The sequence below is a fragment of the Cyanobium sp. ATX 6E8 genome (assembly GCF_024346335.1).
In the GTDB taxonomy this organism is placed as follows: domain Bacteria; phylum Cyanobacteriota; class Cyanobacteriia; order PCC-6307; family Cyanobiaceae; genus Cyanobium_A.
In genome coordinates this window covers 56,480-164,377 of the sequence record NZ_JAGQCT010000004.1, presented here as the reverse complement: position 1 = coordinate 164,377, position 107,898 = coordinate 56,480, and the positions used below count along the sequence as shown (strand labels likewise).

Sequence of the window (107,898 nt, the reverse complement as noted above, 5' to 3'; positions counted from 1 at the left end):
TCGCTGATCGAACGGCTGGGCTGGAGCCGACGCCGCACCACCTGGTTGTGCGTGCTGGCAATCACCCTGCTGGGCCTGCCCGCCGCCCTCAACGTGACGGTGCTGGAGCGCATGGACGCCCTGTTTGGTGGGGTGCTGCTGATTGCCGCGGGGTTGGCGATGGCGGTGCTGCTGGGTTGGGTGGCCCCCCAGCGCCTGCAGTCCGACCTGGCTGGCTGCGACAGCTCGCCGCGGCTGCAGCGGCTGCTGTTGTTTGGCTTGCGCTGGGTGTCGCCACTGGCGATCGCGGTGGGCTTGACCGTGTCGATCGCCGATCTGCTGCACAGCTGGACGGGCTAAAGCTGCCCCCGGCTCCATCGCTGCTTCGTAGGCTCCGTGGGCTGCCGAGGCTTGGGCCCGTGAACGCTTTTTTCCAGCGCTGGAATTTCATCGAGCGGGCCCGGCTAGAGCGCCAGCTGTGGGATGCCTTCGAGCGCAAGGAAGACCTGGAAGCGCTGGTGGAAACCTGCCCGCCCGGGTTTCAGAAGGAGGTGTGGATCGCCACCCTGCAGCGGATTCGCAAGATCGAGCGGCTGATGCAGGGCCAGGAGGCGCCGGCAGCCGGCAGGGGCGAGGACTGACGCCTCAGCTGCGCAGCCACTCAGTTCCGCAGCCACTCGGTGACGCCGCCGGGTCGGTCGATCAGCTCGATGCCCTGGGCCTTGAGGGCGTTGCGGATGCGGTCGGACTCTGCGAAGTTGCGGGAGGCCTTAGCGGCCTGGCGCGCCTCGATCTGGGCTTGAATCTCATCGGTGCTGGGGCCTTCTGTTGCGGCTTGGGCGGCATCGCCGGCTTCGGGTTCGAGGCCCAGCACCCCCGCCAGCTCCCGCAGCAGCTCGCCCTGGGCGGCCAGGGATGGGCTGGTTGCCTCGGCAGCGGCGCTGGTATCGCCCCGCTCCAGCCGGTTGGCGAGCGCGCGCAGCGGTTTGGCCAGCTCAAACAGCACCGCCAGGGCTGCTGAGGTGTTGAGGTCGTCGTCCATGGCGGCGGTAAAGCGCGCCCGGGCGGCGGCGAGTTCTGGGGTGGCGCCGGGTGCGGCGCTTGCGGTGCTGGCCAGGCCGAGGGCGGCGTTGAGGCCCTTCCAGCCGGTGGCGGCGGCCTCGAGGGCTTCGGCGGTGAAGTCGAGGGGCTTGCGGTAGTGGGCCTGCAGGGTGAACAGGCGCAGCGTCATCGGTGAGACCCCCGAATCCAGCAGGGCGCGGATGGTGGTGAAGTTGCCGAGGGATTTCGACATCTTCTGTCCGCCCACGTTCACCATGCCGTTGTGCAGCCAGTAGCGGGCCAGCTGTTGGCCGGTGGCTGCTTCCGACTGGGCGATCTCGTTTTCGTGGTGGGGAAAGATCAAATCGGCACCACCGAGGTGGATGTCGATCGTGTTGCCCAGCTCCTCGCGCACCATCGCCGAGCACTCGATGTGCCAGCCCGGCCGCCCCGGTCCCCAGGGGGAGGGGAAGCTGGGCTCGCCGGGTTTGGCGCCTTTCCAGAGGGCGAAGTCGAAGGGGTGCTGCTTGCGGGCTTCCTCTTCCGTGCCCACCCGGCCCGCCGCATTGTCCTGCTGTTCGGCCAGATCGCGGCCGGAGAGCTTGCCGTAGCCGGCGTGCTTCATCACGGCGAAGTACACATCGCCATCAGCGCTGTAGGCGGCCCCTTTGGCCTCGAGCTCCTCAATCAGGGTGCGAATGGCATCGAGCGATCGGGTGGCCCGGGGCATGCGATCCGGCGGCAGGATGTTGAGCCGGGCCATGTCGGCCACGAAGGCCTCGATGTTGCGCTCGCTCACCGCTTCCATCGAGCTGCCCTCCTCGGCGGCGCGGCCGAGGATCTTGTCGTCGATGTCGGTGTAGTTCTGCACGAACGTCACCCGGTAGCCGCTCCAGCTGAGGTAGCGGCGCAACACATCCCAGGCGATGTAGCTGCGGGCGTGGCCCAGGTGGCAGAGGTCATAGACCGTCACCCCGCAGCAGTAGATGCTTACCTCCCCCGGCACTAGGGGCTCAAACGGCTCGACGCGGCGGCTGAGGGTGTTGGTGAGCTTCAGGGTCATTAGGCCAGCTGTCACTTCGCATCCATCCAGTTAGGGCCGACGCCGGTTTCCACCACCAGGGGCACCGAGAGGGTTACGGCCCGCTCCATGGTTTCACGCGTCAGGGTGAGCACCGGCTCGAGCGCTTCGGGAGCCGCCTCCAGCACCAATTCGTCGTGCACCTGCAGCAACAGCCTTGCCGGACATTGGGCCGCCTCCAGCTCGCGATGCAGCTGGACCATCGCCAGCTTGATGATGTCGGCGCTGGAGCCCTGGATCGGCGCATTGGCGGCGGCCCGCAGCTGCTGGGCCTCCATGCCGCCGCGGCGGGCCACCTCCAGGTCGATCTCCAGGGGATCCTTGCCGCGCAGGCGGCCTAGGCCGTTGGGATCGAAGTGGAACGGCCGGCGCCGGCCCAGGATTGTTTCCACGTAGCCCCTGCTCAGGGCCAGCCGCTCCTGCAGCTCAAGGAAGGCAAACACCTTCGGGTAGCGCTGTTTGTATTTGGTGAGGAAGTCTTTGGCCTCGGCCTGGCTGACGCCCGTTTCCCTGGCGAAGCGCTGGGCGCCCATGCCATAGATCACGCCGAAGTTGATCGTTTTGCCCAGGCGGCGCTCATCCGGCGTCACCGTGTCCTTCTCCAGCAGCAGGCGGGCGGTGAGGGCATGCACGTCATCACCCGTGCGGTAGGCCTCCACCAGCACCTCCTCGCCGCTGAGGTGGGCCAGGATGCGCAGCTCGATCTGGGAGTAGTCGGCGCTGATCAGGCTCCAGCCTTCCTCCGGCAGAAAGGCCTTGCGGATCCGCCGCGAAAACTCGGTGCGGATCGGGATGTTCTGGAGGTTGGGGTTGCTGCTGGAGAGCCGGCCAGTGGCCGTCACCGCTTGGTTGAAATCGGTGTGCACCCGCCCCGTTTCCGGCTCCATCAGCACCGGTAGGGCATCCACATAGGTGCTCTTGAGCTTGCTGAGGGTGCGGTGCTCCAGCACCAGAGGCACCACTGGGTGGGCGTCTTCGAGTTTTTCGAGCACCGCCGCATCCGTGCTCCAGCCGGTTTTGGTCTTGCGGGATTTCTTGCGGTCGAGCCCGAGGGTGTCGAACAACAGCTCGCCCAGCTGCTTCGGCGAGGCCAGGTTGAAGTCGACCCCAGCGGCCGCTTTGGCCTCGGCATCCAGGCGCTCGAGCGTGGTTTTGAGCTCGCTGCTGAGTTCGCCCAGGTAGGCGGTGTCGATGCGGATGCCGGTGGCCTCCATCAGGGCCAGCACCGGCTCAAGGGGCAGCTCCAGCTGGTCGAGCAGCTGGGGCAGGGCCTCGCCCATGGCCGTGAGCTCGCGGCGCAGCAGCTGGGCCAGGCGCCAGGTGAGGTGCACATCCATGCCGCAATACAGGGCGGCTTCGGCGATTGCCACGGCGGCAAAATTGGCGCCCTTGGGCACCAGGTCGGTGTAGCTGGTGGGGGTGAATCCGAAGTTGCGCGCGGCCATGGCCTCGAGGCCGTGTTTGTCGCCGGCATCGCGCAGGTAATCGGCCAGCAGGGTGTCCATCACCACCCCGCCCAGCGGCAGGCCGTGGCGCAGCAGGATCAGTCGGTCGTACTTGGCGTTCTGGAGGGCCTTGGGGTGGGCGGCGCTGGCGAGCCAGGGGGCCAGGGCGGTGAGCACCGCATCCAGGGGCAGCTGAGGCGGTGTTGCCGGCGGCTCGCTGAGCAGATCGGGCGCCTGCGGGCTGTGGTGGCCGATCGGGATGTAAGCGAGCTCGGCCCGGCCGTCGCCCCAGGCCAGGCCGATGCCCACCAGCTCGGCCTGGAAGGGATTGAGGCTGGTGGTTTCGGTGTCCAGGGCCACGGGCCGCCCGGGGTCGGTGCAGCTGTTGAGCTGGGATACAAGGGTCGCCAGGGCCTCGGGGCTGGTGATCAGCTGGGGCTGCAGGGCCGGTAGCCCAGTGTTGAGCGGCTGATTGGGATCTGTTGAACGTTCTGTTTCACAACCTGAAACCTGATTTGCGGTGGCTGTGACGGCCGCACCGCCCGCGGGGCTGGATCCCTCGCTGGGCTGCGGCGGCACGGCCGAGAACAGCTGGGCGAAGGTGGGCACTTGTTTCACCAGGCTGTAGAGCTCCAGTTCCTCGAGGCTGCCGGCCAGGGCCTCGGCCTTCACGGCCCCCAGTTCCAGCCGCGGCTCGGCGGGCAGGGGAATGTCGATCAGGATTTCGGCCAGCATCCGCGAGCGGTAGGCGTTCTCGCGGTCGGCGCGCAGTTTGTCGATCAGGGCTCCCTTGAGGGCCTTCTGGGCGGGCTTGGGGCGGGAGGCGTCGGACTCGGCCAGCTGGTCGAGGGCGGCGTAGATGCCGTCCACATGCTCGAACTCCTTCAGCAGGTTGATGGCGGTCTTGGGGCCCACGCCCTTGACGCCGGGGATGTTGTCGGAGCTGTCGCCGGTGAGTGCCTTGAGGTCGACCACCTCCTCCGGGGTGACGCCGAGCTTGGCGATCACGCCGTCGCGGCGGATCTCCGTAGGGCCGCTGTTTTTGGCGTAGGGGCCGCCGCCCATGTACAGCACGGCGATGTCGCGCTCGTCGTCAACCAGCTGGAACAGGTCGCGGTCGCCGGAGAGAATCCGCACCCGCCAGCCGGCGTTGGCAGCCCGGTTGGCCAGGGTGCCCAGCACGTCATCGGCCTCGTAGCCCGGCGCCATCGCCAAGGGGATGTCGAGACTTTCGGCAAGGATTTGCTGCAGGTTGGCCAGATCGGCAAAAAAGTGCTCCGGCGCCTCGTCCCGGTGGGCCTTGTAGGCCGCGTCGGCCTCGTGGCGGAAGGTGGGCTCGGCCGTGTCGAAGGCCACCACCAGACCATTGGGCTTGAGTCCCTTGCAGTTGTCAAGCAGGGCCTTGAGGAAGCCGTAGGTGACGCTCGTGGGGATGCCCTCTTTCGTGCTCAGGCCCCCCTCGCCGCCTTTGGAGAAGGCATAGAAACTGCGAAAGGCCAGGGAGTGGCCATCGATCAGCAGCAGCAGGGGCTTGGTGCCAGGGGCCACGGTGCTGCAAGCGGTGATGGGTCGAGCCAGCCTGCCAGAGCTCAGGGGGGCAATTCGGATGCCGCGATTGTCACCACGGGGTCAGCCATGCTCAGGCTAGGGATCGGGGCCCAATCTGCACTGGGTGTGCCGTGTCGTCGACTGTCCGGGCCCTGTTCTCCTGGCCCTGTTGTCGGGATCCTCTTGTCGACGCCTCTCAGAAATGTGGTTCTTTTTGTGGTCACAATTTTGACAGGAGACGCCGAGACCATGCAGGCGACCACGACCACGGCGACGGCCACCGCCAGCACCAGCACCGCCACCTTCAGCCCCTGCGGCCAGTACCGCTGGTGGCTGGAGCGGGTGTGGGAGCCGGCGGCGCCGCGGCTGATCTTCATCGGCCTCAATCCTTCGCGGGCCAACGGCCGGCGCGACGATCCCACCCTGCGGCGGCTGCTGGGCTTTGCCCGCTGTTGGGGCTACGGCGCTTTGGAGGTGCTCAATCTGTTTGCCCGCGTCAGCCCGTCGCCCGCGGTGCTGCGCCGCGCTGCGGATCCGGTGGGGGGCGCCAGCGATGACTGGATCCGGCGGCGCCTGGTGGCGAATCCTGAGGCCACCTTTTGGCTGGGCTGGGGCAACCAGGGGGCCTGGCGGGGGCGGGATCAGGTGGTGCTTGCGTTGCTGGTGGGTCGCCGTCTGGGCACCTTGGGGCTCACGGCCGCTCGCCAGCCCCGTCATCCCCTCTATGTGGCCGGCGATGTTGCGCTGCAGCGCCTGGCATGGCACAACCCTGAGGCTCTGGGGCATCCTGTGGGCATGCCCGAGTTCTCCGTCCCCCCGCCGCCGGCAGCGACGCCATGTCCCGCATCCCCCGCCGCTACGCCGTGCATCTGCACATGAGCGGCGGCCAGACCGAAACCGTCCACTTCCAGACCCTGGAGGCCTTCCAGCAGTGGTACGGCGGTGTGCTGACGGCCTCGGCGCCCGACACCTTCGTGAACGTGCCGATCGGTGATCTCGAGGGCGAATACCTGGTGGTGCGACCCAGCGGCGTGATCGGCATCCACGTGGAGCCCAAGTTCAACGCCCTCGATGAATGACACCTGAGCGGCTGGGTCTGCTCTGGGGCGTCACTGTTTTTTCCGGGGCGATCGCCCAGGCCCTGGCCTGGCTCACCGGGCTGCCTGGAGTGGTGCTGTTGCTCAGTGCCGGCCTGGTGATCGGCCGCTCTGGCTTTGGCCTGGTGGAGCCCCTGGATCTGGGTGCTGGCCTGGACACCGTGGTGGGCCTGCTGGTGAGCCTGGTGCTGTTTGACGGCGGCATCAACCTGCGGCTCCCGGGCGAGGCCACGAAGCAGGCGGTGCTGCGCATCGTGTTGGTGCGACTGGTGCTGGCCCTTGGTGCTGGCCTGTTGGTCGCCCACTGGTTAGCAGGGCTCAACTGGTCGCTGGCGGCTGTGTTCAGCGCCATCGTGCTGGCCACCGGGCCCACGGTGGTGAATCCGCTGGTGCGCCAGATCCGCTTGTCGCCGCCCCTGGGCGAGGTGCTGGAAGGCGAGGGGCTGATTCTCGAGCCGATCGGGGCCGTGCTGGCCCTGCTGTTGCTGGAGCTGGCGCTGGGCGATTTGCACGGTTGGCGGGAGCTGGCCCTGGGGCTGCTGCAACGGCTGGGTGGTGGGGTGGCGATCGGTGCTCTGTGCGGCTGGTTGCTGGCCGAAGCCCTGCGCCGCATTCCGGCCCAACCGGCCGGGGCCGTGCGGTTGCAGCTCACGGTGGGCAGCCTGTTTCTGATGTTCAGCGGCTGTGAGCTGTTGCTGCCCGAATCGGGCCTGCCGGCGGCCGTGGCGGCCGGGGTGGTGGTGGGCCGCCGGCCCGACACCGATGCGGCCGAGCTTGATGCCCTGATCCGCCAGCTGGCCCAGCTGGCGATCACGATGCTGTTTCCCCTGCTGGCCGCCGATGTGAGCTGGGCGGAGCTCAGCCCCCTGGGTTGGGGTGGGGTGGCCTGCGTGCTGGTTTTGATGCTGGTGGTGCGCCCCGTGGCGATCGGCTTGGCCACCTCAGGCCTCAACTTCAGCCTGCCCCAGCGGGCCCTGCTGGCCTGGTTGGCCCCCCGCGGCATCGTCACGGCTGCCGTGGCCAGCCTGTTTGCGATCCGCCTGGAGCAGGCTGGGGTGGTGGGGGCCGGCCGTCTGCAGGGGCTCGTGTTTCTGACGATTCTGCTGACCGTGGGCCTGCAGGGCCTCAGCGCCGGTCCCCTGGCCCGCAGGTTGGGGCTCTCAGAGGCAGCGGCTGATGCGGAGGCGGTCAGCGCCGCTGCGGTGCAGCAGCAGCCAGGTGGCCAGTAGGTCGGGGCCTTGCAGGGTGCCCAGCAGCGCCGCCCGCAGGCTCTTCATGAGCACGCCTCTCTTCACCCCGGCGGCGGCACAGGCTTCGCCCAGCAGGGCCTGGGCCTGCTGGGCGCCCAACGCCCCGTCTGGCGCTGCATTGGTTGCGGGCTCGGGCAACCGCTCCAGCAGCGCGGCGAGGGCCGGGCGGGCCCCCTCGCTGGCCAGCTGGGCTGCGGCAGCCTCTTGCAGCTCCGGGGTGGTGAAGAAGGGGCGCGCCTGCTCCACCCCATCGGCGAGCAGGCTCAGGGACGGGCCGATCAGGCTGCAGAGGTCGATCTGCCAGGCGGGGTCTGAGTTGACCTGGCCAGGCTCCGTGCCCCAGCCGTGCTCTGCCCACAGGGGGGCCAGCTGCTCCCGCAGGGTCTCGGGGTCGAGGCCGTGCAGCACCTGGCCATTGAGCCAGTTGAGCTTGTCCCAATCGAAGCGCGCACCGGCCCGGTTGACCCGCTCGAAGTCGAACACCGCAGCCGCCTCGGCCAGGGTGAAGCGCTCGCCCATGCCCTCCGGCGGCGACCAGCCCAGCAGGGTCATGTAGTTGGCGAGGGCTTCGGCGGTGTAGCCCATGGCTCGAAACTCGCTCACCGAGGTGACGCCATCCCGCTTGGAGAGCTTCTTGCCCTCCTGGTTGAGGATCAGCGGGGTGTGGGCAAACACCGGAGGCTCGTCGCCGAGGGCTGCGTAGAGCAGCAGCTGCTTGGCGGTGTTGGCGATGTGGTCTTCGCCGCGAATCACGTGGCTGATCGCCATGGCGGCGTCGTCCACCACCACCACCAGGTTGTAGAGGGGGTCGCCGATCTGATCGGCGGGGGCGCGGCGGGCGATCACCATGTCGCCGCCCAGGTCGCTGCCGCTCCAGCGCATCGGGCCGCGCACCAGGTCGGTCCAGGTGATGGTGGCGTCGTCGTCGATGCGGAAGCGGATGGTGGCTTCGCGGCCCTCGGCGATGAAGGCTTGCTGCTGCTCGGGCGTGAGATCGCGGTGGCGGTTGTCGTAGCGGGGGGCTTTTTTCTCGGCGGCCTGCTGCTCGCGCATGGCGGTGAGCTCCGCTTCGCTGGCAAAGCACCGGTAGGCCTGGCCGGAATCGAGCAGCTGCTGGATCGCGGCCCGGTGCTCGGCGATGCGGGCGCTCTGGATCACTGGATCGCCGTCCCACTGGAGCCCCAGCCACTGGAGCCCGTCGAGGATGTTGGTGGTGTATTCAGCCTTGCTGCGCTCTTTATCGGTGTCCTCAATGCGCAACAGAAACTGCCCGCCCTGGCGCCGGGCAAACAACCAGTTGAACACCGCCGTGCGGGCGGTGCCGATATGCAGGGTTCCCGTGGGGCTCGGGGCCAGTCGCACACGCACTGGACGAGAAGCTTGCCCTGCCACGGACTGCGCAGCACCCACAGGGACAACTCCTAATTCAGGGGAAACGGGACTGACGGGATTCGAACCCGCAACTTCCGCCGTGACAGGGCGGTGCTCTAACCGGTTGAACTACAGTCCCAGTCAGCCTTTCGGCGTTCTGTGTCGTGCTCGGGGTTTGACCCTTGAGCGACTTGAAAAGTATCCGTGATCGCCGGTCCGATCGTCAACCAACTGGGCAAAAGACCAGCGAATGCAAATCAGACCGGCATCCCGAATGGGCATTGCGCAGCCTTAGGGCTGATCAGGGGCGAAAGCCCGCAGGCTCAATCAGGCGCACCTGATTTCCCCGTGCCGTGAATTCACGACCTTGATCGCTCTGAACGACCACACGGCCACCGGATTTCACCCGGATCACCCGCGCCCGAACCCACCCCAGAGCGGCTGATTCGAGCACCTTGACCACATCTCCGGGTTGTAGATCCAACTCCATGCTCGAAACCTGGAAACTGCAAAATGGGACATCGAACGCGCCGTGGAGGACTTGAACCCCCGACATCAGGTTTTGGAGACCTGCGTTCTACCAACTGAACTAACGGCGCAAGGCCGATGCCCCGTAAACATGAGGCCGCTTTTGTTAAACCACCCTGTCTGAAGAATGCTCGTCAGACAGTGAGGAAACATGTTGGCAACCTCAGCGGTCGAAGCGTTGCTTGACCCGTGTGGCTTTACCCACCCGATCGCGCAGATAGAAGAGCTTCGCCCGACGCACCTTACCTCGGCGCTCCACTTTCACGGAAGCAACCTGGGGGCTGTGCAGCATGAAGACCCGCTCCACACCGATGCCCTGGAAGATGCGGCGCACGGTGATGGTCTCATTGAGACCGCCGTGGCGCTTGGCGATCACCACCCCTTCGTAGGGCTGCACGCGCTCCTTGTTGCCCTCGCGAATTCGCACACCCACCTTGACGGTGTCACCGACGTAGATCTCGGGGAGTTCGTCCTTGAGCTGTTCGGCCTCAAAGGCGCGGATCAGGTCCTGGGCGCTGAGCTTGCCGGTGGTGGCCTTCACGGACGTGGCGGGCTTGGCCTGCACAGCGGTGGCCGTGCTCGCTTCTGCCGTCTTGGTCTCGGTGGCGCTGGCCTCCTCAGAACCCTGCTCTGCCGGGTTTACGGCTTGATTGTCTGTCGACTCCGTTGCCATCTCAGCTCCGCGACGCCTTGCCAAACCGACAGTGTACCGGCTGAGGTGTCGCTCTTCCCTCAAACGCCATGCCTGAGCCCGCAACGATCCGGTCCCATTGGTAGCTTGAAGGCGAGCCTTTTCCATCGCTGCCGGCGTCTCCCAGCATGAATCTGTTTGCCGATCTGCTGGCCAGCACCAAGGGGTCTGCCGGCAGCGCAGTGGTTGAGACCGGCCCCCGCATTCAGAAAGGTCGCCGCGGGGTTGAGATCAAATCGGCCCGCGAAATCGACACGATGCGCCAGGCCAGCCGCATCGTGGCCACGGTGCTGCGCGAAATCCTGGAGATGGCGGCCCCCGGCATGACCACCGGCGACCTCGACCGCCACGCCGAGAAGCGCATCCGCGAGATGGGTGCCACCCCTAGCTTCAAGGGGTATCACGGTTTCCCCGCCAGCATCTGCGCCTCGATCAACAACGAGGTGGTGCATGGCATCCCCAACAGCAAGCGCGTGATCCAGGCCGGCGATCTGGTCAAGATCGACACCGGCGCCTACTTCGACGGCTACCACGGCGACAGCTGCGTCAGCCTCTGCGTGGGGGAGGGCGCCACCGAGGAGGCCCAGACCCTCTGCCGGGTGGCCCAGGAATCGTTGATGAAGGGACTGGCCCAGATCAAGGCCGGCAACACCCTGCTGGACATCGCTGGTGCCGTGCAAGACCACGTGGAAGCCCATGGCTTCGCGGTGGTCGAGGACTACACCGGCCACGGCGTCGGCCGCAACCTGCACGAGGAGCCCTCGGTGTTCAACTTCCGCACCCGGGACATGCCCAACATGAAGCTGCGCCCGGGCATGACTCTGGCGGTGGAGCCGATCCTCAATGCCGGCAGCAAGGCCTGCCGCACCCTCAAGGACCGCTGGACCGTGGTGACCGTGGATGGCAGCTGGTCGGCCCAGTGGGAACACACCATCGCTGTCACCAGTGATGGCTGCGAAATCCTCACCGACCGCGAGTTCTAAGCTCCAGCTCAGCGGCTGGGGCGCGTTAATGCCTTGAAGTAGGCCCAGCGGCCCAGGCTGGTGAGCGGCATCAGCACGTAGGTGAGGGGGTTGGGGGTGACGATGATCAGGTTGAAGCCCAGGCGGGCCTGGGCCAGCACCTGGGAGGCCACGAAATCAGCCCCCATCACCCCGATCGGGTTGAGGGCGGAGCGGAATGGTCCCAGCACCAGCCGGCGGATCCGCAGGGGCCCTTCGGCTCCGGCCAGATCCAGGGCCCGCAGGCTCACAAGTGTGCCCAGCAGCCGTTTGCTCAGCTCGTAGAGCGGGCTGAAGGCTGGTTGGATCTCCGCTTCGGAGGTGTTGATCCACACCTCCGCCCGGGGGCGGCCGTTGCTGGGCCGCTGCTGCACCACCTCGGCAAACAGCTCCAGCAGCCGCCAGCTGCTGAGGGCGTTGACCTCCAGGGCCAGCTCTGTGGTTTCGCGGCTGCGGGCCTGTTGCTGGTTGACACCGTGGTTGAGCACCAGCACATCGACCCGCTCCAGCAGCGGTCGCAGGGCCTGCTCTTCGCCGATCTGCCATGACACCTGCTCGAGCGCGATGGTTTCGCCGGCGTCATCGCGCAGGTCGAGGGGCCGGGTGCTGCTGGTGAGGGCCACCAGCTGCGCGCCCTGGCGCGACCACCGGCGCAGCAACGCCTGTCCGAGGCTGCCGCTGGCGCCGGTCACGGCCACGGTGCACGCATAAGAACTGGACATGGGCCTGGTGCAAACGGCGGCTGAGGTATCACCATGGTGGAATTCCGCCGACAGACTGGCCGCCTGGATGGCTCCTGGCACTCCCCCTGAAGCCGTTGCGCCCCTGGTGCCTCTGTTTGCTCCCTACTGCGGGGGCTTGGTGCATCAGGCGTTGTTGGAGGAGGCGCTGGCCAGCCTGCTGGTGGGCGAGTGGGCCGGCCGGCGGTTGCTGCAGGGCGGCCGCAGCCACGCCCTGCAGCTGCGTTGGAGTGGCGAAACGGCGCCCCTTGAAGTGCTCCACTGCGACCTCACCTTCCCTGCCCTGCCGCAGGTGGCCTACGCCTTTGATCTGCCCTGCCACCAGCTGGTGCAGTGGTTGATGGAGCGGCAAGGGGATGAGCTGCCGCCGAGCTTCTGGCATTGGTTGCTGCTGGGGCAGCCTCCCATCGCCACCGAACCGGTGGGCAGCGCCGCCTAAATTTCACGGTCAAGACATGCCCCAGCGAGGTTGACCGATGGCCCCCACCTTGCTGATCGGGTCCTGCGAAGCCTTCAGCGGCAAATCCGCCGTGGTGTTGGGCCTGGCTCGCCAACTCAGCCGTCAGGGCATTCCTGTGCGGTTTGGCAAACCCCTCGCCACCAGTCTTGATGAGGCGTCCACCGAATCGGGCCAGTCGCCCCTGTTGGATGCGGATGTGCGCTTCATCGGCGCCACCCTGGGGCTACCGGAAGCCCATCTGATCCCCTCCTTGCATGTGCTGGATGGGGCGACGGCCCAGCAGCGCTTGGTGCAGGGCGATCTGGAGCCCGGCCCAGGCTTCGCCCTCTTGCGCCAGCAGCTGGCCGAGACCCCCGATGGTTTGACCCTGCTGGAAGCTGCCGGCAGCCTCCATGAGGGCCTGCTCTATGGCCTCAGCTTGCCCCAGCTGGCCGAGGGCCTCGAGGCCACGGTGGTGTTGGTGCATCCATGGTTGGACAGCCGCAGCATCGATCCGCTGCTGGCCGCCCAGGCCCAGCTCGGTGAGCGCCTGGCGGGGGTGGTGCTTAACGCCGTCAAACCGGAGCTGGTGCCCCAGCTGCGGACCGAGCTGATACCGGCCCTTGCCCAGCTCGGCTTGCCCGTGCTGGGGGTGATGCCCCAGAGCCCACTGCTGCGCAGCGTCACGGTGGAGGAGCTGGCCCTGCGGCTCGGGGCCCAGGTGCTCTGTTGTCCGGAACGGCTCGATCTGTTGGTGGAAACCCTGTCGATCGGTGCCATGAACGTGAACTCGGCGATGGAGTTTTTCCGCCGTCGCCGCAACATGGCCGTGGTGACCGGGGCTGATCGCACTGACATCCAGCTGGCGGCTCTGGAGGCCTCCACCCAGTGCCTGATCCTTACCGGGGCCGGTGAACCCCTGCCCCAGCTGCTCAACCGGGCCGAGGAACTGGACGTGCCCCTGCTCAAGGTCGAGCACGACACCCTCACCACCGTTGAGGTGATTGAGCAGGCCTTTGGTCACGTGCGCCTGCATGAAGCGGTCAAGGCCAGCTTCGCCTTCCGGCTGGTGGAGGAGCATTGCAATTTCGAACCGCTGTTCAGGCGATTGCAGTTGCCCGCGATGGCGAAATAACGCTGCTAGTTTCAAAGCGCAGGCTGCGGGCTACTGGTGACCCGGTCCCTTGATCTTCCGTCGCTCGATCGGATCGACACCCTTGCCCAGGAACTGGCGATGCTCCAGGACAGGAGCAAACGGCGCATTGCCATTTTGGGCAGTCGCCACGTTCCAGTCGTGTCCATCCACCTGGTGGAACTGGTGGCCCGCTCCTTGGCCCAGGAAGGCCACAATCTGATCACCTCCGGCGCCCAGGGGGTCAATGCGGCCGTGATCCGCAGCGTGCTGGAGATCGATCCGGCCCGGCTCACCGTGTTGCTGCCCCAGAGCCTCGATCGTCAGCCGGGTGAATCGCGCGACCAGCTCGAGCGGGTGCTGCATCTGGTGGAGAAGCCCGAGCACGACGATCTGCCCCTGCCAATGGCCAGCAGCCTCTGCAACCAGGACATCATCAGCCGCTGCGACCAGTTGATCTGCTACGCCTTCCACGACAGCGAAACCCTGCTGGCCAGCTGCCGCGTGGCCGAGGACATGGGCAAGGTGGTCAGCGTGATGTTCTTCGACTGAGGCCTGGTTGCTAGGCGCCCAGCACTGCCCTCAGCCCTTCCACGTAGAGCACCCCGGAGCACACCAGACCGCCAGCCCAGCACAGGCCGCGCACCGCAGGCACGTTGCCCACGTAGACGCCGATGTAGGCCAGGCGCAGGGCGGGGTGCAGCCAGGCGGCGATCAGGGCCACCGGGCTGCTGACGCCGGCCAGCAAGCACAGCAGGGCTGCTGGAGCATGCAGGGTGAAGGCCTCAAAGCAGTTTTGGTGCGCCCAGGCGGCGCGCTTCCCCCAGGCCGGCAGCCGCTCAAACATCGCCCTCGGGGCGGCCAGGTCGGCCATCTGGAAATTCGCCTGGGAGCGGGCGGCCCCGAGGGGCACGGTGCTGAACACCACCACACCGGCGGCCAGCAGCAGCGACCAGGCAAAGGGGGCGAGGGAGGCACTCATGGCGGCAGGCAGCGTGGACGATGGATCCAGGTTGGCAGGCCGCACCTACGATTCGCGCACGTTTCCGCCCGACCGACCAGCCCCATGGCCGACACCTATTCCTTTGATGTGGTGAGCGATTTCGATCGCCAGGAGCTCGTCAACACGATCGACCAGGTGCGCCGCGACGTGGGCACCCGCTACGACCTCAAGGACTCCAACACCGAGATCGAGGTGGAGGAGACCAGCCTCACCATCACCACCGCCAGTGACATGACCCTCCAGGCCGTGGAGGATGTGCTGCGCCAGAAGGCCACCAAGCGCAATCTCTCACTGAAGATCTTTGACTTCCAGACCCCCGAGCCCGTCGGCGGCAACCGGGTGAAGCAGGTGGTGAAGCTGCGTAAGGGCCTCAGCCAGGAGCTGGCCAAGAGCCTGAGCAAAACCGTCCGTGATGAGCTCAAGAAGGTGACCGTCTCGATCCAGGGCGACAGCCTGCGGATCACCGGCAAGAACAAGGACGACCTGCAACAGGCCATCAGCCTGCTCAAGGCCCAGGACGTGGAGGTGCCGCTGCAGTTCGAGAACTACCGCTGAGTGGCGGGCTGGCGGTTCTGGATTGATCGCGGCGGCACCTTCACCGATGTGGTGGGGCGGAGTCCTGCCGGTGAGCTGGTGGTGCGCAAGGTGCTGTCGGTGCAGCCTGATTGCCCGGGCGATCCGGCCGTGCGTGCCATCGGGGCGGTGCTGGGCCTGCCCTCCGGCGGCGCGCTGCCAGCGGGGTTGGTGCAGGAGGTGCGGCTCGGCACCACCGTGGCCACCAATGCCTTGCTGGAGCGGCGCGGGGCCGGGGTGGTGCTGCTGATCAACCGGGGCTTTGCCGATCTGCTCACCATTGGCGACCAGCACCGCCCGGACATCTTTGCCCTGGCGATCGAGCGGCCCCAGCCTTTGCGCCTGCGGGTGCTGGAGGTGGATGGGCGGCTGGCGGCCGATGGTGCAGAGCTCGAGCCCCTATCGCTGCCCGAGGGGTTGCGCCAGCAGTTGCGGGCCGCCCAGGCCGACGGCTACACCAGCTGCGCCGTGGCCCTGCTGCACAGCACCCGCAATCCCTGCCAGGAGCTGCAGCTGGGTGCCTGGCTGCAGCCCCTGGGCTTTGAGGCCGTGGTGCTCTCCCACCAGCTCAGCGGCCAGCCCCGGCTCGTGCCCCGCGGCCAGACCGCCGTGGTGGAGGCCGCGGTGGCACCGGTGCTGCGGCACTATCTGGGCCAAGTGGGGCAGGCCCTCGGGCCGGATACCCGGCTGCGGGTGATGCGCTCCAGTGGTGCCCTGGCAGCTCCGGAGGTGCTGCTCGCCAAGGACACGATCCTCTCGGGGCCTGCCGGGGGCATGGTGGGGGCCGTGGCGGTGGGCCGTCGGGCCCTGGAGGCTGCCGGCTTGCGGCCCCAGCCGATCGTCGGCTTCGACATGGGTGGCACCTCCACCGATGTCTTCCATTTCGATGACCGGCGAGGCGATCTCGCCTGGGAGCGCAGCCCCGCCACCGAGATCGTTGGCCTGCAGCTGCAGGCGCCGATGCTGCCCATCCACACCGTGGCCGCCGGTGGTGGCTCGATCCTGCGTTTCGATGGCCTGCGGCTGCGGGTGGGGCCGGAGTCGGCTGGTGCCGATCCGGGGCCAGCGGCCTACCGCCGCGGCGGCCCGCCCACGATCACCGATGCCAACCTGCTGCTGGGCCGGCTGCCCATCGCAGCCCTGCCGGCGCTGTTCGGTCCCAGCGCCGACCAAACCGCCGATGGGCAGGCCGTGGAGCAGGCCTTTGCCGAGCTGGCGGCCGTGATGGCGGCGGTGGCGCCAGGCATCACACCCGAGCGGGTGGCCGAGGGGGTGCTGCAGATCGCCATCGAGACGATGGCCGGGGCCCTGCGCCGCATTTCAATCCAGCGCGGCCACGACCTGCGCGAGGCGTTGCTGGTGAGCTACGGCGGCGCCGGCGGGCAGCACGCCTGCCGTCTGGCCGAGGTGCTGGGCCTATCGCGGGTGCTGCTCCATCCCCTGGCGGGTGTGTTGTCCGCCTATGGGCTCGGCATGGCCGAGCAGTCGCTGTTGCTGGAGTGCTCGCCAAGGCTGCCGCTGGCGCCTGCCTCGTTGCCCGTGTTGCGCCAGCACTGCGCAGCCCTGGTGTGCCGGGGCGTGGAGGACTTGCGGCAGGTGGGAGATCTGGGTGACGCCTCCCCTCAGATCCGGGTGCGGCTGGAGCTGCGGGCGCCCGGCAGTGAGCGGGGGTTGGAGGTGCCCTGGTCGCCCCAGGATTCCGCCCCTGATGCTGCCGCCGATGTGGTCCCCGATGTGGCCGTGTTGGCTGCGCTGCGGCAGGCCTTTGCCGCGAGTCATCAGCAGCGCTACGGCTACTTCCCGGTTGGCGATGACTGGATTGTGGAGCGGTTGCTGGTCGACATCACCTCCTCCGGTCAGGAGCTGCCCGGTCAGGAGCTACCCGCTGACGGGACGGAGTCCGGTTGGGCAGCAGGGGGGGATGGGGCTGGGACTGCGACTGGGAAGGGCGCGCCGGCCGCCGCCAGCACACGCCTTTGGCTGGGTGAGCAGCTCGGCTGGCAGAGGGTGCCCCTCTGGCAGCGCGACCACTTGCGGCCCCAGATGCATCTCCAGGGCCCGGCCCTGGTGGTTGATCAAACCACCACCACCGTGCTGGAGCCCGGCTGGCAGGCGTTGGTGCTGCCCGACGGGGCGCTGCTGCTGGAGCGGCAGTCGCTGGCACACCCGGTTTCCGCTGAGAGTTCTGTTGGCGGTTCCGTTGCGAGTTCTGTTGCACAACCTGTTGAACATCCGGTTTCGAGCCCCGCCGCGCCTGCCGACCCCACTGTTCTGGAGCTCTACAACCACCGCTTTTCGGCCATCGCCGAGCAGATGGGCGGCCGCCTGCAGCAGAGCGCCCGCTCGGTGAACATCCGCGAGCGGCTCGACTTCTCCTGCGCTCTGTTTGACGCCGCCGGGTTGCTGGTGGCCAATGCCCCCCATATTCCGGTGCATCTGGGCTCCATGGGAGACAGCGTGGTCAGCCTGCTCAAAGCGATCGCGCGGGGTGATCGCCCTCCCTTGGCGCCTGGGGATGTGGTGCTCTCCAACAACCCCTACAACGGCGGCACCCATCTGCCGGACATCACGGCCATCACACCCGTGTTCGCGCCAGGATCGCTACCTGGGGCCCAGGTGCCCGCGTTTTTTGTGGCCTCGCGGGGCCACCATGCCGATGTCGGAGGCATCACCCCCGGTTCGATGCCCGCCTTCAGCCGCACGATCGCTGATGAGGGGCTGCTGCTCGACAACGTGCCGTTCTTCAGCCATGGCAGCTTTGATGAGTCGTTGTGGCGGCAACGGCTCGCTGCCGGTTGTCATCCGGTGCGTAACCACGACCAATTGCTCGCCGATCTCCAGGCCCAGGTGGCCGCCAATCGCCTGGGGGTAGACGGGCTGGGGCGCCTGATCGATCGCCATGGCCTGCAGGAGGTGCAGGCCTATATGGCCCATGTGCAGGCCCATGGGGCCGCGGCAGTGGGCCAGGCCATGGCGCGGCTCCGCAGCGGCCAGGCCCGGGTGGAGCTCGACCATGGCGCCCACATCCAGGTGGCCGTGTCCATCGATGCCCAGGCCGGGCGCGCCCGGGTCGACTTCAGCGGCAGTTCGCCCCAGCACAGCGGCAATCTCAATGCCCCCCTGGCTGTCACCAAGGCGGTGGTGCTCTACGTGTTTCGCTGTTTGGTGGGCGAGTCGATCCCGCTCAATGCCGGTTGCTTCGCGCCCATCGAGCTGATCGTTCCAGAGGGATCCCTGCTGCATCCCCGTCCCCCGGCGGCGGTGGTGGCCGGCAATGTGGAGATCTCCCAGGCGGCGACCAATGCCCTGTTTGCCGCCCTGGGCATCCAGGCGGCGGCCCAGGGCACGATGAACAATCTGAGCTTCGGCAATGCCCAGCTTCAGTACTACGAAACGATCTGCGGTGGCACCGGTGCCGGCCGGCATCCAGGAGGCGTGGGCTATGCGGGTGCTTCAGCCGTGCAGAGCCACATGACCAATTCCCGGCTCACCGATCCAGAAATCCTGGAAAGTCGCTTTCCGGTGCGGGTTGAGCGCTTTGCGATCCGCGCCGGCTCCGGCGGGGCTGGCCGGTTCTGCGGTGGCGATGGGGTGGTGCGGCAGCTCCGCTTTCTTGCGCCGATGGACGTTTCCATGATTTCCGGCTCGCGCCGCGTTCCGCCGGCGGGTTTGGCCGGCGGCGCGGCGGGGGCCTGCGGCCGCAACAGCTGGATCGGGGCCGATGGCTCCAGCCGGGAGCTGGAGGGCTGCTTTGAGCAGACGCTGCAGCCGGGGGAGGCCTTGCGCATCGAGACGCCGGGCGGTGGTGGTTACGGCGCGCCGGAGCAACCATGAGCGTTCGCATACTGGCGCTGGCGATCACGGCGGTGCTGGCCTCCCCGGCCCAGGCCGAGATCCTGCAGGAGCGCAGCCAGCGCTTCCATCCCCAGTGGTCACCGGGCGGCATGGTGGCCAGCCAGGAGCAGTGGGCCTCCCAGGCCGGGGCTGAAATTCTGGCCCGTGGCGGCAACGCGGTGGATGCGGCGGTGGCCACGGCCTTCGCCCTGGCGGTCACCCTGCCCCAGGCCGGCAATCTGGGCGGCGGCGGCTTTCTGGTGCTGTGGCTGCCGGGTCCGTCGCCGGCGGCCGCGCGCGGTTGTCTGGCTCTCCCTGGCGCGCGGGCTGGGGCCAGCCCTGAGCTGCGCCTGGGCCGCGGCACGGCCGTGGCGGTGAACTTCCGCGAAACCGCCCCTTTGGCCGCCATGGCTGGGATGTTTCTCGGCGCCGATGGTGAGGTGGACCGTGCGCGGGCCACCCGCAGCCCCTTGAGCGTGGCCGTGCCGGGAACCCCCGCCGGGCTGCTGCTGACGCACCGTTGTTACGGCCGGCTGCCCCGGGCTGCGGTGCTGGCGCCGGCCATCCGGCTGGCCAGCCGCGGCTTCCCGGTGGGCAAGGAGCTAGCCGATTCCCTGCAGCAGGCTGCGCCGTTGCTCCGCGCCGACCCCACCTCCAACGCGCTGTTCCTGGCGCGCCCGCTGCGCCCCAGCGACCGCTGGCGCCAGCCTCTGCTCGCCACCAGCCTGCAACGCCTCGCGGCCCAGGGTGAGCGCGGCTTCTACCAGGGCCCCATCGCCGAGGCCCTGGTGGCATTGATGCACCAACGGGGCGGGCTGATTCGCCATGCAGATCTCGACGGCTACCAGGCTCAGCTGGTGCGCCCCTTGCAGGTGCGGTTCCAGGGCCATCCGGTGCTCACCATGCCGCCTCCCAGTGGTGGTGGGGTCACCCTGGTGCAGCTGCTCCAGGTGTTGGAGCCCATGCCCCTGGCTCAGCTGGGCCTAAACAGTGCCGCCAGCCTGCACCGGATGGTCGAGGCGATGAACCTCGCCTACCGCGACCGCAACCACTGGCTCGGCGACCCCGACCAGGTGGCCATGCCCCTGGAGCGCCTGCTCAGCCCGGCCCATGCCAACAGCCAGCGCGCCCGCATCCGCAGCGATCGCCACCGTCCTGCGGCCGAATTGGCCGCTGAGGGCCCCAGCTCCGGCGGCACCAACACCACCCATCTGTCGGTGGCTGATCGCCAGGGGGGCCTGGTGGCCCTCACCACCACGCTCAACTTCGCCTACGGCAGCGGCATCAGCGTTCCTGGTGCCGGCTTCCTGCTCAACAACGAGATGGACGACTTCACCGCAAAACCCGGTGTGGCCAATGCCTATGGCCTGGTGCAGGGAGCCGCCAATGCCATTGCCCCGGGCAAGCGGCCGCTCAGCTCGATGACGCCTACCCTGGTGTTTCGTGCCGATGGCAGGCCCTGGCTGGCCACCGGCAGTCCTGGAGGCAGCCGCATCATCACTACGGTGTTGCAGGTGCTGCTCAACCGCATGGTGCATGGGCTGAACCTGGCCTCAGCCGTGGCCAGCCCCCGCATTCACTCCCAGCTCTGGCCCGACCAGATCAGCGTGGAACAGGGCCTCAGCCCCGACACCACCGCCAAGCTGGAGGCGATGGGCCACCGGCTTGTGATCACGGCGGCGATGGGTTCAGCCAACAGCGTTGAGGTGCTGCGCGAGGGGGGCAGCCTGGGGGTCGCCGACCCCAGGCGCCTCGATGCGGCGGCCGTTGGCGACCTGCAACTCAGCTGGCCGGCTGAGTTGGAGCCGTGATCAGGTTGATGGCGGAGAACCCCAGGCCGATGCCGAACAACATGCCGATGGCCCAGATGCTGTCGGAGGGCCACTCGGCGATCAGCATGCCGCCGAGCACGGCGGTGACGATGCCGTCGAGCAGCACCAGCGCGCGGGCAGGGCCCTGGCCGGTGGCCGCGGCGGCCAGTTCCATCACCCCCTCAAAGGCGAGCAGGAAGCCCACAAACAACGTGAGGCTCACTTCACTGGCGATCGGGAAGGCGAGCACCCAAACGCCGCCGCCCAGGTAGAGCAGGCCGGAGAGCAGGCGGAAGATTTTGCCCTTGGTGTCGCCCTCGCCGGTGAGGCGTAGCAGCTGGGACACCCCCGCGACCACCGACACCCCCCCCACGGCAATGGTGAGCAGGGTGGCCGAGACGAAGGGCAGCACGATCGACAGCCCGGCTGCGGCAAACAGCAGGGCGGCGGTCACCCAGCGCAGGGTGGGGGAAGCGGGAACCGTCACCGGAGAAAACACAGAAGAGCAGCCACCCTAAATCGCCCGCTTGGCAGGAATCGCGGGCCTGTTTGGACATCACTGTCAGCAAAACCGCACGGCCGTGTAGCAAACCATCACAGCTTGCTGGCCCCTCCGCGAGGGCTCTCCAGTGTGGAGATCGATCGTGTTTGGTCAGGGCCCATGCTTGAGCTGCTGCCGCCGCTCAACGATCACAACCTCCCCTGGATGGACACCATCCATCCGATCGTGGTGCACTTCGTGATCGCCATGGGGCTGATCACATTTGTGTTTGATCTGATCGGTGTCTTGACCCGCCGGCCAGCGCTGTTTGAGGTCAGCTTCTGGAACCTGTTGTTCGCCACCGCAGCGATCTTTGTGGCGATCATCTTTGGTCAGGTGGAGGCGGGGCTGGCCAATCCCTACGGAGCCTCGCGCGACCTGCTCAACCTGCACAGCACCATCGGCTGGTCGCTGGCGGGGGTGTTGTCGCTGATGTCGGGGTGGCGCTACGTGATCCGCAACAAGGACCCCCAGCAGCTGCCGCTGGCCTTCCTCGGTGCTGGAGGCCTGCTGACGGCCCTGATCGTGGTGCAGGTCACCCTCGGCAATCAGCTGATCTGGGTGTATGGGCTTCACACTGTGCCGGTGGTGCAGGCGACGCGGGCGGGGTTGGTGTGATGGAAAGCGCACTGGAATTCATTCCGGCCGGCTCACCCATTGAGCAGTTGGCCGCTGACCTCGGCTCCAATGGCTTGCCCTATGCCCTGCCGATTCACCCCAACCTGGTGCATCTCACGATCGGCTTGTTCGTGATCGCCATTGCCTTTGATATCGCTGGCGCTCTCTATCCAGTGGAGAAGCGGGTGTTCCGCTTTCTGGCCCTGCCGGTGACCCGCGGCGGCTTCCACGATGTGGGTTGGTACAACCTGCTGGCCTGCGCCATCGCCACTTTTTTCACCGTGGCGGCCGGCTTCTTCGAAATGCTGCTGGCGGTGCCGCTGCCCGGTGTCACCAGCACCATCGGGCTGCAGAGCATGGAGACGATGCTGTGGCATGGCGTGGGCGGTGTGGTGATCCTGCTGGTGATCGTCGCGATGACGGTGTGGCGCGGCTACCAGCGCTTCGTCTGGCGCCGCGACATGGGACGCCAGGTGCAGTGGCTCTACCTGCTGGTTGGCCTCGGACTGTTTCTGGTGATCGGGCTGCACGGCACCCTCGGGGCGGAGTTGGCGGGTGAGTTTGGTGTGCATGTCACCGCCGACCAGCTACTCGCTGCCGGTGCCGATCTCAAGGAGGCCCTGCCATGAGCAACGCTCCCGGGCGCCCCCAGCCTCCCGTGGGCTCCCGGCCGGCCATCAGCCGCCTGGGCCTGGTGGCCTTGATCGGCTGGATCGCCCTACTGGTGGCCTTGAGTTGGTGGATGGCGCAGCAGGCCTACCGCTGGCTGCCGGTGCAGGCATCCACCGCAGCCCCGCTCGTGGATGGGCTGTTCAGCTTTGAAACCGGGATTGGCACCTTCGTCTTCGGAGCGGTGGTGTCCGTGATGGTGTGGGTGATCGTGATGCACCGCGCTGAGAAGTACGACGAGAGCGATGCCGAGCCCATCGAGGGCAACACCCGCCTCGAAGTGATCTGGACGGCCATCCCTTTCGTGTTGGTGATGGCCATTGCCGTCTACACGATGCGCGTGAACACCAGCCTGGGGGTGCTGGGCCCGATGGAACACATCCATCTGGCCAATCCGATCGAAGACCAGGGCGGCTACCCGGGGGATCGGCTGCCGGCTGAGCAGGTTGAGGTGATTGCCCGGCAGTGGTCGTGGGAGTTTCGCTATCCCGAGGCCAACGTCTCCTCCACCGAGCTCCACCTACCGGTGGATCAGCCCGTCACGTTCCGACTGGTGTCCGACGATGTGCTTCATGGCTTCTACATCCCGGCTTTCCGCCTCAAGCAGGATGTGATCCCCGGCCGGGCCATTGATTTCAATCTCACCCCCAGCCGGGAAGGTCGTTATCGCCTGCGGGATTCCCAGTTCAGCGGCACCTGGTTTGCGGCCAACCAGGCCGATGTGGTGGTGGAAAGCCCGGAGGCCTATCAGGCCTGGCTCCAGAACGCAGCAGGCCAGCCCCTGCAGTCCGGCCTCAGCGATGCCACGACGGAATTCGTAGCCCGGCAGCAGCTCAAAAAAACCGGCTGGGCCACGGTGAAGCCGGCTCCACCGCCCCAGGTGAACGTTCCCGGATCCAACACCTTGCCGCACGACGCCTGAGCCCGATGACCTCCGCCACCTTCCCGCCCAGTCCCCCTGAAGAGGCCTCTTGGAGCCGTTATTTCGGCTTCAACACCGATGCCAAGGTGATTGGCATCCAATACATTGTTGTTGCCTTTTTCTTCTTCTTGATCGGTGGCCTGCTGGCCATGATCATCCGCGGTGAGTTGATCACGCCTGCCGCCGATCTGGTTGATCGCACCGTATACAACGGCATCTACACGATGCACGGAACGATCATGTTGTTCCTGTTCATCTTTCCGGTGCTGAATGGGCTCAACAATCTGTTGATCCCCACCATGATCGGTGCCCCCGATATGGCCTTCCCTCGCCTCAATGCGGTGGCGTTCTGGCTGGTTCCCGTCTTCGGAACTCTGTTGATCGCCAGCTTTTTCGTGCCGGGGGGGCCTGCCTATTCCGGTTGGTGGTCCTACCCACCGGTGAGCACCCAGAACCCTCTGGGGCATTTCGTCAATGGCCAGGGGCTCTGGCTCACTGCCGTGGCGCTTTCGGGGGTGTCGTCGATCATGGGTGCGGTGAACTTCGTCACCACGATTCTGCGGATGCGGGCCCCTGGTATGGGCTTCTTTCGCATGCCGGTGTTTTGCTGGACAGCCCTGGCAGCCCAAAGTTTGCAGTTGATCGGTCTGCCGGCGCTCACCGGTGGGGCGATCATGCTCTTGATGGACCTCAACTTTGGCACCAGTTTCTATCAGCCGGAGGGGGGCGGCGATCCCGTGCTCTATCAGCACTTCTTCTGGTTCTATTCCCACCCGGCCGTCTACGTGATCATCCTGCCGGTGTTCGGCATCTTCTCCGAGCTGTTCCCCGTCTATTCCCGCAAACCCCTCTTCGGCTACGTCTACGTCTGCCTGGCCTCGTTCATCATCGTCGGCCTGGGGCTGATCGTGTGGGTGCACCACATGTTCCCCAGCGGCGTTGCCCAGTGGATGCGCAATCTGTTCATGTTCACCACCATGTTGATTGCGGTGCCTACTGGCGTGAAGGTGTTCGCCTGGCTGGGCACCATCTGGCGCGGTAAATTGCGGCTCACGACGCCGATGCTGTTCTGCCTCGGCGGCCTGTTCAACTTTGTGTTTGCGGGCATCACGGGCATCATGCTGGCCACCGTGCCCATCGACATTCACGTGTCGAACACCTATTTCGTCGTGGGCCACTTCCACTACGTGATCTACGGGGCTGCGGTGATGGGCATCTTTGCCGCCATCTATCACTGGTTTCCCAAGTTCATTGGCCGTATGCCCTATGAGGGCCTCGGCAAACTTCATTTTTTGCTCACCTTTGTTGGGGCCAACCTCAACTTCCTGCCGATGCATCCCCTGGGGCTAATGGGCATGCCCCGTCGGGTGTCGAGTTACGACCCGGAATTTGCCTTCTGGAATGTGCTGGCCAGCCTGGGGGCTTTCCTGCTGGGGGTGTCGATCATTCCCTTCCTACTCAACATGGTGAGCGCCTGGGTGCGGGGACCGAAGGCCACCCACAACCCCTGGAATGCCATTGGCCTGGAGTGGTTGCTGCCCTCTCCTCCGCCGGAGGACAACTTTGGTGAGCACGTGCCCACCGTGATTAGTCGTCCCTATGGCTATGGCACTGGTGAGCCCCTGGTTGACCATCAGGCCGAAATCGAACGGGAGCTCACCCTTCAGGAGGCCAGCACATGACCGCCACCGTTGATTCAAATAGACCCGATTCCAACACCGCCCATCCCAAGCACAACCTCACGGGCTTCATCATCTTTCTGTGCTCTGAAAGCGTCGTTTTTCTGACGTTCTTCAGTGGGTTCGCCATTCTGAAAACCAGTGCTCTCAATTGGTTGCCTGCGGGCGTGGCGGGTCTGGAGTGGCGTATGCCGCTGATCAACACCGTGGTGCTGGTGTCCAGTTCCGGCACCATCTGGCTGGCAGAGCGCTGCATGGCCAAGGGCAACCTGCTGGGGTTCCGGGCGTTCTGGCTGGTCACCATGGCCCTGGGGGCCTATTTCCTTTACGGCCAAGCCGTTGAGTGGAGTGGTCTGCAGTTTGGCTTTACTTCAGGCACGTTCGGGGGCACCTTCTATTTGCTCACAGGCTTTCACGGCCTGCATGTGGCCACTGGCGTGTTCCTGATGGGCCTGATGCTGGTGAAGTCGTTCATTCCCCGGAATTATGCGGGGGGAGAGCAAGGGGTGCAGGCCACATCCCTGTTTTGGCACTTCGTGGATGTGATCTGGATCATCCTCTTCGTGTTGATTTACGTCTGGCAGCGCACTTGAGCTGCACGTCCTGTTGAACACCTACGCATGATCATCGACGACCGCCATTACGACGTCATCATCATCGGCAGCGGTGCAGCCGGCGCCACCATGGCGAGGTCCTTGGCCAATGCTGGTCACGCGGTGCTGTTGCTGGAGCGTGGCCAGCAGATGTCCTTGGCCGACCAAAACGTGGCCGATGTCGACCTCTTCCGCAAGGACCGCTATCACCCCAAGGAGCAGTGGTTTGGTACCGACGGGGACCCGTTCTCTCCCCAGACCATCTACGCGCTCGGTGGCAACACCAAGATCTGGGGGGGCGTGCTGGAGCGGTTGCGTGAGCAGGAATTGGCCGGCCTCGCGCTGCAGGAGGGCCAGGCGCCAGCCTGGGGGCTCAGCTATAGCGACCTCGAGCCCTGGTACGACCAGGCGGAAAGCCTGTATCGCGTGCATGGACAGCGGGGTGTTGATCCCACAGAGCCCCGCTCCAGCGGCAATTACGCCCTCGCCCCCAAACCCGTTGAGCCCTTCTTCGAAGAGCTGCGTTTGGCGTTTGACCGCCAGGGCGTGAATCCCTATCCCCTGCCTCAGAGCTGGTCGGAATCGCTGGCTGATCCCTCCGGTGATGCGGAGCTGTTCGGGGTGGATCCCGCCCGCGCTTCTGCCGCGGTGGTGGTACGAACCGGCGCCCAGGTGCAGCGGTTGCATGTCAATCCCACCGGCACGGAGGTGCGGGGTGTGGAGGCCCTGGTGAATGGCCAGAGCTGGTTGTTCATGGGCCATCAGGTGGTTCTGGCGGCCGGGGCCATCAACAGCGCCGCGATCCTGTTGCGCTCGGCCACCGATCGCCATCCCCGGGGCCTGGCCAACGGCTCCGACCAGGTGGGCCGCAACTTGATGAAGCTGCAGCTCACCTCCATCCTGCAGCTCGCCACCGAGCCCAATAGCGGTCGCTATGGGCGCAGTTACGGCATCAACGACTATCTCTGGGGCGACAAGAACGTTTCCTTCCCGCTGGGTTCGATTCAGAACGGCGGCGGCGTTCTGCAGGATGCCCTGTTTGCTGAGTCGCCGCCCGTGCTCTCGCTGGTGACCAAGCTGCTGCCCAACTTCGGCCTCGAGCAGCTCGCTTCCCGCTCGATCAGCTGGTGGGCGATGAGCCCGGTGCTGCCCGATCCCCACAACCGCGTCAGCCTGCGTGGGGATCGCATTCAGATCACCTATCAGGCCAACAACCGCGAGGCCCATGACCGCCTCGTCTACCGCTGGATCGACACCCTCAAGGCGGTGGAGGCCGATCCTGATTGCCATGTGGTGAAAGAAGCCCCCACCCATCCCCGCGGCGAGGCGCCCCTATCGGCCATGGGCTACAGCTGCGGCAGCTGCCGCATGGGCGACAACCCGGCCACCTCGGTGGTGGATCTGCAGGGCCGCAGCCACGAGGTGTCCAACCTCACCATCGCCGATGCCAGTGTCTTCCCGGCCTGTCCGGCCATGGGCTTCGGTCTCACCGTGATCGCCAATGCCCTGCGCATCGCCGATGGCCTCAAGGCATCCCTGCGATGACGTCAACCCCCCCGGTGACCACCATTCCCGAGGCCGCCCGCATCCTGGAGCGCGACCAGGGCCTCCAGCCCTGGACCCTTTGGGGCAGTTACCTGCCCGATCGCCAGTGGGGCACCGTGCGGGAGGACTACTCCGCCGATGGCGATGCCTGGCGCTCCTTCCCCCACGATCAGGCCCGCTCGCGGGTCTATCGCTGGGGAGAAGACGGACTGCTGGGCATCTGCGATGAGCAGTGTCGGCTGTGTTTCTCCCTGGCCCTCTGGAATGGGGTCGATCCGATCCTCAAGGAGCGACCCTTTGGCCTGAGCAACCCCGAGGGCAACCATGGCGAAGATATCAAGGATTACTACTACCACCTCGCCAACACTCCCACCCATAGCTTCATGCGGGGGCTGTACAAGTATCCCCAGGCTGAATTCCCTTACCAGCAGCTGGTGGATGAAAACGGCCGCCGCAGCCGCAGCGAGCCGGAATACGAGCTGGTGGATACGGGCATCTTTGATGCCAGCCGCTACTTCGACGTCGTCATTGAATACGCCAAGGCCTCAGCCACCGACCTGCTGATCCGCATTCGCGTCACCAACCGCGGGCCTGATCCTGCCCCCCTCACCCTGTTGCCCACCCTGTGGTTGCGCAACACCTGGGGCTGGGGCTACCCCGACGAGCAGCGCCAGCCGATGGGCCTGGACGGTGACGCACTGGTTACCGGTGACGTTCCAAATTTGGGGGCCTACGAGCTGCTCTGCCGGGATGGGGGCACCTGGTTGTTCACCGACAACGAGACCAACCACCAGCGCCTCTACGGCCAGCCCAATACCACCCCTTTTCAAAAGGATGGGTTTCACCGTTATGTGATCGGCGGTGAGGTAGAGGCGATCAATCCAGTCCAGTGCGGCACCAAGGCGGCCCGCTTGTTGCAGCGCACCCTCGCTCCGGCAGAGGAGTGGGTTGTCGAACTGCGCCTGCGGAAACGGTTGGATGGGCGCGTGCCCAATGCCGATGCTGAACCACCTTTCGGGCCCGCTTTTGATGCGCTGTTCCAGGTGCGGGAGGCGGAGTGTGTGCAGTTCTTTGAGCACACCTTGCCGGGGCTAGACCCCGAGGATCGCTTGATTCACAGCTCCGCCCTGGCGGGGTTGCTGTGGTGCAAGAAGTACTACGGCTGGAGCGTGCTGCGCTGGCTCGAGGGGGATCCCACCCAGCCCACGCCACCGGCCAACCGCTGGCACACCGATACGGCTCTGTGGAGTCGACTTCACGCCCACCATGTGATCTCGATGCCGGATGCCTGGGAGTACCCCTACTTCTGCCAGTGGGATCTGATGTTCCACGCCGTCGCCTTCGCCATCTTCGATCCAGAGATGGCGAAGCAGCAGGCGATGTTGCTGCGCAGCCCCCACTACACAGCCCCCAGCGCCCAAACCCCCGCCTATGAGTGGGCTCTCTCCGATCCCAATCCGCCGATCGGCGCCTGGGCGGCGATGCGGATCTACCAGATCGATCGCAAGCAGAGCGGCCAGGCCGATCAGCCCTTCCTGCGGGCCGCCCTGCGCAAGCTGTTGCTCGAATACGGCTGGTGGGCCAACCGCAACGATCGCTCCGGCGACAACGTGTTTGAGGGGGGCTTTCTGGGTCTCGACAACATCGCCGTGTTTGATCGGCGTTTTCCCCTGGCCGATGGCAGCCGCATTGAGCAGTGTGATGGCACGGCCTGGATGGCGTCCCTCAGTCTCAATTTGCTCAACATCTCGGTGGAGCTGAGCCGTGAGGAGCCTGAGTATGCCGACACCTGCGAGCGCTTCGTTTACGACTTCACGCAACTGGCCATCACCCTCAACGCGCGTTCAGAAAGAGGCTTCCTGAACTGGGATGAGGACGATGGCTTCTACTACGACGTGATCAAGAGGCCGGACGGCAGCACCGACTACCTGCGGACCCGTTCCCTTTCGGGTCTGGTTCCCCTGCTGGCGGTGGCGAGTTTCGACCGTGAAACCGTCGGTCGCCTACCGGTGCTCGATGTGCTCAAAAGCATGGCCTGGTTTGTGCATGAGCACACCACGCCCACCTGGTTGGAACACAACCTCGGCCAGTGGCATAACGACCGCATCCTCTACACCCTGGTGCCGGAGGATCGCCTGCGACGCATCTGTGAGCGTCTGTTTGACGAAGAGGAGTTCCTCTCCCCCTACGGGATCCGCTCCCTGTCCAAGGTGTACGGCGACCATCCCTATTCGTTCACGGAGGGCTCCGATAGCCAGATCCTGGCCTACAGCCCGGGGGACAGTCCTGTGGCGATGTTTGGGGGCAATTCCAATTGGCGTGGGCCGGTGTGGATGCCGATCAACTTCCTGCTGATTGAGTCGTTGCAGAAATACGCCCATTACTACGGGGACAACTTCAAGGTGGAGTTCCCTACGCGCTCCGGCAACTGGCTCAATCTTTGGGAGGTGTCGCTTGAGCTCGAGAAGCGCTTGGTGGGACTCTTCAGGCGGGATGGATCCGGGCGGCGGGCCTTCAATGGTGATGTGGAGTTGTTCCAGACGGATCCCCACTGGATGGATCTGATCCAGTTCAACGAATACTTTCACGGAGACAATGGCCGTGGTGTGGGTGCTTCCCACCAGACCGGATGGAGCGCCACCGTCGCCAAGATGGTTAACCAGTTGAGTCGTTATTCATCTGGTTAACGCTTGATCTGTTCAGCCTTCAAAGCCTCCTGATTCTTCTCCGATTCTTCCAGCTCAGCCATGACCCACGCCTCCCATCACAGCGAGCTTCCCGGTCCTTCCCTGTCTGTTTCGCCCTTGCCGAATGCCGGCCAGTTGGAGGTGGCTGATGGGGCCCACTTCGATGTGGTGATCATTGGCAGTGGCGCCGGTGGTGGCACCCTGGCGCGCCATCTGGCTCCCAGCGGGCTGAAGATCCTCGTGCTGGAGAGGGGCGATTGGCTGCCCCAGGAGCCCCAGAACTGGGATGCTGATGAGGTGTTCCAGAAGGGGCGCTACGTCTCCAAGGATGTGTGGCACGACAAGCACGGCAAGCCGTTTCAGCCCGGCAGCCATTACTTCGTGGGTGGAGCCACGAAGATGTACGGCGCGGCCCACTTTCGGCTGCGGCAGCAGGATTTTGAGCAGCTCAATCATTTCGATGGCATTTCGCCAGCCTGGCCCCTGCGTTACAGCGACTTCGAGCCCTATTACCAGCGGGCCGAGGAGATGTACCACGTGCATGGCCAGCGGGGAGAAGATCCCACCGAGCCCCCCTGCAGTGGTCCCTACCCCCATCCGCCGGTGGCCCATGAGCCCCGCATCCAGCAGTTGGTGGATGATCTGCGATTGGCCGGATTGCATCCGTTCCATGCCCCCAGTGGGGTGATGCTGGATGAGGCCAACATGCCCTTCAGCCGCTGCCGCAAGTGCAATTGCTGCGATGGCTTCCCCTGTTTGGTGCACGCCAAATCCGATGCGGAGGTGCTGGGGATGCGGCCGGCCCTGGCAGCGCCGAATGTGTCGCTGCTGACCCGGGCCCATGTGCGCCGTCTGCAGACCGACCCCTCCGGCCGCAGCGTGCAGGCGGTCGAGCTGGAGCGCGATGGCCAACCGATGACCGTGCGTGGGGATGTGGTGGTGGTGAGCTGTGGGGCTGCCAACAGCGCCCGGCTGCTGTTGATGTCAGCCAACGACAAGCATCCCCGCGGGCTGGCCAACAGCTCCGACCAGGTGGGGCGCCATTACATGTTCCACAACAGCAAGGCCATGGTGGCCCTGGCCCATGAGCCGAACACCACCGTGTTTCAGAAAACCATCTCGATCAATGATTGGTATCTCGGTGATGCCGACTTTGACTACCCGATGGGCAACATCCAGATGACGGGGAAGACCAACGGCACGATCATGAAGGGCTATGCGCCGCTGGAAACCTTCCTGATGCCGGGTTGGTCGATGGACAAAATCGCCGAACATGCTCTCGATTTCTGGATCTCCTCCGAAGACCTCCCCGATCCCAACAACCGCGTGACCGTGGATGGCGAGGGTCAGATTCATCTGGCCTACACGCCCAACAACCAGACGGCGGCCCAGCGACTCTACGGCCGGCTTACGGGGATGCTCGACCGGCTCTATCTCAAAAATCACCTGGTGGAGCGGCAGTTTTATATCAAGAACGACATGTCGATCGCGGCGGTGGGCCATCAGGCTGGCACCTGCCGCTTCGGCAGTGATCCGGCCACCTCAGTGCTCGATCTCAACTGCAAGGCCCACGACCTCGACAACCTCTACGTGGTTGATACCAGCTTCATGCCGACCATCGGCGCGGTGAACCCTTCGCTCACTGCCATCGCCAATGCCCTGCGGGTGGGCGATCATCTGCGCGAGCGGCTCAGCCGCTGAGATCAGGCCAGCATCGTTTTGAGCAGATCAGCGATCAGCAGGTTGTCGAGGGAGAACAGGCCGCCACCGCAGCTGGCCAGCACCGCAGACATCACCACATACATGGCGGCCTTCTCCCAGCTGGGGGGGTCACCCACCCCCATCGGGCCGGCGTAATCGCCTGGGGGGATCTGGTAAGGGTCGGGGCCGATGAATGGAAAGCCCGCCTTGAGCTCCACAACCACCGCATAGGCCATCGACACCAGGATGGCCAGGGCCGCCAGGGGGGTGAGCAAGCCCGGAATCAGGGCGATGCCCGCGCCCCACATCGAAGCAGCGGAGAGAAAGCACAGCCACTCGGGGGTCTGCATCGCCGTGGCCCAGGTTTTGAGGTTGCGCAGTTTGGGCCAACCGTGGCGAATGAAGCAGATCCCCAGGAACAGCCGCAGGATCAGCAGAGATGCCTGGGCCAGGGTGGATGGTGCCGCCGGCACCAACAGCTCCACCACGGTGATCTCCATTGATTCTGGGCTGCAAGGTGGGCTCAACGTACCCAGTTCAGTCAACCCTGGCCATGATCGTCACAGGCTCCAGATCCGGTCGTGCCGGCAGCACCCATGGTGATTTCCGCGCCCCCTGCCCGATGCACGCCTGCCCCTGGATCCAGCGCTCCGCTCGGGGCCACGCCGGGTGATGGCGGCGTCAACTTCAGCCTCTATGCCAAGGACGCGACCCTGGTGGAGCTGTGTTTGTTTGATCGCCCGGACGATGATGAGCCGGCTGTGGTGGTGCAGCTTGAAGGAGAGCAGCACCGCACCTCCCACTACTGGCATGCCTGGCTGCCGGGGCTGCAACCGGGCCAGGTGTACGGCTACCGCGTGCATGGCCCCCAGGATCCATCGCGGGGTTTGCGCTTTGATCCCTCCCTGCTGCTGATCGATCCCTACGGATTAGCTCTGGCGATGCCGAGCGACTCCGCCGGTGCCATGAAAAGTGTGGTGGTCGATCCCGATGGCTACGACTGGGAGGGGGACCAGCCCCTGCGCCGTCCGGCCCGGGAAACGGTGATCTACGAGTTGCATGTGCGGGGCTTCACGGCTGATCCCAGCTCGGGAGTGGCCGCGCCGAAGGCCGGTACCTATGCCGGTCTGATCGACAAGATTCCCTATCTGCAGGAGCTGGGCATCACGGCGGTGGAGCTGTTGCCGGTGTTCCAGTTCGATGTCCACGACGCGCCAGCGGGGCTGCCCAACTACTGGGGTTACCAGCCGATCTCCTTCTTTGTGCCCCATCACGGCTACAGCACCCGCTGCGATCCCCTGGGCCCCCTCGACGAGTTTCGGGATCTGGTGAAGGCGTTGCACCGCGCCGGCATCGAGGTGATTCTCGATGTGGTGTTCAACCACACGGCTGAGGGTAATGAAACCGGCCGCACCTTCAGCTATCGGGGGATTGCCAATGCCGATTACTACCTGCTGGATCAAGATCCCAGCCGTTATGCCGACTACACCGGCTGCGGCAACACCCTCAACGCCAACAATCCGGTGGTGCGGAGGCTGATCCGCCACAGCCTGCGCTATTGGGTGGAACACATGCATGTGGATGGATTCCGTTTCGATCTGGCTTCGGTGCTCGCCCGCGACGAAACCGGTCAGCCCTCACCGTTGCCGCCGATTCTCTGGGATATCGACACCGATCCGGTGTTAGCCGGCATCAAGTTGATCGCCGAGGCCTGGGATGCGGCCGGGCTCTATCAGGTGGGTCGCTTCGTTGGCGACAACTGGCAGGAGTGGAATGGACGCTTCCGGGATGATGTGCGCCGGTTCCTCAAGGGCGATGGGGGAATGGTGCCCCAGGTCAGCCAGCGGTTGATCGGCAGTCCCGACATCTACGGCTATGAGCATCGCCGGGCGGAGACCAGCGTCAACTTCATCACCTGCCACGACGGCTTCACCCTGGCGGATCTGGTGAGTTTCAACGCCAAACACAACGAAGCCAACGGCGAGGCCAATCGTGATGGTAGTAGCGATAACGCCAGCTGGAACTGTGGCGTTGAAGGGCTGACGCAGGATCCGGATGTGCTGGCCCTGCGCCAGCGGCAGATGCGCAACTTCTTCACCCTGTTGTTGCTGGCGGATGGCACCCCGATGCTGGGCATGGGGGATGAGGTGTGCCGCAGCCAGCAGGGCAACAACAACGCCTACTGCCAGGACGCCCCGATCAGTTGGTTCGACTGGAGCCTGGTGGAGCGCCATGGAGATCTGCGGCGCTTCGTGCAGCAGTTGATCGCCTTCCGGAGCCGTCGTGATGTTGTGCTCGAGGGGCAGGAGCTGTTGCTCGAGGATCTGCTCCTGCGCAACCAGGTGACCTGGCATGGGGTGGTGCCGGGTCAGCCCGACTGGAGCGATGCTTCCCGTTCCTTTGCGGTCACCATCACCAGCAGTTGCCATCGCTACCGCCGGCATCTGATGGCCAATGCCTGGTGGGAACCGCTGGACTTTGGGCTGCCCCCCGCCGATGCTGGTTCCCAGCCTTGGCGCCACTGGATCGACACGGCCCAGCCGAGCCCTGGCGATGTTGTGGGCTGGGGCGACGGCCCGCCCGTGGTTGGGGATCACTGCGAGGTAGCCCCCCGCTCGATTCGGGTGCTGGTGGTGGAGTTACCGGCCTAACCCTGGATCACTTGCAGCTGGTGGCCATCGGGGTCGGCCAGCTGCAGGGCGCGCTCGCTGCCTACCAAGGCGGCCTGGTCGCCCAGCGCAATCACGCCGCCATGGAGCACCTGGCCTCCGAAGGCCTCCGCGGCTGTGGCGATGCGATCCAGATCGGCAACCCGCAGGCGGATCTGCCAGTGGGCCAGGTCCTGGGCCCCCTGATCCGCGGGCCTGGGTCTGCCGCTGTTGGGGGGCTGGTAATTGAGGCATTCCACGCCGGCGCCCGTGGGGCAGCGGTGGCCTGTGATGCGCACCCGGGTGTCCTGAAGGCCATCGAGCCCATCCTGGGTGGGGCCGCTGTTCACTCCATCGCCGCCCAGCTTCAGGCCCAGCAGCGTGTCGTAGAAGCGGCAGCTGCGCGGGGTGTCGGCCACAGAGAGAGCGCTGTGGTCGATCCCCAGGAAGGGGGCGCTGGCTGGCGGGGGGGCATGCCAGCGGGCCTCGCCCTTATCGGGGGGAAACTGCAGCAGCTCCAGGTTGTGCCCCTCCGGATCGCGAAACTTGAAGGCCTGGATGCCGGCGGCGGCGGTGTTCCACGCCGGCAGGGTCTGGGGGGCGGTGGACACCTCCACCAGGGAGCCGTTGGCAATCGCCTGGCGCGCCTTGGCGCTGGCGGCGTCCAGATCGCTCACCACGATGCAGATGTGTTGAAACCAGAGGTCGCAGCTGCGGGAATCGGCCGGAATCGGGCGCCCAGGCCGCAGGCCGTCGCCCAGGCTCAGCACCTCGGTGAGCTCGAGGGTGGCGTCGCCCAGGTGCAGTTGCACCAGCTTCAACCGCGAGCCGGGCAGGCCCACCAGCTGGGCATAGGGGCCTGCTTCCACCAGCAGGCTTTCGCTACGCCTGAAGCCCAGGTTGGTTTCGAAGAAATCGGCAGCCCTTTCAGCGTTGGCTGTGGTGAAGCCAATGTGGAGCAGGTGCGGAAGGGCCATCAGCAGGACGGGCGGCGGGCGAGAGTTCAGGGGGTCGCGGGGGCTTGCCTGACGATGCTGAGCACGCCGCCAAGGCAGATGAATAATGTGCCTAAAACAACACTGAGAGTGGGAATCTGCTGGAACCAGATCCATCCGATCAGCCCGGCAAAGATGACGGAGGAATACTGAAAGGCTCCGATGGAACTTGGATCGGCAAAGCGATAAGCCTTGATCAAGAGGACCTGAAAGCTCAGGAGGCAGGCGGCGGAAGCCAGAACCAGCAGTCCCTGGCCAAGGCTGATGGCGTGAAAGTGCCCCACCATGGCGATGCTGGAGATCACTGTTCCGATCGTTAGGAAGTACCACAACTGCGTGAGTGGCGATTCGCTGCGATTGAGTTCCTTGACCGTGAGGAACTCCACGGCACAAACGAGTCCTGCGGCAAGCCCCAGCAGATCTCCAGGTTGATCGAGAACGCTGGCATTCGGTTTGACGACGATCACCATGCCGGCAAAGCCCACCGCCAGAGCGATCCAGAGGTTTCGGGGGATGTGTTGCTTGAGCACCAGCCAGGCCAGCAGCGGAATGAAGAGCGGTGTGGTGTTGAGCAACACATTGGCGTTCACCAGGTTCACGAGCTTGGCGGCCGTCATGAACAGCAAAAATCCGCCCATGCCTGTGCCACCGCGCAGCAGATGCAGGGGGAGAGCATCGGTGGGCAGATCGCGTCCGCGCCGTGCCATCAGCACGGGCACCAGCAGGATCAAGGCGAACAGGAAGGTGAGCCAGGTGAACATCAGCGCATCCATGCCCGACCCCACCGCCCTAGAGAAGGCGCTCTGCAGGGTGTTGGCCAAAAAGGCTGCCACCAGCAGCATGGAGCCTTTGAGCATCGACCCCTCGCGCATCAAGCCCTCGGGGATCGCAGCTCCTTGAGCGCGCGCCATGTCAGTCGCCCATCGGAGGCGCTCAGGTTAGGGGGCAGTTTTGGTTGCGGCCATCGAGAGGCCCTTGGTGCTGAAGGTGTTGCAGCCTGCGGCGCGAGCGCGCCGAGCTGCTTACCCTGCAACCATTCCACCGATTCCTTCCATGACTGCCAGCTCCAGCACCAATCCCCTGGCTGGCCAGAGCCTCTCCACTTTCCTGCAGGGCAAGGTGGCCATCGTGACCGGTGGCAACAGCGGCATCGGCAAGGCGATCGTGGAAAACCTGGCTGAACTCGGCGCCAAGGTGGTGATCGACTACCGCTCCCATCCAGAGGCGACAGAGGGGCTGGAGCGCGAAATCGGCAGCTATGGGGGCAGCAGCTTTGGCGTTCAGGCTGATGTGTCGAACCTGGATGATTTGCAGCGGCTGGTGCAGGCGGCAGTCGACAAATACGGCCGCCTCGATGTGATGGTGAACAATGCCGGCGTCGAGACCCGCACCTCGATCCTCAACACCACACCCGATGATTTCGACAAGGTACTTAACGTCAATTTGCGCGGTGTCTTCTTTGCCTGTCAGTACGCCGCCAAGCAGATGATTGCCCAAGGCGGCGGCGGCCGGATCATCAACATCTCCTCGGTGCACGAGGACTGGCCCATGCCGGAGAACACTCCTTATTGCTGTGCCAAGGGAGGGGTGCGCATGCTGACGCGTACCGCCGCGCTGGAACTGGCTTCCCATGGCATCACGATGGTGAATGTGGGCCCCGGCGCCGTGGCCACGCCGATCAACGACTCCACCATGAACAATCCGGAGTTGCTGGCCAAGCTCGATGCGGCCATTCCCTTGGGGCGGATGGCCCAGCCCGAGGAGATCGCTCGGGTGGTGGGTTTCCTGGCCAGCGATGCCGCCAGCTACATCACGGCCACCACGATCTTCGCCGACGGCGGCATCATGCAGAGCAGCCCGGGTCTGTGAGCTGCCGCTGAACCGGAGAGGTCAGGATGCGCCTGACACGAGCCGACATCTCGCGACTGCGCAACCGGCATCGGGGCTATCTGATCACCCTGGCGGTGGAGGTGGCCCTGCTGCTGCTGTTGCCACTGGCGCAGGATCATCTCTGGCTGCTGTCAGCGATGTTGATCCTGCTGGCGTTGGTGTTGATGGTGTTTGTGAGCCGTTATTCACCGCTGCGCAAAACCCGTCCGCTGATCTATGGCCTCGGTGGACTGGCGATCGCTCTTGAAGTGGTCTGGCATGTCGCCCTGAATGGGATGCCGCTGCTGGGCCGTGCGCTCACCATCCCCCACGTCATCGTGTGGCTGGTCTTTCTGTTGCTCGCGGTGATCCGCAAGGTCAAGACCCTGATCCGCGAGCCGTTTGTGACGGTGTCGGTGGTGATGGGGGCAGCATCGGGCTATCTGCTGGTGGGGCTGGCGGGGGGGCTGCTGCTCACGGCCCTGTGGGTGCTGCATCCGGCTACGTTCGACCTCACGTCCCTGCCGCCGGTACTGCCGTCGTCGGGGGCGAACGTGGCGGTAGCCCCAGCGCTGATGGCGGCCTCCTTCACCATGCTCACCACCATCGGCACCACGGTGCTCAAGACCAGCCATGTGGCCGGTCAGGTGGTGACCACAGTGATCACCGTGGTGGGCCAGCTCTATGTGGCCATTTTGATTGGCCTGATTCTTGGACGTTTCCGCTGGAGGGCCTGATGCGGCGCCGCCACCGCTTTTATCGCCATGTGTTTGTGGTGTCCCTGCTGGTGATGGCCTCCATGCCGTTGCCCTATCCGTTCCGCCGTCTGGCGCTGTCCGGTACGGCCGTGCTGATCGGGCTGTTGGCCGTTGAATTGGGCCAGCCCGTTCGCCCACACCAAACCCGGCGCCACTGGAGCGACACCCTCTACCGCTGGAGCGGCCTGGCCGGGATTGTCTTTCAGCTCATCTGGATGGCCAGCCCCACCACCTTTGCGTTCGTTGGATTTCCGGTGTTGCTGGTGATCACGCTCTTCATCTTTTGGAGCCTCAAACGGCTGCTGATCTGCCTGGCCCAGGAAACCCGCATCGGCATGCCCGTGCTGTCGGGTGCGGTGGCGGGCTACCTGTTGCTCGGTATTAGTGGTGGGTTGCTGTTTGGCGTGATGGAAACGGTGGCGCCGGGCAGTTTTCTTAACGAGTCGCAAGGAGGGCGGGAGCTGGTGCTCAGTCAGCTGCCTCTGAATGCCGCGGGGCTGCAGGTGTGGAGCCTCGACTTCACCCGGATCCACTACTTCGCGTTCGTCAGCCTCACCACCGTTGGCTACGGCGACATCATTCCAGGCACCCCACCGGCCCAGATGGCGAGTGTGGCGCTCAGCATCTGTGGCCCGCTGTATCTGGCGATCGTGATGGGTCTGTTGATCAGCCGCTACACGCTGCAGAGTGAGACGGAGCAGGAACGGGTCAAGGGGCGGTCGGCAGGTGCTCCAGCCCCACCTCCACGTTCAGGTGCTGATTCGGACGGCCCGTGATCAGCATCGAGGCCCTTTGACGGGTGGCGATCGCCCACAACCATTTGGTGAGCAGGGTCAATCGATTTTCATTGGCGGGCATGAACATCAGGTGGGCCAGGCCCCAGAGAATCCAGCCCGGTAGGCCGCTCACCTTGAGGCCGCGGAGGTCGGCGACGGCATGGAGTGGACCAAGCACCGCCATCGTGCCGAAATCGGTGAACGCAAACGCCTTGTGGGAGCGGCCCTGGATCTGGGCCACGATGTCGGCTGCCACCCAGCCACCCATCTGCACGGCGGGCCCGGCCATGCCGGGTAGAGGTTTGCCGTCAGCTGTGTGGCTGTAGGCGCAGAGGTCGCCGATCACCCGGATTTCCGGATGGCTCGGCACCGAGAAGTCGGGCTCCACCAGCACACGGCCGCCCCTGTCGACGGTGCAACCGCTGGCATCGGCCAGCACCTGGCCCAGATGGGAGGCCCGCACGCCGGCGGTCCAGCAGATGGTGGCGGCCTCCAGGTTGCGGGGGCCGTCGGCGGTGTTCACCACCACCTTGCCGGCCTCGATCGTTTGCACCCGCCCGCCCAGCAGCAGCTCCACCCCGGCCGACTGCAGGTAGCTGCCGGCGGCTGCCGACAGGCTGGGGTCCATGGCCCGCAGCACCCGGTCGCCCGGGTCCACCAGGGTGACCTTGCACAGGCGAGGATCCAGCTGCTTGAAGTCGCGGCCCAGGGCATGGGCCATCAGCTCCATCAGGGAGCCGGAGAGTTCGCAGCCCGAGGGCCCGCCCCCCACGACGACGGCCGATTGCAGAAAGGCCCGCCGGGCCGGATCGGGGGTTTGCTCGGCTTCTTCGAGGGCCAGCAGCACCCGGCGGCGGATCTCATCGGCGTGCTCGAGGATCTTCATCGGCGGCGCCGACTCGCGCCACTCGTCGTGGCCGAAGTAGCTGCTGCCGGAGCCCGCCGCCAGGATCAGGTGGTCGTAGGCCAGTTGGCGGTCGTTGAAGACAATCTGGTTCGCCTGGGTGTCGATTTCCTTGACCTCACCCAGCAGCACCTGCACATTCGGGGCCTGGCCCACCATTTGGCGCAGCGGCGAGGCCACGTCGCCCTCTGACACCAGCCCTGTGGCCACCTGGTAGAGCAGCGGCTGGAACAGGTTGAAGTTGCGCTTGTCAACCAGGGTGACCCGCACCGGTTGATTGATCAGGGCGTGGCAGGCCTTGAGCCCGGCGAAGCCGCCGCCCACGATCACCACATGGGGAAGGGTTTTCAGCCTCTGATCGGGGGGCTCGAGTTCCAGGAAGAAGCGTTCGCGGGCCATCATTCCCAAAACAGTGGCTTCAAGGTATCGATCCCGGGCCGGTTTGGCCTGCTAGAGGTGGGCTGATTGTGGACACCGACATGTCTGTTGCATCGATCCAGGCTTTTGTGGCCCGCGTGGCTGATGACGTCGCCCTGCGCGACAAGCTGCATGCCGCTGCCGGGGTTGATGACATCGTTGCCCTCGCCTCGGAGCATGGCCACGCCATCGACAAAACCGTGCTGCTGCGCGAGCACGCCAAGGCCCTGGGCAGCGCCAAGGACCATGAGCTCGCCGGGATCAACAGCTGGGGCGATGCGCTGATGCATTGCTTTGGTGTCAGCGATAACGAGTGACGACAACCTGCTTGGGCGCGACCTTTACGGCGCGCCCAGGTAGGCCGCTCTGAGGCTCGGGTTGGCCAGCAATTCGCGCGCGGGCCCCTCCAGGGTCAGCTGGCCGGCTTCGAGCACATAGCCTCGGTCGGCGATCTCCAGGGCCGCCTGGGCGTTCTGCTCCACCAGCAGCAGGGTGAGGCCGTCCTGGTGGAGTTGTGCCAGCACCTGCATCACCTCGCCCACCAGCTTGGGTGCGAGCCCCAGGCTGGGTTCATCCAGCATCAGCAGCGCGGGCCGGCCCATCAGCGCCCGGGCAATCGCCAGCATCTGCTGTTCGCCGCCGGAGAGGGCTCCGGCCAGCTGCTGGCGGCGCTCTGCCAGCCGCGGGAACAGGCCGTAGCAGCGCTCCAGGTCGGCGGCGATGCCGGCGCGATCACGGCGGAGGTAGGCGCCCAGGATCAGGTTGTCGGCCACGCTTTGACGGCCGAGCACCCGCCGGCCCTCGGGGCAGTGGCCGATGCCCAGCTTCAGCAGGCGATGGGCGGGCACCCCCGCCAGTGAAGCGCCGCGCCAGAGGATCTGCCCTGCGCTGGCCGGCACCAGGGCCGAGATGGCCCGCAGGGTGGTGCTCTTGCCGGCGCCGTTGGAGCCCAGCAGGGTCACCAGCTCGCCCTGGTGCACGGTCAGATCGATGCCGCTGAGGGCCTGCACGCTGCCGTAGCGCACGCGCAAGCCCCGCAGTTGCAGCAGCGGCGTGCTCATGAGGCACTGCCTCCAGTGCCGAGGTATGCCTCGATCACCTGGGGGTCGCGGCGCACCTCCGCGGGCGTGCCCAGGGCAATCCGCACGCCGAAATCCAGCACGGCCAGGCGGTCGCACAGGCGCATCAGCAGCGGCACGTGGTGCTCAATGATCATCACGGTGAGCTGGTGGCGCTGGCGCAGCGCGCCGATCAGCTCGCAGAGCTGGTCTTTTTCGGCGGGGTTGAGGCCGGCGGCGGGCTCATCGAGCAGCAGCAACTCGGGGCGCGTGGCGAGGGCCCGGGCCATCTCCAGCCGGCGCCGATCGCCATAGGCCAGGGTGCCCGCCTGCCGTTCGGCCAGGGCGCTGAGCCCGAGCTCCTCCAACAGCTGCCAGGCCGTGTCCAGCCGCTGGCGTTCGGCGTGCTGGTGGTTGGCACTGTTGAGCACCCCCCCGATGACGCTGCTGCGCGGGCGGCGCTGCAGGGCCACCAGCAGGTTGTCCAGCACCGAGAGGCCCTCGAACAGGCGCAGGTTCTGGAAGGTGCGGGCCAGGCCCAGGCGGTTGAGTCGATGGGGCGCTTGGCCGGTGATGGCGCCGCCGCGCCAGAGCACCGCGCCACTGCTGGGCGGTGTGACGCCCGAGATCAGATTGAACAGGGTGGTTTTGCCGGCGCCGTTGGGGCCGATCAGTCCAAAGATCTCACCGGGTTGCACGGCGAAGTTCACCCGATCGAGGGCCAGCAGGCCGCCGAAGCGGCGGCTCAGATCCATCACCTCCAGCAGTGGCTGGCTCATGGTTTGACCTCCTCGGCTGGGCTACCACCACGGCGCTCGCCCCAGCGGCCCAGCCGCTCCAGCAGCCCCGGGGTGATCAGCCCTTGGGGGGCCAGCACCGGCCCCAGCAGGATCACCAGGCCGAACAGCACCAGGCGCACATCGCCCACGGGCCGCAGCAGCTCCGGCAGGGCCGTGAGCAGCAGGCCGCCCACCACCGGGCCCAGCCAGGTGCGCGAGCCGCCCAGGATCACAAAGGCCAAGGTGGTGATGCTGGCGTCGAAGGAGCCCTGGCGGGCATTCCAGGTGTTGAGGAAGTGGGCGGCCAGGGCGCCGGTGCTGCCGGCCAGCACAGCGCTGAGCACGAAGGCGGTGAGCTTCACCCGGGTGGTGTCGATGCCCATGCAGCGGGCGGCCAGTTCGTCGTCGCGGATGGCGGCCATGGCACGGCCCAGGGGCATCCCCTCCAGCCGCTGGCAGAGCCAGCCCGCCAGCGCCAGCAGGGCCAGGGCCGGCAGCAGGTAGCCGGCGGCGGTGGCGAAGGGCTGGGGGATGGCGAAGATCCCCACCGCTCCGCCGGTGAAGGGCAGATTCAGGATCGCCACCCTCACGATCTCCACCAGGGCGATGGTGGCAATGGCCAGGTAGATCCCCTGCAGCCGCAGCACCAGTCGCCCCACCAGCAGGGCCAGCAGCCCGGCCAGCAGGCCCCCCAGCACCAGCTCCAGCAGCAACGAGGGCACCGGAAACCCGCCAGAGGCGGTGGCCCCGAGGGCGCTCCAGCGGGTGGAGAGCAGAGCCGCCAGGGTGCCGCCCACCGCATAGAAGGCTGGCGTGGCCAGCGACAGCTGCCCTGCCGCCAGCGGCAGGTACACCGAAAGGCTGAGCAGGGCGCCCAGCAGCATCTGCACCAGCAGGCCGTTGTCGATCACGGGGCGGCCCTCCTCACACCTTCTCCACCGTGCGGCGGCCCAGCAGACCGCTGGGGCGCAGCAGCAGCACCGCAAACAGAATCGCGAAGGCCAGGGCATCGCGCCAACCGGAGGCCGCACTGGGCACCAGCGCTTCTGCTAGGCCCATCAGCAGCCCGCCGGCGATCGCGCCGGGCACGCTGCCCAGCCCGCCCAGCACCAGCACCGCCAGCCCCTTGAGTCCGTAGCTGATGCCGAAGTAGGGGCCCGGCAGGCTCACGCTCACGCCGATCAGGCCGCCGCCCAGCCCCGCCAGAGCACCACTGAGAAAGAACGCCAGCCGCACCATCGCCGCGCTGGGGATGCCGAGCAGCTGGGCGGTTGTGGCGTCTTCCGCCACGGCCCGCAGGGCTCGGCCGCCCTTGCTGCGCTCCAGCCAGAGGCTGAGCACGAGCACGGCGGCGGCGGAGATCAGCAGCAGCAACAGCTGGATGGTGCGGATGCGGGCGCCGCCGATCACCAGCACATCCGGCAGCCCGGCCAGGGCATCGGTGCTCTGGGGGAAGGCGTAGCCCTCGGCCCCCATCAGCAGTTGCAGCAGGTTCACCAGCACCACGCCAGCGCCGAGGCTGGTGATCAGGGCCAGCAGGGGCTCGGCGTTGCGGCGTCGCAGCGGCGCGAAGGCCACCTGCTCCACCAGCAGGCCGATCAGGCCCGAGCCAGCCGCCGCCAGCAGCAGCGCCAACCAGAAGGGCAACCCGCTCGGCAACCCCCAGCCCGGCAGGGCGCCGTTGACGCCGATCTTGCCGCCCATCAATAAAAACGTGAGATAGCCCCCCACGGAAAACAGGGCGCCCTGGGCGAAGTTGATCACCCCGAGCACCGAGAACACCAGCGTGTAGCCCAGGGCCACCAGGGCATACACGCCACCGCTGGCAGCGCCGTTGAGCAAGAGTTGCAGCAGGGCTTCGATCACGGCTTGCTCTCCTGCCCTTGGATTTCCGTGAGTGTGCGCTCGCGCACCAGGGCAAAGCGCCCGTCGCGGCCGCCGGGGGCCATGCGCACTTCGGCCACATAAAAGCGATCCTGCAACACCTCACCCTCGGGGCTGAAGCCGATCGGGCCCAGTGGCGTGTCGTAGGTGCCGTTGAGCAGTTCGGTCATCAGGTTGGCGCGGGCCTGGCCGAGGGTCACGCCCGTGAGCCCGCCTTTGCGCTCCAGCCGCTGGATGGCTTCAAACAGCACCTGGTAGGCGGCAAAGGCCTGGGCGGTGATCTGCGGCGGAGGCCGATCGCCGTGGGCTTGTTGAAAGAGTTGCAGGAAGCGGCGGTTGATCGGCGTGTTGAGCTCGGGGCTGTAGGCCTGGGCGATCAGGATGCCGTCGCACCAGCGCTGACAGATCGGATAGATGTTCGGCGTGTTGAGGCCGTTGCCCACCACGATCTGGCCGCGGTAGCCCAGCTCGCGCAGCTGGCGGATCAGGTTGCCGCCGGCCACCGCCTGCACTGACAGCACCACCAGCTGGGGCTTCAGCGGCAGAGCGGAGGTGATCGGTGTCTGGAAGTCGTTGTCGGCCAGCTGGGTGCGCTGCACTGTCACAGGGGTGAGCCCGCGGGCGGCGAGGGCTTTCTGGAAGATGGCCACCTCGGCGGTGCTGTAGGCGTCGTCCTGGGCGTAGAACACCGCCACGCGCTTGATGCTGGGGTCGCGGCGCAGGGCCTCATCCAGCGAGAGCGGCGCGATCACCGAGCTCTGGGCCGACACGCGGCTAATGAAATGGCCGATCTCGGGGATCCCTTGGGCGGTGTTGGAGGGGGCTACCACCGGCACCCCCTGGCGCTGGGCGATTGGATCGGCCGCGAAGGCCTGCTGGGAGAGGGTGGGACCGATCAGGGCGATCACCCCCTTGCGGATCAGCAGGTTGAAGGCGGCAATGGCGCTGGGCTCATCGGAGGCACCGTCCTCCAGTTGCAGCTGCACCGGTCGCGAAGGGGCTTCAGCCTGCTGGGCCCAGCGCTCGGCCACGGCCAGACCCATGCGCTGGTCCTGGCCGTAGAGGTTGGCGTTGCCGGTGAAGGCAATGGCGGCCCCGAGGGTGAGCGGGCCTGCGGGCAGGGGCTTGGCGGCTGGATCGGTGTTGCGGCCCAGCCAGGCGAGGGCGCCGATGCCGGCGGCCAGTAGGGTTGCCAGCCTCAGGGCTCCGCGCTGGCGGCCCTGCATCTCACGCAACCGCCGCGAAGCACTCCCGGAAGGCTGCAATCGTGGCGTCGATGTCTTCGTCGGAGTGGGCCAGGGAGGTGAAGCCGGCCTCGAAGGCGCTGGGGGCCAGATACACGCCGCGCTCGAGCATGGCGCGGTGCAGCTTGCCGAAGCGGGCTGTGTCGGCGGCCTTGGCGTCTTCGAAGTTGTGCACCGGGCCCTCGCACAGGAAGAAGCCAAACATGGCGCTGATCGACCCGCCGGTGATCGGCAGGCCGGCGCTGCTGGCGGCCTCGAGGATTCCGGCGATCAGACGCTTGGTGATCGCGTCGAGGCGCTCGTAGGTGCCGGGCTGCTTGAGCAGTTCCAGGGTTTTGATGCCGGCGGTCATGGCCAGGGGGTTGCCGCTCAGGGTGCCGGCCTGATACATCGGGCCGGCCGGGGCCACCATGCTCATGATGTCGGCCCGGCCGCCGTAGGCGCCCACCGGCAGGCCGCCACCGATCACCTTGCCCATCGTGGTGAGATCAGGGGTGATCCCAAACTTGGCCTGGGCGCCGCCGTAACTGATGCGGAAACCGGTCATCACCTCGTCGAACACCAGCAGGGCGCCGTTGTCTTTGGTGAGCTCCCGGATGCCCTCCAGGAAGCCTGGCTCGGGGGTGATGAAGCCGGCGTTGCCCACCACGGGCTCGAGGATCACGCCGGCGATCTCACCGGGGTTCTCAGCGAACAGCTGCTTGACCGCTTCGAGGTCGTTGTAGGGGGCCGTGAGGGTGCTGGCGGCGGTGGTGCGCGGCACGCCCGGCGAATCCGGCAGGCCCAGGGTGGCCACCCCGGAGCCAGCCTTCACCAGGAACATGTCGGCGTGGCCGTGGTAGCAGCCCTCGAACTTGATGATCTTTTCGCGGCCGGTGAAAGCGCGCATCAGACGCAGCACCGACATGCAGGCTTCGGTGCCGCTGTTCACGAAGCGCACCATCTCCACCGACGGCACCGCGTCGATCACCATGGCGGCAAGGGTGTTCTCCAGCTCGCAGGGGGCGCCGAAGCTGGTGCCCTTGTCGAGGGCGGCATGCAGGGCGGCGATCACCTCAGGGTGGGCATGGCCGCAGATGGCGGGCCCCCAGCTGCCGATGTAGTCGATGTAGCGGTTGCCGTCCACGTCCCAGGCGTAGGCACCCTTGACCCGGTCAAACACGATCGGCTGACCGCCCACGGAGCGGAAGGCCCGCACCGGTGAGCTCACGCCGCCTGGCATCAGCTTCTGGGCAGCACTGAAGAGTTCCTGGGACCGGGTGGTGAGATGCACAGGAGCCGAAACAGGAGCCGAGGTCAAGGCGGGATCCGCGGAGGGTGAAAACCGCCAACCATCCTGACCTAAAACCGGCCCCTGTGCTTCCTCGGTAAGTTCAGGGGGCTTGCTACGGATCTCCTGAGCGTCAACTGGCCAGAGCTGGAGCGGCACCTGCGGCGGTTGTTGCCCTCCCGTGCCGTGGTGTCGGCCCGCCAGGAGCTGCTGGCCTACGACTGCGACGGCCTCACCCTGACCCGCCACCAGCCGCGCCTGGTGGTGCTTCCGGAGACGACAGATCAGGTGGCTGCTGTGGTGCGGCTCTGCCACCAGCAGGAGGTGCCGTTTGTGGCCCGGGGCAGCGGCACCGGCCTTTCCGGCGGCGCCGTGGCTGAAACCGAGGCCCTGGTGATTGTCACCAGCCGCATGCGCCAGGTGCTGGCGCTGGATCTCGTCAACCGCCGCATCACGGTGCAGCCCGGCGTGATCAACAGCTGGGTGACGCGGGCGGTGGCCGGCGATGGCTTCTATTACGCCCCTGACCCCTCCAGCCAGGTGGCCTGCAGCATCGGCGGCAACGTGGCTGAAAATTCCGGCGGCGTGCACTGCCTCAAGTACGGCGTCACCAGCAACCACGTGCTGGAGCTGGAGGTGGTGTTGCCCGATGGCAGCGTCACCACCCTGGGCAGCGCGCTCGACGAAACCCCCGAGCTCGACCTGCGCGGTGCCTTCATCGGTAGTGAGGGCACCCTGGGTATCGCCACGGCGATCACCCTGCGGCTGCTGCGGGCTCCCCAGAGCGTGGCGGTGCTGCTCGCCGATTTCACCAGCATGGAAGCGGCCGGAGAAGCGGTGCGACTGGTCACCGCGGCAGGGATGTTGCCCGCGGGCATGGAAATGATGGATCGCCTCACGATTGAGGCGGTGAACGATTACTTCGGTGTGGATGAATACCCCCGTGATGCGGCGGCGCTGCTGCTGATCGAGCTGGACGGGCAGGAGCGGGAGGTGACGGCGGCGGTGGAGCTGGCCACCGAGCTCTGTCACCAGGCGGGGGCCCGCACCGTGCGCCAGGCCACCGATGAGCAGGAGCGGGCCCTGCTGTGGAAGGGCCGCAAGTCGGCGATCTCCGCCCTAGGGCGCCGCTTTCCCAGCTACTACCTCCAGGACGGCGTCGTACCCCGCAGCGCCCTGCCCCGGGTGCTGGCGGCAATCGAGGAGCTCAGCGCCAGCCACGGATTGCCGGTGGCCAACGTGTTCCATGCCGGCGACGGCAACCTCCACCCGCTGATCCTCTATTCGAGCCAGGAGCCCGGCATTCAGGAGCGGGTGCAGGCCCTCGGCGCCGCAATCCTGCGGCTGTGCGTGGATGCCGGCGGCAGCATCACCGGCGAGCACGGCGTGGGTGCCGATAAACGCTGCTATCTCGACTGGATGTATAGCCCCGACGACCTGGCCACCATGAAGCTGGTGCGCCTGGCCTTTGATCCGCACGGCTTGGCCAACCCCGGCAAGATCTTCCCCACTCCCCGCAGCTGCGGCGAGTCGGCACGGCGACGCAGCGCCGACGAGGCCCTGGCTCACCTGCCGGTGTTCTGAGCGCCGCCGCCGCTAGAGCGCGTTGTCGTTTTCGTTTTCGTTTTCGTTGTCGTTGTCGTTGTCGTTGTCGTCTTCGTCGCCCTCGTCGTCTTCGGGTGGCCACACCAGGTTGACCACCACCGGCGCGTGGTCGCTGGGTTGTTCGTTGCCCCGGGTGGCCTTGTGGATTACGCAGCCGGTGGCGCAGTCCATCAGCTCCTCGGAGAGGTAGATGTGGTCGATCCGCCAGCCCCGGTCCCGGTCCCAGGCGCCGGTGCGGTAGTCCCACCAGCTCCAGTGGCCGCTCTCGGGCTCGAACACCCGGAACACGTCGCTGAGCCGCTCACCCAGCGCCGCCTGCAGGGCCGTGCGCTCGGCGTCGCTGGCCATGATGCCGCCGCTGAGTCGATCGGGATCGTGAATGTCGCGGGCCTCGGGGCCGATGTTGAAGTCGCCCACCATGCAGAGCGGATCGCCCTGCTGGTCCTGTGCGTCTAGATAGCGCTGCAGGCAGGCCAGCCACTCCAGCTTGTAGGCGTATTTCTCGCTGGTGAGGGAGCTGCCGTTGGGCACATAGAGATTCAGAACCCGGATGCCGTCGATCAGGGCACTGATCACCCGTTTCTGCTCGCTCAGCCCCGGGGCCTCCGGGTCGTTGGGCAACAGGGCGTCCAAGCCGATCTGCACGTTCTCGAGGGGCAGGCGGCTGAGGATGGCGACGCCGTTGTAGGCCTTCTGGCCGCTGATTGCCGCGCTGTAGCCCAGGGCCTCGAAGGCCTGCTGGGGAAACAGCTCATCGGTCACCTTGGTTTCCTGCAGGCAGAGCACGTCGGGCCGTTCCTGCTCCAACCAGGCCAGCACCTGATCCAGGCGGGTGCGCACGGAGTTGACGTTCCAAGTGGCGATCCGCATGGGCCTGAAGAGGCGCAACTAGGATGAGTATCCGAGCAAGCCGGAGAGGTGCCCACCATGCCTGCTGTGCGCTTCCCTGTTTTGATCGGCACGGTTTTGGGATTTTCCACTGCAAGCCTTTTGGGAGCCAGCGTTTTGCTGGTCACCGGAGCTGAATCCGCCCTGGCCCAGGAGAAGGGCTACGGCCAAACCATCAGCAGCCCCCAGCAGCAACGGGAGCTCGATTACGGCACCGGCCCCGCTCGGGGTGGATCGGTGCTGGATTCTGCCAATCCGATCGACCTGATGAACAAGCTGCGTCGGGCCACGGCCATGGACGACGCCACCCAGCCGGGTGATGCGGTGGATGCCGCCCTTAGGGATTTTCACTCCCAGCCGTCGCCGCCGGCGTCGGCTTCGCCGGCAGCGACGGTGAAGGGGCCTTGAGTGGCGCCAGGCCCCAGGCGGCGGCCACCTGATCCAGCTGCGGGTCGCTGGGGCCAGGCTTGCGGGCCCGGGCCAGGGCCAACGACTCCTGGGCGCCCTTGGTGTCGCCCCGTTCCTGCTGCAGCATGGCCCGCGCCAGCAGCGGGCGCTGGTCGGTCGGAAAGCTCGCCGCCAGCTTCAGCAGCAGGGATTCGGCCTGGCTGGGTTGGCTGCGCTTGTGCAGCACGTTGGCCAGCAGCAGGCCGATGGGCAGGGCCTCTGGTTTGAGTTGGGGTTTGCTGGCCCGCGTCAGGGCGGCCTCCAGCTGGCTCTGGGCCTGGGCGCCCCGCCCGGTTTCCAGCTGCAGCAGGGCCATCAATTGCAGGCCTTCGATCTGGTCGGGCCGCAGATTGAGCAGTTGCCGCACCTCCCGTTCGGCGCCGCTGCGGTCCTGTTGGTCGCGGCGTAGTTCCGCCAACAACAACCGCAGCGACCACTGCTGGGGTCGCTGATCGGCCAGCTGCTCCAGCAGCGCCGTGGCTTCCGCCTTGCGGTTGAGGGCCACCAGCAGCTCCAGCAGGCGCTGCTGCTCGGCCTCGCTGGCCTCGCCCTGGTCGAGGCGCTGCTGCAGCCCGGAAGCCTGGCGCTCCAAGCCCTGGCGGCTGGCATCGATTCCAGTGGCTCCGCTTTGCAGCTGGCCCAACCACCAGCCACCGGCGATGCACAGGGCTCCGAATCCGGCTGCGGCCGCCCCTATCCAGATGCCGGAGCGGTCAGGAGCGGGCGGCATCGGCGCAGGGGATGCGGGGATGTTCAGTCTGCCCCGCGTCCCTCGACCTAGGGCCAATTAATGTTGGGCTCATGCGCCAACACCCGATTTCTCCGGTCACCGAACCCACGCAGTACCGGGCCATTGGCGTGGTGCGTGGCGTGTACGTGCCGACCGACGCTGAGCAGCTCACCCGCGGGGTGATTCGCACTGCGGATGGCACCGAGCTTGAGGCTGTTGTGCTGGGCCGCCTGCTCACCCTGATGCGGCGCCATCTCAACCTGGAGGAACCCCATCTGTGGGTGGTGTATCCCCGCTCTCGCGAGGAGGAGGGGCTGCACCTGCAAATGGTGGGTGTCTGGGAGCCCAGCACCCTGGCTGCCGGCGAGGAGACCGAGGCGCCTGCTGAGGAGGTGGCTTCGACGAAGCCAGTCGCAACCGAGAGCGCTGCCGATGCCCTGCCGGAAGGCGACGACTACTTCTCGGTGAGGGGCGAGCTGATTTACACCCGGCCCGAAACCGGCGACCTGGTGGTGAAGGTGCGGGTGATGCCCCGCCCCGATGGCAGCAAGCCGGTGCCCTTCAAGCTGCAACTCAAGGGGGAGCTGCCCCTGGAGCACCTGCGCCACTTCGTGGCCCTCAACCTGCGCCGTCAGGGTCAGCTGCTCCAGATGGAGAGCTTTGAGGTGATCGGTCCGGTGGCCCAGCGGGGCAACCGGGGTGGCAAGGGGCGCCGCGATGGGGGCTCGGCCAACAAGGGTGGCAAAGGTGGCAAGGGGCGTCCCCCCGCGGCCAGCCAGGGTGGTGGTCACACCGGCGGGCAGCGCAACAGTGCCGTCAGCCGGCCGGCGCCCTAGGTGAACGATCGGGGCCGCCAACCACAACCCACCAGTCATGAGCAACCAGCCATGACCAAACCCCTGGCGGCTGGCCTCGCCGTGGCCCTGGTGAGTTTGGCGGCCATCCTGGGGCCGGCCCTGGGGCTGTCGCCCTGGCTGATCACCGGAGTGGTCGCCGTCGGCATGGGCGGCCTCACCCTGGATGCAGCCCGCTTCGGCGGCCGTGGCGGCCATGTGCTGGCCGAGGCCCTGCCGGGGGGGCAGGCGAGGCTGCGGCGGATTGCCATTCATGAGGCCGGCCACCTGTTGGTGGCACGGCAGGAGGCGATGCCAGTGCGGCAGGTGCTGGTGGGTTCCTTGGCTTGCCTGCGCGCCGGCCTCAACACCAGCGGCAGCACCGAGCTGGAGCCGCCGGCCCACGCCAAGTTGCCCCCTGAAGAGCTGCGCCGCTGGAGCCGGGTGCTGCAGGCGGGCATGGTGGCCGAGCAGCTGATCTATGGCCAGAGCGTTGGCGGCTCCGACGATCGCGCCCTGCTGGGCCGGCTCTGGGGCCTCTCCGGCCACGATGTGGAGTCGGCCCAACGGGAACAGCGCCGGGCCCGCCGTGAGGTGGAGCAGCACCTGCGGAGCCTCCAGGTGGAGTTGCAGGCGGAGGCCGAAGCCCTGCTGGCCCTGGCCCCGCGGCTAGGGCGCCCCCAGGCCGGAGAGGCCTGAATGACGCTGGCGCTGCTGGATGCGCCCACCGGTCTGGCCGGCAACATGCTGCTGGCGGCCCTGCTGGATCTGGGGCTGCCCGAGGCGGAGATCCATCGTCCCCTGGCGGCCCTGGGCCTGGCCGAGGCCTATCGGCTGGAGCAGGAGGAGCGCCGCAGCGGAGGCCTGCGCGGTTTGCACCTGGCGGTGGTGAGCCTGGAGCCGCAGCCGCCCCATCGCCATTGGGGCGAGCTGCGCGGTCAGCTGCAGGCGGCCCCCTGGCCGGTGCCGCTGAAGCAGCGGGTGCTGGAGGTGTTTGGTTTGCTGGCGGCGGCAGAGGCGGCGGTGCATGGCCATAGCCCCGAGCAGGTGCACTTTCACGAGGTGGGAGCCCTCGATGCCCTGGTGGACGTGGTGGGCGTGTGTGCTGGCCTGCTGCACTTCGGCGTGGGAGAGCTGGTGTGCAGCCCGCCGCCGGCGGGCCACGGCGAGGTGGCTACCGCCCACGGCACCCTGCCCCTGCCGGCGCCTGCCGTGCTGGAGCTGGCCCGCTTGCGGGCGATTCCTTTGGCTTCGGCCAGGGGCTTTCCCCCCGGGGAACTCACCACCCCCACGGGCCTTGCCCTGGCGGCCTGCTGGGCCACGCGCTTTGGCCAGCCCCCGACCCATGTGCCCCGTCAGGTGGGGGTGGGGCTGGGCTCAAGGACCTTGAACCGCCCCAACCTGCTGCGGCTCAGCCTGGCCGATGGCGGCAGGTTTGATTCCAGTACCCACCAGCACCAGAGCACCCCCCAGCTTGAAACCGTGCTCCTGCAGCAGGCCCAGATCGACGACGCCACGCCCGAAGATCTCGCCTTCCTGAGCGAAGAGCTGCGTCGGGGCGGGGCTGTGGAGGTGTTCAGCCAGCCGATCGCCATGAAGAAGGGGCGGGCGGCTCAGCTGCTCACGGCCCTGGTGCCACCGGAGCGGGCTGAGGGGTTGCGGGCGGTGTGGTGGCGGCACAGCACCACCCTGGGGGTGCGGGAGCAGCTGCAGAGCCGCTGGGCGCTGCAGCGCCGCAGTCTGGAGTTGGCCACGCCCCTGGGGCCGGTGCGGGTCAAGCAGGCCCAGCTGCCCGATGGGCGCTGGCGCAGCAAAGCAGAACACGACGACCTGGTCGCCCTGGCGCGCCAGCACACACTGGGGATCGATCAGGTGCGGGCCATGGTGCAATCGGCCCTCGACTCCCTCCCCCCTCCCCAGCCTTGATGCTTCCGCCTTCGTTCCACGCTCTGGTTCAGCGCTGCCGGGGTGGGCTGGCGCGTCTGGCTGCCGGACTGGCGGGTTGGTTGGGGGCCCTGCCACCTGTTCCCGGGGGCGTAAAGCTGTGGATCAGCTTGCTGAGCTTCGGGTTCCTGTTGGCGGCCCTGGCGGGCCACGGCCGCCAGCTGCTCCAGCTCAGCCTCGACGGCCAGGGATGGCTGTGGCTGCTGCTCGGCGTGGGCGTCAGCCTGCTGAGCCTGGCTGCCAACGGGCTGGCCCTGGGGGTGGTGCTGCGCTGGCTGGGGCAGCGCCCCCGTTGGCCAGAGCTGGTGCGCGCCTACCTCGACACCAACCTGCGCAAGTATTTGCCCGGTGGCATTTGGCACCTCACCAGCCGGGTGCAGCTGCTGCGCAGCGCTGAGGCCCCGTTGCAGGCGCCTGCCCCGGGGGGGCTGGCCCTGGCGGCGGTGCTGCTCGATCCCCTCGTGGCGGCGGTGGCGGCCTTGGCGCTGGTGGCAGCTGGCGGCTGGCAACACGGCCTGGCCCTGCTCTGTTGGCTGCCTCTGGCGCTGCTCATGCCCCGCTGGCTCAACCCGGTGCTCAGCCGCCTGGAGCGCCGCAGGGCACCGGAGCTGGGGATGGACAGCGAAACCGCCGCAGGGGCACCACCCATTCGCGCCTATCCCTGGCCCCTCCTGCTGGTGCAGCTGGGCTTTGTGCTGCTGCGCTTTGCCGGTTTCGCCTGCTGCGTGCAGGCCTTCGACCTCTCCTACAGCCTCGGCTGGGGCGGCTGGCTCGCGGGTTTCGCGGTGGCCTGGACCGCCGGACTGGTGGTGCCCGGGGCCCCCGGCGGCCTTGGGGTGTTTGAGGCGGTGCTGCTGCTGCGCCTGGGTTTTGCGATTCCTGAGGCGCCCCTGCTGGCGATCGCGATCAGCTACCGGCTGGTGGTGACGCTCGCCGATCTGTTGGCGGCGCTCACGGCCCGGCTGGATCGGCCGCGGCTGCCCCAGAGCTCAGCAACAGCTCCCTGAGGCCTGCCCGTCGCCCGTTGTGCCGAAGGGCAGGCTGCTGCCACAGCCGGGGAACAGACCGTAGTGGCGGCTGAAGTCGCCGATGAAGCTGAAGTGGGGGGCGAAGCGCATGGCCTGCAGCATCCGGAATGTGTTGCCGCACACCGGGAACACGCGCCCGGTCTCGATGGCGTGGTGGCCATCGAGGTCGAAGCGATGGGGGTGATGGGGGATCGTGCCCCGGTAGATCACCGCTTGGCCATGGTCTTCGCAGGCATCTTCCAGCTCGGCGATGTGAAAGAGGCGATAGGTGGCCGAGAAGAAGCGGGCTTCGCCCACCAGCGGTGCCAGGGCCGGGTCGGTGATCTGGATCTCGCGATCGGCCACCAGCCGCGGGTCGATGAAGCCGGCCTCGCGGGCCAGGCGCAAAAAGTCGTTCCAGTAGAGGGCGCCGCCGAGGCATTCGCCATAGAGCACTGGATCGCGCCGCACCGCCTCCGGTAGGCGCCGATCCACGTAGACGTCGGAGAAATACATCTCGCCGCCCGGCTTGAGCAGCCGTTTGACACCCCGCAGCACCGCGGCTTTGTCGGTGGAGAGGTTGAGCACACAGTTGCTCACCACCACATCGAAACTGCCAGGCTCCAGGGGTAGCTGGTCGAGCGCTTCGATGGTGCCCTCGAGGAACGACACATTGGCGTAGCCGAATTGCTCGGCATGGAAGGCCAAGTGCTCCCGGGCCACCGCCAGTTGCTCCGCGGTCATGTCGACCCCCACCACCGAGCCGGAGGGTCCCACCAACTGGGCCAGGGCGTAGACGTCGCGGCCGGAACCACTCCCCAGGTCGAGGACGCGACAGCCCTCCAGCAGCGGCGGACAGATCAGCCCGCAGCCGTAGTAGCGGGCCAGCACATCCGGGTGGATGCGGGCCAGCAGGGGCCGTAGCCAGTCGGGCACCGCATCGGCATCGCAACAGGCGCTGGTTTTGAGGTCGGCCGTGCAGCTCAGCTCCTGGCCGTAATAGGCCTGAACGGCGGCTTGGGTGGGCATGGCGGCGCGCGACCGGTGGGAATGGTTCAGTCTGCCTGCGCCGGTTGGGGAGTGGGGAGGGCGCAGGCCCGATCGAGGGCCATCACCCGGGCCCTGCACCCCATGGCATCTCTTCGCAACTGTGTTTATTGTTGAGAAGCCTGAGGATGCTGCGTTGCCCGCCGAACCCAGCCTGCGCAACAGTCTCCACGATCGTGGCCAGCGGCTGACCCCCCAGCGCCAGCGCGTGCTGGCCCTGTTTGAGCGCATCGGTGAGGGCAGCCATCTGGGCGCCGAAGAGGTGCACCAGCGCCTGCTGCGCAGTGAGGAGCGGGTGTCTCTGGCCACCGTGTATCGCACCCTGCGGCTGCTGAGCTCGATGGGGTTGTTGCAGGAATTGGAGCTGCCCGAGGGGGGGCGTCGCTTTGAGCTCGCCAGCGATGCCCACCGCGACCATCACCACCTCGTGTGTGTGCGCTGCGGCCGCACCGAAGAGTTTGAGAACGCCGAGGTGCTCCAGGCCGGCGAACAGGCCGCCGTGCACCATCGTTTTCGCCTGCTGGAGTGTGTGCTCAATGTGCGGGCCCTCTGCCCCAGTTGTGCGGCGGAGGAATAGGTCCGCGCGTGCGCGCTGATCCGCGCGCAGCTCTTTGCAAAAGCGCCAGCGAGGCTGACGCTCTCAGGCGCCCTCCTTAGCCTGAGGGTCCTGCGTGCATCCACGGCAATGCCTGGATCGGTCAGTTGTTCTCCGCGGGCCCATCCCAGTCGCCTGCTCGGCGCCGTGGCGGAGCGGCACTGATGAACCTCACCAACGAACTGGCCAAGCAGCGCAACCGTGATGCGGCGGAGCGCACCTTGATGGCTTGGATTCGCACCTGTCTGTCGTTGATCAGTTTCGGGTTCGGTCTCGACAAGATCATTGCCGCCATTGATCGCGCCACGGCGGACAACGGCGTTCAGGTGGAACGCGGCGTGCAATTGGTGGCGGCGGCTTTCATGATCACCGGCGTGCTGTCAATGGCGGGCGCCACGGTGCAATACCGCCGGGAATTGCGCCGTCTCCAGCACGACGACTACGTCTACCGCAACAAGCCTCAGCTGGCGGCGGCCACCGCGGTTCTTATCACCCTGATCGGTGTGGTGGCACTCGTGCTGATCACGGTGCGCTCCAACAGCTGAGTCCACCCGTTTCAGCCGCTTGATTTCCACCGCTCGCGTTCTGTGTCGATGGCTCCTTCCCCGTCTGTATTGGTTCCGGCCACCCTGTTCACGATCATGTTTGCCCTGGGGGTAGGCCTGCCACTGGATGGCTTCAGCCGCTGGCAGCAGCAGCGCGGCGTGTTGCTGCGAGGTCTGCTGGGTACTTGCGTGCTGGTGCCCCTGGCGGCGGTTGCGTTGCTGCTGTGGCCGGCCACCCTGAGCCTGTCCCAGCCTGCCCGTTTTGCCATCGCCCTGATGGCGGTGAGTCCGAGTGCACCGTTACTGCTGCGCAAGGCTGGCAAGCAGGGGGGCGATCGCTCCCTGGCGGCCCTGCTTCAGGTGGGGGCCGCCCTGGTGGCGATCCTGATCACCCGCATCTTCGGGGTGTCCGGTTGGGCGATTGAGGCGCGCCATGTGGCAGGCCAGGTGGCGCTGGCCCAGCTGGTGCCGCTCCTGCTTGGACTGCTGCTGCGGCGCTTTGCGCCCCAGTGGGCCAGTCGCCTGGAGGCACCCCTTGATCGGATCGCCAATGTGCTGTTGCTGCTCCTGGTGCTGGTGGTGTTGGCCAAGACGGCACCGCTATTGACCACCTATGTCGGCGCCAATCTTGTGGCCCTACCCGTGATGGGGGCCTTGGTGTTGATCAGCTTGGCGTTGGGCTATGGCCTGGCCGATCGGGATCCTCAGCAGCGGGTCACCCTGGCCTTGGTGACCTCGATGCGCAATCCCGGCCTGGCGCTCCTGCTGGCTGGAACGTATGCCCCGGAGGTGCCTGCGGTAAAGCTGGGCATCCTGAAGTATTTACTCATCACTGTGCTGCTCTCGATTCCGTTTTTGCATTGGCAACGGCTGCGGCAGGCCTGATCGGGCCAGACCCAATCCACCCATCGATGGCTTTGCGGTTTGCGCCGAAGTTTAGCGTTCGCGCCAATGTTTTTCTCTTTGAAATTGGGTGTGAAGAAGTGCACGAATCTGCTGCAGTCGGAAGTGCCTATCACCATCCTTCGAGGAGGTGCAGTTGCCTCCTCTCACTCCCATGCCCAACGGAAAGCCCAACATTCTCATTCTCTGGGGCGATGACATCGGCCAGAGCAACCTCAGCTGCTATAGCCACGGGCTGATGGGGTATGAGACCCCCAACATCGACCGGGTGGCCAAAGAAGGCGCCAAGTTTATCCACTACTACGCCGAGCAGAGCTGCACTGCCGGCCGAGCCGCCTTCATCACCGGTCAGAGCGTGTACCGCACCGGCCTCTCTAAGAGTTTGCTGAAAAACCCAGCCCGCGTGACAATGGGCCAACTGCCCACCTGAGATGCGAGGTCACCGGGAGCGCAGCGGCTCTCTGTTCTCCTACGTGTCGATCGAGGAGCGGATCCCGGCCAGTCATCCACTGCGGCGGATCCGGAAACTGGCCGATCAGGCTCTCGATCGGCTCAATCCCACCTTCTGCGCGCTTTACGCCTCAGAAGGCCGGCCATCGGTGCCGCCCGAGCAGCTGCTGCTGGCCTCGTTGTTGCAGGCGTTCTACGGGATCCGATCGGAGCGCCTACTGCTGGAGCAGCTCCACGACAACCTGCTGTTTCGCTGGTTTGTGGGGCTGAGTCCGGATGATCCGATCTGGCACCCCACCACATTCACCAAGAACCGCGAGCGGCTGCTCAATGAGCAGGTGATGGGCAGGTTCCTGGAGAAGCTGATGGGCGCCCCGGAGGTCAAGCCGTTGCTCAGCGACGAGCACTTCTCAGTCGATGGCACCCTGCTGCAGGCCTGGGCATCCCATGCCTCGCTGGAGCGGATCGACGGCCAGGACGATCCGCCGCCTCCGCCATCAGGACCTGGCGAGGGCTTTGGTGCTCCAAAGCCCGGCAGGAAGCGCGCGAAAGGAGATTTCCGCGGCATCAAGCTCAGCAATCAGACCCATCGCTCCGGCGTCGATCCGGATGCCTTGCTGTGCCGCAAATCCAAGTCCGGCGTTGCCCAGCTACCGGGGGCACGTGCTGATGGACAACCGCCATGCACTGGTCGTCGATTGTCAGGTGACGAAAGCCACGGGCACCGGAGAGCGGGATGCGGCCAAAGAAATGGCGGCTGATCGTCCCGGTGCCCACCAGAAGACTGTTGGTGCCGACAAGGGTTACGACACCAAGGGCTTTGTCGCCGAGATGCGCCGCATCGGCGTCACGCCGCATGTGGCGCAGAACACCGCACGCACCGGCGGCTCCGCCATCGATGGCCGCACCACCCGCCACAAGGGCTACGCCCAATCGATCAATGCCCGCCGCGGCATCGAGAAGGTGTTTGGCTGGATCAAACAGTGGGGCGGGCTGCGCCAGTTCAAGCTGCGCGGCACAGACAAGGTGAGTGCGGTGTTTAGCCTGCACGTGATCGCCTACAACCTGATCCGGCTGGGCAACCTGCTCAAACCGGCGATGGCAGCGGCATGAGCAGGTGGTTGCCCAGAGGTGTGCCAATGAGGCGGCTTCCAGGAAGCCCCAACGGGGCAAAACGCCTGAAATCTGGCGTTCTGAACCGCTGAATCAGCGAAATCCAGCCCGAACAGCAAGTAATCAGATCGCGAGAGGGAGGAACGCGGCGTTTCTGACGGTTTTTCCGCAAACTCTTAGCGTTCCAGAGGTTCATGCGCACCGGCATGTCAGTGATGCGCACTGTTTCGATGTTGCTGCCGATCTTGTGGCGATAGAGGGTGGCGTCGCCCTCCTGGATTACTTCAACGACGCAGTTTTGTGGCTTGCCTTGCTTGACGCTGCACTGGGTGTCGAGTTTGTAGAGCGTCGTTGATGCGGCGGTCTGCGCCAGAGATGGTGCCGATGCAAAGGTGCATGCGGCTGCGGTCACCAGTCCGAGCCTGCTGCAGAGAGTCTTGCGGTTCAACATGAAAAGAAATCCCCAGCGATGGTGGGACGCCTTGTCATCGTGATCACGATCACCATGCTTGTCTGCAGGCTGTAGCGCATGGCTACAAAACGCACATTTGCGGCACTGTGCTGTTGCAATTGAGGAAATAATCGTCGAAAAACGAAATTATTGGTGGCCGATGGGCCGCTCTGCTGTTGTCTTCGGTTTTTCTCTGCCCCGGGGCTTGCGGCTGTACGGGGGGGCGGCAGGGTCTGATCCAGCCAGTGGCTGGCAGGGCGGTGATCAGGCTGTCGCGGCTGCCCCTCCGCCTTGCAATTGACAGTTGTTATTGAGAATCGCTTGCAAAAGGCGGCGATCTTGTTTAGGTTGCGAGTCATTCGCAATAAGTCCGCGCGGCGGCCATGAGTTTTCGCTTCCTCTCCGACGACCCCGTCTCTGCAGTGCGCATGCCCGTCGGGCAAACCGTGCTGCTCGATCCAGCCCTGCGCCCCAGTGGCAGCTGCATCGAGGTGCTCGATGGCGTGGCCCGTGTGTACTGCCCCTGTGAGGAGACCGAAGGGATGACCCTCGCCTTTCTGCAGGCAGGGGATCAGCTGTGTGTTGATCGCCTCTGCAGCGAGGGCGTCTGCGTCGAGGCCCTCACGCCCCTCAGCTTCCGCAGCGATGCAACTCCCCGTCAGGGCGAGGGGTTTGATGCGGTCAACGAGTGGACCCTGCAGCTGTTGCGCATTCGCCATCTCGGCAGTGCCGAACAGCGCCTGCATGCCCTGCTGGGATTGTTGGTGCGTCGGCTGGGCCGCCGCTGCGGCAGTTGGTGTGATCTGCCCTTCCGGCTCACCCATGAGCGGATCGGTGAACTGATCGGCACCACCCGCGTCACCACCACCCGTTTGATCTCCCGCATTCGCCAGGCCCAGTTGATCGAAGCCCCCGTTGGCGAGCTCGGCATGCGCTTGGCGCCGGTGTTGATCGAAACCGCTCCCCTGGCTGCTGCCTGAGCCCTGCGATGACCAACCGTTCCGCCCACCTCAGCGCCCAGCCATCGGCCAGCCTGGTGGCCAGCCTTTGCCACGAAATGGACCAGCTGCGCTGCCGCGGTGCGCAGGTGATGGCCGATCTGGGCCGTTGCCGTGAGGAGCGACTGCTCCAGCGTTTGAAGCGGGAGCTCCAGCAACTGCAGAGCCGCCGCCAGGAGCTGCAGGCCTGTGCCAGCCAGCTGCGCCGCAGCGTTGGACTGCGTGACAGTCTCGCCGTGGCGTTTCTGGAAGAACTGACCCGCCGGCCCCTGCCTTGCTAGGGGGTTACAACGCCAGTGATTCAGGGGCGTGCTTGCCCTGGCTGAGCTCCCCATCGATCACCAGCATGGCGGCGGGGTTGGCCTGGGCGAAGCGGATCCGCCCCAGCAGATGGGCGGCCTCGTTTTCGGAGTCGATCTGTCCCTGCACGATCGGATCGAGGAACACGGTGGTGCGCACATCGCCGGCCCGCTCCGCCATGGCATACAGCTGTTGCAAGGAGCTGGTCACCTCCGCCTCCATCTGGAAGACGGCGGAGAAAACCTCTTCGGCGCCTTGCCAGTGCTGGCGCGGCGGAGCCACAGCTTCGAGCAGCACGGTCTGGCCGCGGGCGACCAGGTAGTCGGCCACCAGTCCGGCGTGGTGTTGCTCGTTGCTCGCCTCGCCCTTGAGGTAGCTGCAGAAGCCCCGCAGCTCCCGCTCGCCAAACCAGATCGCCATGGCCCAATAGGTCGCACTGGCCTGGCGTTCCATCGTCAGGTGCTGCTGCAGGCCCTCCAGTAGGGAGGCCTCCATCGGCTGGGCCATCGCCCGTCCTGCGGGCCCGGTGGCCACGGGGCTGGTGGTGTTGGTGCTGGTGGTGGACTGCACCATGGTGTGGCTCGATTCGCTGTTTGCACCGTAGCCACAGTCGTCCCAAAGGAAACGTGTTGCAAATGGCACAACCGCCGGTAATCCGGCGTCAAATCTGCGCAGAGGCCGTCATTGGCAGGCCTGAACCTTCATAGGCTGATTCAAGAGTTCGACCTCAAGACAGAGGTTGTCGCCATGGCCAAGCCCATCGGCCCCAGCAACGACGCCCGTTCGCCCCTTGGCCAGCGCGGCCCCAGCGTGGACAAGAAAAAGGGTTGCAAGCAGAGCAAGTGTTCCCACTGGAAGGGCGGCAAGTGCCGCTGCGGCCGCGACTAATCGCGCGATTAGTCGTGTTGTTCGAGGGTTGGTATCAGTGCAAAAGCCGCAATCAGACCAAAAATCATAATTAAAAGTGCCGGCGCCATGGCTGCTCCCACTCGCTCATCACTGGCGTATTGGAACACCCGCACCGCCAGGGTGTCGAAATCGAACGGGCGCAAGGCCAGAGTGATCGGTAGCTCTTTCACCACGTCCACAAACACCAGCAGCGAGCCCACCAGTAGGGGCCCCCTGAGCAGCGGCAGGTGAATGCGGCGCAGCACCCCCAGCCAATCGCAACCCAGGCTGGTGGCCGTTTCGTCGATGCTCGGAGGGATGCGCTCCAGAGCCGCATCAAGCCCTTGTTTGGACACGGCGATGAAGCGATCGCCATAGCCCCAAAGCAAGAGCAGCACTGGGCTGAACCCCAGGGGGCCCCCCAGGATGATCAGACCAAGCGCCAGCACGCTGCCGGGAATGGCATAGCCCAGCCCGGCCAGGAAACTCAGCTGTCGCACCAAGGGTTGGGGGCTCCAGCGCCGGGAGATGGCCAGTAGCAGAGCCGCCAGGCCGGTGACAGCGGTGGCCAGCAGGGCCAGTCCCAGGCTGCGGCTGGCCAGTTGGCCTAGTTCGGCGATGGATTCGGCTTCCAGACCCTGCCAGCCCTCTTGGATCCAGAGCACTGGAATCGCCACGGCTCCCAGTGGTGGGAGGGCACAGAGGAGTTGGGCGAGCGCTGAGCGCCAGCCCGTCAAGGGCCAGACGTGCCCGCCTCCTCGGCTGCCCTCCAGATTCCAGCGGCGGCTGCGTTGGCGGAGCAGGCGCTCGGTGGCGATCAGCACGGCCACAATCCCCAGCGCCACCAGCGACAGCAGGGCTGCTCCCTGGGGATCCCCATCCACCTGCCAGCGGTCCAGGATTCCAGCCGAGAGGCTGGGCACCCCCAGCAGGCGTACGGCGCCCAACTCATTGACCACCTCCATGGCGCTGAGGGCAACGCCGGCTCCGATCGACGGCAAGGCGATCGGCAGGGCCACCCGAAAGAAGCTGCTCCAAGGGCCCACGCCAAGGCTGCGGCTGGCCTCCAGCAGTCGCCGGCCACTCACCGAGAAACTTTCGGTGCTCAGCAGAAACACATAGCTGTAATTGGCCAGGGTGAGCAAGACAATCGCCCAGCCCAGGCCGTGAATGCGCATCCCTCGATGGCTTGCCCAGTCGATCAGGCTGGCGGCGAGCAGGTAGGCCGGAAACGCCATCGGCACCAGCTGCGCAATGCGCAGCCAGCGGCGGCCCGGGAAGCGGCACACCGCCGTGAGCCAGCCGATCGCCGTGCCCAAAACCGCGCCTAGGAGGCCCTCCCCGCCAACCAACAACAGGGTGCCCCGCACCTGATTGGCCCCATCGAATCCGAGCTGCAGAGGCGCGTCGCCGCCACCGATCAGGGCATCCTTCAGCAGGGTCAGCAGGGGCAGCAAGGCGAGCCCGCACGCCACCAGGACGCCCACAAGAAGCCCGGTCCGGCTGCTGGAGCCGACCGGGCCATGGGATGTGGCGTCTTGGGTCGTGGAGGGCGTCAACGCTTTGCGCGCTCGTTACTCCCAGCCAGCCTCGGTCATCAGTTGCACCGCCTCGCGGTTGCGCTGACCCAGCTGCTCCATGGACACCGCAGAGGCCTTGAAGGTGCCGAAGGCCTTGAGGGTGGGATTGTTGCCCCAGCCTTTCAGGGGGTACTCGTTGTTGGCGGCGGCATAGCCCTCCCCGGAGGTGGGAGAAGCCAGGAATTCCAGCAGGCGTCGGGCTGCTTCCGGGTTGCGGGAGCTGCGGGTCACCCCTCCTGCGGTCACGTTGACGTGGGTGGGGTTGGGCCACACCACGCGCACCTTTTTGGCGGTGGCGCGGTCGGCTGTGTTGTCGCCGCTGAGCAGGCGGGCCAGGTAGTACTGGTTGGCGATGGAGGCGCCGCACTGCCCCTGGCCGACGGCCCGCACCATGGTGGTGTCGGAGGTGAAGAAGGGTTCTTTCATGTTGGCAACCACGCCTCGGACCCATTGCCGTGTTGCCGTTGCCCCGCGACGCACCAGTTCATCGGCCACAAGCGACTGGCTGTAGACGCTGGCCCGGTTGCGAAGACAGAGCTTGCCCTTGAACTCGGGCTTGGCGAGATCGGCGTAGGTGCGGATCGACTTGGCGTTCACCATTGCTGTGTTGACCATCACCGGGCGGGCGCGGCGGGTGAGGGCATACCAGCGCCCCCCGGGATCCCGCAGGTTGGCCGGAACGTCCTTGTTGAGCTCAGGTGAGGAGATCGAGCGGAACAGGTTGTCCTGCTGGGCTCGATAGAGACGGGCCGCATCCACCAGCACGAGCAGGTCGGCCTTGCTCTTGTTGCCTTCGCTCTTGAGGCGCTGAATCAGTTCGTCATCTTTTCCTTCCAGCAAGTTCACCTTGATGCCGGTGCGGCGGGTGAATTCGGCGTAAAGCTGTTTGTCGGTGTTGTAGTGGCGGCCCGAGTAGACATTCACGTCCTGGGGCCGGTTCTGGGCCATGCTGGCCACACCGATGGCGCTAGCCAGGGTGGTGGCTGCCAGCGCTGTGGTGGCCAGGGCTGTGGTGGGGATGGCCGTGAGCTTGAAACGCATAACAACGAATGCCAGGTGGGGTGAATCGGGACGTTCTGGAATCCTGTCGGATGTCGTCGGTTGGTCCCGTAATGAATGCAAGGGGCCGGCGTAGCAATTGCTACGCCGGCTGCGTCATGCCGCGATCAGAAGCGGAACTGGGTTTGGATCACGCCGCCCCAGAGGTCCTGGCTGCCTACCTGGTTGGAGCTGTTGGTGATGTAGAAGAGCCCAGGCGTGATCGAGATGTTGTCGGTCACCTGGAACTTGTAGAACAGCTCCAGCGACAGAGGATCATCGACGCCGGCACCAGCGCTGGGGTTCTGACCGATGGCGATGCCGGCGGCGTTGCCCTTGGCGAAGGCGTCATCCCACTGCAGGCCCACATACCAGGAGTCGGAATTGGCGGCCGAACCGGTGCCACTGATGTCGGTGAAGCCGTAGCCGGCGCTGATCGAGGGGATGATGCCCGTGTCAAGCGGCTGCCAGTAGCCCGCTACCGAGACGTTGTTGGAGGTTTGACCCGAGCTCAGGCTGCTGTAGGCCGAGCCGTTGGCGTTGATGGTGCGGGTGCCGAAGGTGCCGTTGCGATAGGCCACGGCTGCACCCCAGTTGCTGCCCTTGTAGCCGATCTGAGCAGTCGTGTTCAGGCTGCCGTCGCTGTCGAAGATCCCTTCATTGGAGATTTCGCCGTCCTGGGCGATGAAGTTCAGCGAGGCATTCCAGAAACCCTTGCCCTTGGCTACGTTCTGCTTCCAGACGGCACCAAAACCCTGACCCGTGGCCTTGTTGTAGACCCCCGGGCTGCCGGCCGTGGTGAAGAAGTCGAGCAGTTGGGAGCGGTAAGCCGTGGGGATGAAGGCCAGGATCTCTGTGTTGCGCACCAGGGCGCCGGCGGTGAGGGTGAACTCCTTGCCCACCGGAAACTGGTAGAAGAGCCGGTCGATCGTGACCGTGTCGAGACCGCCAACGCCGCCGGCGCCGGCATTGGTGCTGGAGGCCTTATCCAGCTTGAACAGGCTGTCGCCGGCGTTGAAGGGGCTGGCTGCGCTGAAGTTGGCTGAGCGCAGCCGGGTTTTCAGCAGATCTTTGCCGGTGAAGCTGGTGTCGAGATTGAGGCGGATGTCGTAGTTGAAGGTGGTGCGATCTTGGTTACCTGTGGTTCTCCCGTCGTAGTCGGGCACACCTCCCAGGATGAAGTTCACCTCACCTTTAAGCTTGGTGGTGGTGGAAAACTGCGTGGCTTCCAGCTCGCCAACTTTGGCCTCCAGGCCATCAACGCGGCCCTTGAGCACGGCGAGTTCTTTCTTGAACTCGTCCATCAGGCGTTGGAGCTCGTCGGTCACCTCAGTGACGCGGTCGAGGCAGGCGTTGAGCAGGGCCGCCGCTTCATAGCGGGTCATGGCCTGGCCACCTTTGTAGGTGCCGTTGGGATAGCCGGCCACGCAGCCGTACTTCTCCACCAGGTTGCTCAGGGCCTGATAGGCCCAGTCGGTGGGACGGATGTCGGAAAACTGGTTGACGCTGGTGACTTGGTTTTTGGATCGCCAGGCCTTGAGCTCGTCGATTTCTTGCTGCTCCATGTAGTCGTTGATGGCCTCGCGGCCATTCAGCGACGCCAGTTCACCCGCGGCTGCGGTTTCAGGGGCGATGACGGCAGGCAGCACCAAGCCAAGGGCGGCAGGTGCCAGCAGCATGCGCTGGAACGGATTCATGAACTCCTCACAACAGAAGTAGGTGGATTCCCAATGAATGGGAATCAACTGCGCCTACTTCTATTGGATGAAATGAGCTTGAGCGCCCCGTCCTGATTCAAGTCGGGGTATCAAAAGTCACGTGAGCTGGTGTGGAGTGCCGTTGTTGGCGAGCATTGCCTTTTTAGCCCTTCGCGTACTTGCATCATGGGCTTGCGCTGCAGGAACGCAGACGCCCTGCCATGGATGTGTTGTGCAGATCAACGTCGGTCAATCGGTGCTGTTGTCCACAGACACGTCGGGCAGCTGGCTGCAACTTTCCATCACCAGTGGTTTTGGCCGGTTGTCCGATTCAGAACTCACATTGGCCTTTGTTGGCCCTGGCGATGTGCAGTTGATTCGGATCCCCGCCGGTTGCGCAGGCTGTCTGGAGGCGCTGACGGATCTCTCAGTGGTCTGGAGTGATCCGCCAGATGGTCTCGTGTTCGGCGACGATTTGATCAGCGATTGGATGCTGCGGCTGTTACGGCTACGCAGTCAACCCCAGGCGGATCGGCGTCTACAGGTTCTATTTCAGGCGCTGATCTGGCACCACGGGTGCAGGATTGGCCAAGGGTATTGGCTGCCGTTTTGCCTATCCCATGGGCGATTGGCCGAGCTGATCGGTTCCACGCGCCCAACGGCAACGCGAGCCTTGCAGCAACTGCGTCAATCTGGGCAACTCCGGGATCACCCCGATCAGCCTGGCTGGTTGTTCCAGCCAAAATTTCTGACGCTGGATTAGCGGCTGCGCCGGACCCGCACGGGCACCAGCACTGGCTGCATCAATCCGCCACCGCCGTTGTCGTCATCGGAGTCGGTGGTGAGCCAGAAGGCCAGGCCGAACAGGGCAAGAACGCCCGTGAAGAGAATGAGTTCGGCCATGGCGTTCTGATTGGCTCGGCTAACCGTAGCCAGGCTGGCAAGGGGGTGGTGTAGCGATGGTGTCTGGTTTCGTGGCGGTTTTTACACCAGCGGAGCCAGGGCGAGCAGACCACCGCCAACGGTGAGGGCTGCGGCCAGGCCCAGGCCCCAGGCGGGCTTGCTCTGGCGCAGCACGGCAACGGTGGCGCCCACAACGGCGGTGGAGGCCAGGGCTGCACCGATCCACCAGCCGAGTAGCTCGGAGGCACTGCCACTGGCTTCCTGGCCGTGCAGCATGGCGTGGACGGCAACAGCGACCGCCAATACCACGGTCAGGAGCCCCTGGCCGCCCAACGGGTGGCTGCGCTGGCGTGCCAGCAGGGCGAGCCCGATCCCCGACACCGTGAGGGCGGCCAGCACTTCGGCAGCGGGCAGGCTGCCGCCGAAGGCGCCGAACAGGGATCCGACCACCGCTGCAGCCAGGGCGACCAGCAGCAGGGAGGGGCCCGCCAGGGCGGCGGCACCGCCCACGCCCACCAGTAGCAACAGGTGGTCGACGCCCAGCAGGGGGTGGCTGGCTCCGGCGACCAGACCGCCGGAGGCGAGGCCATGGGCCCCCGCGGGCAGGGCGGAAAGCAGGCTCAGGGCCAGGCCGGCAGCGGCGGCGGGCGCCAGTTGGCGGAGGGAGGGGGTGGTCATGGAGATGGCGGAGGCCTCAGGTTCAGTATCCCGCTCAGGCGAAGCCCTTGCCGGAATCTTTGGCAACGCACACCTGGAGCTGGCGGCGCAGCGCATCGTGGTCGAGGTTTTTGCCGATCAGCACGATCTGGTTCTTGCGGGTGGCGTCGGGCCAGTCGGAGTCGTCGATCGAGAAGCGCTTGCCGGCCAAGTGGAACACATGCCGCCGCTCGCTCTCGTTGAACCAGAGGATGCCCTTGGCCCGAAACACTTCCGCCGGCAATTGGTTGTCGAGGAAGTTCTGGAATTTGCGCAGGGCAAAGGGGCCTTCCGCCGCAAACGACAGGGACGTAAAGCCCTCGATCGCGGCGTGGTCGGGATGGTCGGCGTGGCTGTGATCGTGATCGTGGTTGTGCGCGTGGGAGTGGCCGTGATCGTGTTCATGCTTGTGCCCGTGTTCATGCTCGCAGTGGCCGTGCTCGTGGTCGCAATCGCTGTGGTCTTGCTGGGCAACGATTTTGTCGCTCTCGAACAGGCCCACACTCAGCAGCAGCGGCAGGGGCACCTCACCGTTCACCGACCGCAGGATGCGGGCGTCGGTTTTGATGCTGCGCAGCTGCTCTTCCAGGGCGTTCAGCCGCTCTTCGGCCACCAGGTCGCACTTGTTGAGCAGCAGCATGTCGCTGTACACGATCTGGGCCCGGGCCACCTCGCCCTGCAGCAGCTCGTCGCTGAAGTTCTCCGCATCCACCAGGGTGATGATCGAATCGAGCCGGGTGGCATCGCGCAGGTCGCTGCCTAGGAAGGTCATGGCCACCGGCAGCGGGTCAGCCAGGCCGGTGGTCTCCACCACCAGGTATTCGACCGGCTCGTGACGATCCAGGATCCGATACACCGCTTCGAGCAACTCGCCGTTGATCGAGCAGCAGATGCAGCCGTTGCTCAGCTCCACCATGTCGTCGCCAGTGGCGACGATCAGGTCGTTGTCGATGCCGATTTCCCCGAACTCATTCACCAGCACCGCCGTTTTCAGGCCCTGCTGGTTGCTGAGGATGTGGTTCAGCAAGGTGGTTTTCCCAGCCCCCAGAAAGCCGGTGAGGATCGTTACCGGCAAGCCCGTGGGACTGGCCGTGGGGGCGGGGCTGGCGCTGGCGGTCATCGAATCGGGAGCTGCCGAGAGAATTGGACCTTAGGAAGGGCAGGATCGCCCCTGGCTCAGAACTGGAAGCTGGTTTTGATCAAGGCACCGACCTGATTACCGCCCCCCTGATTTCCGCCCGGGTTGTTGAGGTAGAAGATCGCCGGGGTCACTGAGATGGCATCGGTCACCTGCCACTGGTACCACCATTCCCAGGCCCAGACGCCCTTCTCCGTGTCGGCCCCGTTGCGGGTGGCTGTGGCAAAGGCCGGCTGGCCCACACCCATGCCAAAGCTGTTGCCTTCCGCCAGCACATCGCTCCATTGCAGGCCCACCATCCACGACTGGCTGGTGCGCAGATTCGTGCCTGAGCTGCGGTTGAGGCCGTAGCCGGCGCTGATCGACGGGATCCAGCCACCCTCGGCCGGCTGCCAGAAGCCGCTGATGCCGAAGGCATTGGTGCTGGCCCCGAACCCTTCAATCTCGGCGGTGATAAAGGGTGTGGCGCCGGGCACACCCACGCCGCCATTGAGATAGGAGTAAATCGCCGCAAGGCCCCAGTTCTCCTGGCCATAGCCCAGCTGCACGGTGCTGGTGCCGGCTGAGGTGCTGCTGAACAGGCCCTGGCTGGAATCGGCTGCGTTGGCGGCGACGTAATTAACGCTCACGCTCAAGCCGTTGTCTTGCCACCAGAGACCCAAGCCGGGGCCGAGGTTTTTGTTATAAGCCAGGGGTGCACCGTTGAGGGTGAGGGCGTTGAGGATCGTGTCGCTGGGGTAGGCGCTGGGCCAGAGGGCGAGCATGTCTTCCTGGCCCACCCGGCCGCCGAAGGTGGCGGTGAACTGGCTGCCGATTGGGAACTGGTAGAAGAGCTTGTCGATGCCCAGCACATCGGGTCCACCCTCCTCTTGGAAGGCGATCTCCAGGGTGGAGAGCCCGCCACCGAAGGCATTGCGTTCTCCATCGAAGTTGCCGGCCCGCAGCACCGTGCGCAGCAGATCCTTGCCGGTGAAGCTGGTGTCGAGGTTGAGCTGCACGTCGTAGTTGAACGTGACCTGCTCACCGGCGGGGTTGTTGCTCACCCCACCCACCACAAAGGTGGCCAGGCCCGAAAGCTTGGTGGTGGTGGAAAATTGGGTGGCCTCGAGTTCGCCCGCTTTGGCTTCCAGGTCATCGATGCGGCCCTTGAGCACGGCCAGTTCCTTCTCGAACTCGGCCATCAGGCGCTTGAGATCGTCGGTGACGTCCGTGATGCGATCGAGGCAGGCGTTGAGCAGGGCGGCGGCCTCGAAGCGGGTCATGGAACGGCCTCCGCGGAACGTGCCATCGGGGTAGCCGGCTACGCAGCCATAGCGCTCGATCAAGTTGCTGAGGGCCTGGTACGCCCAGTCGGTGGGGCGCAGATCGGAGAACTGGCCAATGCTGGTGACCTGCTCCTGGCTGTGCGCGTAATGGTTGACGCGCTCAAGGTTGAGCTCGGTTGCTGCAGCCGCGACGGGTGTCAGCAGGCCCAGGACTGCCGTTGCAGTCAGACCTTGTCGGATCGATGCCATTTGCTTGGTCACCCAGGTTTGCGGACAGACGCCTAGCAGAGTTACCCGAGGATGATAACGATTCTCATTCCTGACTGGTTCCGGCCTGACTCCGGCCTTGCTTCAGCGAATCGCCTGCCAGCTTTCGATCAGAGCCTCTTGGCTGGCTCGGTCGCAGCGACCTCCGAGGCCATTCACGATCAGGCAGGTGTTGGCGCTGAGGGTGGCCACCAGGCTGGTGGCGGAGCCATCGCCTGCCAGAGCCAGGCCGTCGGCCACCAAGGGCTCGGCCGATAGGGGAACGCCGCTGAAAGCGCTGATGCGTTGCAGCGCTTTGCTGGGCGGCAGTTGTTCGCTGAACAGCATCGGAACCTGCTCCTGTTTGAGCTGCTTCACCACGGCCTGGAAGGCCTGGGGCCGGAGGTTGTCGCTGCTGCTCATCGAGTCGACCAGGGGCAGCTCCTGGAGCCCGTAGGCCCGCGCCAGGCTGGCGAAGGCGCGGTGCCCGCTGGCCAGGGGCCGGGGGGCGGGGATTGTGTCCAGCTGCTGGCGGTTCCAGCGGTCGAGCTGGCCGAGCACGGCCGTCATCGCCCGTCCCCGGGCGGCGATGCGGGGGCGGGCCGCAGGTTTGAGCTGCTCGAGCTGCTGGGCCACCAGCTGCACCATGGCGCTGGCCTGGCTGGGGTCGTGCCACACATGGGGATCCCGATCGCCGTGATCGTGCCCTCCTTCCTCATGGTGGTCGCCGTGGCTGTCCTGCAGCGCTTTGAGCTCGGGGCTCCCCGGGACGGCCCGCTCGGCCACCGCCACCGCCTTGCTCTGGCCGGCTAAGGAGGGGGTGAGGCCATACCCATTGATCAGCACCAGCTGGGCCTGGCTGAGTTCGCGGCTCTGCTGTGGTGTCAGTCGGAACTGGTGGGGGTCGTCACCCGGTTGCAGCAGGCAGCTCACCCGCAGGTCGTCTGCGGCCAGGCGCTGGGTGATGTCACAGAGCACGCCATCGCCGGCAATCACTTCGGCAGGCGGAGGGGCTCCGCAGCCGGCAAGGGCGAGGGCCATGACAGCTCCAGCCCCAGCCGCTGTTGCCCCCGCCAAAGCAGGGCGTGCAGGGCGTGGATGCACGGGCGCTTCTTGAGGCTTGGTCGGCATGAACTGGCAGCGCTGAACCGCCGCAACAGCAAACCTGAACGATAATGGTTCTCAGTGCGGCCGGGTCGGGGCGTCTCGTTAGCGTTGGAGGACCTGTGGCGATTCGGTGTCCCTAGAGGTGAGCCAGCTGCAGGTGCGCCGCGGCGGCGAGCTGGCCCTCGATGAGGTGAGCTTTGCCCTCGAGCGCGGCACCCTCACGGCCCTGGTGGGCCCCAATGGAGCTGGTAAGAGCACCCTGCTGCAGGCCCTGGAGGGACAGTTGCCGATCGCGGCCGGCACCATTCGGCTGGACGGAGCGGCCCTGACGCCAGCCCTGGTGCGTCAGCAGTTGGCCCTGATGCCCCAGCGTGGCGAAATCGCCTGGCATTTCCCGATCACCGTGCGCGAGCTGGTGGCCCTGGGGCGGATGGCGGCCCAGCGGCCCGGCTGTTGCGATGTGGAGGCGGCCCTGCAGCGGGTGGGCCTGGCGGGCTTGGCGGGCCGGCGCCTGGATCAGCTATCGGGCGGCCAGCAGCAGCGGGCCCTGCTGGCCCGCACCCTGGTGCAGCCAGCCCGGGTGTTGTTGCTCGATGAGCCCTGCGCCGCCATCGATCCCCCCTCCCGCACGGAGCTGCTGAAGGTGATGGGGCAGCTGCGCGATGCCGGCCTCACCCTGCTGGTCAGCAGCCACGACTGGGGCCTCGACCTTGACGCTTACGACCGGGTGCTGGTGCTCGATCGCGGCCTGCTCGCCGACGGCACCCCCCAGCAGGTGCGCCATGCCCTGGGCGATCTGCGGGTGGGCAACCACTGCTGCGGCTGAGCCACCCAGCTGCGGTTAGGCCAGTGCTGCGGCTAGGCGCTCTGGCGTTCCTGGCAGGCGCGGCAGAGGCCGAAGAATTCCAGGGTGTGGAAGAGCAGCCGGAAGCCGGCGGCCTGCTCGCCCTTCAGCGCCACATTGTGCATCGGGCACTGCTCCAGCACCACGGAGGTGCCGCAGTCGACGCAGGTGAGGTGGTGCTCATCGCGCTCGGTGGGCGCGAACAGGGCCTCGCCGCTGGGCAGGTGGCGACAGCGAATCAGGCCCCGCTGCTGCAACTGGCGCAGGTGCCGGTACACCGTGGCCAGGCCCATGGGTTGGGGACCCTGGCGCAGCAGGGCGTGGAGGTCCTGGCCGGAGATCTCCCCGCTGGCCTGGCGCAACGCGGCCAACAGCAGCTGTTGGCGGTCGCTTGGGGCGGCAACCTGGGTGGACATGGCCGGACAGGCTGCGGCGGAGTGTGGTGATCCTATGGAGACTCTCTGGTGGCTGCTGCCTCTGTTGCTGGCCCTGGTGATCGGCGCTCTCTGTCCCCTGGCCGGCACCCTGCTGTTGGTGCAGCGGCGGCTGTTTCTGGCCAACCTCGTGTCCCACGCGGTGCTGCCGGGCCTGGCCCTGGCGGTGGCCCTGCGGCTCGATCCGGGCCTGGGCGGGGTGATCAGCGGCGTGACCGGTGCCCTGTTGGCGGAGCGCCTCAGCCGCCGGGATCGCCCGGGCCAGGCGGGCGATGAGGCGGTGCTCAACACGGTGTTGGCTGGCTTTCTGGGGCTGGGGGTGCTGTTGATTCCCCTGTTGCACATCCGGGTGGATCTGGAGGCGGTGCTGTTCGGCGATCTGCTGGCGGCCGGGCCGATCGATCTGCTGCGCAGCCTGCTGGCCCTGGCCGCGGTGCTCCTGTTGCTGGCCTGGCGCTACCACCACTACGTGTATCTCGGGGTCGATCCTCTCGGTGCCGCCAGCGCTGGCCTGCCGGTGCAGCGGCTGCGGCTGCTGCTCACCCTGGTGACCGCCTTCACGGTGGTGAGTGCCATGACGGCGGTGGGGGTGGTGCTGGTGATTGCCCTGATGGGCGCCCCGGCCTTGGTGGCCCTCGCTGGGGCCACCAGCCTGCGCCAGGCCCTGGGGCGCTCGGCCCTGGTGGGGTTGGTCCTCAGTGGCGCAGGATTTCTGTTGGCGATCCAGCCGGCGATCAACCTGCCGCCGGGCCCCCTGATCGGCGTGCTCTGCATGGGGCTGTTGCCGATCGCAGCCCTGCAGGCCCAGTGGCTTTCAGCCCGCGGCTAGCCACAGGGCCAGTCGAACCGGCTTAGCCTGCGGGCGCAGTTCCAGCGTGGTCGCCTCGATCAGCACGGGCTGGGCCGCCTCAGTGGCCCGGGCCCTGGAGCGCAGGGTGAGCAGCAGCTGTTGACTGCTGGGATCAAACAGCAACGGGGCACCGGGCTCCACCTCCCAGCCCGTCAGCGGGCGTTGCTGCAGCAGCTGGCCGCGGCGATCCAGGGCCAATAGCTGGGGGTGCGATCCCCGGGCCCAGTCGCTGACCACCAGCCACACCCGCTCGCCGCCCCGGTCGCAGGCACTGGCCAGCACGGCTTCCCCGCCGATCCAGAGTTGCCGCGGCGGCTGGCCGGGTTCCACCAGCTCCAAGGAGCGCCGGTAGTCGGGCCAGTGGCGCACCAGCAGGGCGCGGCCGCTCACGGGGCAGAAGCTGCTGAGTTCCCGGCTCCCCGGCAGCACCTGGCGCCGGCTGGGCTGCCCCGGCAGGTTGTGGAGGGTCAGGCCCTCCAGTTCGGGCACCACCAGCCCTCCCCCCTCCGGCAGCAGCTGCATGGGCCCGGTGGCGCTTTGGGGGATGGCAACCTCTCCCCCCTGCACGCGGCGCAGCACAGTGCTGCCTGGATCCAATGCTGCGGTGGCCGACTGCACCAGCAGATCGCCCCGCTGGTTGCTGCTCAGGTGGGCAAACAGCAGGGGGGCGCTGCTGAGCGGCTGGAGTTGGCCGGGCCGGGGTTCGGAGAGCGTCTGGGGTGCCCGCACCAGATTGCGTTGCTGCAGCGGCAGCAGCCACAGCTGATGGGAGCCCTGGTCGTTGCCGCTGAGCAGGGCCACCCCGGAGCCGTTGCCGAGCGGCATCACCTGGGCCAGCTGGGGCCACACCGGCGTCAGCGGCTGCCAGCTTCCATCGCGCCGTTGCAGCTGCAACTGCTCGCCGCCGGGCACCGGCACCACCGCCAGCAGCCGCGGCCGGGGGTCCCAGCGCCAGCGCTGGCGTGGCAGGGGCAGGTTGCGGCGGTCGACGCCGGCCAGCAGGAGCGTTAGGGGCCCGGGGATCGTTTGACCCGGCCGCAGCAGCAGGCGCAGGGGGTTGCCCTCCCCCAGCCAGCGCCAGGCCAGCGGTGGTTTGAGGGCACTGTCGCGCTCGAGGCTGGCGCGCAGCATCGGCCGGCTGAAGCGCAGATCCAGGGCCGCCGGCCCCGAACTGGCGCTGGAGGCTTGGAGCTCCAGCAGCCGGGGTGGGCGCCGCAGCAGCAGTTGTTGCTGCAGGGCTGCCAGGCCGAGCCCGCCCGCCAACAGCAGCAGCACCCGTTTCGTGGCCTGGTTCATGGCTCTCCCCTGCTCACGGTTCGAGGGGCCGGCGGGGCCGGGGGATCGGCCTGATCTGCTCGGCCACCACCACGCTGCGGGTTTGGCCGTTGTGCTCCTCCATCGCCATGGTTCCCTGCACCGCCAGCCATTGATCGGCCCTGGGCTTCTGGCCCGCCGGCCAGCGCATGGGCAGCCCCACCGGCGTGGCATCGGCCAGGCAGCAGCGCACGAGCAGCCGGGCCAGCTGGGGTTGGTCGTTGTCCTGGGGCCACACAAATCCGCTGATGCGCACCGGATCCCCCGCGTAGAGGCTGGGATCGGGCTGGCTGCGCAGCAGCCGCACCCAATCGGTGAGGGTGCGCTGGGCCGGCGGCAGCACGAAGCTCAGCTCCGCCTCCTCGCCCAGCTCGGCCGGGCGGTTGGCGGCCAGATCGCTGAAGGAGGGGTTGGGTGGGATCGCCAGCACCAGCAGGGCGACGGCGATGCTCAGCCCCAAGGCCAGCTGGGTGGCCCGCGGCGTGGACAGCCGCCGACCCGGACCCATGGCCAGGTCGCGGTCGGCCTTCAGCACCAACCCGGCGAACACCAGCAGGGCTACGCCGCTCAGGCCCACCAGCGGGTGGAAGACGCCGTTGAGCAGCAGATCCAGCCGCCCGCTGAGGGTGCTCCCCAGCAGCACCGCTCCCCACAGGGCCAGGGCGAGGGCGCGCATCACAGCAGCACCAGGTTGACCCACTGGCCCAGCACCAGCACGGCCACGGTGGCGGCCGCGGCGGTGATGGCGATGGCCCTGGGCTGGAGCAGCACCCGGAACAGGCCCAGCAGCTTCAGATCCACCACGGGCCCCAGCACCAGAAAGGCCAGCAGGGCCCCGGGGGTGATCTGGGCGGCAAAGCCCAGGGCCAGGAAGGCATCCACGCTGGAGCACACCGACACCACCACCGCCAGCAGCATCAGGCTCAGCACCGACAGGGTCGGGGCTCCCCCCACCGCCAGCAACCAGCTGCGGGGCAGCAGGGTCTGCACCGTGGCGGCGATGACGCAGCCCAGCACCAGCAGCGCCGCCAGATCCAGAAACTCGCGGCTGCCTTGCTGCAGCACCTCCTGCAGCGGCGGGCGGGTCGGCTTGGCCGGCAGCGGCGGGGGGCTCACGGCTCCCACTAAGCCAGTGCGGCGCTCCAGCAGTCCCACCTCCGCCAGCGGTTGGCTCAGCCGCCGCTCCTCCAGCAGCACCGGATCGAGCAGGGCCGTTTCGGGCAGCAGCCGCAGCACGCTCGCCAGCAGCAGGGCCAGGAGCAGGGCACCGGCGGGCCGGGCTGCCAGCAGCCAGGGTTGGTTGGGGAAAGCGGCCCAGGTGCTGGCCAGCACGATCGGGTTCAGCACCGGAGCGGCGAATAGAAAGCCCAGGGCCGTGCCCAGGGGGGCACCGCCGGCGAGCAGCCGCCGCGCCACCGGCACGTTGCCGCACTCACAGGCCGGCAGGGCAAAACCCAGGGCGGCGCCAGTGAGCGGACCCAGCAGGGGATCGCGCGGCAGCTTGCGCAGCCAGGCGCCACCGGGGGCGAGCCAGCGGGCCAGGCTGGCGATGCCCACCCCGATCAGCAGAAACGGCAGGGCCTCAATCAGCAGCCCCTGAAAAATGGCCCAGGCGGTGGCCAGTCGCTCCAAGGTTGGCTTGGGGAAGGCCCGCTGACCCTGGCATAGATGCGGCGGATCTGCCTTGCCGGCCGGCTCAGCCGCCTGGAGTGGCCCCGAACCACTCAGGCACCGCCGTGTAGCAGGCGGCGTTTTTCTCGTTTTCGCGGGCCTCCACCTTCCAGCAGCAGGTGCGTCCCCCATCCCGGGCCTGCAGCAAGGCGTTGGCCCAGCTCCACACCAGCTGGGCACTGGCTTCCATGCCCACGTTGTCCATCACCCGCAGGTCGAGGGCGCCCTGGTCGTGCAGGGCCTGCCACTGCTCCAGCAGTGGGTCGTCGGCATTCACCAGAAAGGTGTGGTCGAATTGCTCGGCCAGCTGGGCCTGCAGGGAGCTGAGGCTGGAGAAATCCACCACGAAGCCGTGGGCATCGAGGGCGGTGGCCTCAAACCAGCAGGTGAAGCTGCGGCTGTAGCCATGCACGAAGCGGCAGTGGCCCGGGTGGCGCCACTGGCGGTGGCAGCAGGGATACCCACTGAAGGTCTTCGAGCAGGTGAAGGCGGCGGTCATCCCCTGGGACAGCGAGTGGTGCGGGAGAATCGGGATCGATGGATTGGCAGCCCGTGAAGGCATCATTTCAGGCCCCGGATCCCGGATCCACAGCCGCACTGCTCGCGAGCCTGCAGTTCAACGAGGCCGGCCTGATCCCCGCCGTGGCCCAGGACTGGCTCGATGGTGCCGTGCTGATGGTGGCCTGGATGAACCGCGAGGCGATCGAGCGCACCCTGGCCAGCGGTGAGGTGCACTACTGGAGCCGCTCGCGGCAGGAGCTGTGGCACAAGGGCGCCACCAGCGGCCACTTTCAAAGCCTCAAAGGTCTGCGCTACGACTGCGACGCCGATGTGCTGCTGCTCACCATTGAGCAGCGCGGCGATGTGGCCTGCCACACCGGTGCCCGCAGCTGCTTCTACGACGACGGCCCCGCGCCCACAGCCGGAGGCCCAGCGGCTGCGCCGCCGCCGGCCGATGTGTGCACCGAGCTGATGCGTGTGATCGAGGGGCGCCGCGACCATCCCGAGCCCGGCAGCTACACCAACAAGCTCCTGGAGGGGGGCGACAACCGCATCCTTAAAAAGATCGGCGAGGAGAGCGCCGAATTCGTGATGGCCTGCAAGGACGCCAACGCCGCCGAGATCGCCGGTGAAGCGGCCGACATCGTCTTCCACCTGCAGGTGGCCCTGGCCCACCACGGCGTCAGTTGGCGCCAGGTGCAGCAGGTGTTGGCAGCCCGCCGCGGCGCCCCCCGGCGGGGCTGAGGACCGCCTTAGCCTGTGCTGAGCATGGCCGCAGCAATCCAGATCACCAGGCCGGTGAGCACGAAGCCTCCGGTAGCCACGGTGTATTGCCAGATAGCTTGAACCTTTGGTGTGGGCTGGCCTTCCAGCCAGGCTGGGCGGGCCCAGCCGCCGCCGTCTGTCCAGGGGTTTAATCCTCCGGTGGGTGCGCGCCTGGCCATCGCCTCACGCCAGTAGAAGTCGTAGCGGGGGGCTTGCTGGTTGAAGGGCATGGTGCCTACGGCCTGGCCGGGAAGTACCCGCGAGCGCTGAAAAGGCACCAGGCTGTCGCCGAAGTTGTCGCGGTATTCGTCGGAATTCAGTAAGGCGTCAACAAACTTGGGCAGCCCCTGCTCGGCGATCACGATCGACCAGGCGATCTCTTCGGCTTTTCCATGCACCTGGCGGCCGAGCACCCGGCCCACCACCTGCTCCACCACCCGGTAGTTGCTGTTGCACCGGTAGAAATCTCGCTGGAATTTCTCCGAGAGCAGCAGTTGGCGGATGAAGTCGCGGGTGCTGATCTGGCCGGAACGCAACTGGGATTCCAGCACCTCATCCCGATCCACCTTGAAGGCATGGAAAAAGATCTGGCGGTAGGCCTGCTCGATCAGTGCGTCGGTGGCGGCCCGATCTCGCTGCAAGCAAGTGGTGTCGCTCTGGCGCGGGGTCTCCTCACCGGGGGCCAGAAAGCTGCTCACCCGGGCGTTGTTGGTGAGCGGTTTGGTGGCTAAAACTGGCAAGGGCATCGGACAGGGATTGCTGTGAGCGCGAAACGTATGTGAGTCCGTGGCGCGCTTTCGCCCAATCGAGCCGAATCACAAACAACGTTACGCCGCGCAATAGAACGCAACCTGAGAGGTGATCCCCAGCGTTTAGCGCGAGGCATCAGGGGGCAGCGCTGTTCCTGGTGAGCTGCCCTTGAGCCCGGGTTGGGCCTGCAGCCAGCGCAAGGTCGCCCGGTCGCGGGGGCTGAGCTCCAGCACCGGCTGGCTGCCGGGGATGGCGGCGAGGGCATCGCCGGGCTGATCGCTGTGGCCCCAGAGCCCGAAGGCGTGGCCGAGCTCGTGCAGGGCCGTGGCTTGCATGGCCTGCACGCCCTGGCCGGGGCTGAGTTGCACGGTCACCTGGGGTTCGAGCTGCCATAGGCCGGCGAGTTGTCCCGGCGCGCCCCGTTGCACCTCTACCAGCGTCAAGGTGGCGCGGCCGTGACTGGCCCGCTGGTTCTGCACGCGCGGTCTGCGCCGGAGGAGCTGCACCTGGGCGCGGGCGGGGTCGGCCACCACCGTGATCGGCAGGATCTGCTGCCAGCTGGCTAGGGCCCCATCCACCGCCTGGCGCCAGCGGTTATCCCACAGGGCTGCCGGGCCCTCGCTGGCGCCGGGCTCGATCCAGACGCACCAATGGTTCAAGCGCGGCCAGCCCAGGGGTGTGGGCTTGATGAGGTGGCGGTAGTCGGCGGGGCTGGGGGGCGGCACAGCGGGTGGCATCGGCCGCGACTCAGTGAGGTCCACGGCACGTTGCGCCTGCAGCGGTGGGCAGGGATCGGGCAGCGCAGGGGCCGACCAGGCAGCGCGGACCAGGCCGCAGAGCAGCCCGGCCAGGAGTGGAAGGGCACGACGGCCCCCCATCAGGCGGCCGGGAGCCCCACACCGCGGGCCATCAGGGTGGCCAGTAGGGGCACGAGGGCAAAGCCCACCAGTTCGATGTTGAGGATCCAGCCCAGGCGATTCGCCAGGGCTTCGCTCACCTGGGGTAGTTCGCCCTTGCGCAGGGGAATGGCCCAGAGGATGTAGGTGATCGTGGGGTAGAGCGACAGCCCGCCCACGCTCAGATAGAGACCCACCTTCCACCAGAACAGCGGGTTTTGGGTATAGAACTCAGAACCCTGGCCGTAGTACAGGACCCGCAGGATGCCGCTACCCAGCAAGGCCAGGGCCGCCAGTCCGTACACCACATCGGTGATCACCATCAAGGTGGCGTCGGCTTTGCTGGGGCTGGGCTTGATCAGCCGCCGCTCCAACACCAGGGCGCCGAAGCAGAGCATGAAGCTCAGGTAGTGCACGTAGGCCACGCCCGCCCGGGAGAGCACATCAGGGGGGATCGCGGCAAAGCCGAACATGGGGTAGAGGCAATGGCCTGCAACCGTAACTGCCGGCTCTGCTCCCCTGCTGTGGCCCATGGGGCGTGATCGATGCAGCAGTCTTTGCTGGCATGGAGAAATCCGCAGCCTTTGTGAAAACCGCACAAGGCATGAAATTGGGAAGGAAGGTTGAAAGTTGGAAGCTTTTCTGCTGGTCGGTTTCTGGTTGCACATTGCCCTTAGGTTCAATTCACTGCATGCGTGAACCATGGCGAGCTCTTTGAGCGCCTTTCTCGGTGAGATCGGCCGGCATCAGTTGCTGACCCCGGAGCAGGAACTCACCTTGGGCCGAAAGGTGCAGGCGATGGCGGAGTTGCAGGAGCGCTGCCGCGACGCCGGAGGATCCGGCCCCGCCTGCGATTTCGACGAGTTGGAGCGCCGCACTCTCAAAACGGGCGAACGGGCTAAAAATCAGATGATCACGGCCAATCTGCGGCTGGTGGTCAACCTGGCCAAGCGCTATCAAAACAAGGGCCTGGATCTGTTGGATCTGATTCAGGAAGGCACCTTGGGCCTCACCCGAGCCGTGGAGAAATACGACCCCACCCGCGGCCACCGATTCAGCACCTACGCCTATTGGTGGATTCGTCAGGGGCTCAACCGTGCCCTATCCACCCAGAGCCGCACCATTCGCATTCCCGTGAATGTGAATGAAAAACTGACCAAATTGCGGGCGGCCAAAGCCCGCTATCTCCAGGCCAATGGCACGGCTCCCCGGCCGTCTCAACTGGCCCAGATCCTGCAGTTGCCCTTGGCCGAGGTAGAGGATCTGCTGGGCTGCGAGCTGCGCAGCATCACCGTCAGTCTGCAGGGGGTGGTGAAGTCGAAGTCGGACCCCTCCAAATTGGTGGACGTGTTGCCCAGCCCGGAGCTGCCGCCGATGGAGCGAGCCGAGCTTGCAGAGCGCACGGCCACGGTGTGGACCCTGCTGGATCGCGCCAACCTCACCCCCAAGGAGCGCACCGTGGTGATGCTGCGCTTTGGCCTCGATGGCAGCCATGAATGGCGCACCCTGGCTGAGGTGGCCCGCCAGCTGGAGTGCAGCCGCGAATATTGCCGTCAAGTGGTGCAGCGGGCGCTGCGCAAGTTGCGGACAACCGGCATCGACAGCGGTTTGGTGGAGGTTGTTTAGCCCCCGTTGGAGCGTTGAATGGAAGGGTTGGCTGCTGTGCTGCCCGTGACGGATTCCGTGAATGCCGCTTCCGTGGATCCCGCTTCTGTGGATGCTCAGGTGCTGGAAAGCACCGTGGTGGATGAGGCGGTGTTGCTCAAATTGCTGCGACGAGCCGGTCGCACCCTGGCCCGTCCAGCCCTGGAATGTCTGGAGCTGCTGCTCGATCCCCAAACGCCGGCCTCGGCCAAGCTCACGGTGTTGGCGGCCCTCACCTATCTGTTGGTGCCCCTCGATCTGATTCCCGACTTCATCCCCGCTGTGGGCTTCAGTGATGATCTGGTGGCGCTTACGGCCCTGCTTGGCCTCTGCACCCGCCACCGCACCGATGCCATTCGGTTGCGGGCCCAGCGCAGACTGGACCGTTGGTTCCCCCTGGATCGCTGACGGCGATGTCCACCCTCACCAGCAACGAGCTCGAGGATCTGCAGACCTTCCTCAAGGATTGGCTGCGGCACACGGGGCGCACCCAGGCGGATCTGCGGCGCGCCCTGCAGGCGGGCTCGATCCGGATGCCGGTGTTGCTGGAGGTGCTGCAGCGCACCTACAGCCGCGATGGGCTGCCGGGGCTGGCCGACCAGCTGTGCCGGGTGGAAGAGCTGTGGCAGAGCGAGGACGACGCCGGTGGGTCGGATGACGCTGGGCTGCCCGGGCTTGAGGCTTCCCTGGGCCAGTTGGATCTGCTGTTGCAGGAAATCCGTCAAGACCAACAACCTTGAGGTTTCCAGGTCAAAGTGGGGTGATGTCCTTTTTCCCCGCGATGCCGCGCACCACCGCTTTCTGGTCGTCCCTGGCGGCCTGCGGTTCGATCAGCCTGGCCTGCGGCCTTGGAGTGTCCCCTGCCTGGGCCCAGGCCGAGAGTTTCTTGGTAGGACCTGGCAGTTCCGTGGGGCCTTCCACCAAGGTGAAGCCCAAAAACTGCGTCACCGGTCCGGATGGATCGATCACCTGTGACACCCAACTGGAAAACTCACCCAGCGACACCCAGGCGCGTCCTATTTACGAGCAGTTCAAGAACTAGGTGCCTTCGGGGATGATCAAATTGCGCAGGCTGCTGCAGGACGCCAATTACCTCTACCTGATCGACCGCAGCGAGCAGCTCCTGGCCAAGGTTCTCGGGGTTGTGCTGCTGGTGGTGATGGTGGCCGGCACCATGCAGTTGATCGGTGTGGTGGCCCTGGCGGTTGTGCAGCCAGACACCCCTTGGCTCGGCGGCAAACTCAACACAGTGCTGGGGGATCTCCTCACCCTGTTGATTGCCCTGGAGGTGCTGCAGAACATCACCTCCTACCTGCGCCGCCACGTGGTGCAGATCGAGCTGGTGTTGCTCACCGCCATGACCGCCGTGGCACGGAAGGTGATCGTGCTGCCCCCCGGTGCCGAGAGCAAGCCCCAGCTGCTCGCTGGCCTCGGGTTGGCTGTGCTGGCTCTGGCTGGTGCCTTTTGGCTGGTGCGCAGCCTCAGCCTCCGCAAGCCTCCTTCCAGAACAGGGCCAGCCATACGGATCCGGGAGAAGGATCGGTAGCGGCCACCCGATGGCGTTGGTGGGCAGGAATCAGCAGGCTGTCGCCGCGGCAGAGCTCCCGCTGGTGTTCTTCGCCGTCGAACGCCAACCTGGCGCTGCCCTGGAGCAACACCACCCACTCGTGTTCAGTCTGGTCGTACCAGAAGCCCGGCGGGCTTGACGCCTGACAGGAATGGATGCGCTCCAGCCGCCAGGTGGGCTGCTCGACCAGCACGGTGATGGATTCTTCTCCCGCCGGCGGGCAGCCTGCGGCCAGCAGGTTGTCGCCCGCGGCAGCAGGGGGATCGGTTTCTCCCCAGCGCCGGCCGATTTCGAAGCCCCGGCTGCGGGCCAGGGCCACCACGGCGTGGTGATCGCTGCAATCTCTCAGCGCCTCGTGCAGGATCGGATCGGCCTCGCTGAGGGCCACAAAGGCATTCAGCTGGCGCACCTTGTCCAGAAATTGCTGCAGCTGGGCTTCAGCCACCGGGGGTCTTCACCGCGTTAGGTCCCGTCCAGCCGGGGGATGGGCTCAGGGTCTTGATCATCCGCCATCGCTGGAAGGACTCGCCAGCAAAAATCACAGTTTCCTCCGCATCGATGCACCAGCCGAGGCGCAGCAGCAACGGTTTCGACAATTGACTGGCTTCGGTGCGCCACTGGCGACAACCCTGTTGCCTGGCATAGAGCTCAAGGGCCCGCAGAATGGCGCTGCTGCGGCCTTGCCGGCAGGAGCGTGCGCGGCAGTACAGCAACGACAGTCGATCGACGGGATCGAGTAGTCCAAAGGCTTCAATGACTGCTGGGCTGGTCTGGCCGGTGGCCTGGCCGTGTTGGCCGAGTTTGCCGCAACTGGCCAGGCCGTACCCACGCTGCAGCGCTTCTTTGATGGTGTTGCTGCTGGTGGCGTGGTTGGACCAGGCCGCAATCTGGGCAGGGGTGTAGAGGCCTTGGGCCTGGCTGATCACCGCCTCGCGATACACAGCAGTCACCTGATCAAGATCGCCCGGACGCAGCACACGCAGGCTCTCCATCCATCTCACCACCTCGGTGTGCTTTCTATCACTGCTCCCCGCTGCGCCATTGGAAGTGGGCTGAATCTTCTGGCGTTGATTTGAACGGTAAAGCTTGGCAGCTGCTGTTAATGCTGTACATTCTGGATGTAATCACCTTGGGAAGTCCCCTCCCATCCCACCCAACCCCTAAATCGATGCTCACTGGATCAGAACTGTTGGCCAAGGTCAAAGAGCTTGGCGATGTGGGCAAGTCGGAGATCGTCCGGGCTTGCGGGTATGTCTCTAGTAAGAAAGACGGCGGCGAGCGCCTCAATTTCACGGCCTTCTACGAGGCTCTGCTGGAAGCCAAGGGTGTTGAGCTTGGCGGCACTGGCAAGGTTGGCAAGGGCGGTCGCAAGCTCAGCTATGTGGCCACCGTCCAAGGCAACGGCAACCTCTTGATCGGCAAGGCCTACACGGCCCTTCTCGATCTCAAGCCCGGTGATGAATTTGAGATCAAGCTTGGTCGCAAACAAATTCGTCTGATCCCCGCCGGCGCCACCGACGAAGACGAAGAGTGAGCATTGGCTTCGGCCGATAGGCCTACTGCCAGATGTCTGAAGACAGTTCACCCCGGCTTACCCGGGGTTTTTTGTTGGGCTGGTCTTGCCGCCGTGGGCGCACACTGGGACCAGCAATGACGGAATGGACGTGGTGGAGCAGAGCGGGTGGGATGGCTCGGCTTGGTGGCGGACCGTGTTTCGGGCCGTGCTGCCGGCGCTGCTGGCGGCAATGCTGCTCATGGGGGTGACGCCGGCCCGGGCGAACCTTGCGGGCCCCGATGGGGGCCAGCTGTTTGCGAATCACTGCGCCGGTTGCCATGTGAACGGCGGCAACATCATTCGCCGCGGCAAAACCCTGCGGCTGGCCGCCCTGGAGCGCAATGGCATTCACGATGCCCAGCGGATTGCCGCCATCGCCGCCGTTGGGCTCGGACAGATGTCGGGCTGTGGGGCCGTGCTCGGAGACGGCGGACCGGAGGCGGTGGCCGACTACGTGTGGCAGCAGGCCCAGTTGGACTGGCCGCGGGCTTGAAACCTGTTTAAAAGGCCTGAATCCAGGGGTACACCTTCACTTCGGTCCAGATGCCCTGGCGCCAGTAGATGTCACCTTTCACCAGGGTTTCCACCTGGTCCAGGCTGTCGGCTTCGTAGATGCCGAACACGTGGGTGCTGCCCTCGGTGGGGCCGAGGGTGATCAGGGTGCCGGCATCTTTAAGCTTTTGCAGCCCAGCTAGATGCTCTTCCCGGTAAGGGGTGCGCCTCTCGAGCGCGTTGTCGCAGTAGGTGCCCCAGAGCACGAAGCGCATGGTGGTGGTGATCGGTCGCGCCTGAGGCTACGGGTGCCACGCCACAGGTGTCTTGCAGTGGCGTTACGTTTGAGAGATCGCTTTCTGGATGTTCATGCGCCGCCGCTCCCTGGGCCTTGGTGTTGTGTTGATGGTCGCAGGCTTCGGTCTCGCTTCCGCTGGCGCCCTGGCTGGAGACAACATGATGGATCAGATGGTTCGCAAGTACTGCCTCAAGGCGGTCAACGATGAGGTGAAGGCATCCGGCAAGCCCGCTCCCGAAGGGATGCAGGATTTCACCTGCGATTGCGTGGTGCAGCAGATGAAGAAGCGTCAGTCGATTGACGTGGCTAAGACCACCTGCAAAAACCAGGCAGCGACCAAATACCACCTCTGACCGCCTCTGGTCGGATGGAGCGGGGGCTACCGGCTGCTCAGCCTGGTGATCCCCAGCGCCCCATGAACGGCCAGCGCACCGTCAGCGGTGCCGTGCCCGCGTCGGGCCAGAGGACGGCCAGCTCTGCCTGCAGGGCGGGCAGAGGATCGATCCCGGCTTCCCGGCTGCGCTGCACCGCCGACCAGGTGCCGATGTGGGCCATCAGCTCGCTCAGGGTCCAGTGGCGTTCGATCCAGAGTCCGGTCGGAAAGGGCCACTCCTCGCCGGGGAAGACGAGGCCGGCGTAGGACTGCTCCACCCATTTCCGCTCGGCCGGCCACCAGGGTGCCAGGGTGCTGTTGTGGAAGGCATCCAGTGGGGCCTGGAGCCGTGCCTCGGGCAACAGCAACGGCAGGTAGCCGATCCAGGCCATCACGGCTCCTGGTTTGCAGACACGCCGCACTTCCGAGTTGAAGGGCTCGCCGGCGAACCAGTGCACGGCCGCGGCCACCAGCACTCCATCGAGGCTGGCATCGCCCAGGCCGCTGGCGGTGGCATCGGCCTGCTGATAACGGATGCGGGGGTGGGGGCCGGCCGCCGCCAGCTGGGCGGCGCTGGCATCGGTGGCGATCACCCGGGCACCAGCCTCGGCAAGATCCACCGAGGCCTGGCCGCTGCCGCAGCCGCAATCCCACACCAGGGGATTGGCGGGGAGGCGAGCCAGGAAGGCGGCGTAGAAGGCTGCTGGGTAGGTGATCCGGTGGCGAGCATAGGCAGCGGCCACGGCGCCAAACCAGTTGCTGACGTCACTCATCACCGCTGCAGCACCAGGATCCGGTTGTTGGCGGGCATGGCCACATCGGCCAGGGCCGCGAGGCCGAGGCCCTGGGCCTGTTCCACCAGCTCCAGGGCGTCACGCACCCCCATGGCCGGATCGAGGCTGCGCAGGTGTTGGTCGAAGGCGGCATTGCTGGCGGCGGTGTGCACGCCCCCGTCGTGGAAGGGGCCGTAGAGCAGCAGCACCCCGCCTGGTCGCAGCACCCGGGCCGCGCCGGCCAGCAGTAGGGGCACGGCCGTAGCCGGCATGATGTGTGCGGTGTTGGCCGTGAACACCGCATCGAAGCTCTGGCGGGGCCACTGCCCTGCGTCCGTCACATCAAGGGCGATGGCAGGCGGCAGGCCTGGGCTCAGGGCCGCCAGCTGGGCCTGCAGAGCTGCCAGGTTGTCCTGGCGCTCACTGGCCTGCCAGGTGAGGCCGGCGATCTGCTGGCAGAAGAACGCGGCGTGTTGGCCGCTGCCCGAGCCGATTTCCAGCACCTGGGCACCGGCAGGGAGCCAGTCTTGGAGCACCGCCAGGATCGGGCCCTGGTTGCGTTCGCAGGCGGGGGAAAACAGCACGCGCTGGCCTGTCAGGCGTCGAGGCCCGCGCGCAGCTCCGCGCAGAAGCGCCCGGCCGCGGCGGCTACGTCGGCCTGCTGCCCGTGGGCTTCGGCCATCACCTTCACCAGGGCACTGCCCACGATGGCCCCATCGGCTCCCCAGTCGCGCACCTGGCGGGCTTGCTCGGAGCCGGAAATGCCAAAGCCCACGGCCACCGGCGTGTCGCCCTGGGCCTTGAGTTGGCCCACCAGGGTGCCCACCCGCGATTCCAGGTTGGTGCGCACGCCCGTCACGCCGGTGACGCTCACCAGATAGGTGAAGCCGCGGCTGGCGTGATGGATCCTGCCCAACCGTTCAGCAGGGGTGGTGGGGGCTACCAGCAGGACCAGATCCAGGCCCGCAGCGGCCGCGATCGCCGAGAGCTTCTCCGCTTCCTCCAGGGGCAGGTCGGGCACCACCAGCCCGGCGGCTCCCGCGGCGGCAGCAGCGGTGCAGAAGGCCTCCATGCCCCGGTTGAGCAGGGGATTGCTGTAGGTGAACAGCACAACCGGCACGGTGAGCTCACCCTTGAGGGAGCGGAGCATCTCCAGCACCCCGGCTGGGGTGGTGCCGGCCTTGAGGGCACGGCTGGCGGCGGCCTGGATCACCGGCCCGTCGGCCAGGGGGTCGCTGTAGGGGATGCCCAGCTCGACCAGGTCGGCACCGTGGGCCTGCAGCGCCAGCAGGCTGGCCCGGGTGCTGGTCAGATCAGGATCCCCCGCCATCAGAAAGGGCATCAGGGCGCAGCGGCCCTGTTGCCGCAGGGCCGTGAAACGCTGCTGAATTGGGGTGGGGGCGGCAGTCACAGCAGCAGCAGTCACGGCAGCGAAAGGGGCTTCGGCCTGTGAGCCTATGCCTCGCCCTGGGGGGCTTCCTCCAGTTGACCCGTTTCCCGCAGCAGGCGCTCCTGCTCTTCGGGGCTGAGGGCCTCAAACTTGCGTTGCAGCTCTTCGGTGGTGAAGGCGTCGTAGGCCTCGCGGTACTGCTGGCGTTGCTGGATGAACGTCATCTGACCGGTGACCACCCGAAACAGATAGCTGCCGGTCCAGGCGAGCACCAGCACCATCAATAGGGCTGAGGCGGCGATGCCAGCCGAGAAGCCCTCAAACCCGCCGAACTGAAACAGCACATAACCCAGGCCCCCCAGAACGAAGACCCCCAGGGCGAGAAGCAGGGCCTTGCCGTTGGTCATGGGTTCAAACCTCGCCCTGGCCTGCCATGCGCAGATTGATGAACGGGGCAAACAGGATCAGGCCTGGGAAAAACAGGAACACCAAGCCGTAGACGCCGAGGCGCTCCAGCTTGCCCATCACGGTCCAGCGCTTGATCATCCAGGCGTAGAGCAGCAGAGGGACGGCCACCAGGTAGCTGCCGCCCAGCACGACGTAGGCCGCCAGCACCAGCAGCGTGTCCGGGGAGATGGAAGAGAGCAATCCGGGCAGCGACACAGCGGGACTGTGGAGTGAATTGAATTTAGGATGCCCAGGCCGGGGGCATGGCGGAATTGGTAGACGCAGCGGACTTAAAATCCGCAGACGGCAACGTTGTGGGGGTTCAAGTCCCCCTGCCCCCATATTCCTGCTGCTTGGGCTGGAATTCGGTCTAAGATCACGACATCCGGCAGAAGCCGGCGGGCTTCAGAGCCCGCGCAGGCCGGAACCAGCACCATTCATCCCCTGCGCTTCCTGGGGATTGCCGACCAAGACAGGCCCACGCGTCAGATTGTTCAGCCAGACCGCCTTGTGTGATTCCCTGCGGGGGATGGCGGTCTTCCGGTGCGAGATCCATATCCGTTCATTTCATTTGTGATGTTTTCTTCGATTTCCTTCTCAACTCGCTCCAAATCCAGTCGATCCAACCGGGTCAGCTACCCCAGCTGCCCCATCCACCAGCGTCCCCAGGGACGGCCCCTGGCCCAGCCCCTCACATGGGAAGAGTTGTTGGGTCAGCGCTAAGCCCCGAGAAGGCGCTCCCGTTGCAGATAGACGCGAATTAATTTTTCGTCCATCAGTCCCTGGCGTGCCAGGGGGGCTTCATTGCAGCGCTCAAACAGGCCCAGCAGGGTGGACGCCTGGAACACGAAGCCCCGCGTTGCGGCGATCGCCACCACATCGGGGGCGCTGATGACATCGTTGAGCAGATCCCGCAGCGCCTGATCCTGCTGAATGAGGCCCAGGAAGGAGAACAGGGCGTCCAGTTCGCTGGCGCTGGTGTTGGTGTCCGGGTCGGTCACGGTGGACGGAGAAGGGTGGGGAATGAATGGTTTCAGGCTAGGTCGGGCGTTTCGACGCCCGATCTTTTGGCGGTCGACCCTTCAGAATCACGCCACGTTGTTCCCCCGCTGGCCCTGGCGTGATGACCCTTGTGCCCAGTGCCATTGAGATCGTTGTGGGGATCCTGCTGCTGTTCGGCGGCGGCGAGCTGTTTGTGGGCGGCTCGACGGCCGTGGCCCTGTTGCTGGGCATCCCCCAGATCGTTATTGGCCTGACGGTGGTGTCGCTCGGCACCAGTGCGCCGGAATTGTTTGTGAGCCTGATCTCCACGATCCAGGGCGGCGATGCGATCGCCGTGAGCAACGTGGTGGGCAGCAACATCTTCAACGTGCTGGTGGTGCTGGGTCTGAGTGCCCTGGTGGTGCCGCTGCGGGTTCAGAGCCGGCTGGTGCGCCGTGATGTGCCCCTGCTGCTGGGGGTTTCGATGGCGGTGTGGGGGATGGCCTCCGGCGGCCGGCTGACCTGGCAGGCAGGCCTGGCCTTGCTGGTGGGCACCGCGATCAATCTCATCTGGGAGATGCGCACCGCCGGGGAGAACCCCGATGAGGCCGGAGACATCGACGACAGCGATCGGGCCACCCCACCGGTGGCTGCCGCCAAATTGGCTGGCGGCCTGGTTCTGCTGGTGGTGGGATCCCAGGTGCTGGTGAAGGGAGCGACTGCTGCTGCAGTCAGCCTGGGTGTCAGCCAAACCGTGATCGGCTTAACGATCGTGGCCGCCGGCACCTCGATGCCGGAGCTGGTGACCTCCTTGGTGGCGGCTTACCGCGGCAAGGTCGATCTGGCGATCGGCAACGTGGTGGGCAGCAACCTGCTCAACCAACTCCTGATCCTCGGCCTGTGCGGCTTGGCCTCCGGTGGCCAGGGCCTGGCGGTGGATCCCGTGATGGTGAATCGCGATTTCCCGATCATGGTGCTCACCACCCTGGCCTGTCTGCCGATCTTCTGGACCCACGGCGTGATCTCCCGCCTTGAGGGCGGAATCCTGGTGGGCCTTTACGGGCTGTATCTGGTGGAGCAAGTGCTCACCAACACCGTCACCTCGGCGGTGGATGAGTTTCGCATCGTCGCCCTGGTGGTGGTGGTGCCTGTGGTGCTGGTGTTTCTGGTGTGGCAATCCCTGCGTTGGCGCCAGGATCGCCACGCCTGAGCGGGATCAGATCCCGAACTGGCGGCACACGAGCCAGGGCACCAGCAGGGTCATCACCATCGTCAGTGGCAGGCCGTAGCGGGCCACGTCGAGGAAGCGGTAGCGACCGGGGCCGAACACCATCAGGTTGGTCTGGTACCCCACGGGACTGAGAAAGCTCTGGCTGGCCCCGAACAGCACGGCGTAAATGAAGGCCATCGGCGGCTGGTTCAGGCCTTGGGCGAGTTGACCGGCAATCGGAATCAACATGGCCACGGTGGCGGCATTGCTCATCACCTCGGTGAGCAAGGTGGTGAACAAAAACACCACCACCAGCGCGGCGTACACCGGCCAGCTCTGCAGGCTGCTCAGCAAGGCTTGAGCCAGGGCCGCTGCCAGACCGGTTTTCTCCAGCGCCACGCTGAAACTGGCCAGTGATCCGAGCAGCAGGATCACATCGAGGCGGATCGCCCGCTGCAGTTCTCCCGCCCGCAGGCAGCCCGTGGCCACCATCGCCACCGTGCCCAACAGCACCGCCGCCACTAGGGGAATGACATTCAGGGCCGTCAGCAGGATCACCAGGGCGGCGATCAGCAGGGCCACCCGCTTGCGACTCACGGTGGGCAAGTCCTTTTCCAGTTGCTCAAGCACCACCAGATCGTTGTTGGCCTGCAGGCCGCGAATCGCATCCTTCGGCCCTTGCAGCAGCAGCACATCCCCCTCGTGCAGCTGGGCCCGGCCCAGGCGCTCGCGCAGCACCGCGTTGCCGCGCCGCAGGGCCAGCACGGTCACGTTGTAGCGCTGGCGGAAGCGCAGATCCCGCAGGCAGTCGCCGGCCAGGGAGGAGCCGGAGGGCAGGAGCACCTCCACCATTCGCTGGTTGTTCTGCTGGTCTGGGCGGATTGCTTCTTCGGGGGTTGGGGCTAACACCACCGTGTGGTCCTGCTGCAGCCGCAGCAGGTCTTCGCGGCTGCAGCGCAGCAGCAGGCGATCACCCAGCATCAGGGTGCGGTCCGCCAGGGGAGGCAGGAAGCGCTCGCTAGCGCGGTGCAATTCGAGCACGTCCACGTCGAAGCGGCGTTGCAGGCGGCTGCCATGCAGCGACTGGCCGATCAGCTCGGAGTCGGCAGGGATCTTCACCTCCGTGAGGTAGCCGCTGCTGGCGAGACTGGCGACCAGGTCGTCGTCGTTGCTGCCGCGGTCGGGCAGAAAGCGATCGGCCAGCAGCACCATCACCAAACCGCCCACCAGCCACACGCCCAGCCCGATCGGCGTGAGGCTGAACAGGCCGAAGGCGCCGTAGCCGAGTTTGCTGCTCACCTCGCTGGCCAGCAGGTTGACCGAACTGCCCAGCAGGGACAGGGTGCCGCCGAGCACCGTGGCAAAGGACAGCGGTAGCAGCACCTTGGAGGGGGAGATGCGGCGGCGCTGGCACCAGCCCTCGATCACTGGCAGCAGGCTGGCCACGATCGGCGTGTTGGGCACGAAGGCCGACACCGGCCCCACGGCGGCCACCATCAGGGTGATCATCCGCTTGGGGCTGCGCACGGCATCGGAGCCGATCAGGGCCCGCAGCCGATCGAGGCCGCCGCTGCGGAACAGCCCGGCCGAGAGGGCAAAGAGGCCCATCAGGGTGATCAGGGCGGGGCTGCCGAAGCCCTCCAGCGCCTCCGTGGGCTTGAGCACTCCCGTGACGATTAGGAGCGCGGCAGCGAGCAGTCCGGTGACCTCCGGTGCGAGCCAGCCGCTGATGAACAGCACGACCGACCCAGCCAGCACCAGCAGGGTGGTGAGTGCCCCGGGCTGAAGCAGGGCGACGGAGAGCTCAGACATGGCCGATCGCGCGAACTGCCGACAATAACCCGGTAAGTCGATCGAGAATGTGTGGCACCTCGATGTCTAGGCCCCGGGCAGCTCCGCCAGGGCGTCGCTGGCGCCCATCACCACCAGCAGCTCGCCAGCCTGGAGCACGTGGGAGGCGGGTGGATTGACGGTGAGCTGGTTGTCGGGTCCGGCGGCCAGCACGCTGACGTTGAAGTTCTTGCGCAGATTGATGTCTCGCAGCGACTGGCCGATGAAGGCTTGGGGCACGCGGATCTCCTCGATGCTGTTGCGGTCGTCGAGGCGCAGGCGCTCCAGCAGGTTGGGCCGTACCAGCTCCATGCCCAGCCGGTGGCCCTGCATCTTCGAGGGGAACACCACCCGATCGGCCCCGACCCGCTGCAGCATCTTCATGTGCAGATCGCTGGTGGCACGGGCGATCACCTGTTTGACCCGGCTGCCGGCGCTGTCCTTGACGATCAGGGTGGCTGTCACGCTGGCCTCGATCGGATCACTCATGGCCACCACCACGGTGGTCATGTCGAGCACGCCGGCGGCCCGCAGGGCCTCTTCATCGGTGCAATCCACCACCCGCGCTTCGATGGCGGGGTCCATCTGACGCAGCTCATCGATCGCCCGCTGGCTGGCATCGATCGCCAGCACCTCGGCCCCGGCCTTGCTCAGTTCGCTGCACACGGCTGAGCCGAAGCGCCCCACACCGATCACCGCAAACCCGCCCTTGATGGCGCCTTCTGCAGGGTTCCAGTGCCACCAGCTCGTCATGGGTTTGGGGGTTCAGATGTAGAGCTCTTCGCGGGGATAGCCCACGCGCGGTTGGGGCCGGCTGCCATAGATCGCTGAGAGCAGCAGCAGGATCCCCAGTCTGCCCACAAACATGCCCACCATCAGCACCAGCTGGCCCCAGCGGTTGAGCTGGGCGGTCACTCCCAGATCGAGCCCCACGGTGCCGAAGGCCGACATGCAGGTGAACAGCTTCTCGAGGAAGCTGAAGCTGATGCGGGTCGGCTCTCCGGTGGTGGTGGGCCCGAGCCCCAGCAGCAGGGCCATCAGGATCACGAAGATCGCTGAAGCCAGGGTCACGCCCACGGCCCGCAGCACCACGGTGTCGGGGATCTGGCGCCGGTGGATCACCACTTCCTCGCGGCCCTGGAGGGTGGAGCGGGTGGCCCCCATCAGGGTGGCGAAGGTGGTGGTTTTGATGCCGCCGCCGGTGCCGCCGGGGCTGGCGCCGATGAACATCAGCACGATCAGCAGCAACAGGCCGGCGTCAGAGAAGGTCTGGATCGACAGGGGCACGGTGTTGAAGCCAGCTGTGCGGGCGCTGATGGATTGGAACAGCGTCACCTGGATCCGCTGCCACCAGTGGAGGTTTTCCATCACGCCGCCGGCTGCGAAGTGCTCGGTGAACAGCAGGCCCAGGGCGCCAAATCCGATCAGCAGCACCGTGCTGCGCAGCACCAGACGGGTGTGCAGGCTGAGCCGGCGCAACCGTTGCAGCCGGGCCCGGTTGCTCCACAGGTCGTTGATTACCCGCCAGCCGATGCCGCCCACCACGATCATGGTGGCGATGACCCCATTCACCACGGGGTTGTCGCGGTAGTGCACCAGGTTGTCGCTCCAGAGGCCGAAGCCAGCGTTGTTGTAGGCGCTGATGCAGTGAAACAGCGCAGCCCAGAGGCGCTCGAGCGGATTGGAGATGTCGGTGAAACCAAAGACGTAGAGCACCACGGTGCCCAGCCCCATCACGCAGAAGCCCGTGATCAGGATGCTGTTGAAGGTGGGGCCGATGCCGCCCACGCCGAAGTCGTCGAGGGCCCGGCCCCTGTCGAGCCGGTGGCGCAGGCCCGAGTGCCCTTGCACGAAACCCTGCAGGAAGGTGGTGATCGCCATTAGGCCCAGGCCGCCCGTGATGATCAGGCCCGCCAGGGCCACCTGGCCAAAGGCGGTGAGGTCGCGGCTGATGTCGATGATCGACAGCCCCGTCACCGTGATCGCTGAGGTCACGGTGAACAGTGCCTCCCACAGGCCCACCGCGTCGGTGGAGCAGAGCGGGCTGGCCAGGATCACGGTGCCGAAGGCGATCACGAGGGCACCGGTGACCACCGTGAATTGGGGCACGGTGAGATGCTGCCGCCACGTTTTGACCGCGTTCCAGGGGGTGGCGCTCAGGTTGGCAGCGGTGGCAGGGCTTGGGGCAGATCGCCGCATCGGAGCCTGGGGCGATGCCAAAGCGATGCCTACCCTAATCACCCCGGCCACCAGGGTTTTCCCTTGACGCTGCCCTCAGTCGACGGTTTGTCCAACCTGATCGGCTCGGCGGTGGAGGCCAACCCGCTGCTGGGCTATGGCGCCATCGCCCTGGTGATGTTGCTGGAAAACCTCATCCCACCCATCCCCTCGGAGGTGGTGATGCCCTATGGGGGGTATCTGGTCTACCAGGGGCGTTTGGAGTTGCTCCCCACCGTGTTGGCCGGGCTGGTGGGCACCGTGCTGGGGGCCTGGTTTTGGTATGGCATCGGCCGGTTGATCAGCGAGGAGCGAATCGGCCAGTGGCTGGAGCGACGGGGCAAGTGGCTGGGCATCCAGGTCGGCGATCTGGCCCGCAGTCGCCGCTGGTTCAACCGGCATGGGGCGGCCGTGGTGTTCTGGGGGCGGCTGATTCCTGGCCTGCGCACCCTGGTGTCGGTGCCGGCGGGCATCGAGACGATGCCTCAACCCGCTTTTCTGGCCTGGACGACCGCTGGCAGCCTGATCTGGACCCTGCTACTCACCCTGGCGGGCCAGGCGATGGGCAAGGGCTATGCGCAGGTGGAGGGATGGTTGGCTCCCTGGTCCCAGATGATTCAGCTGCTGGCCTGGATTGCCTTGGGGGCGGGCGTGGTGGCGCTGCTGGTGAAGGTCGTTCTGGCGCGCCGTCGGGCTGGTTGAGCCCTGTGCTGACGATCGCCTGCGCTGCGGGTTAGTTGGAACCTTTGGCTTCGCTCGGAGCTGGGGCCTCGTTCGAGCGGTCTAGGCGGCTCGGTTCGCCCAAGGGGATGTCGCCTTGCATCAGGCTGTCGGAGAGGAGCGACAGCGCCAGCGCCACCCCGGCCACGGCCCAGGCGGCAGCCGCACTTGGTGCAGGCCATCACGGCGAGACGACTGGGCTGATCATGGACAGGCCGGCAGCAGGGCGGTGTGCCTCGGAGTGATCAGGGTTGCTGTTGAGGCGAATCGGGCATTCCTTTGTTTTCCCCGCCCAACGGCATTGAATGCTTCTTAAAGTTGCTGACCTCTGGCCGATTCGGGCCCGTCTGAATGCCTCAAGTGTTGTGATTTCCACTGCTTGGTTGACATTGTGACCGTCTTTCTGCTTCAGACGGCCTGGCTTGTGCCCCTGTACCCCCTGGTCGCAGCTCTGGCCTCCCTGGCGTGGTCGCCAGGCGTGATCTCCCGCACGGGCCCCCGCCCCTGCGGCTACCTCAATCTGGCGATGGTGGCTGTGGCCTTCGCCCATAGCGTCTGCGCCCTATCAGCCCTGCACACCAATGCCCGCGCCGGCGCTGAGGCTCTGTATCGGCCGATCAGTTTCAACTGGACCTGGCTCGACACCGCCGGCTTGCGGGTCGGCTTTGACGGACTGGTGACCGAGCCCGCCCTGGTGGCGATGGCGGTGATCACGGGCCTGCACCTGCTGGTGCAGATCTATGCGATCGGCTACCTAGAGATGGAATGGGGCTGGCCGCGGTTTTTCGGCTCGCTCAGCTTCTTCGAGGCGGGTCTGTGCGCCCTGGTGCTCACCGATTCGGTGTTCTTCAGCTACGTGATCCTGGAGCTGCTCACCCTCGGCACCTACCTGATCGTGGGCACCTGGTACAACCAGCCCCTGGTGGTGAAGGGGGCTCGCGACGCCTTTCTCACCAAACGCCTTGGCGACCTGATCCTGTTGGCCGGAGTGATTGCCCTGCTGCCGGTTGCCGGCACCTGGAATTTTCATGGCCTTCAGGCCTGGGCTGCCGACCTCAGCAATAACGGCCAGAGCCTTCCAGCGGGATTCCAGCTGATCTTGCTGGCCCTGATCGCTGGTCCGATGGGGAAGTGCGCCCAGATCCCCCTTCACCTCTGGCTCGACGAGGCGATGGAGAGTCCGCTGCCCTCCACGATCCTGCGCAATGCGGTGGTGGTGGTGGGTGGCGCCTGGGTTCTGTTGCGCCTAGAGCCGCTGCTGGAGCTCAGCCCCTTCGTGCAGAGCGTGCTGGTGGTGGTGGGGGGCTCCACCGCCGTGGTGGCCTCGCTGATTGCCTTGGCCCAGATCGATGTCAAGCGGGCGCTGAGTTTCCTGGTGAGCAGTTGGCTGGGGCTGCTGTTTGTGGCGGTCGGTCTGGGCGGCAGCGCCGTGGCCGACCATCTGCTGCTGGTGTATCCGCTGCCGATGGCCTTGCTGTTGATGGCGATCGGCACGATCGTGATCAGCAACGTCACCCAGGACCTCACCCAACTGGGGGGCTCTGGAGCCGGCGGCCGCTGATGGGCCTGGCCTTCCTGGCCGGTGCCGCCGGTCTCATGGGCCTGCCCCCCTTCGCCGGCTTCGCGGCCCTGCGGGAGTTGCTGGCCCTCACGGCCAGCAGCGGCCACCCCTGGCTGCTGGGTGGGGTGGTGTTGCTCAGCAATGCCCTGATCAGCGCTGGCTTGATCCGTGTGTTCGGCCAGATCTGGGGCGGGCGTCCCACCCCCTTCACCCACCGCTCGGCAGAGGTGCTGTGGCTGATGGTGCTGCCCACCACCGTGCTGATGGGGCTGGTGCTGCACCTGCCCCAGCTGCTGGTGCGCAACGGCGTCTATGCCCTGCCCCCCGGCACGGTGCAGACCCTGGTGGACAACCCACCTCAGCTGGCGCGGATCCTGAAGTATCACGTGATCGCCGGTGCCTACACCCGGGAGGCCCTGGTGGCGCAGCCGGAGTTGCCGAGCCTGGAAGGCGCCCCGATCCCGATCCGCCGCGCCGATCCCTTCGAGGTGAAAAACGCCACCGTGGTGACGGCCGACATCGCCTGCGACAACGGCGTGGTGCACGTGATCGATCGCGTGATCCTGCCGGGTTAAGCCAGGGCGTCGACGGCTGAACGCAGAGCGCCGTAGCACTGCTCAAGCTGGGGGGTGCTGATCCCCAGGGGCGGCAGCAGATACACCACGTTGCCCAGCGGGCGCAGGTACACGCCCTGCTCTAGGCAGTGGCGCTGGATCTGTTTGCCCACGGGATTGAGGTAGCTGGCCTCGCCAGCTTCCACATCAAAGGCCGCCATGGTGCCGACGCAGCGCGGCCGCCGCACCAAGGGGTGCTGGGCCAGCTCCTCGAGCAGGGGCGTGTGGCGCAGCTCGAACTGCTGGAAGCGCTCGGGGTGGGCCTGGAGCAGATCCAAGCTGGCCAGCGCCGCGGCACAGCCCAGGGGGTTGGCGGTGAAGCTGTGGCCGTGGAAGAAGGTGGCTTCGGGCCGCTCGCTGATGAAGCCCTGGTAGAGCCGCTCGCTGGCCATCGTCACCCCCATCGGCAGGAAGCCTCCGGTGAGGCCTTTGGAGAGGGCCATCAGGTCGGGTTGAATGCCGGCCCGGCGGCAGGCGAACAGGTCGCCCGTGCGACTGAAGCCCGTGAATACCTCATCGGCGATCAGCAGGGCGCCGGCGGCTTTCACCCGCTCGGCCACGGCCCGCAGGAAGGCCGGCCGCACCACCCGCATGCCGCTGGCCCCCTGGATCAGGGGTTCGAGGATCACGGCGGCGGTGGGCGTCTCCAGGGCCCGCTCGAGCTGGCGCAGGGCGTGGTGTTCCCGTTGCTCCACCGCGTCGTCGCCCCAGTGGCTGTGGGGCCAGGCCACACGGGCCACGGCAAACAACAGGGGCTCATAGGGGTCGGTAAACAGCGAGCGCTCCCCCAGCGCCATCGCGCCGAAGGTGTCGCCGTGGTACGCCCCCTCGAAGGCAATCACCTGCCGGCGCAGTCCCGCCGCGTCGCCACTGCCCTGGTTGCGCCACCACTGCCAGGCGATCTTGAGCGCCACTTCCACGGCGGTGGAGCCGTTGTCGGAGAAGAACAGCCGCTCGAGGCCCGTCAGGGCGCTGATCCGGGTGGCCAGCTGTTCGGCGGGGGCGTGGCTGAAGTTGGCGAAGATCACCTGCTCCAGCTGCTGGGCCTGGCGGGCAATCGCCGCCGCAATGGCGGGCTCGGCGTGGCCATGGAGGGTCACCCACCAGCTGCTGATCGCATCGATCAGGCGGCGACCATCGGCGAGCACCAGCTCACTGCCGCGGGCGGAGTGCACCTGCAGCGGCTCGGGGCTCGTGGCCACCTGGGTGGTGGGGTGCCAGAGGTGGGGGTGCCAGCTCATGGTGTCAGCTCGCGGTGTCAGCCATGCCGGCCGCCGCTCAGCATGCACCGCTCTTGGTCCCATTCACATGGCATTGGGCCGTAGTTCAGCTCATGCGGGCTGCGGAGAGATTGCGGACGGCGCATGGGCATCAGGCTTCCAGATAGTCGATCACCCGTTGCGACAGGCGCCGGATCGCTGCGTGGGCGCGGCGTTCAACCCCCCGGGCCTGGTCGCGGCTGATGCCCATCTGCCGGGCGATGGCGCTGAGGTTGAGGGGTGCGGGTTGGTCGATGCCGTAGCGCAACCGCAGCAACTCGGCTTCATGGGCAGGCAGCTCCTCGAGCAGTGCCCCCAGGTCGCTCTGCAACAGATGGGCCGTGAGCATGTCCTGGGGCAGCTGGGCCTGGCAGCGCAGCGTGTCGAGCAGGCGCAGCTTCTCTTCCGAACCGTGGCCGCTGTCGAGGCTGAGCGGTTCCTGAGCGCGGAACAGTGCTTCCCGGATATCCAGCGGTTTGAGTTCGGTGGCGTCCGCCAGCTCCTCGAGGCTGGCTTCGCGGCCGAGCATCTGGCGCAGTTCCTGCTGACAGCGCCGCAGACGCTGCAGGCGGTCTTGCATGTGGGCCGGCAGTCGGATGCTGCGGCCCTGCTGCTGCAGGGCCCGGCCCAGGCCTTCGCGAACCCACCAGGTGGCATAGGTGGAAAACCGATAGCCCCGGCTTGGGTCGTAGCGCTGGACAGCGCGGATCAGGCCGAGGGTCCCCTCCTGGATTAGGTCGTCGAGTTCCAGGCGCCCACGGCTGTAGCGCCGCGCCATGCTCACCACCAGCCGCAAGTTGGCGGTCACCATCTGCTCGCGGGCGCGCTCTGCCTGCCGCAGTTGGCGCTGCAATTGACGGGGTGTCAGGCCCAGCTCCAGGGCCCAGGCCTGCAGGCAGGGCTCCTGGCCGCCGCAGCGCAGCTTCATTTCTTCCGCTGTCTCCAGCAGTTTTTGGCCGTTTTGCACGGCCCGCCCCAGGCTGATTTCCTCCTCAGGCGTGAGCAGGGGCACCCGACCGATGGCACGCAAGTGCCGGCTGATCGCGTCGCAGTCTCCGCGGCGGAGCTTCTGTGGCGCAGGCATCGGGTGGATATCCGCTGTGAGTCGCGAAACCTTAATCACTGTGGCGCCTATTTGGAGGCGTTTTGCTGCCTGAAAAGCAACCTCAATCATGGTGATCAGGAGCACTCATCATTGATGGGATCCTTTGGGAGGCAGCTGATTTGGACGAATCAAGCCCGTCAACGCTGTCGTTGCGGGGGGAACGTCTGTGGAGATGGCTGGGGGGAGGTCTGGGATCTCGCTGCATTTAACGAATCAGGGCCCAGGTTGGGTATCACAGTGCAAAGATCAATGCTGGATTCACATCAACAGCTCTGATCGTTTGGCGATCTCCTCTCCCAGAATTGGGGCCAAACCAAAAAAGCACCCTGCAACGGATGCCCCTGCAAGAGCACTGGCTTGGACGAGCTGCTGCTGGGCTCAGCCGATGGTGACGACGTGCCCCCGCTCAGAGCAGCCCGCGGTGCCGCACCAGCCGCTGCACCATGGCCCATGAGCCCAGGGTCACCTTCAGAGCTACCAGCAAATTGAGCAGGGGGATCCAGCCACCGCTGAGCAGCGTGCCAAAGCCGCTGCTGCCGAGCCTGACCCCGAGCAGGGCCGGCAGGGCCACCAGCAGGAACCCCAGCACCGCGGCCTTTTCCCAGAGGTCGGCTCGATAGCGCTGAAACAGCCGCTCGCTGCGATCGGCTCCACCGCTGATCAGCTGCAGCCCAATGGCTGTGCCACCGGCGGCTGTTGGGTAGCCCTTCCGCTCTCCCGGCAGGGATCACAGCTGGACGAACCGGCGCGTGCTCCACGCTCCAGCTCAGACCGGTGCCAGGAACTCCCACCGTGGTGCGCGCACCACCACTACGGGCGACGGGGATGTTGAACGAAGCGCCCCTCCCACCAACGGAAATGGAGCTCAATCCACCCTTGCTGAAATTGAAACGCAGTGGGCCCAGGCGGGCGGAGCGTCGAAAGCGGAAGCCCATGGCGATCAGCGGCTCTTGACGCAATAGCCGCCTGATGAATACCAGCCCAGCGGGCATCCCTTGCCGCTTTTCTGGATCGCTTCCCGCTCGTTACTAGGGCTGCTGAGGCAGTAGTTGCCAGAGGAATAAAAACCCAGCGGGCAGCCAGCACCACTTTTCTCAATGGCGCCGCGGGTGTTGCCACCGGAGCTGGGCACGCAGTAGCCGCCAGAGCTGTAGTAGCCAAGCGGGCAGCCTCCCGCCTTGGGCAGCGGTTGCACCGGCTGCTGGGCCAGCGTTGCGCTGGTACTGAGCAGGATCCCGACGGCAATCAACAGTGGCTTACTCATCGGTGGTGGGCTTTGCCAGTTCATCGAGCAGGCGGCTCACCAGGTCACCACGGCTGCGGATTCCCCACTCCTTGCGCAAGTCATCCAGCCACACCACGGTGGATTGGCGCAGCTCAAGGCTCATCCGCACATAGGGATCGTCACTGGAATCGCCTGGGGACATTTGCAGGTGGCTGGGAGTTCCAACGATCGGTCTGCTGCTGCTCTTGTGCAAGAGCAATGGGGGCAGACTTGAGCAACCAGTAGCCGAGGCGCGAGCGCGCGATGCCCACCAACACCCAGATGGAGGGCTGCCTAGCTGAGGAGCGCGGGGCGCTGGTCTTCTGGTCGCCGGAGGTGCAGCAGCGCAAGCCAGGCAGCAAAGTTCAGGTCATTGATGTCTTCTCCCTGCAGGTCGTCACTGGCTACACCCGTGACCCCCAAGGTCGGTTGCTGCTGGAGTCCCAGCCATCTGTGGCTGCTGGCCGCAGCTGGAGCCTGGCCAAGGCTGCGCAGTTGATCCGCAATGACGCCCGCCCGCACCGCTGGGTGGCCTTGCAGCTCGATAAACGGGCCTGGGGCCTGTTTTGGGCAGGGGGTGGGCTCCAGCACTGCCGTGAGTTGCTATCCCAGCAGGTGCCTGCATCGGACATCTCCAGCGCACTGGTCGCAGCAACTCCAGAAGCCCTGCTGCGACTGGTTCTAGATCTTGGTACTGATCTGCCCAGCCCTACTCAGAGCCCTGCTGCAAAGCCTGCCAACGATGAGCACAAAGGGCTGTGGCGAATCATCGCTTGGACATCACTGGCCTGGCTGACTGTCCTTGGCATGACCGTTGCAGGTTTCCTTACCGCGCTGGAGCGTCAGGACCGCAAGTTGGAGCTGCTGCTCGAGCGCACAGCCCCAAGCTCCGGGATGCGTTGAGCGATTCAGCTTTGCGGCTCTGCTCAGCAATCGGTGTATTGGGCCTGGGTTGGCTGGGCGTGCAAGCAGGCCTGGCTGAGCAACAAGGCTTGAGCGCCATCGTGCTCTCGATCGGCGATGGCGACACCATCCGCGTTCGCCAGGCCGGCAAAGCCCTGACCGTACGGCTGGCCTGCATCGATGCCCCAGAGACTGCCCAGAGCCCCCACGGGCAGCAGGCTCGCAGCTACCTGCAGCAGAGGCTCCCTGTCGGGCGCGAGGTCAGGCTCGAAGTCAAGACCACCGATCGCTACGGCCGTTCGGTTGCCGAGGTGATCTCGGACATCAACATCAACCTGGCGCTGGTGGAAGACGGTCAGGCATTCGCGTATCGGCAGTACCTGAGCGGCTGCGATGCCAAGGAGTATCTGGACGCGGAATACCGAGCCAGCCGGCGGCATTTTGGCGTTTGGCAGGTAGAGGGCGGCATCACCCGCCCCTGGGACTTCCGCCGCGGACGGCGTTCAGCCGCCATCCCTGATGGCACCACTCCCGGCGGACGCCGCTACCCGCTGCTCAGAGATCGGCTCTTACGCCAAGGCCCAGCAGTTGCTGCGGCAAGGGCACGGCTATCTAGATGGAAATGGCGATGGAGAAGCCTGCGAAGCACTCCGCTGACAGTCATCGTTTGCCATATTTCGTAGCTGCACTACTGGTTTTTACAGAAGTCTGTAGCAGTAATGGCTTGCCTGCTGATGTACTGGATTGACACAGCATCTGAGTTTGGTACCTTCTGAAAATCAGGCAAATATCATCATGCTCACCGGATCCGAACTGCTCGCCAAGGTCAAGGAGCTAGGCGATGTCTCCAAGTCCGAGCTCGTGCGTGAGTGCGGCTATGTGAGCACCAAAAAAGATGGCAGTGAGCGCCTCAACTTCACTGCGTTCTATGAGGCCCTGCTCGGTGCCAAGGGTGTAAGCCTCGGCGCCGATAGCGCCGGCCGGGGCAAGGGTGGGCGCAGCCTTAGCTATGTGGCAACTGTTCAGGGCAACGGCAACCTGCTGGTAGGTAAGGCCTACACAGCCGTGCTCGACCTCCTACCCGGCGATGAGTTTGAGATCAAGCTGGGCCGCAAGCAGATCAAGTTGATTCCTTTGGGCAGCCCAGAAGAGGAGTGAGCAGCTGCTAGTGAGCAAGACGCCCGAGCTGATCGAGACGTTCATGCTGGTGTGTTTCTACAACGACAATCTCGTTTCTGAGCTTGCAGCCGCTGCTGAAAGCCACTAGTACCTTCAGAAAGGCTCGACCCATGCTCTCAAGCCTCGAAATCGCGCAGGCAGCAGTTATGCGCCCCATTGCCGATGTCGCAGCCGAGGTAGGCATAGAGCCCGACGAGCTCGAGCTCTACGGTCGCTACAAGGCCAAGGTCGATCTCTCCATTCTCGATCGTCTCGCAGGAGTACCGGACGGGAAGCTGATCAACGTGACGGCAATTACGCCAACCCCCGCCGGTGAGGGGAAGACCACGACGTCGGTCTCGCTAACGCAAGGTTTCGGCAAGATCGGCAGGCGCGCGATCCTCGCGCTTCGTGAGCCATCGCTCGGGCCTGTCTTCGGCGTCAAGGGTGGCTCTGCTGGCGGCGGGTACGCCCAGGTCGTGCCGATGGAGGACATCAACCTCCACTTCACAGGTGACACGCATGCGATCACCGCCGCGAACAACCTCCTATCGGCCCTCGTCGATGCGCACCGCTTCCACCGGCACAAACCGGAGATCGCAGTCGTCACCTGGCGCCGCGCGGTCGACGTCACGGACCGTCAGCTCCGGAACATCGTCGGCGGACTCGGCGGCGGGAAGAACGGCATTCCTACCGAATCGGGGTTCGACATCACTGCCGCCTGCGAAGTGATGGCGATCGTGGCGCTCGCGACCGACCTCCACGATCTGCGCAAGAGGCTTGGTGCGATCACCGTCGGATACACCCCCAATGGTGAGCCCGTCACGGCGGAGGACATCAAGGTCGCAGGCGCGATGGCGGTTCTCCTAAAGGACGCAATCAAGCCGAACATCGTGCAAACCCTTGAAGGTCAGATCTGCTTCATGCACGCCGGGCCTTTCGCCAACATCGCCCACGGCAACAACTCCGTCATCGCCGATCGCATCGCTCTCAAGCTGGGCGAGTTCGTGATCACCGAGTCGGGCTTCGCTGCCGATCTCGGGATGGAGAAGTTCATGGACATCGTCTGCCGAGTCGGCGGCCTCAGGCCGCACGTGGTCGTGATAGTCGCAACCGTGCGCGCGCTGCGCCATCACGGTGGTTGCGACTGGCGGGAGAAGGCGGAGATGTCGCAGATGGAAGCCGAGGTCGAGACGGGCTTGGCGAACCTCGCGAAGCACATTGAGAACGTCCGCGCATTCGGGATCCAGCCAGTCGTCGCCATCAACACACGTCCCGATGACGAGACCGAGCTGCTAGAGCTGATCAAGACCCGCTCGCTCGAGGCCGGTGCCTTTGGCGCCGCAATCCACAACGGCTTCGGCCAAGGTGGAGAGGGCACCATCGAGCTCGCCGAGGTTGTCGCCGCTGCTGCGGAAGCCGAGTCGGACTTCCAGATGCTCTACACCGACGACGAGTCGATCGCGACGAAGATCGAGAAAATCGCGAAGACCATATACGGTGCCGGCGGGATCGATCTTGCGCCCGCCGCGAAGGAGGCGATCGCACGCTATGAGAAGCAGGGCCTCGCCCACCTACCGATCTGCATGGCGAAGACACACCTTTCGCTCTCGCACGATCCGAAACAGCTGAACCGCCCCACGGGCTTCACGGTGCCAATCCGCGACATCCGCGTTTATTCGGGCGCCGGGATGCTGGTACCTCTCTGCGGCGACATGCTCCTGATGCCGGGCTTCGGCACCCAGCCTGCCGCATTTGGGATCGACATCGACGAGAACGGCGAGACGATTGGACTCTTTTAAAGAGAAACTCGTACGCGGAAATAGCCGCGTCATGAATGCTTTGCCGGAGAAGATTTAGCCTTATGGAGTAATACAAGCGGGCTCTGCTTCTGCGCGCATCGACGCAGGATCAACCCCAGAATTCCTCTTCTGTCCTGGGGGTTTTCTGTTGTCAGCTCTAAAGGAAATGGTGATTAAGGCTTGTAGCTAAGCGCGGCAGCGGACAAAGCAGGGGTCCCGGCAGGCGGCAGGTGCGCCAGTCGCCATTGGTGCTGCTTACCTCCACCCCAATCCAGCTGCTGGGATGGTCGGGCTCACTAAAGAGACCAATCCATTCGATGGCATCAGCGATGGCGTCATCAAGGGAGCTGTACTGACCGTCGAGCTGTAGCTGCGCTCAAGCGACTGACTTGCTGTGCTGCGCCGAGCAGTGGATCCAGATGCCTGCATATCTCTCCTGCTTGGCTAATCACCATGGCCAGCGCAGGGTGCCGCCATCTGTATCGCTAGGAACACTTTGATGAGACGTTACAAGGGGCTCGCTGCTGGCAAGTAGCGCGGCTGGCGCAGTTGAAAGAGGTGGTGGGCCATGGGGCTGGCGAGCACTCCCCTTGGTCTGCCCCGGCAGCAGCAGCGCGCAAGGGCTAACGCAAGTCGCTGCGCGACCCCTGCGCGCTGCTGATCACACCGGGGCCAGACGGCGATGTCGTTCGCCAGCTCAGCCATGGCCGCCACTCCTCCCAGCAGCACCTGCCCGATCCGCATCATCTCGATGCATCTCCTCGGGGCTGCCGGTGAGCTCCTGCGGGTGCTCTTCCTCGATCGCGAGGGGTACATCTCAGCTGAGCCGCACTACTTGCCCCGCGATGAGGCCCTGATCCTGGCCGCCAATCAGCAGCGGGTGCTCGGGCATCAGGCACGGGTGCAGGTGCTCTGAGGCGCCTGGCCGGAGGCTGTTTGCCTCCGGCTTTGCTCAGATGGCAGCTAAACCTCGTCAGCGGGACGCGCGAGATCTACGAGCAGACGGCTGGCTAAGTCCCCCGGGCTGCGCAAACCCATCTCCTTCCGAAGCCCTTCGAGCCAGTCCAAGGTGGATTGGCGCAGGTCAAGGCTGACCCGCACATATGGATCGTCAGCTGGGTTGGCTTCGCTCATTAGCTCCTGGTTGGGCTCCAAAGATCAGCAGGCATGAGGCTGGGTGCAACCCCACTGGCGGCAAAGCTGGACGTTTGCCGCAGGTGCTCGGCAATGCCCGCCGGGCTGGCGATCTGATCTACCCGTAGACATCTGACACGAATGGGGCGTGTGTCTTCTGAGGAAGGGTCGGTAGATCAAGGCGCTGGCGATCACGCAATTCGCCATGCCCGTTATGGGCATGAGTGGTGATAGCGCAAATCAAGTGCCCTGAAGCCCAGGCGCTTGGCCATCGATAAATCGGCGCAGGTTGACGCCGGCCTCCATAGCTGCAGCCAGTAGCTCGGCACGTTGAACTTCGTCGAGCCCATCCCAGAAAGCGTGGAACAGATCCAGTGAGGCCTTGCCCATCCCTACCAGCCCGAGCACTGAGAGAGGGAAGCCGAGCCAGGGGAAGATCAGCAGCACCACCCCCAGCACCAGACTCACGGCAGCGCCCTGCTTCACCGACTCCCACACTGTGCTGGCAACCATCTGGATCTGCACCCCCCGAGTGATGGTGCCACGCTTGCGCAGCGCCTCGGTGCGCAGTCCGGTCAGCAGGGCCTGGTAGATGGCGTAGACCACAACCCCGCCGAGTGTGGACTCCGCCACAAACTCACCGCCGGTAAAGCTGCCGCCGTTGAGGTTCACATCCACTGAGGCCAAGCCAGCCAGCGGTGCCACCTCGAGGCCAGCCTGGGGGATGCGGAAGGGGTCGCGGTCGCGGGTCATGGGACAGCTAGAAGATCCAATGGAACTCTAGCTTAGCCCTGGAGAAAGTGTGGTCATCGCTTTATACAAGACCTGCATCACTCAGTGCAGCACAGGCTTCGCAGAGGCAACTAGCAAGGCTCAGCAGCGCACCCGAGACGGCCCAGTCCCTACAGGACGTGTCAGTAAGCAAAAGTGGGTGGGCTTCCTGTGTTAGAGCGAACGAAGCTCTCATTACCGTCGCGGACAGCCTGCCGCTGCTCTGCCATGAGTGTCGCCATTACTGGGAGGCTGAGCATGGCCGAGATGATTCCAGACAGCGTTCTGTCAGCTGCACCAAGAGGTGAAAAGTTTCTGTTCAACGCTTTTCGCGATGCGCTACCAGACAATTTCATTGCTTGGCACGAGCCGAGTGCAACAACATCCAAGCCAGACTTTGTCATTCTCTCAGACACCCATGGCCTACTGGTTGTAGAAGCCAAGGGGTGGTCAAGAGGAATGATTAAGGAAGCTGATAGCAATCAGGCCCTCGTGGAGTGGCCTGCGACTAGCGCAAGTCCAGCAAGGGAGCAGGTTCACACCCATCCCCTTAAGCAGGCCGAAAGCTACAAATACGCCTTGATGGACAAGCTCAAGGCCGAGTCAATCCTGGTGAACAATCAGCAAGGCGTTAACTACGGAAAACTCAGCTTTCCTATGGGCCGATGCGCTATCATGACTGGGATGACCAGGTCTGAGATTGAACAAGAAGACCTGTTCGGCACCAACCTTGCTCCTGTCTTCTTGCAGGAGTCAATCCTTTTTGCTGATGATATTGAATCCTGGTCGGACCTGAGCGACCGACAGGTGATCGCACAGTTCTGGGAGCTCTTCGATAGCCGAGCCAAGTTCAGGTTTCCCCCGCTCACCGACGATCAGATTCAGACCATCAGGGCAGTCCTTAACCCTTCAACCTCGGTGAAGCGCGTTCCAGCAACACCGCAGAGCTGGAACCTGCCAGGCCCCGTGCCTGAAGATGCGACCATCATCAAGACACTTGATCTACAGCAGGAGCGGGCGGCCAAGCAGCTTGGCGACGGCCACCGAATCCTCAGTGGTGTTGCAGGATCAGGCAAGACTCTGATTCTCACAGCCCGAGCGAAGTGGCTCCTTGAGGGGAACCCTGATCAGAGGGTGCTGATTACTTGTTTCAACGTTACACTCGCCGCCTATATCCGCTCCGTTGTGCATGGCGGCAAAAGAGTTGTGGCAAAGCTCTGCTCACCTGGTGTTGAAGCCAGGCACTTCCACGGCTGGGCAAAAGCCATTTGCGGATCTCTTCCTCAATACGGAAGCCGTGATGAAGACGATGTTGACGAGGAGCTGGCAACTCTGGTTATGGAAAAGCTAGAGGCTCGCCCTGAGTTGCGCTATGACGCCATCCTGGTGGACGAAGCCCATATCATGCATCCCTCCTGGTTCAAGGCACTAAAAGCCTCCCTAAAAGAGCCTGATGAAGGGTCTCTGCTCATTGTGAATGACGCCAGTCAAAAGCTGCGCAAACGAAAACGGTTTAGCTGGGCATCGGTTGGCATCAACGCCCGCGGACGCACAAGGATTTACAAGAAGAACTATCGAAATACAAGGGAGATCCTTGCGTGTGCCTGGAGCACGTTGTCAACACTTGTGGCCTCAGAGCCTGAGGCAGAAGAGGCTTTCCCTGTGGTCATTCCCGATCAATCTGATCGACACGGAGGCACGCCAAAGCTCATCCTTGCCAAATCAGTCTCAAGTGTTGAGCAACTGGCCCTTGGTGCGTGTAAGCAGGAGATCGCTTCTGGAGTGGAGGCAAAGAGCATCGCATTGATTTATCGCTATGGCGGCGGCAAGTTTTCAGATCGAATTCAACGCTTGCTCACTCAATCTGCGCGTCAACTCAATGGAGAAGCACTCTATTGGGTAACACGTGATGCGACCACCAGGAGTAGCTATGGGATTAACCAGCCTGGCATTCGATTGATCACCACCCAGTCAGCTCTTGGCTTGGAGTTCAAGAGCGTCTACCTCCTCTGGCTAGAAGACTTTGATCGAGCCCTTGACACCGCCAATCTCGAGCAGCAGCTTCGTGATCTCCGAGAGCTCTACGTGGCGATGACCCGCGCGCAGGATCACCTCACGTTGATCTGTTCATCAACTAGCCGTCTCGGCGCCCACCTCGCCCAGGAACGGGACACCCTTGGCCTGGAGGTGATCCATGCCTGAGCGGCTCCAAACCAAGCCCACCAAGGGTTGCGTTGTGTTTTGCCGTAGCCACAACCACCTGGTGGAGG

At 65.8% G+C, this 107,898-nt stretch carries 116 protein-coding genes, 3 tRNA genes and 5 pseudogenes (2 of these 124 only partly in view); 64 read left to right on the top strand and 60 right to left on the bottom strand.

Annotated features, from left to right (window positions below):
* Both KBY70_RS05745 and KBY70_RS05740 read left to right on the top strand, forming a co-directional pair.
* A protein-coding gene (locus KBY70_RS05745) for a sodium-dependent transporter (protein ID WP_254987742.1) crosses the window boundary here: on the top strand, window positions 1-339 show its 3' end. 1,062 nt of this gene lie to the left of the window's left edge; the window shows 339 of its 1,401 coding nt (coding positions 1,063-1,401); the start codon falls outside the window, past its left edge; its stop codon occupies window positions 337-339.
* Window positions 340-398: 59 nt separating this feature from the next.
* Window positions 399-620 carry a hypothetical protein gene (locus KBY70_RS05740; protein ID WP_233128638.1) on the top strand — a complete coding sequence of 74 codons (222 nt, stop codon included), beginning with the start codon at window positions 399-401 and terminating at the stop codon, window positions 618-620.
* A 20-nt stretch (window positions 621-640) separates the two neighbouring features.
* Here KBY70_RS05740 and cysS read toward each other — a convergent pair whose 3' ends face one another.
* Window positions 641-2,083, bottom strand: coding sequence for a cysteine--tRNA ligase (gene cysS / locus KBY70_RS05735; protein WP_254987741.1), 1,443 nt, complete (start codon window positions 2,081-2,083; stop codon window positions 641-643).
* 11 nt (window positions 2,084-2,094) lie between these two features.
* Window positions 2,095-5,094 carry a DNA polymerase I gene (polA, locus tag KBY70_RS05730; RefSeq protein WP_254987739.1) on the bottom strand — a complete coding sequence of 1,000 codons (3,000 nt, stop codon included), beginning with the start codon at window positions 5,092-5,094 and terminating at the stop codon, window positions 2,095-2,097.
* 249 nt (window positions 5,095-5,343) lie between these two features.
* Here polA and KBY70_RS05725 point away from each other — a divergent pair, with 249 nt between their 5' ends.
* From KBY70_RS05725 to KBY70_RS05715, 3 genes are read left to right on the top strand one after another with little or no spacing between them, the layout of a single operon-like run.
* A complete protein-coding gene (locus tag KBY70_RS05725) occupies window positions 5,344-5,973 on the top strand; it encodes a DUF1643 domain-containing protein (protein ID WP_254987738.1) in 630 nt (209 codons plus the stop codon).
* Window positions 5,931-6,173 (top strand): hypothetical protein, encoded by a 243-nt coding sequence (locus KBY70_RS05720; protein ID WP_254987737.1) that lies wholly within the window; start codon window positions 5,931-5,933, stop codon window positions 6,171-6,173. Before KBY70_RS05725 ends, KBY70_RS05720 begins: the two co-directional genes overlap by 43 nt.
* Window positions 6,170-7,420 (top strand): cation:proton antiporter, encoded by a 1,251-nt coding sequence (locus KBY70_RS05715; RefSeq protein WP_254987736.1) that lies wholly within the window; start codon window positions 6,170-6,172, stop codon window positions 7,418-7,420. The genes KBY70_RS05720 and KBY70_RS05715 overlap by 4 nt, the downstream gene beginning before the upstream one ends.
* On the opposite strand, the gene gltX is transcribed toward KBY70_RS05715, so the two are convergent.
* The 5 genes from gltX to rplS all read right to left on the bottom strand — a co-directional run bounded on the left by gltX (window position 7,352) and on the right by rplS (window position 10,013).
* Complete coding sequence (gltX, locus tag KBY70_RS05710; protein ID WP_254987735.1) at window positions 7,352-8,809, bottom strand: glutamate--tRNA ligase; 1,458 nt, start codon at window positions 8,807-8,809, stop codon at window positions 7,352-7,354. The genes KBY70_RS05715 and gltX overlap by 69 nt on opposite strands.
* A gap of 68 nt (window positions 8,810-8,877) precedes the next feature.
* Window positions 8,878-8,951, bottom strand: a tRNA-Asp gene (locus KBY70_RS05705).
* Between the two features lie 162 nt (window positions 8,952-9,113).
* Window positions 9,114-9,302: a hyperconserved protein Hcp gene (locus tag KBY70_RS05700; RefSeq protein WP_006043540.1), complete on the bottom strand. Its 189-nt coding sequence runs from the start codon at window positions 9,300-9,302 to the stop codon at window positions 9,114-9,116.
* 36 nt (window positions 9,303-9,338) lie between these two features.
* A tRNA-Trp gene (locus tag KBY70_RS05695) sits at window positions 9,339-9,411 on the bottom strand.
* A 92-nt stretch (window positions 9,412-9,503) separates the two neighbouring features.
* Window positions 9,504-10,013: a 50S ribosomal protein L19 gene (gene rplS, locus KBY70_RS05690; RefSeq protein ID WP_254987734.1), complete on the bottom strand. Its 510-nt coding sequence runs from the start codon at window positions 10,011-10,013 to the stop codon at window positions 9,504-9,506.
* 146 nt (window positions 10,014-10,159) lie between these two features.
* On the opposite strand from rplS, the gene map reads away from it, so the two are divergent.
* Window positions 10,160-11,014, top strand: a complete 855-nt coding sequence (gene map / locus KBY70_RS05685) for a type I methionyl aminopeptidase (RefSeq protein WP_094560986.1) — start codon at window positions 10,160-10,162, stop codon at window positions 11,012-11,014.
* A gap of 8 nt (window positions 11,015-11,022) precedes the next feature.
* Here map and KBY70_RS05680 read toward each other — a convergent pair whose 3' ends face one another.
* Window positions 11,023-11,754 (bottom strand): NAD-dependent epimerase/dehydratase family protein, encoded by a 732-nt coding sequence (locus KBY70_RS05680; protein WP_094560988.1) that lies wholly within the window; start codon window positions 11,752-11,754, stop codon window positions 11,023-11,025.
* Window positions 11,755-11,821: 67 nt separating this feature from the next.
* Here KBY70_RS05680 and ebsA point away from each other — a divergent pair, with 67 nt between their 5' ends.
* From ebsA to KBY70_RS05665, 3 genes are read left to right on the top strand one after another with little or no spacing between them, the layout of a single operon-like run.
* Window positions 11,822-12,211: a type IV pilus biogenesis protein EbsA gene (gene ebsA, locus KBY70_RS05675; protein ID WP_254987733.1), complete on the top strand. Its 390-nt coding sequence runs from the start codon at window positions 11,822-11,824 to the stop codon at window positions 12,209-12,211.
* Between the two features lie 37 nt (window positions 12,212-12,248).
* Window positions 12,249-13,346, top strand: coding sequence for a phosphotransacetylase family protein (locus KBY70_RS05670; RefSeq protein WP_094560990.1), 1,098 nt, complete (start codon window positions 12,249-12,251; stop codon window positions 13,344-13,346).
* Window positions 13,347-13,382: 36 nt separating this feature from the next.
* Complete coding sequence (locus KBY70_RS05665) at window positions 13,383-13,895, top strand: DNA recombination-mediator protein A (RefSeq protein WP_094560992.1); 513 nt, start codon at window positions 13,383-13,385, stop codon at window positions 13,893-13,895.
* Window positions 13,896-13,905: 10 nt separating this feature from the next.
* Here the strand turns inward: KBY70_RS05665 and KBY70_RS05660 are convergent, their stop codons facing one another.
* Window positions 13,906-14,325, bottom strand: coding sequence for an MAPEG family protein (locus tag KBY70_RS05660; RefSeq protein ID WP_094560994.1), 420 nt, complete (start codon window positions 14,323-14,325; stop codon window positions 13,906-13,908).
* Window positions 14,326-14,409: 84 nt separating this feature from the next.
* Between KBY70_RS05660 and KBY70_RS05655 the strand changes: the two genes are divergently transcribed.
* The 3 genes from KBY70_RS05655 to ggt are packed head-to-tail and all read left to right on the top strand — an operon-like array spanning window position 14,410 to window position 20,564.
* Window positions 14,410-14,901 (top strand): YajQ family cyclic di-GMP-binding protein, encoded by a 492-nt coding sequence (locus KBY70_RS05655; RefSeq protein ID WP_094560996.1) that lies wholly within the window; start codon window positions 14,410-14,412, stop codon window positions 14,899-14,901.
* A complete protein-coding gene (locus KBY70_RS05650) occupies window positions 14,902-18,753 on the top strand; it encodes a hydantoinase B/oxoprolinase family protein (protein WP_254987732.1) in 3,852 nt (1,283 codons plus the stop codon).
* Entirely contained in the window at window positions 18,750-20,564 is a 1,815-nt protein-coding gene (gene ggt, locus KBY70_RS05645) for a gamma-glutamyltransferase (RefSeq protein WP_254987731.1), read from the top strand. The genes KBY70_RS05650 and ggt overlap by 4 nt, the downstream gene beginning before the upstream one ends.
* On the opposite strand, the gene KBY70_RS05640 is transcribed toward ggt, so the two are convergent.
* Window positions 20,536-21,051 (bottom strand): DUF308 domain-containing protein, encoded by a 516-nt coding sequence (locus tag KBY70_RS05640; RefSeq protein ID WP_094561077.1) that lies wholly within the window; start codon window positions 21,049-21,051, stop codon window positions 20,536-20,538. The two genes, ggt and KBY70_RS05640, sit on opposite strands and share 29 nt — an antisense overlap.
* Before the next feature lie 174 nt (window positions 21,052-21,225).
* On the opposite strand from KBY70_RS05640, the gene KBY70_RS05635 reads away from it, so the two are divergent.
* Genes KBY70_RS05635 through KBY70_RS05600 form a run of 8 tightly spaced genes read left to right on the top strand, consistent with a single transcriptional unit; the run spans window position 21,226 to window position 31,519 of the window.
* Window positions 21,226-21,723, top strand: coding sequence for a DUF2231 domain-containing protein (locus KBY70_RS05635; protein ID WP_254987730.1), 498 nt, complete (start codon window positions 21,226-21,228; stop codon window positions 21,721-21,723).
* Window positions 21,723-22,352, top strand: a complete 630-nt coding sequence (locus tag KBY70_RS05630) for a DUF2231 domain-containing protein (protein WP_254987729.1) — start codon at window positions 21,723-21,725, stop codon at window positions 22,350-22,352. Before KBY70_RS05635 ends, KBY70_RS05630 begins: the two co-directional genes overlap by 1 nt.
* Window positions 22,349-23,314, top strand: coding sequence for a cytochrome c oxidase subunit II (locus tag KBY70_RS05625; protein WP_254987728.1), 966 nt, complete (start codon window positions 22,349-22,351; stop codon window positions 23,312-23,314). The genes KBY70_RS05630 and KBY70_RS05625 overlap by 4 nt, the downstream gene beginning before the upstream one ends.
* A gap of 5 nt (window positions 23,315-23,319) precedes the next feature.
* Window positions 23,320-24,996 (top strand): cbb3-type cytochrome c oxidase subunit I, encoded by a 1,677-nt coding sequence (locus KBY70_RS05620; RefSeq protein ID WP_254987727.1) that lies wholly within the window; start codon window positions 23,320-23,322, stop codon window positions 24,994-24,996.
* Window positions 24,993-25,586 (top strand): heme-copper oxidase subunit III, encoded by a 594-nt coding sequence (locus KBY70_RS05615; RefSeq protein WP_254987726.1) that lies wholly within the window; start codon window positions 24,993-24,995, stop codon window positions 25,584-25,586. The genes KBY70_RS05620 and KBY70_RS05615 overlap by 4 nt, the downstream gene beginning before the upstream one ends.
* A 27-nt stretch (window positions 25,587-25,613) precedes the next feature.
* A complete protein-coding gene (locus KBY70_RS05610) occupies window positions 25,614-27,131 on the top strand; it encodes a GMC oxidoreductase (RefSeq protein ID WP_254987725.1) in 1,518 nt (505 codons plus the stop codon).
* Entirely contained in the window at window positions 27,128-29,818 is a 2,691-nt protein-coding gene (locus KBY70_RS05605; protein WP_254987723.1) for an MGH1-like glycoside hydrolase domain-containing protein, read from the top strand. The genes KBY70_RS05610 and KBY70_RS05605 overlap by 4 nt, the downstream gene beginning before the upstream one ends.
* A 60-nt stretch (window positions 29,819-29,878) precedes the next feature.
* The gene (locus KBY70_RS05600; RefSeq protein ID WP_254987722.1) at window positions 29,879-31,519 is read left to right on the top strand and encodes a GMC family oxidoreductase; all 1,641 of its coding nucleotides are present in this window, start codon (window positions 29,879-29,881) and stop codon (window positions 31,517-31,519) included.
* A gap of 2 nt (window positions 31,520-31,521) precedes the next feature.
* Here the strand turns inward: KBY70_RS05600 and KBY70_RS05595 are convergent, their stop codons facing one another.
* The gene (locus KBY70_RS05595) at window positions 31,522-32,019 is read right to left on the bottom strand and encodes a DoxX family protein (protein WP_254987721.1); all 498 of its coding nucleotides are present in this window, start codon (window positions 32,017-32,019) and stop codon (window positions 31,522-31,524) included.
* 96 nt (window positions 32,020-32,115) lie between these two features.
* On the opposite strand from KBY70_RS05595, the gene KBY70_RS05590 reads away from it, so the two are divergent.
* Window positions 32,116-34,170: a glycogen debranching protein gene (locus KBY70_RS05590; RefSeq protein ID WP_094561017.1), complete on the top strand. Its 2,055-nt coding sequence runs from the start codon at window positions 32,116-32,118 to the stop codon at window positions 34,168-34,170.
* Here KBY70_RS05590 and KBY70_RS05585 read toward each other — a convergent pair.
* On the bottom strand, window positions 34,167-35,144 hold the full coding sequence (locus KBY70_RS05585) for a VOC family protein (RefSeq protein WP_254987720.1): 978 nt from the start codon (window positions 35,142-35,144) through the stop codon (window positions 34,167-34,169). The genes KBY70_RS05590 and KBY70_RS05585 overlap by 4 nt on opposite strands.
* Window positions 35,145-35,170: 26 nt before the next feature.
* Window positions 35,171-36,073, bottom strand: a complete 903-nt coding sequence (locus tag KBY70_RS05580) for a DMT family transporter (protein WP_254987719.1) — start codon at window positions 36,071-36,073, stop codon at window positions 35,171-35,173.
* A gap of 142 nt (window positions 36,074-36,215) precedes the next feature.
* Here KBY70_RS05580 and KBY70_RS05575 point away from each other — a divergent pair, with 142 nt between their 5' ends.
* Genes KBY70_RS05575 through KBY70_RS05565 form a run of 3 tightly spaced genes read left to right on the top strand, consistent with a single transcriptional unit; the run spans window position 36,216 to window position 38,565 of the window.
* Window positions 36,216-37,031 (top strand): SDR family NAD(P)-dependent oxidoreductase, encoded by an 816-nt coding sequence (locus KBY70_RS05575; protein WP_094561031.1) that lies wholly within the window; start codon window positions 36,216-36,218, stop codon window positions 37,029-37,031.
* Window positions 37,032-37,057: 26 nt separating this feature from the next.
* Window positions 37,058-37,768, top strand: a complete 711-nt coding sequence (locus tag KBY70_RS05570) for a hypothetical protein (protein WP_254987717.1) — start codon at window positions 37,058-37,060, stop codon at window positions 37,766-37,768.
* Window positions 37,768-38,565, top strand: a complete 798-nt coding sequence (locus KBY70_RS05565) for a potassium channel family protein (RefSeq protein ID WP_254987716.1) — start codon at window positions 37,768-37,770, stop codon at window positions 38,563-38,565. Before KBY70_RS05570 ends, KBY70_RS05565 begins: the two co-directional genes overlap by 1 nt.
* Here the strand turns inward: KBY70_RS05565 and KBY70_RS05560 are convergent.
* Window positions 38,498-39,868, bottom strand: a complete 1,371-nt coding sequence (locus KBY70_RS05560) for an NAD(P)/FAD-dependent oxidoreductase (RefSeq protein ID WP_254987715.1) — start codon at window positions 39,866-39,868, stop codon at window positions 38,498-38,500. The genes KBY70_RS05565 and KBY70_RS05560 overlap by 68 nt on opposite strands.
* 80 nt (window positions 39,869-39,948) lie before the next feature.
* On the opposite strand from KBY70_RS05560, the gene KBY70_RS05555 reads away from it, so the two are divergent.
* Window positions 39,949-40,203 (top strand): Nif11-like leader peptide family natural product precursor, encoded by a 255-nt coding sequence (locus KBY70_RS05555; RefSeq protein WP_254987714.1) that lies wholly within the window; start codon window positions 39,949-39,951, stop codon window positions 40,201-40,203.
* Between the two features lie 24 nt (window positions 40,204-40,227).
* On the opposite strand, the gene KBY70_RS05550 is transcribed toward KBY70_RS05555, so the two are convergent.
* From KBY70_RS05550 to hemL, 6 genes are read right to left on the bottom strand one after another with little or no spacing between them, the layout of a single operon-like run.
* The gene (locus tag KBY70_RS05550) at window positions 40,228-40,947 is read right to left on the bottom strand and encodes an ABC transporter ATP-binding protein (protein ID WP_254987713.1); all 720 of its coding nucleotides are present in this window, start codon (window positions 40,945-40,947) and stop codon (window positions 40,228-40,230) included.
* Complete coding sequence (locus KBY70_RS05545) at window positions 40,944-41,723, bottom strand: ABC transporter ATP-binding protein (protein ID WP_094561041.1); 780 nt, start codon at window positions 41,721-41,723, stop codon at window positions 40,944-40,946. Before KBY70_RS05545 ends, KBY70_RS05550 begins: the two co-directional genes overlap by 4 nt.
* Window positions 41,720-42,634 (bottom strand): branched-chain amino acid ABC transporter permease, encoded by a 915-nt coding sequence (locus KBY70_RS05540; protein WP_254987712.1) that lies wholly within the window; start codon window positions 42,632-42,634, stop codon window positions 41,720-41,722. Before KBY70_RS05540 ends, KBY70_RS05545 begins: the two co-directional genes overlap by 4 nt.
* 13 nt (window positions 42,635-42,647) lie before the next feature.
* Window positions 42,648-43,589, bottom strand: a complete 942-nt coding sequence (locus tag KBY70_RS05535; RefSeq protein WP_094561045.1) for a branched-chain amino acid ABC transporter permease — start codon at window positions 43,587-43,589, stop codon at window positions 42,648-42,650.
* Entirely contained in the window at window positions 43,586-44,833 is a 1,248-nt protein-coding gene (locus KBY70_RS05530) for an ABC transporter substrate-binding protein (protein WP_254987711.1), read from the bottom strand. Before KBY70_RS05530 ends, KBY70_RS05535 begins: the two co-directional genes overlap by 4 nt.
* A gap of 1 nt (window position 44,834) precedes the next feature.
* Entirely contained in the window at window positions 44,835-46,151 is a 1,317-nt protein-coding gene (hemL, locus tag KBY70_RS05525) for a glutamate-1-semialdehyde 2,1-aminomutase (RefSeq protein ID WP_254987710.1), read from the bottom strand.
* A 141-nt stretch (window positions 46,152-46,292) separates the two neighbouring features.
* Between hemL and KBY70_RS05520 the strand changes: the two genes are divergently transcribed.
* Window positions 46,293-47,705 (top strand): FAD-linked oxidase C-terminal domain-containing protein, encoded by a 1,413-nt coding sequence (locus KBY70_RS05520; RefSeq protein ID WP_409996023.1) that lies wholly within the window; start codon window positions 46,293-46,295, stop codon window positions 47,703-47,705.
* Window positions 47,706-47,717: 12 nt separating this feature from the next.
* Here the strand turns inward: KBY70_RS05520 and xth are convergent, their stop codons facing one another.
* The gene (gene xth, locus KBY70_RS05515; RefSeq protein ID WP_254987709.1) at window positions 47,718-48,596 is read right to left on the bottom strand and encodes an exodeoxyribonuclease III; all 879 of its coding nucleotides are present in this window, start codon (window positions 48,594-48,596) and stop codon (window positions 47,718-47,720) included.
* 120 nt (window positions 48,597-48,716) lie between these two features.
* Between xth and KBY70_RS05510 the strand changes: the two genes are divergently transcribed.
* Complete coding sequence (locus KBY70_RS05510) at window positions 48,717-49,022, top strand: hypothetical protein (RefSeq protein WP_254987708.1); 306 nt, start codon at window positions 48,717-48,719, stop codon at window positions 49,020-49,022.
* Here the strand turns inward: KBY70_RS05510 and KBY70_RS05505 are convergent.
* The gene (locus KBY70_RS05505) at window positions 48,952-49,791 is read right to left on the bottom strand and encodes a hypothetical protein (protein WP_143592893.1); all 840 of its coding nucleotides are present in this window, start codon (window positions 49,789-49,791) and stop codon (window positions 48,952-48,954) included. The two genes, KBY70_RS05510 and KBY70_RS05505, sit on opposite strands and share 71 nt — an antisense overlap.
* Window positions 49,792-49,862: 71 nt before the next feature.
* Here KBY70_RS05505 and KBY70_RS05500 point away from each other — a divergent pair, with 71 nt between their 5' ends.
* The 4 genes from KBY70_RS05500 to KBY70_RS05485 are packed head-to-tail and all read left to right on the top strand — an operon-like array spanning window position 49,863 to window position 53,575.
* Complete coding sequence (locus KBY70_RS05500) at window positions 49,863-50,627, top strand: hypothetical protein (RefSeq protein WP_254987707.1); 765 nt, start codon at window positions 49,863-49,865, stop codon at window positions 50,625-50,627.
* Between the two features lie 51 nt (window positions 50,628-50,678).
* The gene (locus KBY70_RS05495) at window positions 50,679-51,323 is read left to right on the top strand and encodes a hypothetical protein (protein ID WP_254987706.1); all 645 of its coding nucleotides are present in this window, start codon (window positions 50,679-50,681) and stop codon (window positions 51,321-51,323) included.
* The gene (locus KBY70_RS05490) at window positions 51,324-52,550 is read left to right on the top strand and encodes a LarC family nickel insertion protein (RefSeq protein WP_094561059.1); all 1,227 of its coding nucleotides are present in this window, start codon (window positions 51,324-51,326) and stop codon (window positions 52,548-52,550) included.
* Window positions 52,550-53,575 carry a lysylphosphatidylglycerol synthase domain-containing protein gene (locus KBY70_RS05485; protein ID WP_254987705.1) on the top strand — a complete coding sequence of 342 codons (1,026 nt, stop codon included), beginning with the start codon at window positions 52,550-52,552 and terminating at the stop codon, window positions 53,573-53,575. The genes KBY70_RS05490 and KBY70_RS05485 overlap by 1 nt, the downstream gene beginning before the upstream one ends.
* Here KBY70_RS05485 and KBY70_RS05480 read toward each other — a convergent pair.
* Window positions 53,558-54,604, bottom strand: coding sequence for a methyltransferase domain-containing protein (locus KBY70_RS05480; protein WP_254987704.1), 1,047 nt, complete (start codon window positions 54,602-54,604; stop codon window positions 53,558-53,560). The genes KBY70_RS05485 and KBY70_RS05480 overlap by 18 nt on opposite strands.
* A 154-nt stretch (window positions 54,605-54,758) precedes the next feature.
* On the opposite strand from KBY70_RS05480, the gene KBY70_RS05475 reads away from it, so the two are divergent.
* The 5 genes and pseudogenes from KBY70_RS05475 (at window position 54,759) to KBY70_RS05455 (ending at window position 58,228) form a co-directional block, all read left to right on the top strand.
* Window positions 54,759-55,199 (top strand): Fur family transcriptional regulator, encoded by a 441-nt coding sequence (locus KBY70_RS05475; RefSeq protein ID WP_254987703.1) that lies wholly within the window; start codon window positions 54,759-54,761, stop codon window positions 55,197-55,199.
* 182 nt (window positions 55,200-55,381) lie between these two features.
* Window positions 55,382-55,762: a YidH family protein gene (locus KBY70_RS05470; RefSeq protein WP_094561065.1), complete on the top strand. Its 381-nt coding sequence runs from the start codon at window positions 55,382-55,384 to the stop codon at window positions 55,760-55,762.
* A 48-nt stretch (window positions 55,763-55,810) separates the two neighbouring features.
* Window positions 55,811-56,647 (top strand): bile acid:sodium symporter family protein, encoded by an 837-nt coding sequence (locus tag KBY70_RS05465; protein ID WP_254987702.1) that lies wholly within the window; start codon window positions 55,811-55,813, stop codon window positions 56,645-56,647.
* Between the two features lie 172 nt (window positions 56,648-56,819).
* The gene (locus tag KBY70_RS05460; protein WP_254987701.1) at window positions 56,820-57,095 is read left to right on the top strand and encodes a sulfatase-like hydrolase/transferase; all 276 of its coding nucleotides are present in this window, start codon (window positions 56,820-56,822) and stop codon (window positions 57,093-57,095) included.
* Window position 57,096: 1 nt separating this feature from the next.
* Window positions 57,097-58,228: pseudogene (locus tag KBY70_RS05455) on the top strand (IS5 family transposase).
* Here the strand turns inward: KBY70_RS05455 and KBY70_RS05450 are convergent.
* Entirely contained in the window at window positions 58,203-58,640 is a 438-nt protein-coding gene (locus KBY70_RS05450) for a hypothetical protein (protein ID WP_254987700.1), read from the bottom strand. The pseudogene KBY70_RS05455 and the gene KBY70_RS05450 sit on opposite strands and share 26 nt — an antisense overlap.
* A 422-nt stretch (window positions 58,641-59,062) precedes the next feature.
* Here KBY70_RS05450 and KBY70_RS05445 point away from each other — a divergent pair, with 422 nt between their 5' ends.
* Window positions 59,063-59,659 (top strand): helix-turn-helix domain-containing protein, encoded by a 597-nt coding sequence (locus tag KBY70_RS05445; RefSeq protein ID WP_254987699.1) that lies wholly within the window; start codon window positions 59,063-59,065, stop codon window positions 59,657-59,659.
* Window positions 59,660-59,667: 8 nt separating this feature from the next.
* Complete coding sequence (locus tag KBY70_RS05440) at window positions 59,668-59,958, top strand: hypothetical protein (protein WP_254987698.1); 291 nt, start codon at window positions 59,668-59,670, stop codon at window positions 59,956-59,958.
* Window positions 59,959-59,962: 4 nt separating this feature from the next.
* Here the strand turns inward: KBY70_RS05440 and KBY70_RS05435 are convergent, their stop codons facing one another.
* Window positions 59,963-60,550, bottom strand: coding sequence for a ferritin (locus tag KBY70_RS05435; protein WP_261355960.1), 588 nt, complete (start codon window positions 60,548-60,550; stop codon window positions 59,963-59,965).
* Window positions 60,551-60,724: 174 nt separating this feature from the next.
* On the opposite strand from KBY70_RS05435, the gene KBY70_RS05430 reads away from it, so the two are divergent.
* Window positions 60,725-60,865 (top strand): hypothetical protein, encoded by a 141-nt coding sequence (locus KBY70_RS05430; RefSeq protein ID WP_198953885.1) that lies wholly within the window; start codon window positions 60,725-60,727, stop codon window positions 60,863-60,865.
* An 8-nt stretch (window positions 60,866-60,873) separates the two neighbouring features.
* Here KBY70_RS05430 and KBY70_RS05425 read toward each other — a convergent pair whose 3' ends face one another.
* The 3 genes from KBY70_RS05425 to KBY70_RS05415 form a co-directional block, all read right to left on the bottom strand.
* Window positions 60,874-62,322, bottom strand: coding sequence for an ABC transporter permease (locus tag KBY70_RS05425; protein WP_261355959.1), 1,449 nt, complete (start codon window positions 62,320-62,322; stop codon window positions 60,874-60,876).
* 117 nt (window positions 62,323-62,439) lie between these two features.
* Entirely contained in the window at window positions 62,440-63,486 is a 1,047-nt protein-coding gene (locus tag KBY70_RS05420; RefSeq protein ID WP_254987697.1) for an extracellular solute-binding protein, read from the bottom strand.
* A 125-nt stretch (window positions 63,487-63,611) separates the two neighbouring features.
* The gene (locus KBY70_RS05415) at window positions 63,612-65,162 is read right to left on the bottom strand and encodes an iron uptake porin (protein WP_315859692.1); all 1,551 of its coding nucleotides are present in this window, start codon (window positions 65,160-65,162) and stop codon (window positions 63,612-63,614) included.
* Between the two features lie 250 nt (window positions 65,163-65,412).
* Between KBY70_RS05415 and KBY70_RS14470 the strand changes: the two genes are divergently transcribed.
* Window positions 65,413-65,943: a helix-turn-helix domain-containing protein gene (locus KBY70_RS14470; RefSeq protein ID WP_254987695.1), complete on the top strand. Its 531-nt coding sequence runs from the start codon at window positions 65,413-65,415 to the stop codon at window positions 65,941-65,943.
* Here the strand turns inward: KBY70_RS14470 and KBY70_RS05405 are convergent.
* The 5 genes from KBY70_RS05405 to KBY70_RS05385 form a co-directional block, all read right to left on the bottom strand.
* On the bottom strand, window positions 65,940-66,083 hold the full coding sequence (locus KBY70_RS05405; protein ID WP_254987694.1) for a hypothetical protein: 144 nt from the start codon (window positions 66,081-66,083) through the stop codon (window positions 65,940-65,942). The two genes, KBY70_RS14470 and KBY70_RS05405, sit on opposite strands and share 4 nt — an antisense overlap.
* An 81-nt stretch (window positions 66,084-66,164) precedes the next feature.
* Window positions 66,165-66,761, bottom strand: a complete 597-nt coding sequence (locus tag KBY70_RS05400) for a HupE/UreJ family protein (protein WP_254987693.1) — start codon at window positions 66,759-66,761, stop codon at window positions 66,165-66,167.
* A gap of 34 nt (window positions 66,762-66,795) precedes the next feature.
* Window positions 66,796-67,899 carry a CobW family GTP-binding protein gene (locus KBY70_RS05395; RefSeq protein ID WP_254987692.1) on the bottom strand — a complete coding sequence of 368 codons (1,104 nt, stop codon included), beginning with the start codon at window positions 67,897-67,899 and terminating at the stop codon, window positions 66,796-66,798.
* Between the two features lie 56 nt (window positions 67,900-67,955).
* On the bottom strand, window positions 67,956-69,431 hold the full coding sequence (locus KBY70_RS05390) for an iron uptake porin (RefSeq protein WP_254987691.1): 1,476 nt from the start codon (window positions 69,429-69,431) through the stop codon (window positions 67,956-67,958).
* Window positions 69,432-69,533: 102 nt separating this feature from the next.
* Window positions 69,534-70,469, bottom strand: coding sequence for a metal ABC transporter substrate-binding protein (locus KBY70_RS05385; RefSeq protein ID WP_254987690.1), 936 nt, complete (start codon window positions 70,467-70,469; stop codon window positions 69,534-69,536).
* Window positions 70,470-70,665: 196 nt separating this feature from the next.
* On the opposite strand from KBY70_RS05385, the gene KBY70_RS05380 reads away from it, so the two are divergent.
* The gene (locus KBY70_RS05380; protein WP_254987689.1) at window positions 70,666-71,361 is read left to right on the top strand and encodes a metal ABC transporter ATP-binding protein; all 696 of its coding nucleotides are present in this window, start codon (window positions 70,666-70,668) and stop codon (window positions 71,359-71,361) included.
* Window positions 71,362-71,393: 32 nt separating this feature from the next.
* Here KBY70_RS05380 and KBY70_RS05375 read toward each other — a convergent pair whose 3' ends face one another.
* Entirely contained in the window at window positions 71,394-71,795 is a 402-nt protein-coding gene (locus KBY70_RS05375; protein WP_254987688.1) for a Fur family transcriptional regulator, read from the bottom strand.
* A gap of 34 nt (window positions 71,796-71,829) precedes the next feature.
* Between KBY70_RS05375 and KBY70_RS05370 the strand changes: the two genes are divergently transcribed.
* A complete protein-coding gene (locus tag KBY70_RS05370) occupies window positions 71,830-72,642 on the top strand; it encodes a metal ABC transporter permease (protein ID WP_094561314.1) in 813 nt (270 codons plus the stop codon).
* On the opposite strand, the gene KBY70_RS05365 is transcribed toward KBY70_RS05370, so the two are convergent.
* The 4 genes from KBY70_RS05365 to KBY70_RS05350 form a co-directional block, all read right to left on the bottom strand.
* Window positions 72,628-73,959: a hypothetical protein gene (locus KBY70_RS05365; RefSeq protein WP_254987687.1), complete on the bottom strand. Its 1,332-nt coding sequence runs from the start codon at window positions 73,957-73,959 to the stop codon at window positions 72,628-72,630. The two genes, KBY70_RS05370 and KBY70_RS05365, sit on opposite strands and share 15 nt — an antisense overlap.
* Before the next feature lie 13 nt (window positions 73,960-73,972).
* Complete coding sequence (locus KBY70_RS05360; protein WP_094561312.1) at window positions 73,973-74,653, bottom strand: TIGR03943 family putative permease subunit; 681 nt, start codon at window positions 74,651-74,653, stop codon at window positions 73,973-73,975.
* On the bottom strand, window positions 74,653-75,609 hold the full coding sequence (locus KBY70_RS05355) for a permease (RefSeq protein WP_094561311.1): 957 nt from the start codon (window positions 75,607-75,609) through the stop codon (window positions 74,653-74,655). The genes KBY70_RS05360 and KBY70_RS05355 overlap by 1 nt, the downstream gene beginning before the upstream one ends.
* A 64-nt stretch (window positions 75,610-75,673) precedes the next feature.
* Window positions 75,674-76,147 carry a 6-carboxytetrahydropterin synthase gene (locus KBY70_RS05350; RefSeq protein WP_254987686.1) on the bottom strand — a complete coding sequence of 158 codons (474 nt, stop codon included), beginning with the start codon at window positions 76,145-76,147 and terminating at the stop codon, window positions 75,674-75,676.
* 38 nt (window positions 76,148-76,185) lie between these two features.
* Here KBY70_RS05350 and hisIE point away from each other — a divergent pair, with 38 nt between their 5' ends.
* Entirely contained in the window at window positions 76,186-76,893 is a 708-nt protein-coding gene (gene hisIE / locus KBY70_RS05345) for a bifunctional phosphoribosyl-AMP cyclohydrolase/phosphoribosyl-ATP diphosphatase HisIE (RefSeq protein WP_094561309.1), read from the top strand.
* A gap of 8 nt (window positions 76,894-76,901) precedes the next feature.
* Here the strand turns inward: hisIE and KBY70_RS05340 are convergent, their stop codons facing one another.
* From KBY70_RS05340 to KBY70_RS05330, 3 genes are all read right to left on the bottom strand, one after another.
* The gene (locus KBY70_RS05340) at window positions 76,902-77,660 is read right to left on the bottom strand and encodes a phycobilisome rod-core linker polypeptide (protein ID WP_254987685.1); all 759 of its coding nucleotides are present in this window, start codon (window positions 77,658-77,660) and stop codon (window positions 76,902-76,904) included.
* Between the two features lie 126 nt (window positions 77,661-77,786).
* Window positions 77,787-78,542, bottom strand: coding sequence for a peptidase (locus tag KBY70_RS05335; protein WP_233128696.1), 756 nt, complete (start codon window positions 78,540-78,542; stop codon window positions 77,787-77,789).
* Complete coding sequence (locus tag KBY70_RS05330; RefSeq protein ID WP_094561307.1) at window positions 78,542-79,033, bottom strand: DUF2214 family protein; 492 nt, start codon at window positions 79,031-79,033, stop codon at window positions 78,542-78,544. The genes KBY70_RS05335 and KBY70_RS05330 overlap by 1 nt, the downstream gene beginning before the upstream one ends.
* A gap of 229 nt (window positions 79,034-79,262) precedes the next feature.
* Here KBY70_RS05330 and KBY70_RS05325 point away from each other — a divergent pair, with 229 nt between their 5' ends.
* The 5 genes from KBY70_RS05325 to KBY70_RS05305 are packed head-to-tail and all read left to right on the top strand — an operon-like array spanning window position 79,263 to window position 81,750.
* Window positions 79,263-80,186, top strand: a complete 924-nt coding sequence (locus KBY70_RS05325; protein WP_254987684.1) for a sigma-70 family RNA polymerase sigma factor — start codon at window positions 79,263-79,265, stop codon at window positions 80,184-80,186.
* 45 nt (window positions 80,187-80,231) lie between these two features.
* Window positions 80,232-80,612 carry a YkvA family protein gene (locus tag KBY70_RS05320; RefSeq protein ID WP_233128694.1) on the top strand — a complete coding sequence of 127 codons (381 nt, stop codon included), beginning with the start codon at window positions 80,232-80,234 and terminating at the stop codon, window positions 80,610-80,612.
* 5 nt (window positions 80,613-80,617) lie between these two features.
* Window positions 80,618-80,944 carry a hypothetical protein gene (locus KBY70_RS05315; protein ID WP_094561304.1) on the top strand — a complete coding sequence of 109 codons (327 nt, stop codon included), beginning with the start codon at window positions 80,618-80,620 and terminating at the stop codon, window positions 80,942-80,944.
* 41 nt (window positions 80,945-80,985) lie between these two features.
* Window positions 80,986-81,246, top strand: coding sequence for a hypothetical protein (locus KBY70_RS05310; RefSeq protein ID WP_254987683.1), 261 nt, complete (start codon window positions 80,986-80,988; stop codon window positions 81,244-81,246).
* 12 nt (window positions 81,247-81,258) lie between these two features.
* Window positions 81,259-81,750 carry a phosphate-starvation-inducible PsiE family protein gene (locus KBY70_RS05305; RefSeq protein ID WP_094561303.1) on the top strand — a complete coding sequence of 164 codons (492 nt, stop codon included), beginning with the start codon at window positions 81,259-81,261 and terminating at the stop codon, window positions 81,748-81,750.
* Here KBY70_RS05305 and KBY70_RS05300 read toward each other — a convergent pair.
* Entirely contained in the window at window positions 81,686-82,216 is a 531-nt protein-coding gene (locus tag KBY70_RS05300) for a Nif11 domain/cupin domain-containing protein (RefSeq protein WP_254987681.1), read from the bottom strand. The two genes, KBY70_RS05305 and KBY70_RS05300, sit on opposite strands and share 65 nt — an antisense overlap.
* Window positions 82,209-82,763, bottom strand: coding sequence for a GNAT family N-acetyltransferase (locus tag KBY70_RS05295; protein ID WP_254987680.1), 555 nt, complete (start codon window positions 82,761-82,763; stop codon window positions 82,209-82,211). Before KBY70_RS05295 ends, KBY70_RS05300 begins: the two co-directional genes overlap by 8 nt.
* Window positions 82,764-82,939: 176 nt before the next feature.
* On the opposite strand from KBY70_RS05295, the gene KBY70_RS05290 reads away from it, so the two are divergent.
* Both KBY70_RS05290 and KBY70_RS05285 read left to right on the top strand, forming a co-directional pair.
* The gene (locus tag KBY70_RS05290) at window positions 82,940-83,305 is read left to right on the top strand and encodes an AbrB family transcriptional regulator (protein ID WP_094561300.1); all 366 of its coding nucleotides are present in this window, start codon (window positions 82,940-82,942) and stop codon (window positions 83,303-83,305) included.
* 124 nt (window positions 83,306-83,429) lie between these two features.
* Window positions 83,430-83,819 (top strand): cytochrome C6, encoded by a 390-nt coding sequence (locus KBY70_RS05285; protein ID WP_254987678.1) that lies wholly within the window; start codon window positions 83,430-83,432, stop codon window positions 83,817-83,819.
* A gap of 7 nt (window positions 83,820-83,826) precedes the next feature.
* On the opposite strand, the gene KBY70_RS05280 is transcribed toward KBY70_RS05285, so the two are convergent.
* Window positions 83,827-84,093, bottom strand: coding sequence for a YciI family protein (locus KBY70_RS05280; RefSeq protein ID WP_254987677.1), 267 nt, complete (start codon window positions 84,091-84,093; stop codon window positions 83,827-83,829).
* Window positions 84,094-84,181: 88 nt separating this feature from the next.
* On the opposite strand from KBY70_RS05280, the gene KBY70_RS05275 reads away from it, so the two are divergent.
* Window positions 84,182-84,469, top strand: a complete 288-nt coding sequence (locus KBY70_RS05275; protein WP_254987676.1) for a hypothetical protein — start codon at window positions 84,182-84,184, stop codon at window positions 84,467-84,469.
* 37 nt (window positions 84,470-84,506) lie between these two features.
* Here the strand turns inward: KBY70_RS05275 and KBY70_RS05270 are convergent, their stop codons facing one another.
* The 5 genes from KBY70_RS05270 to KBY70_RS05250 are packed head-to-tail and all read right to left on the bottom strand — an operon-like array spanning window position 84,507 to window position 87,315.
* Window positions 84,507-85,262: a class I SAM-dependent methyltransferase gene (locus tag KBY70_RS05270; RefSeq protein WP_094561296.1), complete on the bottom strand. Its 756-nt coding sequence runs from the start codon at window positions 85,260-85,262 to the stop codon at window positions 84,507-84,509.
* The gene (locus tag KBY70_RS05265; protein WP_254987675.1) at window positions 85,262-85,846 is read right to left on the bottom strand and encodes a DUF938 domain-containing protein; all 585 of its coding nucleotides are present in this window, start codon (window positions 85,844-85,846) and stop codon (window positions 85,262-85,264) included. Before KBY70_RS05265 ends, KBY70_RS05270 begins: the two co-directional genes overlap by 1 nt.
* An 11-nt stretch (window positions 85,847-85,857) precedes the next feature.
* Window positions 85,858-86,688: a tryptophan synthase subunit alpha gene (gene trpA / locus KBY70_RS05260; RefSeq protein ID WP_198953882.1), complete on the bottom strand. Its 831-nt coding sequence runs from the start codon at window positions 86,686-86,688 to the stop codon at window positions 85,858-85,860.
* Between the two features lie 29 nt (window positions 86,689-86,717).
* Window positions 86,718-87,059: a DUF3007 family protein gene (locus KBY70_RS05255; RefSeq protein WP_094561293.1), complete on the bottom strand. Its 342-nt coding sequence runs from the start codon at window positions 87,057-87,059 to the stop codon at window positions 86,718-86,720.
* 4 nt (window positions 87,060-87,063) lie between these two features.
* Window positions 87,064-87,315, bottom strand: coding sequence for an NAD(P)H-quinone oxidoreductase subunit L (locus KBY70_RS05250; protein WP_094561292.1), 252 nt, complete (start codon window positions 87,313-87,315; stop codon window positions 87,064-87,066).
* 41 nt (window positions 87,316-87,356) lie between these two features.
* Here KBY70_RS05250 and KBY70_RS05245 point away from each other — a divergent pair.
* Window positions 87,357-87,440 (top strand) — tRNA-Leu (locus tag KBY70_RS05245).
* A 378-nt stretch (window positions 87,441-87,818) separates the two neighbouring features.
* Here the strand turns inward: KBY70_RS05245 and KBY70_RS05240 are convergent.
* Entirely contained in the window at window positions 87,819-88,100 is a 282-nt protein-coding gene (locus tag KBY70_RS05240; RefSeq protein ID WP_254987674.1) for a Nif11-like leader peptide family natural product precursor, read from the bottom strand.
* A 122-nt stretch (window positions 88,101-88,222) separates the two neighbouring features.
* On the opposite strand from KBY70_RS05240, the gene KBY70_RS05235 reads away from it, so the two are divergent.
* On the top strand, window positions 88,223-89,290 hold the full coding sequence (locus KBY70_RS05235) for a calcium/sodium antiporter (protein WP_254987673.1): 1,068 nt from the start codon (window positions 88,223-88,225) through the stop codon (window positions 89,288-89,290).
* A 6-nt stretch (window positions 89,291-89,296) separates the two neighbouring features.
* Here the strand turns inward: KBY70_RS05235 and KBY70_RS05230 are convergent, their stop codons facing one another.
* The 3 genes from KBY70_RS05230 to KBY70_RS05220 form a co-directional block, all read right to left on the bottom strand.
* Window positions 89,297-91,102, bottom strand: coding sequence for an SLC13 family permease (locus tag KBY70_RS05230; protein ID WP_254987672.1), 1,806 nt, complete (start codon window positions 91,100-91,102; stop codon window positions 89,297-89,299).
* Window positions 91,103-91,168: 66 nt separating this feature from the next.
* A complete protein-coding gene (locus KBY70_RS05225) occupies window positions 91,169-91,873 on the bottom strand; it encodes a potassium channel family protein (RefSeq protein WP_254987671.1) in 705 nt (234 codons plus the stop codon).
* 12 nt (window positions 91,874-91,885) lie between these two features.
* Entirely contained in the window at window positions 91,886-93,319 is a 1,434-nt protein-coding gene (locus KBY70_RS05220; RefSeq protein WP_254987670.1) for a TrkH family potassium uptake protein, read from the bottom strand.
* Window positions 93,320-93,382: 63 nt separating this feature from the next.
* On the opposite strand from KBY70_RS05220, the gene KBY70_RS05215 reads away from it, so the two are divergent.
* The 3 genes and pseudogenes from KBY70_RS05215 to KBY70_RS05200 form a co-directional block, all read left to right on the top strand.
* Window positions 93,383-94,039: a DedA family protein gene (locus KBY70_RS05215; RefSeq protein WP_254987669.1), complete on the top strand. Its 657-nt coding sequence runs from the start codon at window positions 93,383-93,385 to the stop codon at window positions 94,037-94,039.
* A gap of 544 nt (window positions 94,040-94,583) precedes the next feature.
* A pseudogene (locus KBY70_RS05210) lies at window positions 94,584-95,683 on the top strand (proton-conducting transporter membrane subunit); the annotation flags it as partial.
* A gap of 249 nt (window positions 95,684-95,932) precedes the next feature.
* A pseudogene (locus tag KBY70_RS05200) lies at window positions 95,933-96,193 on the top strand (fasciclin domain-containing protein); the annotation flags it as partial.
* Here KBY70_RS05200 and bioA read toward each other — a convergent pair.
* The 6 genes and pseudogenes from bioA to KBY70_RS05170 all read right to left on the bottom strand — a co-directional run bounded on the left by bioA (window position 96,190) and on the right by KBY70_RS05170 (window position 100,023).
* Entirely contained in the window at window positions 96,190-97,473 is a 1,284-nt protein-coding gene (bioA, locus tag KBY70_RS05195) for an adenosylmethionine--8-amino-7-oxononanoate transaminase (protein ID WP_254987667.1), read from the bottom strand. The pseudogene KBY70_RS05200 and the gene bioA overlap by 4 nt on opposite strands.
* A 130-nt stretch (window positions 97,474-97,603) precedes the next feature.
* Window positions 97,604-98,575, bottom strand: coding sequence for a sigma-70 family RNA polymerase sigma factor (locus tag KBY70_RS05190; RefSeq protein ID WP_254987666.1), 972 nt, complete (start codon window positions 98,573-98,575; stop codon window positions 97,604-97,606).
* Window positions 98,576-99,002: 427 nt separating this feature from the next.
* Entirely contained in the window at window positions 99,003-99,227 is a 225-nt protein-coding gene (locus KBY70_RS05185; RefSeq protein ID WP_409996025.1) for a hypothetical protein, read from the bottom strand.
* 142 nt (window positions 99,228-99,369) lie between these two features.
* Window positions 99,370-99,531, bottom strand: a pseudogene (locus KBY70_RS05180) (DUF4236 domain-containing protein); the annotation flags it as partial.
* Between the two features lie 5 nt (window positions 99,532-99,536).
* On the bottom strand, window positions 99,537-99,860 hold the full coding sequence (locus KBY70_RS05175) for a hypothetical protein (RefSeq protein ID WP_254987665.1): 324 nt from the start codon (window positions 99,858-99,860) through the stop codon (window positions 99,537-99,539).
* Complete coding sequence (locus KBY70_RS05170; RefSeq protein ID WP_254987664.1) at window positions 99,853-100,023, bottom strand: hypothetical protein; 171 nt, start codon at window positions 100,021-100,023, stop codon at window positions 99,853-99,855. The genes KBY70_RS05175 and KBY70_RS05170 overlap by 8 nt, the downstream gene beginning before the upstream one ends.
* A gap of 101 nt (window positions 100,024-100,124) precedes the next feature.
* Here KBY70_RS05170 and KBY70_RS05165 point away from each other — a divergent pair, with 101 nt between their 5' ends.
* The 6 genes and pseudogenes from KBY70_RS05165 (at window position 100,125) to KBY70_RS05145 (ending at window position 104,639) form a co-directional block, all read left to right on the top strand.
* Entirely contained in the window at window positions 100,125-100,763 is a 639-nt protein-coding gene (locus KBY70_RS05165; protein WP_254987663.1) for a hypothetical protein, read from the top strand.
* Window positions 100,764-100,822: 59 nt separating this feature from the next.
* Window positions 100,823-101,158: pseudogene (locus tag KBY70_RS14540) on the top strand (thermonuclease family protein); the annotation flags it as partial.
* 124 nt (window positions 101,159-101,282) lie between these two features.
* Complete coding sequence (locus KBY70_RS14535; RefSeq protein WP_409996024.1) at window positions 101,283-101,420, top strand: excalibur calcium-binding domain-containing protein; 138 nt, start codon at window positions 101,283-101,285, stop codon at window positions 101,418-101,420.
* Between the two features lie 138 nt (window positions 101,421-101,558).
* Window positions 101,559-101,921, top strand: coding sequence for an AbrB family transcriptional regulator (locus KBY70_RS05155; protein ID WP_254987661.1), 363 nt, complete (start codon window positions 101,559-101,561; stop codon window positions 101,919-101,921).
* Between the two features lie 131 nt (window positions 101,922-102,052).
* Entirely contained in the window at window positions 102,053-103,723 is a 1,671-nt protein-coding gene (locus KBY70_RS05150) for a formate--tetrahydrofolate ligase (RefSeq protein ID WP_254987660.1), read from the top strand.
* 703 nt (window positions 103,724-104,426) lie between these two features.
* Entirely contained in the window at window positions 104,427-104,639 is a 213-nt protein-coding gene (locus tag KBY70_RS05145; protein WP_254987659.1) for a hypothetical protein, read from the top strand.
* A 458-nt stretch (window positions 104,640-105,097) separates the two neighbouring features.
* On the opposite strand, the gene KBY70_RS05140 is transcribed toward KBY70_RS05145, so the two are convergent.
* Window positions 105,098-105,610: a hypothetical protein gene (locus KBY70_RS05140; protein ID WP_254987658.1), complete on the bottom strand. Its 513-nt coding sequence runs from the start codon at window positions 105,608-105,610 to the stop codon at window positions 105,098-105,100.
* A 246-nt stretch (window positions 105,611-105,856) separates the two neighbouring features.
* On the opposite strand from KBY70_RS05140, the gene KBY70_RS05135 reads away from it, so the two are divergent.
* On the top strand, window positions 105,857-107,830 hold the full coding sequence (locus tag KBY70_RS05135) for a nuclease-related domain-containing DEAD/DEAH box helicase (protein WP_254987657.1): 1,974 nt from the start codon (window positions 105,857-105,859) through the stop codon (window positions 107,828-107,830).
* On the top strand, window positions 107,823-107,898 hold the beginning of the coding sequence (gene drmD / locus KBY70_RS05130; protein WP_254987656.1) for a DISARM system SNF2-like helicase DrmD. 3,203 nt of this gene lie beyond the right edge of the window; only the first 76 of its 3,279 coding nucleotides appear in the window; the start codon lies at window positions 107,823-107,825; its stop codon lies beyond the right edge, outside the window. The genes KBY70_RS05135 and drmD overlap by 8 nt, the downstream gene beginning before the upstream one ends.

Bases quoted from the DNA above. Each gene is read 5' to 3' on its own strand.
- ebsA (WP_254987733.1), top strand. From the start codon at position 11,822: ATGGCTCCTGGCACTCCCCCTGAAGCCGTTGCGCCCCTGGTGCCTCTG.
- KBY70_RS05700 (WP_006043540.1), bottom strand. From the start codon at position 9,302: ATGGAGTTGGATCTACAACCCGGAGATGTGGTCAAGGTGCTCGAATCA.
- KBY70_RS05445 (WP_254987699.1), top strand. From the start codon at position 59,063: ATGAGTTTTCGCTTCCTCTCCGACGACCCCGTCTCTGCAGTGCGCATG.
- KBY70_RS05385 (WP_254987690.1), bottom strand. From the start codon at position 70,469: ATGGCCCTCGCCCTTGCCGGCTGCGGAGCCCCTCCGCCTGCCGAAGTG.
- KBY70_RS05495 (WP_254987706.1), top strand. From the start codon at position 50,679: ATGACCAAACCCCTGGCGGCTGGCCTCGCCGTGGCCCTGGTGAGTTTG.
- KBY70_RS05235 (WP_254987673.1), top strand. From the start codon at position 88,223: ATGACCCTTGTGCCCAGTGCCATTGAGATCGTTGTGGGGATCCTGCTG.
- KBY70_RS05310 (WP_254987683.1), top strand. From the start codon at position 80,986: ATGCCGCGCACCACCGCTTTCTGGTCGTCCCTGGCGGCCTGCGGTTCG.
- KBY70_RS05395 (WP_254987692.1), bottom strand. From the start codon at position 67,899: ATGACCGCCAGCGCCAGCCCCGCCCCCACGGCCAGTCCCACGGGCTTG.
- KBY70_RS05465 (WP_254987702.1), top strand. From the start codon at position 55,811: ATGGCTCCTTCCCCGTCTGTATTGGTTCCGGCCACCCTGTTCACGATC.
- KBY70_RS05135 (WP_254987657.1), top strand. From the start codon at position 105,857: ATGAGTGTCGCCATTACTGGGAGGCTGAGCATGGCCGAGATGATTCCA.
- bioA (WP_254987667.1), bottom strand. From the start codon at position 97,473: ATGAGCTGGCACCCCCACCTCTGGCACCCCACCACCCAGGTGGCCACG.
- KBY70_RS05670 (WP_094560990.1), top strand. From the start codon at position 12,249: ATGGCCCCCACCTTGCTGATCGGGTCCTGCGAAGCCTTCAGCGGCAAA.
- KBY70_RS05280 (WP_254987677.1), bottom strand. From the start codon at position 84,093: ATGCGCTTCGTGCTCTGGGGCACCTACTGCGACAACGCGCTCGAGAGG.
- KBY70_RS05625 (WP_254987728.1), top strand. From the start codon at position 22,349: ATGAGCAACGCTCCCGGGCGCCCCCAGCCTCCCGTGGGCTCCCGGCCG.
- KBY70_RS05655 (WP_094560996.1), top strand. From the start codon at position 14,410: ATGGCCGACACCTATTCCTTTGATGTGGTGAGCGATTTCGATCGCCAG.
- KBY70_RS05275 (WP_254987676.1), top strand. From the start codon at position 84,182: ATGTTCATGCGCCGCCGCTCCCTGGGCCTTGGTGTTGTGTTGATGGTC.
- KBY70_RS05505 (WP_143592893.1), bottom strand. From the start codon at position 49,791: ATGCCGCCCGCTCCTGACCGCTCCGGCATCTGGATAGGGGCGGCCGCA.
- KBY70_RS05145 (WP_254987659.1), top strand. From the start codon at position 104,427: ATGGCCGCCACTCCTCCCAGCAGCACCTGCCCGATCCGCATCATCTCG.
- KBY70_RS05580 (WP_254987719.1), bottom strand. From the start codon at position 36,073: ATGGCGCGCGCTCAAGGAGCTGCGATCCCCGAGGGCTTGATGCGCGAG.
- KBY70_RS05220 (WP_254987670.1), bottom strand. From the start codon at position 93,319: ATGCGGCGATCTGCCCCAAGCCCTGCCACCGCTGCCAACCTGAGCGCC.
- KBY70_RS05430 (WP_198953885.1), top strand. From the start codon at position 60,725: ATGGCCAAGCCCATCGGCCCCAGCAACGACGCCCGTTCGCCCCTTGGC.
- KBY70_RS05155 (WP_254987661.1), top strand. From the start codon at position 101,559: ATGCTCACCGGATCCGAACTGCTCGCCAAGGTCAAGGAGCTAGGCGAT.
- KBY70_RS05350 (WP_254987686.1), bottom strand. From the start codon at position 76,147: ATGACCGCCGCCTTCACCTGCTCGAAGACCTTCAGTGGGTATCCCTGC.
- KBY70_RS05595 (WP_254987721.1), bottom strand. From the start codon at position 32,019: ATGGAGATCACCGTGGTGGAGCTGTTGGTGCCGGCGGCACCATCCACC.
- KBY70_RS05365 (WP_254987687.1), bottom strand. From the start codon at position 73,959: ATGAACCAGGCCACGAAACGGGTGCTGCTGCTGTTGGCGGGCGGGCTC.
- KBY70_RS05600 (WP_254987722.1), top strand. From the start codon at position 29,879: ATGACCCACGCCTCCCATCACAGCGAGCTTCCCGGTCCTTCCCTGTCT.
- KBY70_RS05545 (WP_094561041.1), bottom strand. From the start codon at position 41,723: ATGAGCCAGCCACTGCTGGAGGTGATGGATCTGAGCCGCCGCTTCGGC.
- KBY70_RS05570 (WP_254987717.1), top strand. From the start codon at position 37,058: ATGCGCCTGACACGAGCCGACATCTCGCGACTGCGCAACCGGCATCGG.
- KBY70_RS05715 (WP_254987736.1), top strand. From the start codon at position 6,170: ATGACACCTGAGCGGCTGGGTCTGCTCTGGGGCGTCACTGTTTTTTCC.
- KBY70_RS05435 (WP_261355960.1), bottom strand. From the start codon at position 60,550: ATGGTGCAGTCCACCACCAGCACCAACACCACCAGCCCCGTGGCCACC.
- KBY70_RS05620 (WP_254987727.1), top strand. From the start codon at position 23,320: ATGACCTCCGCCACCTTCCCGCCCAGTCCCCCTGAAGAGGCCTCTTGG.
- KBY70_RS05470 (WP_094561065.1), top strand. From the start codon at position 55,382: ATGAACCTCACCAACGAACTGGCCAAGCAGCGCAACCGTGATGCGGCG.
- KBY70_RS05255 (WP_094561293.1), bottom strand. From the start codon at position 87,059: ATGACCAACGGCAAGGCCCTGCTTCTCGCCCTGGGGGTCTTCGTTCTG.
- KBY70_RS05295 (WP_254987680.1), bottom strand. From the start codon at position 82,763: ATGGAGAGCCTGCGTGTGCTGCGTCCGGGCGATCTTGATCAGGTGACT.
- KBY70_RS05420 (WP_254987697.1), bottom strand. From the start codon at position 63,486: ATGCGTTTCAAGCTCACGGCCATCCCCACCACAGCCCTGGCCACCACA.
- KBY70_RS05680 (WP_094560988.1), bottom strand. From the start codon at position 11,754: ATGTCCAGTTCTTATGCGTGCACCGTGGCCGTGACCGGCGCCAGCGGC.
- KBY70_RS05660 (WP_094560994.1), bottom strand. From the start codon at position 14,325: ATGAGTGCCTCCCTCGCCCCCTTTGCCTGGTCGCTGCTGCTGGCCGCC.
- KBY70_RS14535 (WP_409996024.1), top strand. From the start codon at position 101,283: ATGGCACCACTCCCGGCGGACGCCGCTACCCGCTGCTCAGAGATCGGC.
- KBY70_RS05415 (WP_315859692.1), bottom strand. From the start codon at position 65,162: ATGCTGCTGGCACCTGCCGCCCTTGGCTTGGTGCTGCCTGCCGTCATC.
- KBY70_RS05290 (WP_094561300.1), top strand. From the start codon at position 82,940: ATGCTCACTGGATCAGAACTGTTGGCCAAGGTCAAAGAGCTTGGCGAT.
- KBY70_RS05285 (WP_254987678.1), top strand. From the start codon at position 83,430: ATGGACGTGGTGGAGCAGAGCGGGTGGGATGGCTCGGCTTGGTGGCGG.
- KBY70_RS05370 (WP_094561314.1), top strand. From the start codon at position 71,830: ATGGAGACTCTCTGGTGGCTGCTGCCTCTGTTGCTGGCCCTGGTGATC.
- KBY70_RS05340 (WP_254987685.1), bottom strand. From the start codon at position 77,660: ATGCCCTTGCCAGTTTTAGCCACCAAACCGCTCACCAACAACGCCCGG.
- xth (WP_254987709.1), bottom strand. From the start codon at position 48,596: ATGCGGATCGCCACTTGGAACGTCAACTCCGTGCGCACCCGCCTGGAT.
- KBY70_RS05335 (WP_233128696.1), bottom strand. From the start codon at position 78,542: ATGGGGGGCCGTCGTGCCCTTCCACTCCTGGCCGGGCTGCTCTGCGGC.
- KBY70_RS05190 (WP_254987666.1), bottom strand. From the start codon at position 98,575: ATGCCTGCGCCACAGAAGCTCCGCCGCGGAGACTGCGACGCGATCAGC.
- KBY70_RS05530 (WP_254987711.1), bottom strand. From the start codon at position 44,833: ATGCAGGGCCGCCAGCGCGGAGCCCTGAGGCTGGCAACCCTACTGGCC.
- KBY70_RS05150 (WP_254987660.1), top strand. From the start codon at position 102,053: ATGCTCTCAAGCCTCGAAATCGCGCAGGCAGCAGTTATGCGCCCCATT.
- KBY70_RS05575 (WP_094561031.1), top strand. From the start codon at position 36,216: ATGACTGCCAGCTCCAGCACCAATCCCCTGGCTGGCCAGAGCCTCTCC.
- KBY70_RS05490 (WP_094561059.1), top strand. From the start codon at position 51,324: ATGACGCTGGCGCTGCTGGATGCGCCCACCGGTCTGGCCGGCAACATG.
- KBY70_RS05565 (WP_254987716.1), top strand. From the start codon at position 37,768: ATGCGGCGCCGCCACCGCTTTTATCGCCATGTGTTTGTGGTGTCCCTG.
- KBY70_RS05375 (WP_254987688.1), bottom strand. From the start codon at position 71,795: ATGTCCACCCAGGTTGCCGCCCCAAGCGACCGCCAACAGCTGCTGTTG.
- KBY70_RS05225 (WP_254987671.1), bottom strand. From the start codon at position 91,873: ATGACGAGCTGGTGGCACTGGAACCCTGCAGAAGGCGCCATCAAGGGC.
- KBY70_RS05330 (WP_094561307.1), bottom strand. From the start codon at position 79,033: ATGTTCGGCTTTGCCGCGATCCCCCCTGATGTGCTCTCCCGGGCGGGC.
- cysS (WP_254987741.1), bottom strand. From the start codon at position 2,083: ATGACCCTGAAGCTCACCAACACCCTCAGCCGCCGCGTCGAGCCGTTT.
- rplS (WP_254987734.1), bottom strand. From the start codon at position 10,013: ATGGCAACGGAGTCGACAGACAATCAAGCCGTAAACCCGGCAGAGCAG.
- KBY70_RS05635 (WP_254987730.1), top strand. From the start codon at position 21,226: ATGCTTGAGCTGCTGCCGCCGCTCAACGATCACAACCTCCCCTGGATG.
- KBY70_RS05630 (WP_254987729.1), top strand. From the start codon at position 21,723: ATGGAAAGCGCACTGGAATTCATTCCGGCCGGCTCACCCATTGAGCAG.
- KBY70_RS05400 (WP_254987693.1), bottom strand. From the start codon at position 66,761: ATGACCACCCCCTCCCTCCGCCAACTGGCGCCCGCCGCCGCTGCCGGC.
- KBY70_RS05615 (WP_254987726.1), top strand. From the start codon at position 24,993: ATGACCGCCACCGTTGATTCAAATAGACCCGATTCCAACACCGCCCAT.
- KBY70_RS05720 (WP_254987737.1), top strand. From the start codon at position 5,931: ATGTCCCGCATCCCCCGCCGCTACGCCGTGCATCTGCACATGAGCGGC.
- KBY70_RS05480 (WP_254987704.1), bottom strand. From the start codon at position 54,604: ATGCCCACCCAAGCCGCCGTTCAGGCCTATTACGGCCAGGAGCTGAGC.
- KBY70_RS05560 (WP_254987715.1), bottom strand. From the start codon at position 39,868: ATGGCCCGCGAACGCTTCTTCCTGGAACTCGAGCCCCCCGATCAGAGG.
- KBY70_RS05175 (WP_254987665.1), bottom strand. From the start codon at position 99,860: ATGAGTAAGCCACTGTTGATTGCCGTCGGGATCCTGCTCAGTACCAGC.
- KBY70_RS05460 (WP_254987701.1), top strand. From the start codon at position 56,820: ATGCCCAACGGAAAGCCCAACATTCTCATTCTCTGGGGCGATGACATC.
- map (WP_094560986.1), top strand. From the start codon at position 10,160: ATGAATCTGTTTGCCGATCTGCTGGCCAGCACCAAGGGGTCTGCCGGC.
- KBY70_RS05230 (WP_254987672.1), bottom strand. From the start codon at position 91,102: ATGTCTGAGCTCTCCGTCGCCCTGCTTCAGCCCGGGGCACTCACCACC.
- KBY70_RS05390 (WP_254987691.1), bottom strand. From the start codon at position 69,431: ATGGCATCGATCCGACAAGGTCTGACTGCAACGGCAGTCCTGGGCCTG.
- KBY70_RS05550 (WP_254987713.1), bottom strand. From the start codon at position 40,947: ATGAGCACGCCGCTGCTGCAACTGCGGGGCTTGCGCGTGCGCTACGGC.
- KBY70_RS05440 (WP_254987698.1), top strand. From the start codon at position 59,668: ATGACCAACCGTTCCGCCCACCTCAGCGCCCAGCCATCGGCCAGCCTG.
- KBY70_RS05165 (WP_254987663.1), top strand. From the start codon at position 100,125: ATGCCCACCAACACCCAGATGGAGGGCTGCCTAGCTGAGGAGCGCGGG.
- KBY70_RS05500 (WP_254987707.1), top strand. From the start codon at position 49,863: ATGCGCCAACACCCGATTTCTCCGGTCACCGAACCCACGCAGTACCGG.
- KBY70_RS05315 (WP_094561304.1), top strand. From the start codon at position 80,618: ATGTCCACCCTCACCAGCAACGAGCTCGAGGATCTGCAGACCTTCCTC.
- ggt (WP_254987731.1), top strand. From the start codon at position 18,750: ATGAGCGTTCGCATACTGGCGCTGGCGATCACGGCGGTGCTGGCCTCC.
- KBY70_RS05360 (WP_094561312.1), bottom strand. From the start codon at position 74,653: ATGCGCGCCCTCGCCCTGGCCCTGTGGGGAGCGGTGCTGCTGGGGAGC.
- hisIE (WP_094561309.1), top strand. From the start codon at position 76,186: ATGGATTGGCAGCCCGTGAAGGCATCATTTCAGGCCCCGGATCCCGGA.
- KBY70_RS05590 (WP_094561017.1), top strand. From the start codon at position 32,116: ATGGTGATTTCCGCGCCCCCTGCCCGATGCACGCCTGCCCCTGGATCC.
- KBY70_RS05555 (WP_254987714.1), top strand. From the start codon at position 39,949: ATGTCTGTTGCATCGATCCAGGCTTTTGTGGCCCGCGTGGCTGATGAC.
- KBY70_RS05325 (WP_254987684.1), top strand. From the start codon at position 79,263: ATGGCGAGCTCTTTGAGCGCCTTTCTCGGTGAGATCGGCCGGCATCAG.
- KBY70_RS05405 (WP_254987694.1), bottom strand. From the start codon at position 66,083: ATGGCCGAACTCATTCTCTTCACGGGCGTTCTTGCCCTGTTCGGCCTG.
- KBY70_RS05610 (WP_254987725.1), top strand. From the start codon at position 25,614: ATGATCATCGACGACCGCCATTACGACGTCATCATCATCGGCAGCGGT.
- KBY70_RS05270 (WP_094561296.1), bottom strand. From the start codon at position 85,262: ATGAGTGACGTCAGCAACTGGTTTGGCGCCGTGGCCGCTGCCTATGCT.
- KBY70_RS05725 (WP_254987738.1), top strand. From the start codon at position 5,344: ATGCAGGCGACCACGACCACGGCGACGGCCACCGCCAGCACCAGCACC.
- KBY70_RS05605 (WP_254987723.1), top strand. From the start codon at position 27,128: ATGACGTCAACCCCCCCGGTGACCACCATTCCCGAGGCCGCCCGCATC.
- KBY70_RS05585 (WP_254987720.1), bottom strand. From the start codon at position 35,144: ATGGCCCTTCCGCACCTGCTCCACATTGGCTTCACCACAGCCAACGCT.
- KBY70_RS05305 (WP_094561303.1), top strand. From the start codon at position 81,259: ATGATCAAATTGCGCAGGCTGCTGCAGGACGCCAATTACCTCTACCTG.
- KBY70_RS05170 (WP_254987664.1), bottom strand. From the start codon at position 100,023: ATGTCCCCAGGCGATTCCAGTGACGATCCCTATGTGCGGATGAGCCTT.
- KBY70_RS05140 (WP_254987658.1), bottom strand. From the start codon at position 105,610: ATGACCCGCGACCGCGACCCCTTCCGCATCCCCCAGGCTGGCCTCGAG.
- KBY70_RS05485 (WP_254987705.1), top strand. From the start codon at position 52,550: ATGCTTCCGCCTTCGTTCCACGCTCTGGTTCAGCGCTGCCGGGGTGGG.